The following is a 115343-nucleotide window of genomic DNA, read 5'->3' on the forward strand; positions in this document are numbered from 1 at the left end:
GCGATAGCTAAGGGGATCCACCTGTTCCCATGCCGAACACAGCAGTTAAGCCCTTATACGCCGAAAGTACTCGACTGGAAACGGTCCGGGAGGATAGGGAGCTGCCGGTTAAGAGAAAAGGCCTGCATCGAAAGATGCAGGCCTTTTTGTCGCGGGTCGCGGGCTGTGAGTCACGGCCCACGACTGGGGTTGTGAATATTTCACAACCCCTTATCCATTCTGGATTTTTTTCATATATTCCAGCAGTTTGTTGGTAAAATCTTCCAGGTATCTGGGCCTTACCTGGGCTTTCAGCCGGAGAATGCTGGAGCGCATGGTGTGGGTCTCACCGGCTATGTAGAAGGCCAGCAGGGGGTCTTCCTGATCCTTCTGGACTTCCCGGATCAGAGGATAGGCCAGCACATCATTGCAGAAGGTGGCTGTATGGCCCAGCCGGCACAGCTGGATCTGGGTGCTGATGTCGCTGATGGAAATGGGCTGGGGGCAGTCCAGATGATTTTCCCGAAGCCAGCTCTGGACCAGTTCCAGCAGGGTGCTGTGTTCCCGATTGCCGATCAGGGGAAAAGGCTTGAATTCCTGAAGGGAGATGGTATTTCCTGTTTTCCAGTTTTCCGGGGAGAAGGTACCCAGATGATACTGGCGGAAAAAAGAAAGGGTGCCCACTACCATCAGTTTCTCTTTGCCAATCAGCTTCTCTTCCAGGAAGGGATCAGAAGGTGCATCCAGCCCCAACACCAGATCCAGCTGCTGGGTTTTCATCAGTTGGATATGTTGGACTGTATCCCCCAGGGTGATGGAAATGTGGACTTGTGGATAAGTCCCGTGGAATGTTTCCAGAAAACGGGGCAGCAGGAGACGGGCCCGGGAGGTACTGATCCCCAGGCGGATCTCCCCGATTTCTCCCGCCTCGATTTCCTGGATCCGATGGCCCAGGCTTTCTTCCAGGTGCTGGATCTGCCGGAGGGTGCTGACCATGGCTTTTCCTGATTCCGTCAGCTGGAGATGCCTGCCCCGGAGGAACAGTTTCGTATGGAGCTGTTTTTCCAGTTTGCTGATATGCTCGCTGAGACACTGCTGGGTTACAAAGGCCCGTTTGGCTGCCTTGGTGAAATTCATCTCTTCCGCCGCCAGCAGAAACATTTTTTGCGCCAATTCCATGGGACCGCCTCCTTTTTCTGTATTATACTACAATCTCCAGCTTGTAATAACACTGAAATCTATTTGTTTTTCTTTGTATAAGTTTCGTCGTATACTGTAGTCACAAAGAGAAAACAAACCAATCTGCAGGAAAACAAGGGAAGGGAGAGATCCGTATGGAAAAGAAAGTTTTTACGATGTGGGAAATGAATCTGGGCTTCCGTCCCAAGGATTTCCAGAGCGTATGGGGGGCCGTAATCCAGAAGAACAGTCCGAAGCAGTTCTGCCCCAAGGTAAAGGCAGCCAGACAAGGGCGTGGGCCTGTGGATTTTGAATCCAGTGCCTGGTCGGTATAAAAGAAAAAGAAGAGGAGCCGTTGCCTATGGGACGGCTCCTTTTATGTTATAATAATCCCATTATACAGGAGGTGAAGATATGGGCCGTCGGGTGCTTTGGGTTTTGCTGGTGGTGTTGCTGGGGTTCATCTGGGGGCACTCTCTCCAGAATGGGACAGCTTCCCAGGCCGAGAGCCAGTCGGTGCTCCATCTGGCCCTGGCCCGGTGGGGCAGTCTGCCGGGGATGGGGTATCTGAATTTCTACACCATCCGGAAACTGGCCCATCTGACGGAATTCACTGCCCTGGGCATGGTGCTGACCGGCCTTACAGGACGGGGCCTTCCGGCGCTGCTTCTGGGAGCTGCGGCAGGGGCCGTGGACGAATGCCTCCAGCTGTTCAGCCCGGGCCGCAGTGCCCAGGTGTCGGATGTGCTGCTGGATACCCTGGGAGTGTTTGTGGGTATCCTGGCAGTACAGCTGCTGTGCCGGCTGTGGGAAGAGAAATAATAAGGAAACCGAAGGAGAATGATATGACAAGACTGGAACAGCTGAGCCGGGAACTGGTGGATGTGGTGGTGAACCTGGGGTATCCGGCGGAACTGGGAGAACTGATGGCCCAGAACCTGGGGACGGAGAGCACCGTGGAACGGATGACCCAGTACCTGATCCACGTCCAGCCCCCTACGGCAGAAGAAATGGTGGACGAAATGCTGGCCATCTGCGAAGAACGGGATAAATGGGTCCAGAAGAAAAAGAATGAGTATTACAACCGGAAAGTGAACGAATGGATCAATCGGTGAGAGGGGGCTGTTGCATAGGCAACAGCCCCTTGACATCTCTCCCTTTTCCGACTATGATATACACATTAATTACTAGTAAAATAATATGAATTAAAAGGGAGCGATGAGATGTTGGGAAAAGGTAAGATCCGTTTGTTTTTGACGGGATTGGTTGCGGCAGCCCTTTTGGCGGCCGGATGCGGAGGCAGCGGTGCCGACAAGAAAAGCGCCGACAGCGGCAAGCCCATCAAGATCGGGGCTACGGCCGGGCCTCATGCGGATGTGGTCCATGCGGTGGCGGAAGAAGCCAAGAAGCAGGGGCTGAACGTGGAAGTGGTGGAATTCTCCGATTACATCACTCCGGACAAAGCCCTGGCAGAAGGGGACCTGGATCTGAACAGCTATCAGCATGCGCCCTTCCTGGCCAACTTCAACAAGCAGAACGGTACCAAGCTGGTGCCCATCGGGAACACCATCCTGATGCGGATGGGCATCTACAGTGACAAGATCCATGATCTGAAAGATGTGCCGGACGGCGCCACGGTGGCTATCCCCAACGATCCCACCAACGGAGGACGGGGCCTGGCACTCCTGGAAAAAGCCGGCCTGATCAAACTGAAGGAAGGGGTCGGTTTCAAGGCTACCGTAAACGATGTGGTGGACAACCCCAAGAACCTGAAGTTCAAGGAACTGGAAGCGGCCCAGCTGCCCCGGAGCCTGGCGGATGTGGACCTGGCAGTGATCACCATGAACTATGTTATGAGCTCCGGTATGGACGTGAAGAAACAGGGGCTGTTCTGGGAAAAGGATGATGAACCTCTGGCCGTGATGGTACTGGTAGCCCGGGAAAAGGACAAGGAAAAGGCGGAATACAAAAAAATCGCCGAAATCTTCCATTCCGAAGCGGTGAAGAAGTTCATCGAAGAAAAATTCAAAGGGACGATTGTACCAGCGAAATGAAAACAGGGGGTGCTGCATATGCAGCACCCCCTGTTCGTGACCCAAAAAGAGGCTGTTGCATTTGCAACAGCCTCTTTTATCATTTCAATAATGGTGCCGAAGGCCGGACTCGAACCGGCACGCTTTTAGGGCGCTTGATTTTGAGTCAAGTGCGTCTGCCAATTCCGCCACTTCGGCAAGCGTGATGGGTATCACAATAAAATTATTTTAGCATGGGGTTGGAACCATTGTCAAGAGAAAAAAGGGCTTTACTTTCCCTGGTCCGTGTCCACCAGGGTTTCAGCTCCCAGACGGACGGGGCCGCCGATGGTGAGGGAAATGATTTCTCCGTCTTTCCAGTCGGCCTCAATATCGATCCGGCCTCCTGGTTCCTGGAGGGTGGCGGCCAGGGACCGTTTCTGACGATGGGCCAGGGCGGCAGCCACAGCAGCAGATCCGCTGCCGCAGCTTTTTTCGTGGTACAAGGTACCGGTAGCGGATACATAGACAATGGGGATCACTTTCAAGGTGCTGATTTCCACCAGCATCAGCCCATAGGCTTCCGGTTCCGTTCCCCGGGAAATTTCCCGCTGGAGAGAATAGAACAGCTGGTCCTGGTCCACTTCGTCCACATTCAGGGTAAAATACACATAATGGGTGATCCCGGGCAGGACCACTTCCTGGCATTCCACACTTTCCCGTTCATAAGAAAGACGAATCTTCCCAATGGACAAAGGGGGCGGCAGCTGAACTGTGGCATCGTAGAGATTTTCCCGGATCTTTTTGGCAGAAACCGGGAGGGGAGTGGGACAGCCGCTGCAGGTGACCTGATATTCTCCTTCTTTCTTCCCCTGGTAGAAGAGGGCACAGGCACCGGCAGAACGGGTGGCATTTCCGCAGAATTCCCCACCCATCATCTCCACCTGGGGCTGGTCTTCCTTAAAGGAAAGACACCCTACCTGCTCCACAGAAGGGTCAAGGGCCAGCAGCTGCCGGTTCAGTTCTTTACGGTTTTCCTGAGGGACCGGATCCAGCACATACAAGGTTATGTTGCCGCTGGGATCGGCCTGAATGGTACGGACTTTCATAGCAACTTCCTTTCTTGGAAAAGAACCATTTATACAACGAATTCTTAAAATACTCTCATAATTAAATCCTATATTTTATATTATAGCGATTTGCCCTGTATTATACAAGGGAAAAAGCGGACTTTTGAGTAATTTCTGAAAACAACAAGGCGGGAGGTTTTTGTGTTAGAATAAGGAATGTGTTTTTTGCCAATCTACTTTAATGATACAGGAGGTTTCATTGTTGCATTACCGTAAATCTTTATGGAGTTGGCTCTGTGCCGGACTGTCCCTGCTGCTTCCCCTGGGAGCCCAGGCTTCGGTCCAGGATCTGGCCTGGCAGGATGGGGTGCCGGCCTATGAGGAAGTAAAAGGGACCATTACCCATGACGGTCCCAAACTGATTTTTTCCGACAGCCCGGAAATGGTGGGAAAAATCGGGATCATGTACCGGGATACGGTGGAGGGGCCGGTGCGGCTTTTCTTTCATCATGTAAACGACACCCGTACGGACAAACGGCTGGCGGTGCTGCTCCGGCGGACTACCTTGCGGCCCAGCCTGGTTAACTTGGGGAAGAACGGAATCTCCCGTCCCAATGAGGACTGGCTGGAAGCCGGGAAGGAAGCCCAGGAACGGTATTACAGTTCCACCCCCAACGGCCGGAAATTCTTCCTCAGCGGGCCCCGGGATATCCTGAACAACGGGAAGGGGTACATTCTCCATCCTCAGGAACTGGTCACCGGGATTGTGGATCTGAATTTTGAAAGACCGGTGGAAGTTTCCTTTATCATGATGCCGGTGGATGCGGATCCAAGGGTATCTGCGGAAGTCTATTCCATCCTGCCCCCTGATGAAGGAGGCCATGTGCTCCGGGGTACTTTTGAAGGGGCCAATGTCCATGTGACCCTGCAGGATGCTTTTGATACGGATAAGGGAACCATCTGGGGCCTGGAACTGGCAGACGACAACAAGGATCCCTATGTACGGGGCATCGATGTGACCCGGAATGAACCGGTGGTCAACTATGGGAACTACGGGGTCATGTACGACGTGAATTTCCGGACCCGGGGCAAGAATGATGCTCAGCTCCGGTTCAATCCCTATGGGGGCGCCTATGCTGGGTTTGGAGTACTTACCGCTCAGGGGGAAACTGCCCGGTACATCCGGATCCCGGATAACCGGCTGTCCTTTGGCTGGAACCATGACGGGGAAACCATGAAACTGGGGACGGTACCGGCAGGGAAAAGCGCTTCCTTCTACTTCTCTCCCCCCGGTTCTTCCAATCTTCCGGTGAGGATTTTCTGGGAAGGGAAGCATGATTCTCAGGTACAGAAGAAATCCGGACGGGTGCGGACGGCAGAACAGATCCTGGCAGAACGGTTGGCCCGGAAGGAACAGAACAAAACACAGACTAAAAGAAAATAATTATTAAAAACCCTTGACTATTTTCTAGGTTTGTTGTACTATATGGGTGTCAGGAAATGACAATGAAAAAAAGGGTACAAGACAGTTCCCCGGAAGGGGGAACAACAGAAAAAAAGGAGGATTTGACAATGGCTGAATTGAAAGGTTCTCAGACTGAAAAAAACTTATGGACTGCGTTTGCAGGTGAATCCCAGGCTTACAATAAATACGGGTATTATGCCAGTGTAGCAAAGAAGGAAGGGTACGAACGGGTAGCCAAGAACTTCCTGGAAACTTCCGGCAACGAAAAGGAACATGCCAAGATCTGGTTCAAGGCTCTCCATGGTGGCTCCATCCCTGATACGGTGGAAAACCTGAAGGATGCAGCAGCCGGCGAAAACTACGAATGGACTGAAATGTACAAGGAATTCGCAGAAACCGCTGAAAAAGAAGGCTTCAAGGATCTGGCTTACAAGTTCAAAGCCGTGGGCGCCATTGAAAAGCACCATGAAGAACGGTACAGAGCTCTGCTGAAGAAAGTGGAAGATGGCACCATGTTCCAGCGCAGCGAAAAGACCGTGTGGATCTGCTCCAACTGCGGCCATATCGTGGAAGCGGAAAAAGCACCGGAAGTATGCCCGGTCTGCGCTCATCCCAAATCCTATTTCATGGTTAACTGTGAATGCTTCTGAGCCTGAAAAAAGCCCCCGGGAAGGGGGCTTTTTTTTATGCTCAGTGATTGGTCAGGCCAAGCTCTTTCAGCATTTCCATATCGTCTTTGATGGTGGTGCCGCTGGTGGTGAGCATGTTGCCGGTAATGGAAGCGGAGGCTCCGGCCAGGAGGGCAGTGGCTCCGTTTTTGGGCAGCAGCTTCCGGCCGGCAGCCAGACGGATATTGGCGGTGGGGTTGATGAACCGGAAGATGGCAATGGTCCGGAGGATGTCTTCTGCAGGCAGGGGCTTCCGGCCTTCCATACCGGTGCCGGGAATGGCCATCAGGGCGTTGATGGGAATGGATTCGATCCCCAGGCTCTGGAGGGTAAAGGCCATGTCCAGCCGGTCCTGCCAGGTTTCGCCCATGCCGATGATGCCGCCGGAGCATACGCACATGCCTTCCGCCTGGGCAGCTTTGATGGTGCGGATCCGGTCGTCAAAGGTGTGGCTGGTGCAGATCTGGGGGAAGTACCGCCGGGAGGTTTCGATGTTGTGGTGGTAACTGGTGACCCCGGCTTCCCGGAGACGGCGGAACTGTTCCCGGCTGATGATGCCGTGGGAGGCACACAGGTCGATGGTCAGGTCCTTTTTCATGGCTTTGTAGATATCCAGGGCCTTTTCAAAATCCTTCCCGGTAAGAGCCCGTCCGGAAGTGACCATGGCGAACCGGTTGGCACCGGCATCCTGGTCGGCTTTGGCGGTTTTCATCACTTCTTCTTTGGACAGGAACCCGTATTCTTCACAGCCTGTATGGTGGCAGGCGGCCTGGGCACAGTATTTGCAGTTTTCCCCGCAGCGGCCGCTCCGGGCGTTGATGATGGTGCAGAAATCCACATGGTTGCCGCAGAAGTGCTTCTGGAGCCGTCCGGCTTCCTGCTGGAGTTCGGCCAGGTCCTGGGTCAGAAGGTCCTGGACTTCCGGGTCTTCCGGTTTCAGCCGGTACCCGTCCATGATCCGGTCGGTCAGTTCGCGCAGTGCTTCTATCTTCAATGATCTCATCCCTTCTGGTATAATATGCTTATCATTATAAAGAATGAGAATTTTGCGGTCAACTTTTTTAAATAAGAGGTTAACGCAAAATAAAAACAAAGGAGGAAGAATCATGGAACTGCTGTTTATCTATATGGACGGGTGCCCTTACTGCAAACTGGCCGGGGAGGTACTGGAAGGTCTGTATGCCAGCCATCCGGAATACAAAAAGATCCCCCTGGTGAAGGTGAACGAAAACCGGGAACCGGAAAAACTGAAGGGCCGGAAGTACTACTACGTGCCCACTTTCTTCTATGGAGAAGAAAAAATCTACGAGGCCCAGCCGGGAGATGGCCGGGAAAAGATGGAAAAGATTTTGGGAGATTTTTTCAAAAAGGCTGTCGATTGATGAAAATGAGGTGCTGCCCAGGCAGCACCTCATTTTCATTCCATCAATATTTTCCTGCATGTTTCATTTTTCAGGATCATTTTCAGCAGCAGAGTTCCCAGGACGGTGACGCTGAGGAATTCTCCTGCACCGATGTAGATCATGGCGGCCCCCAGGGACAGATCCGGGGGCAGGGCGGCCAGCACGTCCAGCTCTGCCCCGATTACCACTCCGTTGCTGATCACCGGGCACAGGGAAGCCAGCAGGGGACTTTTCAGCCTGTGCATGGGCCAGATCCCCAGGAAGGTGGCCAGGGTTCCCAGGACCATGTCCGGCAGGCCGAAGGGACTCCCCAGGTTGGCCAGGAAGCAGCCGGCGGTGAGCCCGGGGATCCATTTCCTACTGCAGAAGGCCAGCAGGGTGAGACATTCGGATACCCGCACCTGGACAGGCCCATAGCTGAAAGGGGCCAGGCCCAGGGTCAGGGCTGCATAGATGGCGGCCAGGAGGGCATTCCGCAGGAGCCAGACCGGAGGGTTCACTGGTCTTCTCCCAGGGCACGGGCCTTCAGTTCCCGGTATTTCCGGGAACTGAAGGGCTTCAGCTGGGACTCCCGGTGGTCATAGCCATAGGCCCGTTTGGAAATGGCCAGGATGGGGGGAGCCTGGATCCGCTTGGCCACAGCCAGACCGCAGAACAGTTTCCACCACCGTTCCAGGTCGGCAATAAAGGACCGGGCATCCGGGAACAGCTCCGCCACCAGTCCCTTTTCACAGCCCAGGTGTTCTTCCAGGGTGCCTTCCAGGTACCAGGTCAGCAGTTCTTCCGGAGAGGTCTTGGTCCAGCTTTCCACAAAGGCCTGGAGCAGGTAATCGTGGTAGGGATACACCAGAGGGTCCCCGCCGTTGCCTACGGTCTGGGCAGCGGACAGTTCCGCACTGGGTTTGATCCGGAAGATTTCTTCCGGGATCACTTCCCGCCGGAACACTTCCTCATTGAGGTACCGGCCCAGGGCATAGACCTGGTGTTTCCACAGGTCCCCGATGAGTGCCAGTACCCCGGCAATGTCCCCGTAGAAAGTGGCATAGCCCACGGTCATTTCCGCCTTGTTGGAGTTGCAGGAGAAACCGCCGCCGAACAGGGAAGCCAGACCGGCCAGTACCCGGGCGCCCCGGTCCCGGGCCTGGATGTTTTCCGCTGCAAAGGGGGTGACTTTCAGATGGAAGTCCTCCCCGGAGGTGTAATCGTGGATGGGCGTACTGTTGAACTGGAGGATGGTCTTTTCCACCACTTCCTGGATGGGGAGGATGGCGTAATTGGCCCCCAGGGCTTCCGCCATTTTCTGGGCCAGGCTCTTGGTCAGTTCCGAGTTGAACTGGCTGGGCATGTTCACCAGCAGCACGTTTTCCGGTCCCAAAATGTCCACGTAGAAAGCGGCGGTAACGGCAGAATCGATGCCCCCGGACACCCCGATGGTCATTTTCCGGATCCCCAGCTGGTCTAGGAACCGGGAAGCCCCGTACCGGAGGGACTGATAGATTTCCTGGGCGTCGGAAAGGGAGGGCTGGAGTCCCCGTTCCCCCTGGAGCTCCCCGGTGTCCGGGTTCCACCGGCTTATCAGCAGGTCTTCCTGGAAGGCAGGCGAATCGGTGATCATCCGGCCCCTGGCATCGTACATGCAGCTGCAGCCGTCGTAGGTGAACACGTCTTTCCCGTTGTTCTGGATCCCCACATTGTTGCAGTAAACCAGGGGAATGCCTCCCTGCCGGGACTGGCGGACGAACAGATCGTGGCGCTTCCGGTTCTTGTGGAAGGTATAGGGGGAACAGGACAGGTTGCAGAGGATCTGGGCTCCGTTCTTTTCCAGCAGTTCCGGCACATTATAATGGTAGTTTTCCGTCCAGCCGTCTTCGCACAGGAGCACTCCCAGCTTCAGTTCCCGGCCCCGGATGGTGACGGCCACCGGCTTTACCAGGTCTTCCATGGTGACCTGGCCACCCAGTTCCGGCAGCAGTTTGGCGGTGCTGTGGAAGTACCGGCTGTCGTCGAATTCCCGGTAGTCAGGAAGGGAGGTTTTGCTGATGAAAGGATAAGGCAGTCCCCCCTGGAGCAGCTTTCCGTCCTGGGCCACAAAGGCGGCGTTGTATTTCCGCACCCGGCCGTCTTCGTTGACCTTGGCCGGATCGGCAGCGATGTTCCCGAAAATCACGCACAGGCCCTGGCTGGCGGCGATGATCTCTTTGCCCCAGGCTTCACAGTCCCGGATAAAGGCGCTCTGTTCCCACAGATCTCCCAGCAGATAGCCTGGAACCATCAGCTCCGGCAGGAGCAGGATGTCCACCTGATTTTCCCGGGCGCTGGCTATGGCCTGGAGGGCTTTCCGGGTGTTGGCTTCCGGATTGCCCGGTTCGATTTGGATTTGTGCACAAGCAATTTTTACGTCCATTTGTCTCTCGCTCCATAAATTGATATAATGAACAGAACTAAACTGCTTCCATTATAGCAAAAGGGGACCGGATAGGAAAGGCGGACCCTGGGGGAAGGCTGAAATGCGAACAAAGAAAATATTTGACTGGTAAATGTTGCGTATATACAGCTCTTATGCTATGATACGAGGTGCGATATGCAGAAAGTAGGGGGGACTATGTTATACATTAGTACAAGAGGGAAAACTGATATGGTGAGCTCCGCTCACGCCATTTCCAATGGCCTGGCTGCTGACGGGGGACTGTTCGTGCCCAAGGAATTTCCGCCCATCAGCATGGCGGAAATCGATGCCATGCGGGAAGCACCCTACAGTGCCCGGGCACTGACGGTGCTGGCCCGGTTCCTGACAGACTACAGTGAAGAGGAACTGAGACACTGTGTGGAAACGGCCTACAGCAAGGAACGGTTCGGGGATTTCCCGGCTCCGCTGCACCTGCTGAAAGACAACCTGGACGTACTGGAACTGTGGCATGGCCCTACTTGTGCGTTTAAAGACATGGCCCTGCAGATCCTGCCCCTGTTCCTGACCAAGGCGGTCCAGAAGACCGGGGAACAGAAGAAACTGGTGATCCTGGTGGCTACTTCCGGGGATACGGGGAAAGCGGCCATGGCCGGGTTTGCCGATGTGCCGGAAACGGAAGTCATCGTATTCTATCCCCAGGAAGGGGTCAGCGACATCCAGAAGCTCCAGATGGTGACCCAGAAAGGGGCCAATGTCCATGCGGTGGCGGTGGAAGGGAACTTCGATGACGCCCAGACCGGGGTAAAGATCCTGTTCGGCAGCCGGCCTCTGGCAGAAGAACTCCAGGCCCACGGCTGTGCCTTCTCTTCGGCCAACTCCATCAACTGGGGACGGCTGGTGCCCCAGATCGTGTACTATTTCAGCGCCTATGCGGATGCGGTGAACAGCGGCCGGATCGAAAACGGCGCACCGGTGAACTTCGCCGTGCCCACCGGGAATTTTGGGGACATCCTGGCCGGGTTCTATGCCAAACTGATGGGGCTGCCGGTGAACAAGTTCATCTGCGCCTCCAACAGCAACAATGTGCTGACAGACTTTATCAACACCGGGGTATACAACCGGAAGCGCCCCTTCCACAAGACCATTTCTCCTTCCATGGATATCCTGGTTTCCAGCAACCTGGAACGGCTGCTGTTTGAAGAAACCGGCCATGATGCGGCCCAGGTGGCGGAATGGATGAAGGAACTGAACGAAAAAGGCGAATACAAGATCAGTACTGAACTCCAGAACCAGATCCTGAAGGACTTCTTCGGCACCTGGGTGGACGAAGTGGAAACCCGGGAAACCATCGGGGATGTGTACAACAACTACGGCTATGTAATGGATCCTCATACGGCAGTGGCCTACAAGGCCATGGAAAAATACCGGCTGATGACCGGGGACGAAACCTACAGCATCGTCCTGAGCACCGCCAGCCCCTTCAAGTTCAATGATGTGGTCCTGGCTTCCATCGATCCGGATACCTACGAAGGGAAAAAGCTGGATCCCTTTGTGGCCATGGAAGACCTGAGCAAGGCGGCCAAGCTGCCCATCCCTGCCAGCATGCAGGAACTGCCCCATCTCCAGAAACGCCAGAGCGACGTGGTGGACAAGACCCAGATGGAAGGGGAAGTGAAGAAGCTGTTGGGGCTGGAATAAAGAATGACATAAAAGGGACCCGTCAGGGTCCTTTTTATTATACCTTTTATAAGGAGAAATCTATGGATAAGTGTAACTTTTGTGTCAGTTTGACTTAAAAAAGTACAGTTCCCGGCTTATTTTTTCTTGTAAAATATGATATGATAGAGGGCATGTAGAATGATCGAATTTCATTGATTCAAAGGGGAGCAAGAAATGGAAGTCACTGTTATTACGAATATCAGACGGAAAGTGCTGACCATGCTGTCGAAAATGGCCTATGACGGGAATCTGCCGGACCATGTGTATGATGTGCTGCAGATCGTCAACGAAAACACCCCCCGGACCCGGTGCTGTGTCCACAAGGAACGGGCGGTGCTGAAGGAACGGATCTGTGTGGCCCTGGGTGTGTACGAGGACATGAACATCATCGACGCCGCCAACAAGGCCACCACGGAACCGGTGGACCGGACCCAGCATGTAATTGCCGTGCTGCCGGAAGCCTGCTCTGCCTGCCCGGTGAACAAGTACATGATCACCGACGTGTGCCGCCGCTGTCTGACCCACCGGTGCATGAACGGTTGCCCCAAGAAGGCTATTTCCGTATACCAGGGCCGTGCCCATATCGACTATGACATGTGCATCGAATGCGGCAACTGCAAACGGGCCTGCCCCTACGGCGCTGTAGTGGAAATCGCCCGTCCCTGTGAAAATGCCTGCAAGGTCCATGCCCTCCATACCGGCAAGAACAAAAAAGCGGAAATCGACAAGAACATCTGCGTGGAATGCGGTGCCTGCCGGGGTGCCTGCCCCTTCGGCGCCATCGAGGAACGGAGCCATATCGTCCAATTGATTCAGGCCATCAAGAGCGGCAAGGAAGTGGTGGCTCTCCTGGCTCCTTCCTTTGTGGGCCAGTTTGGTTTGAAGGTACAGCCGGGGCAGATTGTGAAGGCCTGTCAGGAACTGGGCTTTGCTTCTGTGAAGGAAGTGGCCCTGGGTGCGGACATGACCACCATTTCCGAAGCGGAAGAATTCCTGGAAAAGGTGCCCACCGGCAAACAGAAAATCATGACCAGTTCCTGTTGCCCGGCCTTTGTGGCTACAGTAAAGCGCCATGCCCCGGGTTTGGCGGACTGCATTTCCGATGCGGTGTCTCCCATGGTGGCCCGGAGCAAGCTGGAAAAGTACGCCCATCCTGGTGCCCTCACCTGCTTCATCGGTCCCTGCATCGCCAAAAAGGTGGAAGCCCGGGAACATCCGGACGAAATCGACTTTGTGCTGACCTTCGAAGAACTGAAGTGCATGATGGACAGCCAGGGCATCGACCCGGCAGCCTGCGAAGTGGCTCCGTTCCATCCTGCTTCTTCCGCTGACGGGTGCAGCTTCCCTCAGGCGGCAGGGGTAAGCAACGCTGTGAAGGACTATATCCGGGACAACCATCCGGAAGTGGATGTGGAATCTCTGAAGACCCTGTACTGCAACGGGCTGGATGAATGTCTGGGGGCCCTGAAGGATGTGGAAGCCGGGAAACTGGATCTCCAGTATCTGGAAGGGATGGCCTGCCAGAAAGGCTGCCTCAACGGACCGGGGGCTCTGACGGAACCGGGCCTCACCCGGGTGCTGCTGAAACGGTTTGCAGGCACCACCCAGGCGGACAGTGCCGGGAAAATCGATAAAGCCATGGACGGCGTGAAGAACGTGGACATGGAACGGGTATATTTGCGCAAATAAACAGAGTGTGATAAAATAGCCGGGTATGAGTACGTTGAAAACAGGGCTCCATACCCGGCGTTTTCGAATTTAGGTAGGAGGAAGTTAACATGTCAGGACATTCCAAGTGGGCAAATATCAAATTCAAAAAGGGAAAGGCTGATGCCCTCCGTGGGAAGATCACCACGAAGATCGGCCGGGAAATCACCATTGCAGTACGCATGGGCGGTCCTGATCCTACTGGCAATATGAGACTGAAACTGGCTTTGTCCAAGGCCAAAGCCAACAACATCCCCAAGGACAATATCAAACGGGCCATCGCCAAAGGCCAGGGTGCCACCGAAGGCTCCAACTACGAACAGATCACCTACGAAGGCTACGGCCCGGCCGGGGTGGCCATTATGGTCAGCGCTCTGACGGACAACCGGAACCGGACGGCTGCCGATGTGCGCCACGTGTTCTCCAAAGGCGGGAACATGGGGGAATCCGGCTGCGTGGGCTGGATGTTCAAGAACAAAGGCGTGTTCACTGTGGAAAAGGAAGGGGCTCCTTCTGAAGACGAAGTGATGGAAGTGGCACTGGATGCCGGTGCGGAAGACATGGAAACTACCGACGACGCCTATGTGATCACCACCGCTCCGGAAGATTATGATGCCGTGGAAAAGGCTCTGGCCGACCACAACATCGAAGTGGCCATGAGCGAACTGTCCCTGATTCCGGACAACACTGTGGCAGTCACCGGGGAAGATGCAGAAAAAGTCCAGAACATGATTGATGCCTTCAACGATCTGGACGACGTGCAGGACGTTTATACGAACGCTGACCTGCCTGAGGAAGAATAAGGGGGAAGCTGCCTCACAGCCATCCCAGGAATGAATACGGCCGGCCAGCTGGGGAAGGGCTTCCCCGGAGGCCGGCTTTTTGACCCTAAGGAGGGAAACAGGATATGCTGGCATTGGGTATCGACCCGGGAACGGCAATCTGCGGCTACGGGCTGGTGCGGCTGGAACGGAGCCGGCTGATCCCGGTCCACTATGGGGCCGTTTTTACCGACAAGGACATGCTGCCGGAGCGGCGGCTGAATAAAATCTATGAAGAACTGACGGATCTGATCGACCGGTTCCATCCGGATTTCATGTCCGTGGAAAAACTGTTTTTCAACCGGAATGTGACCACGGCCATTGCAGTGGGAGAGGCCCGGGGGGTTATCCTGCTCACAGCGGCCCGGGCGGGCATCCCGGTATACGGCTATACCCCCATCCAGGTGAAGCAGGCCATCACCGGGACCGGACGGGCCAACAAGGAACAGGTGACTTATATGGTGCAGAAACTGCTCCATATCGAGGAAAAACCCAAACCGGATGATGTGGCCGATGCCCTGGCCATCGGGATCACAGGGCTGAACTTCATCCGGGAACAGGAAATGCGGGAGAGAATGCGATGATTGGATTCATTACCGGACGGGTGGACCATATTGGAACGAATTTCTGTCTGGTGGACACCCAGGGGGTGGGCTACCGGATCTTCCTGAATACCGGGGATCTGTCCCGGATCCAGGTGGACCAGAAGGTGAAGATCTACACCTATCTGTCCGTACGGGAGGATGCCCTCCAGCTGTTCGGCTTCCTGTCCTACGACGCCTATTCCCTGTTCACCCAGCTGATCACCGTCAGCGGCATCGGCCCCAAGGTGGCCCAGGGGATCCTGTCAGCGGCCAAGGTGGATGCCTTCTATCTGGCGGTGAAGAACCGGGACCTGAAGTTTTTGACCAAGCTGCCGGGGATCGGAAAGAAAACCGCAGAACGGCTGCTGCTGGAATTAAAGGACATGACCGGACCGGAAGGGCTGGAAGAAGAGGAAACGGGGGAAGGCTTTGACGGGGAATTCCCGGAAGACGACACCACCACCCTGGGGGCTGTGGCCGAAGGGCTCAGCTATCTGGGGTATACCCAGGGAGAGATTGCCCAGGTGCTGAAGAAACTGAAAATCACTGCTGACAGCAGGGCAGAGGACCTTCTGAAGGAGGCTCTGCGCCTTTTGGCCAGGAGGAGTTAAATGGAAGATACCAATCGCGTGATTGCCGGGCACGAGCAGGAACAGGACGGCTGGCAGTACAGCCTGCGTCCCCGGCGGCTGGCGGAATACATCGGCCAGTCCAAAGTGAAAAAGAATATGGAGATTTTCATCCAGGCGGCCCTGAAACGGAAGGAAGCTCTGGACCATGTGCTGCTCTATGGGCCTCCGGGCCTGGGGAAGACCACCCTGGCCAACATCATCGCCAATGAGCTGAACGTGAACATCCGGATCACCAGCGGTCCGGCCCTGGAGCGCCAGGGGGACCTGGCGGCCATCCTCACCAATCTCAGCGACAGCGATGTACTGTTCATCGATGAAATCCACCGGCTGCCTAAAACCGTGGAGGAAATCCTCTATTCCGCCATGGAAGACTATGCCCTGGACATTATCATCGGCAAGGGGCCGGCAGCCCGGAGCGTCCGGCTGGATCTGCCCCGGTTCACCCTGATCGGGGCCACCACCCGGATGGGATCCATTGCGGCTCCGCTGCGGGACCGGTTCGGGGTGATCTGCCACCTGGAATTCTACACTCCGGAAGAACTCCAGATCATTGTGGAACGGGCGGCGGAAATTTTGAAAGTGACCATCGATCCGGAAGGGGCCTATGAAATCGGACGCCGGAGCCGGGGCACTCCCCGGGTGGCCAACCGGCTGCTGAAACGGGTCCGGGACTTTGCGGAAGTGGGGGGCCACGACACCATTACCCGGGACGTGTGCCGGGATGCCATGAAGCGGCTGGAAATCGACGATTTGGGCCTGGACCAGAACGACCGGCGGCTGCTGAAGAAGCTGGTGAAGGATTTCGGCGGACGGCCGGTGGGGGTGGATACCCTGGCAGCTTCCCTCAACGAGGAGACTGAGACCCTGGAAGATGTGTATGAACCCTATCTGATGCAGCTGGGGATGCTCCAGCGGACACCCAAGGGACGGCAGGCCACCCTGGCCGCCTACCAGTATCTGGGAGTGCCCTATCCCACGGAGGACGGAAGCAAATGAAAGGGAAACGGACCCTTTTCCTGACGGCCTTCTTCCTGCTGCTGATCCACGCTGTGGTCCTGGCGGCAGGGGGAGGACCCCGGCTTCGGGTGGGACTGGCGGTGAACCAGTTTTCAGCCCAAGTGAGTTCTGCCGGGAAAATCAAAGTGGTGGATGCCGGCGGCCGGACCACGGTGTTGAATCCGGGGAACCATTTCATCAGCGTAAAGAACGGCTCCCTGTATGCGGACCAGAAAAAGCTGTCCGGCAGTCAGGTGTCCCTTGTGGCGGCGGATGCCAAAAATCCCCTGCTGGTGAACCGGAAAAAGTACCGGGGCGCCCTGACGGTGCTCCTGAACAGCGGGAAAAAGAACCTGAATGTGGTGAATACCCTGCCCCTGGAGCAGTATCTCTATGGGGTGGTGGCCAAGGAAGTGCTGCCCCTGTGGCCGGACGAAGCCATCAAGGCCCAGGCAGTGGCGGCCCGGAGCTTTGCCCTGTACAGTATGGACAACGGGAAGTATCCCAATTTCGACATCCGGGCCAACGAACTGGGCCAGGTGTATGGAGGCCTTTCCGCGGAACACGCCAACACCTCCAAACTGGTGGATGCCACCAGCGGCATGGCGGCCCTTTATGACGGGGCTCCCATCCAGGCGGTGTTCCACAGCAGCGGAGGCGGTTATACGGAAGCGGCCAGTGCCGTGTGGGGGAAGGACATCCCCTATCTCCAGGCGGTGCCGGATTACGACCAGGATTCCCCCAAATATGCCTGGACCAGGACCTTTACCAAGGCCCAGCTGACCCGGCTCCTGAGCCAGGGAGGCTACGAACTGGGGGACCTTCAGGGAATCCGGCTGTCTGCCCGGACGCCAGCTCCCATGCGCTGGACCCCGGACCGGGGTGTTTCCGGACGGGTGAAGCGGCTGACCTTTGTGGGGTCGAAAAAAAACGTTACCCTTACCGGCACCCAGGTCCGGTCCCTGCTGGATCTGAACAGCACGCTGTTTGATGTGCAGATCGGCCTGGAACGGCCCAAAGAACTGGACGTGACCATCACCAACGGCTATGGATATCCCATCGGAAAAAAGACCATCCCCATCGGGGACGGAAAAAAGGATGTGCCGGACGGAGCCAGTGTGGGAGACATGCGGTTGTTTTCCAATGTGGAGGGAGAAAAGGTGAGCTTCATCGGCAACGGGTTCGGCCACGGGGTCGGCCTGAGCCAGTGGGGCGCCCGGGGCATGGCCCTCCAGAAGGAAAAAAAGAACAATTACAAGACTATCCTGTCCCATTATTATCGGGGTATAACGATAAAACAGGTTTATTAGGAGAGAAAACAAATGGAAGTTACTGATTTTGACTATGATCTGCCACAGGAACTGATTGCCCAGACACCGGTGGAACCCCGGGATTCTTCCCGGCTGCTGGTGATGGACAAAAAGACCGGAGAACTGGAACACCGGCATTTCTTCAATCTGCCGGAATATCTGAAGCCCGGAGATGTGCTGGTGTTCAACGACACCCGGGTCATCCCGGCCCGGCTCCACGGGTTCAAGACCACCGGAGCCCATGTGGAAGTATTCCTGCTGACCCGGAAGAACGCCACGGACTGGGAAGTCCTGGTGAAGCCCGGGAAGAAGCTCCAGAAAGGAGCTCAGATCAAGTTCAGCGATGAACTGAGCTGTGAGATCCTGGAAACCACGGATTTCGGGGGCCGGATCGCCCGGTTCCACTATGACGGGATCTTTGAGGAAATCCTGGACCGGCTGGGAGAAACACCTCTGCCGCCTTATATCCACGAAAAGCTCCAGGACAAGGAACGGTATCAAACCGTGTACAACCGGGAACGGGGCAGCGCGGCGGCCCCTACCGCCGGGCTCCATTTCACCAAGGAACTGCTCCAGAAGATCCGGGACATGGGAGTGGAAGAAGTGTTCGTCACCCTCCATGTGGGGCTGGGCACCTTCCGTCCGGTGAATGAAAGCCGGATCGAGGACCACAAGATGCACCGGGAATTCTACACCGTGTCCCAGGAGGCGGCGGACGCCATTAACAAAGCCAAACGGGAAGGACGGCGGATCATCGCCGTGGGCACCACCTCCGTCCGGACCCTGGAAAGTGCCGGAGCCAGCGGAGAAATGAAAGCCGGGGGCAACTGGACCAGCATCTTCATCTATCCGGGCTATCAGTTCCGGTTCGTGGATGCCCTGGTGACCAATTTCCATCTGCCCCAGAGTACGCTGATCATGCTGGTGTCCGCCCTCAGCACCCGGGAAAACATCCTCCACGCCTATAAGGTGGCGGTTCAGGAGAAGTACCGGTTCTTCAGCTTCGGCGACGCCATGTTCATTCATTAAAGGAGAAAATATGCATTCCGTCTATTTCGAACTCATCAAGGAAGATTCCCGGAGCGGGGCCCGGCTGGGGAAACTCCACACCCCCCACGGGACCTTCGACACCCCCATGTTCATGCCGGTGGGGACCCAGGCCACAGTGAAGACCCTGACCCCGGAAGAGCTGTACGCCATGCACTCCCAGGTGATCCTGTCCAACACCTACCACCTGTTCCTCCGGCCGGGGACGGAGCTGGTCCGGAAAGCCGGCGGCCTCCACAAGTTCATGAACTACAAACGGGGGATGCTCACCGACAGCGGCGGCTTCCAGGTGTTCAGCCTGGGAGAGATGCGGAAGATCACCGAAGAAGGGGTCATGTTCCGGTCCCATCTGGACGGCTCCCGGCAGTTCCTGAACCCGGAAGTGGCCACCAAAGCCCAGGAGGACCTGGGGGCGGACATTATCATGGCTTTCGATGAATGCATCCCCTATCCGGCGGACCACGGCTATGCCAAACAGTCCACGGAACGGACCACCCGCTGGGCCCGGCGGTGCCTGGAAGCCAAGACCCGGGAAGACCAGGGTCTCTTCGGTATCATCCAGGGAGGCATGTACCCGGATCTGCGGGAATACAGCGCCAAGGCCATTACGGACATGGACTTCGCCGGGTTCGCCATCGGGGGCCTGTCCGTAGGGGAACCTCATCCCCTGATGTACGACATCCTGGACAAGACCACCCGGCACATGCCCAAGGACAAGGCCCGGTATCTTATGGGAGTGGGCACCCCGGACTGTTTGGTGGAAGGGGTGAACCTGGGGGTGGACATGTTCGACTGCGTGTATCCCACCCGGGTGGCCCGGAACGGCACCGCCATGCTCCCCACCGGCCGGCTGGTGGTGCGGAACGCCCAGTATGCGGAAGACTGGCGGCCCATTGACGAGCACTGTGACTGCTATACCTGCCGGAACTTCAGCCGGGCCTACATCCGCCATCTGTTCAAGGCGGAAGAAATCCTGGCCCTGCGGCTCTTGTCTATACATAATCTCCATTTTCTGCTAAAATTTGCAGAGGATATGAGAAAAGCCATCGCTAACGATACGTTCCCCGAATTCCGGGCAGCGTTCTTAGAGAACTATGAAACCACAAGGAGGTAATTTTCGATGGACAATCTGCTTCAAATGGCTTGGCCTTTCATTCTCATGGGTGTGATCTTCTATGTAATGATCTACCGTCCCCAGAAACGGGACCAGAAGAAACGCAGTGAGATGCTGGATTCTCTGAAGGTGGGCACCAACATTGTGACCATCGGCGGCATCCTGGGCACCATCACCAAGGTCCAGGAAGACAAGGTCCGGATCAAGGTGGCCGAAGGGGTGGAATTCCACATCAGGAAATCTGCCGTAGGCGGCGTAATCACTTCTGCCTTCACCAAGAAGGAAAGCAAGAAGGAAACGCCTGTCCAACCGGAAGCCAAACCGGCGGAAGCCCCTGCTGAAGGAGCCGCCCAGGCAGAAGGGAACGGAGAAGAAAAATAATGGATAAGAAAGCTGTCCGCCAGGAGATCCGGGAAAAAATCCAGCGGCTGAACCAGCGGGAAATCCACCGGTTCAACCGGGAAATCAACAGCCACATCGTAAACAGCCGGCTGTTCCTGGAAGGGAAAGTGATCATGGGGTATCTGGGGGAACCGGGAGAAGTGAACATCGATCAGGCTCTCCAGACCGCCCTCAATATGGGCAAGACCGTGTGCGTGCCCCAGATCCTGGAAGGACCTGGCCAAATGGCCGCCGCACGGCTGGTGACCCTGAAGAAGCTGGCCCGGGACCGGTACGGGATCCGTACTCCCCAGGAACCGGTGGAAACAGTGGCGCCGGAAGACATCGACCTGGTGCTGACTCCGGGACTGGGCTTCACCGCCCAGGGAGAACGGCTGGGCCGGGGAGCCGGGTATTATGACCGGTTCCTGCCACGGTGCACCAAAGGGGTTCCCATGGCAATCGGGTACGAAGTGCAGGTGCAAAAAGAGCTGCCCACCAGTGCCCATGACGCAAAGGTCCGTTATCTGTGTACGGAAAAAGGACTGCGGGTATGCAAGAATAACGGAAAATGAGGGGGAATCGTTTTGGAAAGTAAAAATCGGGTCAAGTTGCTGGTTTCAGTGCTGGCCATTGTGATTGCTTTTGCCGTATTCATCAAACCTCTGGCCAGTACGGTAAAGCAGGGGCTGGACCTGCAGGGCGGCACCCATGTAGTGCTCCAGGCCCAGGAAACCCCGGAGAGCAAGGTGGACGATGATGCCATCAACCGGTCCATCCAGATCATCGAACGCCGGGTCAACGAGCTGGGCCTGACGGAACCGGTGATCCAGCGCCAGGGCAAGGACAAAATCATTGTGGAACTGCCCGGGGTGAAGGATCCGGAACAGGCCATTGCCATGCTGGGCAAGACGGCCATGCTGGAATTCAAGGACATGGACGGGAACACCGTCCTTACCGGGAAGGACCTGAAGGATTCCAAGGCCAGCGCGGACCAGAGCGGCCAGCCGGTGGTCACCCTTCAGTTCAATGAAGAAGGGGCCAAGAAATTCGCCGACCTGACCGCCCGGAACGTGGGCCGGCAGATCGCCATCCTGCTGGACGGCAACGTGCTCACCGCTCCCCGGGTCAGCGAACCCATTACCGGGGGCAATGCCCAGATCACCGGGTCCAAGGACGCCAAGGAAGCGGAACATCTGGCCATCCTCCTGCGCAGCGGCTCTCTGCCGGTGAAACTGGAAGTGGTGGAAAACCGCACCGTAGGCCCCACCCTGGGCCAGGACGCCAAGGACGCCAGCATGAAGGCCTTTGCCATCGGTCTGGCCGGGGTGTTCCTGTTCATGCTGCTGTATTACCGGCTGTCCGGTCTGGTGGCGGATATTGTGCTGCTGCTGTATACCCTGCTTCTTTTGGCCGTGATGAAGGGGCTGAACGCTACCCTGACCCTGCCGGGGATCGCCGGGATCATCCTGTCCATCGGTATGGCCGTGGATGCCAACGTGCTGATCTTTGAACGGTTCAAGGAAGAGATCCTGGGGGGCAAGACCCTCCGGGCGGCGGTAAGCGCCGGGTTCTCCCGGGCCTTCACCACCATCCTGGACTCCAACGTGACCACCCTCATGGCGGCTGCAGTGCTGTTCTATCTGGGCACCGGCCCCATCAAGGGCTTTGCGGTGACCCTGGCTCTGGGGGTGCTGATCAGCATGTTCACGGCCGTGACGGTGACCAAGTTCATCCTCAGCGCTTTCATTGGCAGCAATTTCACCAAGAATCCGGCCTGGTTCGGGGCTAAGGCCCCTCAGCCGAAAACAAAAGACGGAAAAGGGGAGGCGGCACGATGAAAAAGTTTTCCATAGTCAAGCATGCCAGGATCTTCTTTTCCATTACGGCTGTGGTACTGATTGTAGGGATTGTTTCCATGTTCACCCGGGGCTTCAACCTGGGAATCGATTTCACCGGGGGCAGCATCCTGGATATCAAGTTCGAACAGCCGGTGACTGTGGCCCAGGTCCGGAGCGTACTCAGCGACCATCAGCTGGGCAGCAGTGTGATCCAGCTGGGCAGCAGTGACCAGCTGGTGGAAAGCAGCCAGTCGGTGCTGATCCGTACAGGCCTTGTGAGCGACAGCCAGCGGGTGGAAGTGATGAATGATCTTACCAGCCGCCTGGGGAAAAATGAAGTGCTCCGGGTGGAAAACGTGGGAGCCACCGTAGGCAGCGACCTGGTGAAAAGCGCCGTGGGGGCTGTAGTCCTCAGCTGGGTGCTGATGATCATCTACATCACCATCCGGTTTGAGCTCCGGTTCGCCCTGGCGGCCATTGTAGCCCTGATCATTGACGTGCTGGTGACCCTGACCTGGTTCTCGGTGCTCCACCTGGAAATCGACTCCTCCTTTGTGGCGGCTCTGCTGACCGTTGTAGGGTATTCCGTAAACGGAACCATTGTGGTGTTCGACCGGATCCGGGAAAATCTCCACACCCACCGGCGGAACGAAAGCATGGGGGATCTGGTGGATGCCAGCATCTGGCAGACCATGACCCGGAGTGTTTACACCACCCTGACCACCCTGTTTGCGGTGGTGGCCATTTTCCTGTTCGGGGGAGAAACCATCCATAACTTCTCCTTCGCCATGCTGGTGGGCTTTGGCAGCGGGTTCTACACTTCCACCTTCCTGGCCGGGAGCATGTGGCTGTTTTTCCGGAAGAAACTGGGGAGATAAGGCGCCTGCAGCGCCTTATTTCCGGCCAGCGGCCAAGGGTTAAAATTTGCTGGCAAATTTTTGCCAACAAAAACGCAGCCTCAGGGCTGCTAACCCACCACCAGCCTTGTGGCTGGTCCCCCGCCCTTGAAAAGGGACGGATATACGATTGAGCCTTCGGCCCTTGCTTATTGATACCAAGGCGTAAGCCCGACGTGCAATTTATCCGCCCTTTACAAGGGCGGGGGACCGTTGCGTCTCCGCAATGGTGGTGGGTTAGCAGCCGCAGGCTGCGTTTTTTTCAAGGAACCTGCTGGACGGGTTCCTTCCGACAGCCCACAAGGAAAGGACTGATACCATGAAAATCGCGGTACCCATGTTTATGCGGGAAAAGGACAGAAAAGTGCTGGAGGAGGCGGCTCCCGGAGCGGAATTCTGCTACGGAAAGGACCTGGACACCCTCCAGGGGGCGGAAGTGATCATCGGCAATGTGGCCCCTAAAAAGCTGGCAGGCCTTGCCGGTCTGAAATGGGTCCAGCTGAATTCCGCCGGGGCCGACGCCTACTGCAAACCAGGGATCCTGGATCCTTCCGTCCAGCTGACCAACTGCACCGGAGCCTATGGCCAGGCTCTTTCGGAACATATGCTGGCCCTGACTCTGTCCCTCCAGAAGAAGCTGTACCTGTACCACCGGAACCAGCTGCAGCATCAGTGGAAGGATGAAGGGGAAGTGACCAGCCTGGAAGGGGCCACCGTGGTGGTGGTGGGCTTTGGGGACATCGGCCGGTCTTACGGACGGCTGTGCCGGCTGCTGGGGGCCCACGTGATCGGCATCCGCCGGCACCGGGGGGAAATCCCGACCGAAGCGGACCAAATGGGGACCCTGGAAGATCTGCCAGGGTTCCTGGGACAGGCGGATGTAGTGGCCAGCGTGCTGCCGGGGACACCGGAAACCACCCATCTGTATGATGCCGGGATGTTCCAGGCCATGAAGCCCGGAGCCTTCTTTATCAACTGCGGCCGGGGAAATGCGGTGGTCCAGGAGGACCTGGCCCGGGCCCTTTCGGAAGGGCATCTGGCCGGGGCGGCTCTGGATGTGACGGATCCGGAACCTTTGCCGGCAGACAGTCCCCTGTGGGATGTGCCCAATCTCCTGATCACTCCCCACATCAGCGGGGACCATCACCTGCCCCAGACCTGGGACAAAGCCGTGGCCATTGCCGCCCGGAACCTGAAACACTATTTGGCCGGTGAGCCGCTGGAAAATGTGGTGGACCGGAAAACGGGATACAAGAAGAGCGTATAAAGAAGGGGCTGTTGCACAGGCAACAGCCCCTTCTTTTTCTCCCCAAAATACGGTATAATAGAACATCACGCAGGTGTATTATCCTCGGAATTTTCATGGAAAGGACGTGCGTCATGCTTTATGTGATCCTGATGGGCATCATTGCCCTGTTCATTGCCATTTTTGCACTCCAGAATGCGGCGGCTGTGGAAGTGAGCTTCCTCATCTGGCATTTTTCCCTGTCCCTGGCCCTGATTATCATGGGCTGCCTGCTGCTGGGATTCCTCCTGGCCAGTCTGTGGACCCTGAAGGTGAAAGCGGGACATTATATGAAAGACCGGAAGCTGAAGGAACAGCTCCGGCAGCTGGAAGAAAAGAAGGAAGCCTGGGAGGCCCAGCAGCGGGAACGGATGGACAGCTTCCGGATCCCCCGGATGGATCTGCCCCGGCGGGGAGAAGGGAAAAGCAGACCCTTTGATGTGAAAAAGGATAAAGACCCCATTATCAAACCCTTCCGGCCCAAGGAGTAAGAAGGAATATGATCTATACGAAAATCAGAAAGCATACGGAAGACCGGGAGCCCCAGGTCCAGGCCCTGTGCCGGGAACTGGGCCTTTCGCCCCTTCTGGCCGGGATCCTGGTCCGCCGGAACCTGACGGATCCGGCCCAGGTGAAGGAATTCCTGGAAGGGAAAGAACAGCCCTATTATGATCCCTTCCGGCTGAAGAATATGGACCGGGCTGTGGAACGGATCCTCAGAGCACTGCAGCAGGGCGAACCCATGACTATCTACGGGGATTACGACGTGGATGGTACATCGGCCAGTTCCCTGCTGTATTTGTTTCTCCGCCGCCACGGAGCCCAGGTGGATGTGTACGTGCCCCGGCGGGACCGGGAAGGATATGGCCTCAATGTTCCGGCCCTGGAAAAGATCGCCGGCCGGGGGACGAAACTGCTGATCACGGTAGATACGGGAATCAGCGGCGCCCAGGTGGTGGCCCAGGCTCCCAAAGACCTGGACATCATCATCACTGACCACCATCTGGCTCCCCGGGAACTGCCCCGGGCCCTGGCGGTGGTGAATCCCAACCAGCCCGGGGATGGGTATCCCTTCAAAGGCATTGCCGGGGTGGGGGTGGCCTTCAAACTGTGCCAGGCCCTGGAACAGAAGCTGACGGGAAATCCGGATCTGTTCTGGGATGATTTGATCGAACTGGTGGCCCTGGGCACTGTGGCGGACATGGTGCCCCTTCGGGATGAGAACCGGGAAATCGTCCGGAAAGGACTGGCCAAAATGCCCCACAGTCCGCTCCTGGGACTCCAGGCCCTGATCCATGTGACCGTGGCCCCCGGGGCTGCCATCAACAGCGGCACCATCGGTTTCGGCCTGGGGCCCCGGATCAACGCTGCCGGTCGGCTGGATGACGCCATGACCGCGGTGAAGCTGCTTACGGCCCAGGAACCGGAAACCGCCCGGGAGCTGGCGGAGGAACTGAATTCCGCCAACCAGGAACGCCAGGCTCTCAGCCAGAAGATCTTTGAGGAAGCGGAACACCAGCTGGCAGCCCAGGGCAGTCCGGAATGGAGCCTGGTGCTGGGAGAAGAAGGCTGGCATCCCGGGGTCATCGGCATTGTGGCCTCCCGGATGACGGAAAAATACCATCTGCCTTCGGTTCTCCTGTCCATTGACGGGGATACGGCCAAAGGATCCTGCCGGAGCATCCCGCCCCTGGACCTGTACCAGGCCCTGGACCGGTGCCGGGACCATCTGGTCCAGTTCGGAGGCCATGCCCAGGCGGCCGGGCTCACCATAAAGACGGCGGAGATCCCTGCCTTCCGGGACGCTTTTTCCCAGGTGGTGGCGGAGATGCTGGACCACAAACCCTATGAACCGGCAGCGGAACCGGACTGGTTCGTGCCGGAAGGCCGGGAAATCACCCCGGAAGCGGTGGAACAGCTGGGAAAACTGGAACCCTTCGGGGTGGGGAACCCGGCTCCTGTACTGGGTTTTGCCAAAGCGAAAATCGAAGAGGTCTCTCTCCTGGGCCGGGACCAGAACCATCTGAAGTTCCAGATCGCCCAGGGGGGATTCCGGTACAAGGGCCTCCTGTGGCAGGAAGGGCCCCGGTTCCATTCCTTCTATCCCGGAGAAACGGCGGCACTGGCCTTTTCTCCCCGGCTGAACACCTTCCGGGGGGTGACGGCGGTGGATCTGGAAGTGGCGGCGGTGGAAGCCCCCTATACCATCATCGACTGGCGCCATGAGAACCGGAACAAGGAGACAGAGGTAAATAGTATTTTACAAAAAGATAAAAAGACGGTAGTATATGTAGAGGATAGTGTAGCCCTGAAGGAAAAATATCCGGAAGCCTGTATCCTGTCCTACGGGGCACCATTGCCGGAGGGTACTGCCACGGTGGTGTTCTGGGACGGGGGCGCGGAAAAAGTCCTCCAGCCGGGAAAATTCCCTCTGAAAGGGGACCAGCCCGGGCGGCTCTATCTTCTGTACGGCCGGGAAGATCTCCTGGCCCGGCGGGACGCCCTGCGCCGGCAGTATCCTGATGTGGCCGGTCTGCGGGTGTGCTACGGAACCATCCGGAACCGGCTGCGGGAGCAGGGCGCCTGCCAGGAAGCCCAGCTGCTCCAATTGACGGCACCCAACGGCTGCCGGATCAGCCAGGCTGTACTGGACATTTTTTACGAATTGCACCTGTTCACCCGGGAAGCGGGACTGGTTTCCCTGGGAGATACGGGACACAAGAATATGCAGGAATCCAAAGGGTTCCAGGCCCTGCAGGCGGAATATGACGCCTGTTTCCAGGCCCTGAACCGCAGCTGGAGGCTGCAGCCGGCGGAAATCGCCGCTCTTTGGGCAGCAGGAAGGTGAAACCATGGAACAGCTCGATGACAAGCCGATCAGTGCGGAGGAGTTCTACGCCCGGATCAGCAAATATCTGACCCCCCGGCAGGTGGAATTTGTCCGGGAAGCCTACAATTTTGCGGCGGAAGCCCATGCCAAGCAGAAACGGGCTTCCGGGGAACCCTATATCATCCATCCTCTGGGAGTGGCCTCCATCCTGGCCCAGCTCCAGATGGACGATGTGACCCTGGCGGCGGCCTTCCTCCATGATGTGGTGGAAGATACGGAAGTGACCCTGGACCAGCTGGAAGACATTTTCGGCCGGGAAGTGGCCATGCTGGTGGACGGGGTCACCAAACTGGGGAAAATCGAATACATCTCCCGGGAAGAACAGCAGGTGGAGAACTACCGGAAAATGTTCCTGGCCATGGCCAAGGATATCCGGGTGGTGCTGATCAAGCTGGCGGACCGGCTGCACAACATGCGGACCATGAAATACATGCCCGTGAACAAGCAGAAACGGATCTCTTCGGAAACCCTGGAAATCTACGCCCCTCTGGCTCACCGGCTGGGGATCTACGCCATCAAATGGGAACTGGAGGATCTGGCCTTCCGGTACATGGAACCCCAGCATTACTATGAACTGGTGGAACAGGTGAAGGTGAAGCGCCACGAACGGGAAGCCATGGTCCAGGAGGCCATGGACGAACTCCGGAAGCTGTGCGAGGAATCCGGCATCAACTGTCAGATCCAGGGCCGGCCCAAAAGCTTCTACAGCATCTACAAAAAGATGCAGCGGGACCACAAGACCATTAATGAAATCTATGACCTGCTGGCAGTCCGGGTGCTGGTGGATACGGTGAAGGACTGCTACGGGGTGCTGGGGATCGTCCACGGGAAGTGGAAACCCATTCCCGGCCGGTTCAAGGACTACATCGCCGTACCCAAATCCAACGGGTACCAGTCCCTCCATACTACCGTGGTGGCTTCCAGCGGACAGCCTCTGGAAATCCAGATCCGGACCTTTGAAATGCACAAGGTATCCGAATACGGGGTGGCGGCTCACTGGCGGTACAAAGAAAGCGGGGGCTCCAAAATGCCCAGCGCTTCGGACAAAAGCGTGGATGCCAAGATGGCCTGGCTGCGCCAGCTGCTGGAATGGCACAAGGACATGCGGGATCCCCATGAATTCGTGAATACTGTGAAGATGGACGTGTTCTCCGACGAAGTGTTCGTGTTCACCCCCCAGGGGGATGTGCTGGACCTGCCGGAGGGCTCCGTGCCTATCGACTTCGCCTACCGGGTCCATACCGGGGTGGGCAACAGCTGTGTGGGAGCCAAGGTCAACGGGAAAATTGTGCCGTTGGACTACCACCTGAAGAACGGGGACATTGTGGAGATCATCACCTCCAAACAGTCTCCGGGACCCAGCCGGGACTGGATCAACATTGTGGGATCCAGCCAGACCAAGAACAAAATCAAACAGTTCTTCAAGAAGGAACGGCGGGAAGAAAACATCGTCAACGGCCGGGAAATGCTGGAACGGGAATGTCGGCGGCTGGGCTATGATGTGAATACCATGCTCACTTCCGACAACCTGAAGGAAGTGGCCTCCCGGTGCCATATGGACGGCAGCGTGGAGAACCTGCTGGCAGCCCTGGGCTATGGGGGCCTGATGGTCAACGGAGTCATGGTGAAGCTGGTGGATCTGTACAAGAAGACCCAGCGCCAGAACACCACCAAGAACCTGTCCCAGCTCCTCAGCGAGCTGAAACCCAAGACCGTAAAGACCCACAAGGGCAGCCACGGGATCCTGGTGAAAGGGGAAGACGACATTATGGTGAAGCTGGCCAAATGCTGCAACCCCATTCCCGGGGACCCGATCGTGGGATACATCACCCGGGGCCACGGGGTTTCCGTCCACCGGGCGGACTGCCCCAATGTGCTGGCCAATACGGAAGATCCCAACCGGATGATCGAAGTGTCCTGGAATGTGGATACGGACGTAGCCTACAAGGTGGTGCTCCGGCTTACGGCGGTGGATCAGCCCGGGGTCATGGCCAACATCATGACCGTGGCCAGCGAAACCAAAGTGAACATCAATTCCATCAATGCCCATACCAATCCCAACAAAACCGCCTACATCGACATGGGGCTGGACATCAGCAGCGTGGAACAGCTGAACTACATCATCGGACGGCTGCGGCGGATCAAGGGCGTATACAAAGTGGACCGGAAAGTGTCCGGAATGTGAGGGAACCATGCGGGCAGTGGTACAGCGGGTGACGGAAGCCTCCGTCACCGTGGAAGGAAAGACCGTAGGGGCCATCGGCCCTGGTCTCCTGGTGCTCCTGGGGGTGTCCCGGGAGGATACGGAAAAGGATGGAGCCTACCTGGCGGAAAAACTGGCCGGGCTCCGGATCTTCGAGGATGAAGAGGAAAAGATGAACCGGTCCGTGGCCCAGGTGGGCGGCAGCATCCTGCTGGTGTCCCAGTTCACCCTGTATGGGGATGTGCGCCACGGGAAGCGGCCGTCCTTTACCCAGGCGGCGGTCCCGGATGTGGCCAACCGGCTGTATGAGCAGCTGGCGGACAGCCTCCGGGCCAAAGGGATCCCGGTGGCCACCGGGCAGTTCCAGGCCCATATGGAAGTGGCCCTGGTAAACGACGGGCCGGTAACCATCCTTTTGGACAGCGGAAAGACTTTTTAGGAGGAAACAGAGCAACATGAAAATCTATCGGGTGGTCGTAGGGCCGATCCAGGAAAACTGTTACATCATCAAAAATGAGGAAAACAACCAGGGAATCATCGTGGATCCCGGGGACGAAGCCAACCGGATCATGGATGCGGTGCAGAAAGCCGGCATTGAAAAGGTACCGGCCATTTTCATCACCCACGGCCATGGGGACCATGTGTCCGCCCTGGACGAAGTGAAGGACGCCACCGGCGCCAAAGTATACATGAGCCGGGAAGACGCTCCCATGCTCCGGGTGTGGAACAGCAGCCTGTCCTATTCCACCAACCGGGACAAAAAATTCGATCCCCCCGATGAATTCTTCACCGACGGGGAAAAACTCACGGTAGCCGGCATGGACTTCACCATTGCCGCCACCCCGGGTCATACCGCCGGCGGGGTGTGCATCATCGGGGACGGGGTGGTATTCTGCGGGGACACGGTATTCCTGGAAAGCATCGGCCGGACGGATCTGCCCGGAGGCTCCTATGACGCCATCCTGGATTCCATCAAGACCAAGCTCCTGGTGCTGCCCGACGACTATAAACTGCTGCCGGGCCACGGCCCTGCCACCACAGTGGGCTGGGAAAAGCGCCGGAACCCGTTCCTCCAGTAAGGTCGTGAGCCTATGACGGAGTATCAGCAGCGGCCCCGGGGCCTGGTGGTGAAGCTGGTTTTCGGCCTTTTGGGCTTTGGGGCTTTCTATCTCCTGGGACACTGGTTCCTGCCGGTGTTCCTGGCCATCGGCATGAGCTTCCTGCTGTATCCCATTGTGGACCGGCTGGAAAGGATCCAGGTGAAGGGCCATCCTTTTCCCAATACCCTGGCAGTGCTCATTGCCTTTCTGCTGTTCGGGCTGTTCCTGTATGCAGCGGCCAATGTGCTGATCGTTCCCCTGGTGACCCAGGTGAACACCCTGCTGAAAGCCATGCCGGGACTGGCCGCCCGGGCCAACGAAAGCATCAGCCTGTTTCTGGGCAGTGAAGCCCAGAAGCTGCCCCCCAATACCCGGGACATGCTCCAGCAGGCGGCCAGCAGCCTGAGCAGCTACATTATGGGGCTTTTGAAGGACATGCTGGCCTCCACAGTCCAGGCGGCCAAAAGCCTGGTGAGCATGGCCCTGGTCCCCTTCCTCAGTTTCTATTTCCTGAAGGACTGGCGGACCCTGAAGAAGATGGTGGTGGGCCTGTTCGCTTACGAAAAGCAGGACCTGGCGGACCGGGTGCTGACGGACATGGGAAGGATGCTCTGTGCCTATGTGGACAACATGTTCAAGCTGTGCTTCATTGCCGCCGTCTGCCTGACAGCAGGGACTTCCCTCCTGGGCGTCCAGTACACCCTGGTGCTGGGGTTCCTGGCCATGATCAGCGAACTGATCCCCCTGGTGGGATCGGTGGTGGGGACCCTGTCAGCGGTGTTCATCGCCCTGCTCCAGAAGCCGTCCCTGGCCCTTAAGGTGCTGATCCTGTACCTGGTGTACTACCAGGTGGATGCCCAGGTGATCATGCCCAATCTTATGGGCCACAGCATCACCCTGCACCCGGTGCTGATCATCCTGGCGGTGATGGTGGGGGGCCAGATCGGCGGAGTGGCCGGTCTGATCTTTGCCGTGCCGGTGCTGGCCATCATCAAGGTGCTGTACGGGTATTTTTGGCATGCGGGAGAAAAAGGCCAGGTTGATAAAAACCAATAAACTGTGTTAAAATTAATAAGTTCAAACAAGTCGTGAGGACGGAGGGGATTTTTATGTTAACAGGGGCACCGCGTGGTACCAAAGACATTCTGCCGGGCACCATCAATGGCTGGCGCTATGCAGAACAAATCATTCGTGAAGTATGCCGGGAATTCAACTATCAGGAAATCAGAACCCCGATTTTTGAACACACCGAACTCTTCCAGAGAGGAATCGGGGACGGCACGGACGTAGTGGACAAGGAAATGTACACCTTTACGGACCGGAGCGGCCGCAGCCTGACCCTGCGCCCGGAAAACACCGCTTCCGTGGTTCGGTCCTTTGTGGAAAACAAACTGTATGCGGAACCCATGCCGCTGAAGGTGTTCTATATCGGACCCATGTTCCGGTATGACCGTCCTCAGGCCGGCCGTATGAGACAGTTCCACCAGTTCGGGGTGGAAGCCCTGGGGGCGGAATCTCCCGTGGTGGATGCAGAAGTGATCCTCCTGGCCCTGACGGTGCTGAAGCGTTTCGGCCTGAAGGACCTGAAACTGAAGATCAACTCCGTAGGCTGCCCCAACTGCCGTCCTCAGCACCGGAAGCTGCTCCAGGACTATTTCCGTCCTCATCTGGGTGAACTGTGCGAAGACTGCCAGAGCCGGTTCGACCGGAGCCCGCTGCGGATCCTGGACTGCAAGGTGGATGCGGACAAACCCTTCATGGCCGGTGCCCCCAAAATCACCGACCATCTGTGCGACGACTGCCGGGCTCACTTCGAAACCGTGAAGAAGCTGCTGGATGAAGCCGGCGTGGAATATGAAGTGGACAGCAACCTGGTACGGGGGCTGGACTACTATACCAAGACCGCTTTCGAAATCCAGTATTCCCCCCTGGGCGCCCAGAGCGCTGTGGGCGGCGGCGGACGGTATGACGGCCTGGTGGAAGAACTGGGCGGGCCCAGCACTCCCGGTGTGGGCTTTGCCATCGGCCTGGAACGGATCCTCCTGGCCATGGAAAAACAGAACCTGCTGCCCACCGGCAAGGAAGCCATCGACATCTTTGCCGTCATTCCTGACGAAGGGGGCGTGGCCGATGCCTTCCGGGTGGTCACCAATCTCCGGAACAAGGGACTTGTCTGCGACATGAACCTGGTGGAACGGAGCATGAAGGCCCAGATGAAACAGGCCAACCGGGAACAGGCCCGTTTCGCCCTGATCTTCGGGGAAGAAGAACGGTCCAGAGGGGCTGTCACCGTCCGGAACATGGCGGACAGCAGCCAGGAAGAAGTCTGCTTCGGGGCTTTGGAAGCCTATTTCAACAAATAAAAACCAGAGGTGTTAACAAGAATGAGTATGGAACGCAGTCATCATTGCGGTGACTTGAGAAAAGCAGATGCCGGCAAGACAGTTACCTTGTGCGGCTGGGTAAGCAAACGGCGTGACCACGGCGGCATCATCTTCATCGATCTCCGTGACCGTCACGGTCTGGTGCAGGTGGTCATCGACCCGGCCCATGACGAAAAGGATTTCCACAAGGCGGAAGGGGTCCGCAGCGAATATGTGCTGCAGGTCCGGGGCCTGGTGCGGGAACGGAGCGCTGAAACCGTGAACCCCCACCTGCCCACCGGGGATGTGGAAGTGGTGGTGAAGGATCTGAACGTGCTGAATCCTTCCAAGACTCCGCCCTTCTATATCCAGGATGGCATCGATGTGGATGAAAACGTCCGTCTCCGCTACCGGTATCTGGATCTGCGGCGTCCGGAAATGCAGCAGAACCTGATCCTCCGTCACCGGGTGACCAAGGCTGTCCGGGACTTCCTGGACAAGCAGGACTTCCTGGAAATCGAAACCCCGGATCTGATCCGGAGCACCCCGGAAGGGGCCCGGGACTACCTGGTGCCCAGCCGTGTGAACCCCGGCAAGTTCTATGCGCTGCCTCAGTCTCCCCAGCTGTTCAAACAGCTGCTGATGATTGCGGGGATGGAACGGTACTTCCAGATTGCCCGGTGCTTCCGGGATGAAGACCTGCGGGCCGACCGTCAGCCGGAATTCACCCAGCTGGATATGGAAATGTCCTTTGTGGACCAGGATGACATCATGGCCCTCACGGAAAAACTCATCGCCTATGTGTTCAAAGAAACCCTGGGCGTGGACGTTCCCGTGCCCATGGCCCGGATGACCTGGGACGAAGCCATGGACAAATACGGCAGCGACAAACCGGACCTGCGGTTCGGCATGGAGCTGGTGAACATGAATGAAGCCCTCCAGGGGACCCAGTTCAAGGTGTTCAAGGACATCATCGAAAAGGGCGGCCTGGTGAAAGCCATCAACGTAAAGGGCTACAACAAGATTCCCCGGAGAGAACTGGACGGGCTGGTGGAATTCGTAGGAATCTACGGGGCCAAAGGGCTGGCCTGGATCATCGTCAACGATGACGGTTCCATCAAATCTCCTATCGCCAAATTCTTCTCCGACGAAGAAATGCACCGGATCCTGGAAGCCGGCAAGGCGGAAAAAGGCGACGTGCTGCTGTTCGTGGCCGACCGGAAACCCCAGGTGGTGGCTGCCGCTCTGGGCGCCCTGCGTCTGGAAATGGGCAAGCGTCTGGGTCTCATCGACAAGGACAAACTGTGCTTCACCTGGGTGGTGAAGTTCCCCATGTTCGAATACAGCGAAGAAGAACACCGGTATGTGGCCATGCACCATCCTTTCACCGCTCCCTGCGATGAAGATGTGGATAAGCTGCTCACCGATCCCGGCCATGTATATGCCAAGGCCTATGACATGGTGCTGAACGGGGTGGAAATCGGCGGTGGTTCCGAACGTATCCATCGGGAAGACATCCAGAAGAAGGTCTTCGAAGCCATCGGCCTGACCGACGAACAGGCTCAGGAAAAATTCGGCTTCCTGCTGAAAGCCTTTGAATTCGGAGCACCTCCCCATGGGGGTCTGGCCTTCGGCCTGGACCGTCTGGTGATGCTCATGGCCAAACGGCCTTCCATCCGTGACGTAATTGCTTTCCCCAAATCCCAGAGTGCCATCGACCTGATGTGCCAGGCGCCCAACGTGGTGGACGAAAAGCAGCTGCGGGAACTCCATATCCGGAGCACGGTTGTGAAGAAGGAAAAAGAAGAAAAGAAATAAATCCGGTCTGCATGTGGGATGAGGGGGAGCGCCCTGATCCTGCCTTGCGGAAGGACGCAACAGGGACCGGGATGCGAGGGAGCCCGTGGACCGGGCTGAGAGGGTACCCAAGTACCGACCGCCGGAGGGAGGAGTCTCTCTGCCGCATCCTGGGAACCGTACAAAAAACCGGCTGTCGCCAAGAAAGCGGCAGCCGGTTTTTTTGTGTAGAAAAGGAGGAAGTACTGTGAAGAACTGGATGAAGATGCTGGGGGTGCTGCTGGCCGGGGCCATGGTCCTGGGCGGCTGCGGCAGCACGGAAAAGAAACAGGAGGTCGGTAGCAGGACCATTCCGGAACTGAAAATCGCCATTTCACCTTATCAGGATGCGGATACCCTGCGGACCAAAACCGAGCCTTTGGGGAAGATGCTCCAGGCCAAACTGAAGGAAAAGGGCTATGACGTGAAAAAAATCACCCTGAACGTGGGAACCTCCTACAATGCAGTGGGAGAAGCCCTTAGTGCCGGCAGCGCCGATGTGGGCTTCATTTCCGGGGCCACCTACGTACTCTGTGACCAGGATGTGGATGTGCTGCTGACAGCCCTCCGGGAAGGCATCGACAAGGATACCACGGATCTGTCCGTATGGAACAACGGCCAGCCGGACAAATTCACCAAAAATCTGGTGAAGTACTACCGGTCTGCTGTGGTGGTGGGCCCCAGCCCCAAGGGACAGGCCCTGCTGGCCAGGGTGAAGCAGGGAGAAAAGCCCACCTGGGAGGAACTGGACAGCCTGAACTGGGCGGTGATGAGTCCGGCATCTGCTTCCGGCTACCTGTATCCTTCCCTGTGGCTGAAGGAAAATTACGGGAAGACCCTGAAGGACCTGTCCCATGTGGTCCAGTCCGATTCCTACACTACTTCCACAGCCCGTCTGGCTTCCGGCCAGGTGGATGTAATGGTGGCTTATTCCCATATCCGGGCCAAGATGGAAAAAGACTGGCAGGCCAAACTGGGGGGCACCGGATCCATCTGGGACCAGACAGGGATCATCGGGGTCACCGGGAAGATTTTCAACGACACGGTGAGCGTAAGCAAAACCAGCAAGGTAATGCAGGACCCGGCTTTCCGGAAGGCTCTGGGAGAAGCCCTGATCGAAATCGGGAAAACGGAAGAAGGACTGAAGGTGCTGAAGACCATCGGCCACAAAGGGTATGACTGGGCCCAGGCTTCCGACTATGACGGGGAACGGAAAATCCGGAAGGAACTCCAATGAACCCGACCGCACTGGAACTGAAAAATATTATCCAGGCCTATGAAAAGGGGCATCCCATTCTTCAGGGGGTGTCCCTTTCCGTGCCCCGGGGTTCTTTTGTATCTCTGATCGGCCCCAGTGGCGCCGGGAAGACCACCCTGCTCCGACTGTTCAACGGCATGGTCCGGCTCCTGTCCGGAGAAGTGTGGGTAGAAGGCAGACGGTTCGATACGCTGAAAGGGAAGCACCGCCGGCAGGTCCAGCAGCAGGTGGGGATGATCTTCCAGGATTTCTGTCTGGTGGAAGAAAGCACCTGTCTGGAAAATGTGCTCTGCGGGGCTCTGGGACGGATCAGCCTGTGGCGTGCCCTGTGGGGGAAGTTCCCGGAAGAGGAAGTGTCCAAAGCCCGGCAAGCCTTGGAAATGGTGGGACTGGGAGACAGGGAGGATACCCTGGCCGGAAGTCTCAGCGGGGGTCAGAAACAGCGGGTGGCCATTGCCCGGACTCTGGTCCAGGAAGCCTCGGTGATCCTGGCGGATGAACCGGTGGCGTCCCTGGACCCGGGAACGGGCCAGGCCATTCTGGAACTTCTCCGGAAGCTCCAGGAGATCCGGGGGCTTACGGTGGTCATGAACAGCCACAATGTGAAACAGGCCATGGCTTTCTCCCAACAGGTGATGGGGCTCCGTCAGGGACGGATCTTGTTCCAGGGGCCGCCGGAGGCCTGGACGGAAGACAGACTCAGGCAGCTGTACAGGAGGGAGTCATGAAAAAAAGAACGGTCTGGATCCTGGTGCTGGGGATGACGGCCGTCTCCCTGGCCGAGACAGGTTTCGACCTGGAACTGCTGGAAGAGCGGGGCAGCCGGTTCTTTGACATCGCCCGGGCCATGGTGCCCCCGGATAGGGGATTTTTCCAGGAAGCGGCAGGCCCTCTTCTTGGCACCGTGCGCATGTCTCTGGCGGGCTCCTTCCTGGGCAGTCTGCTGGGCCTTCTGGGAGCCGTCCTGGGCAGCCGGCGGACCGATCCCCATCCCTGGATCCGGGTGTCCTTCCTTTGCTTTATCCAGCTGCTGCGGACGGTGCCGGCCCTGATCCTGGCTCTTCTGTGCACCTTCTTGGTGGGGCTGGGGACTCTGGCCGGTACCTTGGCTCTCACCTTCAGTACCTTCGGGGTAATGACCCGGCTGGGGTATGAAGATATGGAGAATCTGGACTGGAAAACCGCCCGGGCCCTGGAAGCATCCGGCTGCGGCCGGGGAAAGGCCTTCTGCCGGGCCATTCTGCCCCGGCTGCTCCCCGGGTATCTGAACAATGCCCTGTATCTGTGGGAAGCCAATGTGCGCCAGGCGGCCATCCTGGGATATGTGGGAGCCGGGGGCATCGGGCTGCTGATGAACCAGCAGCTGGCCTGGCGGGCCTACAGCCGGGTAGGGTCCATCCTGGTACTGCTTTACGGCGCTGTGCTGGCTTCAGAAAGTCTCAGCGAAGCCCTGGGGAAGGTGCTGAACGGCCAGTGGCGGCTCCAATCCTGGATGAAAAAGGGGATGGTGGTACTGGGAATAGTGCTTTTCCTGGGATCCCTGGGAACTCTGGAACCGGCAGGCAGGGGAGGCCTGGGAGCAGCCCGGGCCATGATCCGGGGACTTCTGACGCCAGATCTTTCCCTGCTGTTTTCCCTGGAAAAAGATGGAGTGCCTTGGCTGCTGGGCGAGACGTTTGCCATGGCCTTCCTGGGAACCCTGGGGGGAGGCATGGCCGCCGGTTTCCTGGCCTTTTTCTCCAGTTTCCGGTTCCTGCCGGTGCAAGGGGCTCTGTTGCCCCGATTGGTGCTCCTGGGCATCCGGACGGTACCGGTTTTCGTCTATGGGCTCATGTGGCTCCGGGTTACCGGGCCCGGCCCCTTTGCCGGTACCCTGACCCTGTGGGTGTGCAGCATCGGTCTCCTGGCCAAACGGTTCCAGATCGGGCTGGACAGCGGGGACAGACAGCCCTTTGACGCCTGCCGGGCCATGGGTACCGGGTGGGCCGCCGCCTTTCGGTGGACCATCCTGCCCCAGCTGAAAAAAAGTACAGCCACGGCTCTGCTCTACCGGCTGGATGTGAATCTCCGGGAAGCTTCCATCCTGGGCCTGGTAGGCGCCGGAGGCATCGGCACTCCTCTCATCCTGGCCCTCCAGCAGTACAAATGGCAGGAAGCCGGAGCCTTTTTATGGGGCCTGGCTGTCCTGGTGCTGGCGGTGGAATGGGGGAGCGAGAGGGGGAGGAGATGAAACGGGGCTGTTGCCTGCGCAACAGCCCTGTCAACGGTCAGCTGACAAAAGGGCCGCCGGAAAATCCGGCGGCCCTTTTCATTACAGTACCACAAACAAATTATACAGCTTCAACAATCGGATATCTTCCTTGGAGATGGTCAGTTTCTGGGCCAGCTCCTTAGTTTTTTCCAGCCTTTTTTTGCTCAGGAGCAGCTTGGCGGAGGTGGGCATCAGGGGATGGGAGGAGATGCCGAAGGCCAGGGCCTATTTCTGTTCCCCGTCGATGTAGGGGGAGGGGACGGAGATCATGTACTGCTCCAGCCGCACATTGTAGTTCTGGAACACCATATTGGTCAGGGCTCCGTAATGGGTGATCCGGCCAGTGTAGGTGTGCTGGCAGATCTGGATGTTCTCCTCGTCCAGGATGTCCATGTACATCCGGATGTCGAAATTGGCTTCCCCCGGGAAGCATTCCCCATCATCGTGACCATCGGTTATCTGGTTGACCCCATGGCCACCTGCCTGAACTCTTCCGGGGATACCGTGGCTTCCATGATGATCAGCCGGATGGTGGAAGGCAAGGGATGGATGGACAAAAAATCCGACCGGAAGACCGATCCGGAAAAAGCAGCCATTGTCGCCCAAATCGGTGGATGCGACTGCGTGAACAAATAAAATCTGGTATAATACCTGTGAAACAGTGTACAACATAAGGAGAGATGACTTATGCAGATCAAAGTAATCGGCAGCCACTGCTGCCCCGACACCCTCTATGCCCTGAACCAGCTGGCCGCTGCCGGCGCGGAAATCGACTTTGTGGATATCCTGGCCAGCCATGCTGACCTGAAACAGTACCTGGCCCTCCGGGACTGCGATCCGCTGTACGCTGAAATCCGGGGCACCGAACGTCTGGGGATCCCCTGCTTCGTAAAAGCAGACGGCAGCAAGACCCTGGATCTGAAGGAAGTACTGAAATAAAGACTGTCAACGGTCAGCTGCCAACTGTCAGCGGCCCAAGGAGAGGACCCGCCTTTTGGGCGGGTCCTTACCAATAAAACGAAGGAGATCACAACCATGCATGCTTTGACCCAACTGATCCGTGAGGATATGAAACCGGCCCTGGGGGTGACGGAACCTGGAGCCATTGCCCTGGCGGTTTCCACTGCCTGCCGCCATCTGCCGGAAAAACCGGAGAAGGTGGAGCTGTTCCTGAACAGCGGCATCTACAAAAACGCCTTTACCTGCGGCATCCCCGGCACCAGCCATGTGGGGAACGCCTATGCGGCGGCCCTGGGAGCCCTGGCGGCAGACCCGGACAAAGGGCTTTTGTGCCTGGACGGGATCACGGATGAAGATGTGAAGGCAGCGGAAGCCATGGTGAAGGCAGGGAAGATCGCCGTCCATATGAGCGAAATCACCAACCGGATCTCCATCGAAGCCCGGGTGGCTGCCGGGAGCCACAGTGCCTCCTGCCTGATCCGGGACGCCCACACCAACATAGTGAAGGTAACGGAAGACGGCCGGACGCTGCTGGATAAAACCGCCGGAATCACGGAAGCTGAAGGAGAAGAACAGGTGCCGGTAATCCACCGGTACACCCTGGCCCAGCTGGCGGACTACGCCCGGACCGTGCCTCTGGAAGAGATTGCCTTTATCCGGGAAGCCTTCACCATGAACATGGCTCTGTTCCAGGAAGGGCTGGACAGCCCCCGGACCACTTTTGCCCGGGTGCTCCTGGCCATGAACGGGGGGAAGGTGTTCTCTGAAGATGTGGTGAAGACCGCGGCCCTTATCTGCAACGGAGCCATCGAAGCCCGGGTCATCGGCCTGGACAAGCCTGCCATGAGCATCACCGGTTCCGGGGCCCACGGGATCATCGCCACCCTGCCTCTCTACGCTTTTTACAAAGTGAAAAAATGCAGTGAGGAACAGCTGCTCCGGGCCACGGCCTTGAGCTATCTGATCTGCATGTACATCAAGGAATACTCCGGCAAGCTGTCCGCCTTCTGCGGCTGCGCCATTGCCGCCGGGACCGGTGCCGCCTGCGCCCTGGTGTTCCTGAAGGGCGGGGATACAGAGGCCATGACAAGAGCCCTCAACAACATGGCCAGTTCCATTACCGGCATGATCTGCGACGGAGGCAACCAGGGCTGCGTCATGAAAGGCATGACGGCAGTGGAAATGGCCTTCGCTTCGGCAGCCCTGGCCATGGATGACGCCTATATCTTCGATGCTCACGGAATCAACGGAGCCACTCCGGAAGAAAACATGCAGAACATGGGACGGATCGCTTCCCCCGGCATGACGGGAACGGAAAAGACCATTGTGGATATTCTCCAGGACAAAAACAAAAGCGGGAAAAAGGAGGAAGACTGATATGGAAATTCGCTGTGCAAAACCCCAGGATGTGGACGCCATCGCCAGCCTGGAAGCTGCCTGCTTCCCTCAGGCAGAAGCGGCTACCCGGAAATCCATCGCGGACCGGGTGAAGGCCTATCCCAATCACTTTTTCCTTCTGTGGGACGGGGATCAGCTGGTTTCCTTTGTGAACGGACTGGTGACGGATCACCCGGATCTCACCGACGAAATGTATGAAAAAGCGGATATGCACCAGGAAGACGGGGCCTGGCAGATGATCTTCGGGGTGGACACGGATCCCCACCGCCGGAAACAGGGCCTGGCCGGAAAGGTGCTGGAAAAATTCATTGATGCGGCCCAGGCGGAGGGCCGGCAGGGAGTGGTACTCACCTGCAAGGACCGGTTGGTCCACTATTATGCCAAATTCGGTTTTGTGGATGAAGGAATTTCTGATTCCACCCACGGAGATGTGGTGTGGCACCAGATGCGGCTGACTTTCAATCGGAAGAAATAAGGGGAGACTAACATGGAAAAGACGGATAACAGATATCAGACCTATGTACAGATTTTGAAGGAAGAACTGGTGCCGGCCATGGGCTGTACCGAACCCATCGCCATCGCCTATGCGGCGGCCAAAGCCCGGGAAATCCTGGGTGAAATGCCGGACAAGGTGGAAATCGGCGTCAGCGGCAACATCATCAAGAACGTAAAGAGCGTGGTGGTGCCCAACACTGACGGACTGAAAGGCATCCAGGCAGCAGCCGCTGCCGGGATCGTGGGCGGCAAATCTGAAAAGCAGCTGGAAGTCATTGCGGAAGTGACTCCGGAACAGAAGAAAGCAATGAAGGACTTCCTGAAGAACGTGCCCATCCAGGTGGATGCGGTGGACAATGGCCTGATCTTCGACATCATTGTCAAACTCCATAAGGGAGACCATTCTTCCCTGGTGCGGATCGCCCAGTACCACACCAACATCGTCCTGATCCAGAAGGATGAAAAGAACCTGTACGAAGCCAAAAAGGACGGAGGCGCCGGCTGCCAGGACGAAACCAGGGAAGTGGGCCTGGCGGACAAGAACCTGCTGAACATCAAAGACATCCTGGATTTCGCCAATACCTGTGACATCGAAGACGTGAAGCCCATGCTGGATCCCCAGATCCAGTGCAACACCGCCATTTCTGAAGAAGGGCTGCTGGGGAACTACGGGGCCAACATCGGTTCCGTGCTGCTGAAGACCTACGGCAGCGACATCAAGAACCGGGCAGTGGCCAAGGCGGCTGCCGGGTCCGATGCCCGGATGAACGGCTGTGAACTGCCGGTTGTAATCAATTCCGGCAGCGGCAACCAGGGGATCACCGTATCCGTGCCCGTAATCGAATATGCCAAGGAACTGAATGTTTCCAAGGAAAAACTGTACCGGGCCCTGGTACTGTCCAACCTGATTGCCATCCATGAAAAGACCGGCATCGGCCGGCTGTCCGCTTACTGCGGGGCCGTCAGCGCCGGGTGCGCCGCCGGCTGCGGCATCGCCTATCTCCACGGAGAAGGGTACGAAGCCATTTCCCACACCCTGGTGAACTCCCTGGCTATCGTGTCCGGGATCATCTGCGACGGGGCCAAGGCTTCCTGCGCCGCCAAGATCGCGTCCAGCGTGGAAGCCGGGCTCCTGGGCTATTCCATGTACAAGAGCGGCAACGAGTTCAAGAGCGGGGACGGCATCGTGAACAACGGCGTGGAAGCCACCATCCGCAACGTAAGCCAGCTGGGCCGGGAAGGCATGCGGGAAACCGATAAGGAGATCATCAAGATCATGCTGGCTCCCCAGCCGGAGGAGAAAGAGTAAAAGTTGCATCACAGGGTGTAAGGGGGCGGGGGTGAAAAGGGGCAGGGCCGCTTTTCTGTCTCACGCAAAAGGAGACCATCTGCCGGGGGCAGATGGTCATGAGCTGACAGTCACTGGTCACTAGTCTCTAGCGGCAGGAGGGAACCCGCCGGGTTTCACGTTCAAAGGCAGATGCGTGGGCATCTGGCATCCTTCGGCCGTTGACCGCTGACAAAAAAAGACCGCCGGAGCGGTCTTTTTTTAATCCTTACAACAACACATACTTCAAGACAAACAGCACTGCCAGCACGTACATCAGGCCGCTGATCTTGTCCTTGTGTCCTGCGAACAGGTTCAGGATCACGTAGGTGATGACCCCGAAGGAGATCCCTTCGGAAATGCTGTAGGCGAAGGGCATGGCGATGATGGCAATGTAGGCGGGGATGGCTTCCGTCAGATCGGTCATGTTGATCTTGGTCACGGAAGAGAACATCAGGAACCCCACAATCACCAGAGCCGGAGCGGTGGCGAAGGAGGGGATGGCCATGAAGAAGGGGCTGAAGAACAGGGACAACAGGAACAGGATGGCTACAGTAATGGACGTGAGTCCGGTGCGGCCTCCTTCAGAAACCCCGGCGGCACTTTCCACGAAGGTGGTTACAGTGCTGGTGCCCAGGAGCGCCCCGGTGCAGGTGGCGCAGGCGTCAGCCATAAGGGCTCCTTTGATGTGGGGCAGCTGACCCTTTTCGTCCAGCATGTCGCTTTTGGCAGCCACCCCGATCAGGGTCCCCAGGGTGTCAAAAGTATCCACGAACAGGAAGGCGAAGATGACGGCGAAGAAGTTCAGGCTCAGCACATGGGAGAAGTCCAGCTGCAGGAACAGGGGCGTGGGGCTGATGGGGGCAAAGGACGCCAGGCCCCGGGACAGATCAGGGAATACGCTGAAGGTCCCCAGTTCCGGATTGGGCACGTAGAGCCCGGTGGCTTCGCAGATCATCCCCAAAATCCAGGTGCCCAGGATGCCGAACAGGATGTTCCCCCGGACGTTCTTGATGATCAGGAAAGAAGTGAGCAGGATCCCCACCATGGCGATCAGCACGGTGATCCCCACACTGTGGAAGGTGCCGTCGGCCATGGCCTTGGTAAAGGAATACAGGGACACCTTGGTGGCCGGGTTGGCTACGATGATCCGGGAATTCAGCAGACCGATGAAGGCGATGAACAGGCCAATCCCCACGGAAATGGCCTGCTTCAGGGTCATGGGGATGGCGTTGAAGATGGCTTCCCGGATGGAGGTGAGGGACAGGATTACAAAGATGATCCCTTCCACCAGTACGGCGGACAGGGCCATTTCCCAAGTGTTCCCCATCTGGAGGCAGACGGTGTAGGCAAAGTAGGCGTTAAGCCCCATGCCGGGTCCCAAGGCGAAGGGATAGTTGGCGAAGGCCGCCATAAAGAAGGTGCCCAGGGCGGAGGCAATGGCGGTGACCGTCAGCAGGGCCCCTTTGTCCATGCCGGTGGCGCTCAGGATGGAGGGATTCACGATCAGGATGTAGGCCATGGTCATGAAGGTGGTGATCCCGGCAATGATCTCCGTCCGCATGGTGGTGTGGTTTTCCTTCAGGTGGAAAACCTTTTCGCAGAATTGTTCCATAGTAGACTTCCTTTCTAAAACAGGTTCATTTGAAGGATTCTTCTATTATAGCAAAAAAAGACCGAATCTGTTAGAATATTAGGGAACAAAACATAGAATCGAGGAAAAAATGAGAGACCTTTTAGCTTCTTTGAACGAACAGCAGGCTGAGGCAGTCCGTCAGATTGCCGGGCCTATTTTAATTTTGGCCGGGGCCGGCAGCGGCAAGACCAAAGCCCTGACCACCAAAATTGCCTACCTCCTGGAAAAAGGGGTGAAGCCCTGGAACATCCTGGCCATCACCTTCACCAACAAGGCGGCCAAGGAAATGCGCCAGCGGGTGGATGCCCTGGTGGGCCCTTCCGCCAAGGACGTGTGGCTGTACACCTTTCACGGGTTCTGCAACCAGCTGCTCCGGCGGGACATCAATGCTCTTCCCGGGTACACCACGTCTTTTTCCATCTATGATCCTTCCGACTGCAAAAACGTGCTGAAGGAAGCTCTGAAAAAGCTGAACCTGGACGAGAAGTTCTATCCCCTTCCGGGGCTCCTGGCCACCATTTCCAATGCCAAGAATGCCCAGGTGGATGCGGCGGCTTTTGCCCGGCAGGCGGAGGACTACCATGCCAAGAAGGTGGCGGAGATCTACGCTGAATACCAGAAGCATCTGGTCCAGAGCAATGCGGTGGATTTCGACGATCTGCTGCTGTTGACGGTGAAGCTGCTCCAGACCGTGCCGGAAGTCCGGGAAAAATACCAGAACAAGTTCCATTACGTGCTCATCGACGAGTACCAGGACACCAACCATGTCCAGTACCTGCTGGCCAAACTGCTCAGCGCTCCGGAAAACAACCTGTGCGCGGTGGGGGATATTGACCAGAGCATCTACGGCTGGCGGGGTGCGGACATCAGCAACATCCTGGATTTCGAGAAGGACTACCCCCAGGCCCGGATCTTCAAGCTGGAACAGAATTACCGGTCCACCCAGGTGATCCTGGATGCGGCCAATGAAGTGATCAAGCACAACGCCGCCCGCCGGCCCAAGAACCTGTGGACGGAAAATGGCAACGGCCAGCCCATTGCCTACTACCAGGCCCGGGACGACCGGGAAGAGGCGGAATTCGTGGTGGGCCAGATCCGGAAGCTCCAGAATGACGGCACCAAACTGGGGGATATGGCCATCCTGTACCGGACCAACGCCCAGAGCCGGATGTTTGAAGAAAACCTGATCAACAACGGGATCCCCTATGTAATGGTAGGGAGCCTGAAGTTCTACGACCGGAAAGAAGTGAAGGATACCCTGAGCTATCTCCGGTTCCTGGCCAACGAACGGGACATCCAGGGGCTGGAGCGGATCATCAACGAACCCAAGCGGGGCATCGGGGCGGCTACCGTGGCCAAGGTCCGGAGCTTGTTGGAAGAAAGCGGCATGACCCTGCCGGAAGTGCTCCAGACCGTCCAGGCCAAAGAGGTGCTGGGCCGGGCCTTTGGGAAAATCCAGGCCTTCAGTGACATGATCCAGGAACTGGCCCGGGTGAAGGATACCCTGCCGGTGAAGGACCTGATGACCCAGGTGCTGGAAAAATCCGGGTATCTGGAAGCTCTTCGGCTGGAAGGGTCCGACCAGTCCAAGAGCCGGCTGGACAATCTGAACGAATTCCTCCGGATCGCCGACGAATTTGCCAAGGATCCCGGGGAAGAGAACAACAAGACCCTGGAAGACTTCCTGAACCATGTGGCCCTGGTGGCGGACATCGACGACGCCAAGCTGACCCAGGATTCCGTCACCCTCATGACCCTCCATTCCGCCAAGGGGCTGGAGTTCCCGGTGGTATTCATCGGAGGCATGGAAGACGGCCTGTTCCCCAGCCAGCGGAGTCTGGAAGACGAGGACAAACTGGAAGAAGAACGGCGGCTGTGCTATGTGGGAATCACCCGGGCCAAGAAGCGGCTGTATCTCACCAGCTGCTGGAGCCGGATGGTGTACGGCCATGTGGTCATGTATCCCCCTTCCCGGTTCCTCCAGGAGATTCCCCGGAACCTGATCGAAAACGTGGCGGTGCGCCGGAGCACCTACGGAAGCTACGGGGGTCAGCGGGGCCATCAGGGCAGCGCCGGCACCCATGCCAGCCTCCGGAACATTGCCCGGAACCGGGGAGGCAGCATCCTGGATACCCCATCTCCCCGGAGCCATTTCGTGCCGGAAGGGGGTCCGGTGCCGGAATTCCGGGCCGGGGACAAATGCCGGCACAAGAAGTTCGGGGTGGGGACCATCATCGAAGCCCGTCCTGACGGCAGCGAGGGTCAGCTGGTGACTGTGGCCTTCCCGGGCAGCGGCATCAAACAGCTGGCCACCAAATACAAGATCCTGCAGAAAATCTGAGGAGCAGAGTGCCATGAGTGAAATGACCAAAGAGGCGGCGGCAGCCCGGATCAACGAGCTGCGGGCCGTGATGAAAAAGAATTCCTATCTGTATTATGTCCAGGACAATCCCCTGATCACCGATGCGGAATACGATGCCATGATGCGGGAACTGAAAGCCCTGGAAGCAGAGAATCCGGAGCTTGTGACCCCGGATTCTCCCAGCCAGCATGTGGGAGGCTATGCCAAGCCAGGATTTACGGAAGTCCGGCACATGACCCCGCTTTTGAGTCTGGCCAATGCCTTTTCCCCGGAAGAGATGGAAGAGTTCGACCGGCGGGTCCATGAAGGGCTGCCGAAGGATGCCAAAGTCCAGTATGTGGTGGAACCCAAGATCGACGGCCTGGCCTGCAGCATCATTTATGAAAATGGCCGGTTCGTCCGGGCGGCCACCCGGGGTGACGGAGTGGTGGGGGAAAACGTTACGGAAAACGTCCGGACCATTGCCAACATTCCCAAAGTGCTGAAGCCCATTCCCGGCATGGAGATCCCGGAGCTTTTGGATGTGCGGGGAGAAGTGTACATGCCCCGGCAGGCCTTTGTGAAGCTGAACGAGGAGCGGCAGGAAGCCGGGGAACAGGAATTCGCCAACTGCCGGAATGCGGCGGCCGGATCCCTGCGCCAGCTGGATCCCCGGGTCACCGCCAAACGGTCCCTGGCCTTTTTTGCCTATGGCATCGGAGTGGGAGCCGGGAACCTGCCCACCCACAACGCCTCCATGGACATGCTCCAGCAGTACGGGTTCACCACCACCGAAGGCCGGACCCTGGTGGACACCATCCAGGAAGCCAATGAACTGATCAAAAAGCACGGAGAACGCCGGGCCTCCCTGGGCTACGACACCGACGGAGTGGTGGTGAAGGTAAACGACGTATGGCAGCAGAACCTGTTGGGAGCCACCGGCAAGGATCCCCGCTGGGCCATGGCCTACAAGTTCCCTCCGGAACAGGCGGAAACGGTGCTGGAAGATATTGTGATCCAGGTGGGCCGCACCGGGGTGCTGACCCCCACTGCCGTACTTCAGCCGGTGCGGCTGTCCGGCAGCACCATCAGCCGGGCCACCCTCCACAATGAAGATTTCATCAAAGAACGGGATATCCGGATCGGGGACCATGTTATCATCAACAAAGCCGCGGAAATCATTCCGGAAGTGCTCCGGGTGGTGCCGGAAAAACGGACCGGGGAGGAAAAAGAGTTCCACATGCCGGAAACCTGCCCGGAATGCGGCTGGAAGGTGGAACGGAAGGCGGGAGAAGCGGCCTGGCGCTGCACCAATCCCCACTGTCCGGCCCTGGGACGGGAAGGGCTGATCCATTTTACCAGCCGGGACGCCATGAACATCGACGGCTGCGGCCCCAGTGTGCTGGCCCAGCTGACGGCAGCCGGGCTGGTGAAGGATCCGGGAGATCTGTATCTCCTGACCCGGGAACAGGTCCAGCAGCTGGACCGGATGGGCCCTAAAAGCGCGGACAACCTGATCAGCGCCATCGAAGGGAGCAAGAGCCAGAGCCTGGACAAGCTGCTCTTTGCCCTGGGGATCCGTCACGTAGGGGCCAAGGTGGCCCGGACCCTGGCCCAGAAATACGGCACCATGGACAAGCTCATGGCAGCCACCCAGGAAGACCTGGCCCAGACACCGGACATCGGTCCGGTGATTGCGGAAAGCGTGGTCACCTGGTTTGCTGATCCCATGAACCAGGCCTTTGTGGAACGGCTGAAGGAACTGGGGCTCAATATGGAAATGACCTCCGGACCGGCTCAGGATGAGAACCATCCCTTCTATGGGAAGACCATGGTGTTCACCGGTACCCTGCCCACCCTGGACAGAGCCACCGCCCAGACCATGGCCCAGGAAGTGGGGGCCAAGGTCACCAGCAGTGTCAGCAGAAAGACTGATTACGTAGTAGCCGGAGCTGACCCGGGCAGCAAGTACACCAAGGCACAGAATCTGGGAGTGACCATCCTGGACGAGGCAGAGTTTTTGCGGCTGTTGGGGAGATAAGGGGGCGTGAAAAAATTCACACTCCCGGTCGCGGGCCACGGGTCACGACTCGCGATCTGCGACCCAAGAAGGGGGCTGTTGCTCATGCAACAGCCCCCTTCTTGCTGGAGTGATGAAAAAAAGACTGCCCGAAGGCAGTCTTTTTTTTTATTTGTCGGCAACTTCTACTTTGCCGGTGAACAGTTCCTTGGTGCAGCTCCGGACCACGTTGATGGCCAGGAACATCAGGCACAGGGCTACTACCAGCTGGAGACCTTCCACCATGGGGAAGAACACACCAGCCATGGCTTTCTTGTAGATGCCGTAGATGGACAGGCACAGGGCGCTCATGGTCACCAGGAACATGAAGGTCATGGGGATGTAGAGCATCCAGCTCTTACGGCCGGTCACTTTCAGGAATACGGCCAGGGCAACCAGGCACAGGGCACTGAGCAGCTGGTTGGCAGCACCGAACAGCGGCCAGATGTTCATGTAACCGCCCAGGCACAGCAGGTAGCTGGGGATCAGGGTCACGATGGTGGCCACATACGTGTTGCTCAGGAACTTGGCCACGGAACCCTGTTCCTTGCCTTCTTCCGGAGCCAGGATTTCCTGGAGCATCATCCGGCCGATACGGGTTACCGCATCGATGGTGGTCATGGCCAGAGCGGATACGCACATGGTCACGATGCAGGTGCTGTAATATTTGGGAATACCGAACATGGTGAAGTAGTTGCCGATGGCACCACCGAAGATAGCAAACGGAGTGGCTTTGGGCAGCTGGCCGTTTACAGCCACGGAGCAGGCGATAACCAGGGAAACCACACCCAGGGTGGATTCAATCAGCATGGAACCGTACCCAACGGGCAGCATATCTTTTTCATTGGAAATGGTCTTGGAGGAAGTACCGGAAGAAACCAGGGAATGGAACCCGGATACAGCCCCGCAGGCGATGGTTACAAACAGGATGGGGAACAGAGGCTTGCCGGCTACATCAAAGGAAGTGAAGGCAGGCATATTAATGGAAGGATTCCCAACAATGATCCCAACCACACCGGCCAGGATCATACCCAGCAGCAGGAATACGGACAGATAGTCACGAGGCTGGATCAGCAGCCACATGGGCATGATGGAAGCAGCGAAGCAGTAAGCATAGGTCACATACAGCCAGGTGGTACGGGAAGCATAGATGGGATGGGCAATGCCCAGGCTCACCATGGCGATCATGCACAGGATTCCCAGGATCAGTTCTTTGGAACCGTGGATGTTGAACCGGCGGGTCACCACACCGAAGATCATGGCAACCACGATGTAGATCATGGAAATGGAAGCGGCGGAGGCGTTGGGCCCCATCATTTCGCCGGTTTTGGAGAAGCCGTTGAAGGTGCTGGCCATAATGTCGGAGAAGGCGGCGATTACCAAGAGGGAGAACAGCCAGCCGAACATCAGGAACATTTTGCAGCCGGTATGGCCCACGTATTTTTCAATCAGGGCACCCATGCCTTTGCCGTCGTTCTTCACGGAAGCATAGAGGGCGGTGAAATCCTGTACAGCACCGAAGAATACGCCGCCTACCAAAATCCATAAGAAAGCAGGAACCCAACCAAACATGGCGGCGATAATCGGACCGGTTACAGGGCCGGCACCGGTAATGGAAGAAAACTGATGGGCAAATACCGTGAAGCGGGAAGCAGGGGCAAAGTCCTTGTCATCCCGGAAACGGTAGGCAGGAGTTTTCGCATCCGGTTCGATTCCCCAGGTCTTTACCAGCCAGCGGCCATAAAACATGTACGCGCAGATAAAGATTACGATAGCAAGACACACAAGCGTTAATCCGTTCATCATCATCACTCCTTCGAAAAAAATCCGACACTCGGGAATGCAAGTGCCGTGATCAAATCGGATGCTTGTTTATGGTACGTAATTTATCACTACCGGATACAAATGTCAACAGTTTTTGTATACCTCATACAATATTTTTTCAAAGTGTTATCGAGATAAAAACAACTATGGGAATTAACAGAGAATTTGTCCACTGCAGAAGAATTTTCGCCATTTAGAAACAATTTCTTGTGCGCGGAAGGAAGACAAAGGGGGGCGCTGCACGTTGTGTGCAGCGCCCCCTTTGTCATTCGTAATGATTCAATATACTTTTGATCCGTTCCTTTTTGCTTTTGGGAACTTTCCATTCATAGTTCCTGTAGTTGTTCTCTCTGTGGTCGGTGGAATAGTCGGCGTAATCGATATCCCAGTTCTGTTCGTAGCTGCGGTTGTAGTCTCCGTGGCCGTCATCCAGCTGATATCCGGCAAACATGGCATCCTCCTTTGGGAAAAACAGATCCTTCTATAACAGTAAGGTTTACAGTTAGGAAGTTTTGTATCATATACTGGTAATTTTAGCACAAACATTGTACAATGAATACAGAGAAATGAAAACACTGTACCGTGGAATCGGTTAGGGGAGTGGAGAGTCATGAAAATCGTTACCTTCGAATACGACAGCGATGTACAGGTGGGGATCATTTCCGAGGATGGAAAATTTGTGATCCCGGCCAACAAGTACAACAATATGTATGAACTGATCCAGCAGGCGGATTTTGAAGAACTGCTGGCTATTGCCCGGGTGGACATGGGTGCGGTTCCCATTGACCAGGTCAAGCTCCTGGCTCCCATTACCCATCCCCGGAATGACATTATCTGTCTGGGCATCAACTACAAATCCCACGACGACGAACTGCCTGATGAATATGTACCGGAAAAAATCGTCCAGCGGCAGGTACCTGTGTACTTCTCCAAACGGGTGGACCGGGCGGTGGATCCGGACGGGACCATCGACGGCCATTTCAATGTGGTGAAGGAACTGGACTATGAATGCGAATTGGCGGTGATCATCGGGAAGGAAGCCCGGGATGTGGCGGAAAAAGATGCCGGGGACTATGTGTTCGGCTATACCATCATTAACGATGTAACCGCCCGGGACGTGCAGGTGGCCCATAAACAGTGGTATTTCGGGAAGAGCCTGGACACCTTTGCCCCCATGGGGCCCTGCATCGTTACGGCGGATGAATTTGATTTTCCGCCGGCGCTCCATCTCACCTGCAAGGTGAACGGGGAACTGCGCCAGGACAGCAACACGAAACTGCTGGTTCACGGGATCCCTTACATCATCAGCGAACTGAGCAAAGGGATGACCCTCCGGGCCGGGACCATCATTGCCACCGGTACTCCCGCCGGCACCGGCATCGGCATGAACCCGCCCCGGTTCCTGAAAAGCGGGGACGTGGTGGAATGTTCCATCGAAGGAATCGGGACCCTGCGGAATAGGGTGAAATAAATAAGAAAAGGGGCTGTTGCATGCGCAGCAGCCCCTTTTTCTGTCTCAAGCCGGGAGTCTCATGCCAAAGGACGCCAAACGCGGCGGCGTTTGGCTGGGAATGGAGACGCCGCTGACGCGGCTAACCCACCACCATTGCGCAAGCGCAACGGTCCCCCGCCCTTGCAAAGGGCGGATAATGGGTACGGGGGCTTGCGCCCTGGTACCCCTAAAAAGCAATGGGCTCCAGCCCGAGCATATATCCGTCCCTTTTCAAGGGCGGGGGACCAGCCGTAAGGCTGGTGGTGGGTTAGCAGCCAACGGCTGCGTCTTTCCTCAAAGAAACCCGCCGGCTGCGGGTTTCTTCCAAAACAACCAACGCTGAACCCATACAACAAAAAAGGCTGCCTTCCGGCAGCCTCTGCTTTTTATCTGGTGGAACTAACTGGACTCGAACCAGTGACCCCCACGATGTCAACGTGATACTCTAACCATCTGAGCTATAGTTCCATAAGCAACAAACTTATTCTAAACGATAATGGGGTTCTTTGTCAAGTGGGTTTCCTGTTTCTTTTTTCTTCCGGAAACGATATAATGAAAGGAACAGTCAATCAACTCGTAACAAGCAGGAGGAATGGAGTTTGTCGGAAGTGACGGAAAAACGGTTTGAATTCCAGGACGCCCGGGAAATGGTGGCGGTACTGGGAGAAACAGATGAATACCTGAAGCAGATGCAGGAGAGCCTGGGCTGCCGGCTGATCCCCCGGGGAAACGAACTGATCGCCCAGGGAGCGGAACAGGATGTGGAGCTGGCGGACCGGCTGATCCGGGAGTTGCTGTACCTGTACCGCCAGGGGCTGCCCATTACCCAGCATGATGTGAAATACAGCCTGAAACTGGTCCGGGAAGGCCAGGAGGAACAGCTCCACAAGCTGTTCACCGATACGGTGCTCACCACTGTCCGGGGACGGCAGGTAAAGGCCAAGACCCTGGGCCAGATGCGGTATTTGAAGACCATTGCCCAGAACGACATTACCATTGCCATCGGGCCCGCCGGTACCGGGAAGACCTACCTGGCGGTGGCCATGGCGGTGAAGGCCCTGAAAAACAAGGAAGTGGAACGGATCATCCTCACCCGTCCCGCGGTGGAAGCCGGGGAAAAGCTGGGCTTTTTGCCCGGGGATCTCCAGGAAAAGGTGGATCCCTATCTGCGGCCTCTGTATGATGCTCTGTACGAAATGCTGGGGATGGAGGCCTTCCAGAAGAACCTCCAGCGGGGGATCATCGAAGTGGCCCCTCTGGCCTACATGCGGGGCCGTACCCTAAATGATGCTTTCATCATCCTGGACGAGGCCCAGAACACCACCCAGGAACAGATGCGGATGGCCCTTACCCGGTTCGGCTTCGGCTCCAAGCTGGTGGTCACCGGGGATGCCACCCAGGTGGACCTGCCGGGAGGACGGCCTTCCGGACTGGTGAATGCGGCCCAGGTGCTCCAGGACGTGCCGGGGATCGGCATCATCCATTTTTCTGAACAGGATGTGGTCCGGCACGAAATCGTGGGGGCCATCATCCGGGCTTATGAAAAATACGACCGGGCCCGGAAGGAACACCGGCAGCCCGGTGCTGACAGGAATAAAGGAGAAGGAAAATGATCGTTACCCTGGAAAACAACCAGACGGAGATTGCCATTCCGGAAGAACTGGAAGAGACCCTGAAAAAGGCCATGGACATTGTGGCCCGGAAAGAGGAACTGACGGACAATACGGAAGTGGACATTACCATTGTGGACAATGAAGAGATCCATACCCTGAACCGGGAGTACCGGGGCATCGACCGTCCTACGGACGTGCTGAGCTTTGCCCTGGACGAAGGGGACGAGGAACCGGAAGTGGACGACGGGGAAGCGGAACACCTGCTGGGGGACGTAATCATCTCCGCTCCCCGGGCCGTGGAGCAGGGAGAGGAATTTGGCCATGGGCTCACCCGGGAAATGACCTACCTGGCGGTCCATGGCATGCTCCACCTTTTGGGCTATGACCATATGGAAGAGGCGGACAAACGGGTGATGAGGGCCCGGGAGGAGGAAATCCTCCGGGAACTGGACCTGGCGGAGGAAAACTATGGAGGCTGAACTGGACCGGGAGCTGTTTGAAGCGGCCTGTGCCGTGCGGAAAAATTCCTACAGCCCCTATTCCCATTTTGCGGTGGGAGCAGCGGTCCGGGCAGCGGACGGCCGGATCTTCACCGGCTGCAATGTGGAAAACGCTTCCTATGGCCTGAGCCTCTGCGCGGAACGGTGTGCCATCTTTGCCGCCGTGAAGGAAGGGGTCAGGGAGTTTGCCGCCCTGTGCGTCACTGCCGATACTCCGGAACCGGTGTCCCCCTGCGGGGCCTGCCGGCAGGTGATGGCGGAATTCCGCATCCCCCGGATCTATCTGACCAATGTGAAGGGACAGGTAAAGACCGCCACGGTGGCGGACCTGCTGCCCTATGATTTCAGTTTGTAATACAGAAAGGACTTATATGGAAGAACAGAATACCCAACAGCATCGCTCCGGTTTTGTAGCCGTGGTGGGACGCCCCAATGCAGGAAAATCCACCCTGGTGAACCATCTGGTGGGGGAAAAGGTGGCCATTATCTCCGACCGGCCCCAGACCACCCGGAACCGGATCCTGAGCATCCTGAGCACGGCGGAAGCCCAGATGGTGTTCCTGGATACCCCCGGCCTCCACAAACCCCAGGACAAACTGGGAGAACACATGGTCCAGGCGGCCCTCAATGCCATCAAAGAAGTGGATGTGGTGCTTTTTGTGGTGGATGCCTCGGAAAAACGGGGGAAGGGAGAACAGGTGATCCTGGAACGGCTGCGGGAAGACTGCAAAGCGCCGGTGATCCTGGTGCTGAACAAAATCGACCGGCTTGCGGACAAAGCGGTGCTCCTGCCCATGATCGACAAATTCCGGAAGGAATATCCCTTCCGCAGCGTATTGACCCTGTCCGCTCTGGAAGATGAGGACTTTTCGCCTCTGCTCCAGGAAATCCAGAGCTGCCTGCCAGTGGGGCCTGATTTCTATCCGGAAGACATGTATACGGACCAGCCGGAACGGGTGATGGCGGCGGAAATCATCCGGGAGAAGATCCTCCAGCTGACCCGGGACGAAGTGCCCCATGCGGTGGCGGTCCAGGTACAGGAAATGAAGACCCGGCCCAACGGCATGGTGTATGTTCGGGGAGACATTTATGTGGAACGGGATTCCCAAAAGGCCATCCTGATCGGGGCCAAGGGGAAGATGCTGAAGGAAATCAGCCAGCGGTCCCGGGAGGATATGGAAGCTTTCCTGGGGAACCGGGTGTACCTGGAACTGTGGGTGAAGGTCCGTCCCAAATGGCGGGAAAAGGAAGGGGACCTGAAACGGCTGGGGCTGGCCGGAGACCGTCCCCAATATTGACCGGACGCCGGGAAAAAGTGTATAATTTGAGCGATATACCCCGCCGGAAAAACCGGCAAAATGATCAAAGGAGAGATGTCCTATAGACGCGGGACCTGCGCTTGGGCGCATACTGAAACCAATCTTATATCCATTTGCTTATCTGTTCTGGCATGTGGGCGCTGCCCTGTACCATTTCATGGGGGTGGAACCGGCCCAGAAAGGGGCCAGCCATTCGGAGGATGACATCCGGAAAATGGTCAGTGCCAGTGAAAAAGGCGGCAGCATCGACCCGGTGGAAAGCCGGCTCATTGACAATGTATTCGATTTTGCAGACCGGGTGGCCCGGGAAGTGATGGTGCCCCGGCAGGACATGGTGTGCCTGTTCGTGGACGACCCCATCGAGGAAAACATGAAGGTGATCCGGGAATCCGGCCACACCCGGTACCCTCTCTGTGAAGAGGACCGGGACCATATCCTGGGGATGGTCCACATCCGGGAATTCATGAATGCGGACTACCGGCAGCCGGGCTTCGACCTCCGGTCCATTATGCGGGAAATCGATGTGGTGCCGGAAAGCATGTCCATTGCCAAGATCCTCCAGCTGATGCAGCACAAGCATGTGCAGATGGCGGCGGTAGCCGATGAATATGGGGGCACCGCAGGGCTGGTGACCATGGAAGACCTGCTGGAAGAAATCGTAGGGGATATCCAGGACGAGCATGATACGGATATGCCGGAAATCAACAAGATGCCCGACGGGTCTTATGTGTTCGACGGACTGGTGCTCCTGGATGAAGTATCGGAAATCATGGGGATCCAGTTCGATGATCCGGAAGAGGACACCATCGGAGGTTATGTGTTCGGCCTCATCGGCCGGCAGCCGGTGGTGGGCGACAGTGTGGAGGAAAACGGCTACAAGTTCGAAGTGCTGGATTCCACTGGGTTCCGGGTGCTCCGGGTCCGGGTGATCCCTTTGAAAAAAGACAAGAAGGAAGCGGCTGTCCATGAGCAGTGAAGTGTTTCAAGACGAAGCAGTGATCCTCCGAGTAAAAAACTGGCAGACTGCGGATAAATACGCAGTCTGCTTTTGTCGTGAACACGGCAAAATCCCCTTTGTGGCCTATGGAGCGGCCTATCCCCGGAGCCAGAGCGGCCGCCTGGTCCAGCCTTTTGCCCATCTCCGGCTGAGCCTTTCCCCAGGGAGGAAGGTGGCTTCTCTCCGGAGCTGTGAAAGCCTGGAGATGCCCCTTGCCATGGACTGGGAGAACCTGGCCTACGGAGCCATTATCGGGGAAGCGGCAGAACATCTCCTGGGGGATGAGGAACCCCAGGAAGAAGTGTTCCTGCTGCTGCTGGAAGCCTTCCGTCTTTTGGGGAAACGGAACCGGCGGCTGGTCACCGACAGCACCCTGCTGAAGCTGCTGGCCCTGTGCGGGCTGAATCCCATCCTGGACCAGTGCACCAGCTGCGGGGAACCGGTGACGGAAGACGGATATTTCAGCCTGGTCCAGGGGGGCTTTTTGTGCAAAAACTGTGCCATGGGGGATGAACTGCCCTTTACGGTAGCCACCCGGGACCTGATGGACCGGCTGCTCCATTTGGATCTCCAGTCTCCCCCGGATTTCACCGTCAGGGGCCGGGAACTGATGGCCATGGAGAAGATCCTCCACCAGTTCATCCTGTACCAGACGGACCGGCCCCTCCGGAGCCTGGAATTCCTGGCCAAAATGGAGAAAACCAGCCATGGATAAGGTGCAGCTGAGCAAACTGATCCTCCGGCAGCGGAAGGACCTGATTTTCTGGGTGGTGCTGCTGTTCAACACCCTGACCACCTTTGCCACTCCGGCACTGGACTGGTATTTTCCTCTGAAACTGGTGCTGCTGTTCTGGGTGGGGTCCGGGGTGTGGCTGGCCCTGCCGGTGATCGAACGGCTGAAGAAGCGGGAAAAAGCCTGGCATCTGGCCACAGTGGCTCTGGTGCTGGGGACTTTGTACCTGTTTCCGGCGGCCTGGCCGCTGCGGGTGGAATATCCCCTGCTGGAACTGTGGTTTTTGGTGACAGTGCCCTGTACCTGGTACAGTGTGTGGCATTTCTTCGGCTGGCGGAAAATACGTCAGCCCCGGGGCGCCCTGTGGACCCTGTGGCCGGTGCTCATGACACTGGGGGCCCTGTGGGCCGTGTGGGACACGGACAAGGGAGCCCTGGGGGCGGCCTTCCTCCAGCAGCTGTTCTACCTGGCCCTGGGGCTGGAATACTGCCGCTGCGGTGCCCATTACCAGCACCGGCTGCTGTTCAACGGAGGTCTGCTGCTCATTACGGCGGCCTTCTGGAGCTTTCTCACATCCTTCGTATTCATCCTCCCGGAGCCGGTGTATCCGGTTCTGTGGGCAGTCTGGCTGGGGGTCCTGAACTGGATTTTTCCGGAGCTGGGGGAGAGGCAAACAGTCACTGGTCTCTAGTCCGCAGCCCATGGAGACCATCTGCCCGGGGCAGATGGTGATGAATGGAAACGCAGCCGGGGGCTGCTAACCCACCACCAGCCTTGCGGCTGGTCCCCCGCCCTTGAAAAGGGCGGATAGGGGCTCGGGCCTGCGGCCCATTGCTTTATGCACAAGGGCGCAGCCCGGCGTGCAGTATATCCGCCCTTTTCAAGGGCGGGGGACCGTTGCGCCTGCGCAATGGTGGTGGGTTAGGCGCCGCCATTTGTTCGGCGCCGTATCCTTTGACCAACGATTCACGATAAACGACAAACGAGGTATACCCATGAAACTGATCACCTGGAATGTAAATGGCCTTCGGGCCTGTATGAACAAAGGCTTTGCTGATTTTATGAAAGAGGCGGACGGGGACATTGTCTGCGTCCAGGAAACCAAGATGCAGCGGGAACAGGCGGATTTCCAGTTCCCCGGCTACCATGAATACTGGAACAGCGCGGTGAAAAAGGGCTATTCCGGCACCGCTATTTTTTCCAAGACGGAACCGTTGAAAGTGACCTACGGCCTGGGCCTGGCGGAACACGACCAGGAAGGCCGGGTGATCACCGCCGAATACCCGGATTTCATCCTGGTGAACGTGTACACCCCCAATTCCCAGCGGGGGCTTACCCGGCTGGACTACCGGATGGACTGGGAGGACGTGTTCCAGGACTACTGCGCCAGACTGGCAGAACAGAAGCCGGTGATTGTCTGCGGGGACATGAACGTAGCCGCCCAGCCCATCGATCTGAAGAATCCGGACAGCAACCACAAGAACGCAGGGTTCTCGGACGAGGAACGGGCCAAGTTCCAGCAGTTCCTGGATCACGGGTTCGTGGATGCTTTCCGGAGCCTGTATCCGGACAAGACCGGTGCCTACACCTGGTGGTCCTATATGTTCAAGGCCCGGGAACGGAACGCCGGGTGGCGGATTGACTACTTCCTGGTGTCCCAGAACGGGAAAGACCGGATCCAGGACGTGATCATCCACAATGAAGTCATGGGCAGCGACCACTGCCCGGTGGAATTGGAGTGGAAATAGGAGGTACAGGATGGAAGGGGCATTTATCGGAGATATTGTGGGATCGGTTTATGAATGGTCCGGGCACAAAGGGAAGAAATTTCCCCTGTTCGGTCCCGGCTGCCGGGCAACGGACGATTCCCTTATGACCCTGGCGGTGGCAAGGGCCTTTGGGGAGGCCCAACAGGCCGGGAAACTGCTGGAGGCGGATACAGTGCTGCCCCTTCTGGCCCGGGAAATGCGGAACCTGGGGCAGAAGTATCCCAATGCCGGGTTCGGGGGCAAATTCCGGCTGTGGCTCCGTGATCCGTCTCTGGGGCCCTATGGCAGCTTCGGCAACGGAGCGGCCATGCGGGTATCCCCGGCAGGGTGGTTTGCTTCCACCCTGGAAGAGGCCCAGCATCTGGCAGTATTGTCCTGCCAGGTGACCCACAACCATCCGGATTCCTACCGGGCGGCCCGGGCTGTGGCCGGGGCGGTGTTCCTGGCCCGGCAGCACAAGAACAAGGACCAGATCCGCACCTATTTGCGCCAGTACTATCCCCTGGATTTCCGGCTGGAGGAGATCCGGGACAGCTATCAGGGGGATGCCACCTGTGAGGGCTCCGTGCCCCAGGCCCTGGAAAGTTTCCTGGAGGCGGAAGATTTTGAAGACGCCCTCCGGAACGCCGTGTCCCTGGGCGGGGATACGGATACCCTGGCCGCCATGGCCGGCAGCATCGCCGAACCTTTCTTCGGGATCCCGGAACTGATCCTGGCAGAGGGAAGGAAGTTTTATCTGCCGGAGATGCGGGAGATGGTGAAGTGAAAAAGGGGTGCTGCACGCAGCACCCCTTCGTTGACCGTTGACAAAAAGAGGATGCTGCACGTGTGTTTTTTGCGCGTGCAGCATCCTTTTTTTACGTAAACTCCTTCACGATCTTGATATATTCCTGGGCGTGGAAGGGGAGGTAGCCGTTTTTCCGGTAGGCGGCCACGAAGGTAACCGTAGTGTTGGGACTGCCTACGGAAAACAGGGCCAGCTGGCTCCGGTCCGGGATGTACTTCAGATGGGTCTCGGTGATGAAGGTGAACCCGTAGCCCCGGGCCGCCAGTTCCGCTTCTGCCTGGATATTCTTGGTTTCCAGGATGATCCGGGGCTCCAGGTGCTGCTGCCGGAACAGCCGGTCCACCACCTGCCGGGTCCGCTGACTGGGGTTCTGGACGATGAACCCCTGGTCCTTCAGGAGCCGCAGGTCCATATGGGGATACCGGCAGTCCTTCTTCTTCCGTCCGTATCGGGTGAATTCACTGTCTTTGTGCATCACCAGCACCACTTCCTCCCGGCTGATCACCGTAGTGGCCAGCCCGGGCTCCGGGTCCAGATAGTTGAAAAAGGCCAGGTCGATGTCCCCGTCCAGGAGCAGCCGGACCAGATGGTCCGAATTGGCCTCGTGGACGTCAATCCGTACATTGGGGTATTTTTCATGGAACAGGGGCAGGGTGATGGGCAGCATATAGGTGCCCCGCATGGTGGGAAATCCGATTTTCAGATACCCTTCGTTGTTCTTGATAATATCCCCCATTTCCTGGTCCAGGGCCCGTTTGGCCTCCAGGATCTCCCGGGCTCGCTGGAGGTACCGCTCCCCGGCGTAGGTGGGCTGGTACCGGTTCCCCAGACGCTGGAACAGAGGCTGGTGGAGTTCTGTTTCCAGGGCCTTCAGGAATTTGGACAGGGTGGGCTGGGTGAGATGGAGGGCTTCTGCTGCCTTGGTGATGTTCTGGTGCCGGGCAATGGCCAGCACATAGTTCAGTTCTTTGAAATCCATGGCATCCTCCTTGTTTTTTCTTCGATTATACCCTGGATCATTCCTGAAAACCATAGCTAATATAGAAAACATGAATTGTTTTTATTGTACTGAAAATACAAAAATTCTCTTTTCTTTCTGTACAGAACCCTTCAAGCGGATAAAAAGTGACAAAATAACTGATTTTATAAAAAGTACTGTTCAGAAAAAAGCTTTTCTTCGTAAATTTGGGCCTAAAAGTATGAATTAAATTCATGATGAACTGATAAAAGATGAATTTAACCCATTCTGAAAATTCTGGTACCATAGAGTCAACGAAAGAACGGAGTTCAGGAATCCAGGGAGGTACAGAAACATGGAGAAAGCATACAAACTGCCGGTAACGATACTGCGGGGAGGCACCAGCAAAGGGATCTATCTGCTGGAAAAGGATCTTCCGGCCAATCGGAAACAGTGGGATGCCCTGCTGCTGCGGCTCATGGGAAGCCCGGACAAGAAACAGATCGACGGACTGGGAGGCAGCCAGTCGGTGACCAGCAAAGTGGCCATCCTCCGGAAATCGGACCGGCCTGACGCGGATGTGGATTACACCTTCGCCCAGGTTTCCGTGGACAAGGCTGTGGTCAGCTACGGAGGCAACTGCGGCAACATTTCTTCCGGGGTCGGGCCTTTCGCCATTGAAAAGAAACTGGTGCCGGCTCTGGAAGGCACTACCCTGGTGCGGATCTACAACACCAACACCGGCAAGGTGATCCAGGAAGAAGTCCCCACCCGTGACGGGCAGGTCCAGTATGAGGGAGAATTCCGGATCGCCGGGGTGCCGGGGACGGCGTCTCCGTTGAAACTCCGGTTCGTGGAACCGGCGGGGACCCTGGGGAAAGGGCTGCTGCCCACCGGGAATCCGGTGGATGTGCTGGAAGTGCCGGGGAAGGGTCCGGTGGAAGTATCCCTGGTGGATGCGGCCAACCCTCTGGTATTTGTCTGGGCCGCTGACCTGGGTCTTACGGGAACGGAACTGCCGGATGCCATCAACGGAGATCCGGAACTGCTCCGGCTGCTGGAAACCATCCGGGGCCTGGCAGCGGTGAAGCTGGGACTTTGTGAGAAACCGGAAGAAGCGGCCTGGGTGACTCCGGGACTGCCCAAGATGACCCTGGTGGCTCCTCCTGCCTCCTACACCACTTCAGCAGGGGAAACCATAGAAGCTGACCAGGTGGACCTGGTGGCCCGGATGATGTCCATGCAGAAGGCTCATCCCAGTTACGCCATGACGGGAGCCATGTGCACCGCGGCCGCTGCAGCGGTCCCCGGCACCCTGGTCCGGCAGGTGTTCCGTCCGGAAGGGGATCTCCAGAACATCCGGATCGGTCATCCGGGAGGGATCCTGCCCTGCGGAGTGGAATGGAAGGAAAATGGAACGGTGCCGGAAATCCTGGATACCTTCGGGTACCGGACAGCCAACCTGCTGTTGGAAGGCCTGGCCCGGGTACGGGTCTGATACAGAAGAAAAAGGAGAATGGATATGGACTTCAGTGTAATTTCCCTGCTGGTGCTGGCCCTGGTGGTCGCCGTAGGGTTCATCAAAAAAATCAACATCGGTTTCTTCTCTGTGGGGGCCGCCTTCCTGCTGGGTATGGCGGGGAACCTTTCGGCCAAGGCCATTGTCAGCGGGTTCTCCAGTTCCATGTTCGTAACCCTGGTAGGGGTCACCTTCCTGTTCGGCATGGCTTCCGCCAACGGCACCCTGGATCTGTTTTCCAAAAAAGTGGTGGCCCTGGTGGGGAAACGGACCTACCTGATTCCCATCCTGATGTTTGTGCTCAGCGCCTTCATCTCTGCCATCGGACCTGGCCACATTGCCGCAGGGATCCTGATGACCACCTTCGCCGTGTACCTGGCCTTTGAGCTGAAGATCAACCCTATGGCCACGGCTCTGTACGCCAAACTGGGGGCCAACGCCGGCTGCGCTTCTCCTCTGTCCCTTACCGGGATCCTGGCCCGGAACCTGTCGGAACCTTATGGCATCGACGGCTTCGGCCTCCACCTGTTCCTGACCACTCTGCTTTCCGGCTTTGTGTTCACGGTGGTTGTCTACCTGCTGTACAAAGGGTACAAGGTGAACGGGGACAACCCGCTGAAACTGTCCGACATTCCCGCTTTCAACCGGGAACAGAAAATCACCATGGGCGCCATTGCCGTCATGGTCATCTTCTGCATCGGCTTCAAGATGGATACGGGGCTGTTCGCCTTTGTGGCGGCTGCCGTGCTGATTCTCCTGAAATGCGCTGACGAAAAACAGGCCATCCGCCAGATTCCCTGGGGCACCCTGATGCTGATCTGCGGAGTGGGGATGCTGGTCAGCGTGATCACCAAACTGGGAGGCATCAAACTGGTGTCCGACTTCCTGGCTTCCTTTATGACCGCTTCCACCGCCGTGCCCATTATGGCCGCGACTTCCGGGATCCTGTCCTGGGTCAGCTCCACCACCGGTGTGGTCATGCCGGCTCTGTATCCTATCGCTCACCAGATCACCGGTACCTTCGGAGGCAGCGTCAGCTACGTGGAACTGATCTCCGCCATTACCGCTACCTCCTTTGCGGCGGCCATCAGCCCTCTGTCCACCGGCGGGGCCATCATCATGTCCTCCTATTCCGCAGCCAAGGAAACCACCACCTACGAGATGAACAAAATGTTCAAGACCCTGTTCCTGCTCAGTGTGGCCAATGTGGGCATCAATGTGATCATGGCAGCCCTCCATGTATTCTTCCTGGGCGGCCTGTTCCTGTAATCTATCCATGAGGTGAATGAAATGATTGAACTGACGAAAAACGGTGCATATCTGCTGAACGGCCGGGAACTGATCCCGGAAGAGAACAAGGCCCTGGGAGAACAGAAACTGGGCCGGAAACTGGAAAGGGAAGAAGGCCGGAAGGGGACCATTGCCTGGGGCATCCTCCAGGACCACAACACCAGCGGTTCCCCGGATCATCTGAAGATCCGCTATGACGCCCTCACTTCCCACGACCTGACCTATGTGGGGATCATCCAGACCGCCCGGGCTTCCGGCATGGACCATTTCCCCATGCCCTATGTGCTCACCTGCTGCCACAATTCCCTGTGCGCCGTGGGAGGCACCATCAACGAGGACGACCATCTCTTCGGCCTCACCGCCGCCCAGAAATACGGGGGCATCTTCGTACCGCCCCATGTGGCCGTGATCCACCAGTACATGCGGGAAATGCACGCCGGCTGCGGGAAGATGATCCTGGGTTCCGACTCCCATACCCGGTACGGGGCCCTGGGGACCCTGGCCGTAGGCGAAGGGGGCGGGGAACTGGACAAACAGATCCTGGGAGACACCTGGGACACGGATTACCCGGAAGTGGTGGCCGTGTATCTTACCGGCCGGCCCCAGCCCTGGGTGGGACCTCAGGACATTGCCCTGGCCCTGTGCCGGGCGGTGTTCAAGAACGGCTACGTGAAGAACAAAGTGATGGAATTCGTGGGACCCGGGGTTTCCTCCATGTCCACGGACTACCGGAATGCGGTGGACGTAATGACTACGGAAACCACCTGCCTGTCGTCCATCTGGCGGACTGACGAAGATACCCGGGCCTTCCTGAAGGAACATCACCGGGAGGCCGATTACAAGGAACTGAATCCGGGAGAAGTGGCCTATTATGACGGCTGCATCCAGGTGGACCTGTCCCAGGTGAAGCCCATGATCGCCCTGCCTTTCCATCCTTCCAACGCCTACACCATCGACGAACTGAACGCCAACCTGGAAGACATCCTCCGGGAAACGGAAAAGAAAGCGGAAGAAGTGTCCCAGGGACGGGCTCCCTATACCCTTACGGACAAGATCCGGGACGGGAAGCTCCAGGTCCAGCAGGGGGTCATCGGAGGCTGTTCCGGCGGGAATTACTCCAACGTGGCGGAAGCCGCCGCTCTCCTCCGGGGCCGGTCCATGGGCAGCGGGGAATTTGCCCTGAATGTGTATCCGTCTTCTCTGCCGGTGTACATGGATCTGATGAAAAAGGGCCTGCTGGGAGATCTGATGGCTGCCGGAGCCGTGGTAAAGACCGCCTTCTGCGGACCCTGCTTCGGGGCAGGGGATACCCCCAACAACAACGGCCTGTCCATCCGGCACAATACCCGGAACTTCCCCAACCGGGAAGGATCCAAACCGGGCCAGGGACAGATGGCGGCGGTGGCCTTGATGGACGCCCGGAGTATTGCGGCTACCGCAGCCAATAACGGCATCCTGACTTCCGCGGAAGCCTACGGGGATGTGTTCGGCAGCGTACCGGAATACCATTTCGACGACAGCGCCTACAAGGCCCGGGTGTACAACGGCTTTGGCAAACCGGAACCGGAACAGAAACTGTTCTACGGTCCCAACATCAAGGATTGGCCGGAAATGCCGGAACTGGGAGAAAATGTACTGCTCCAGGTGTGCTCCAAGATCCTGGACCCGGTGACCACCACCGATGAACTGATCCCCTCCGGAGAAACTTCCTCCTACCGGTCCAACCCTCTGGGCCTGGCGGAATTCACCCTGAGCCGCCGGGATCCGGGCTATGTGGCACGGACCAAGGCGGTGAAGGAACTGGAACTGGCCCGGGAAGCCGGCAAAGACCTGCTGCTGGAGAAACCGGAACTGGGGACTCTGTTCCGCCGGATCCAGGGGATCCCGGGAGGAGAAGGGGCTGCCCTGTCCAATACGGAAATCGGGTCCCTGGTGTACGCCACCCGGCCCGGTGACGGGTCTGCCCGGGAACAGGCAGCCAGCTGCCAGCGGGTGATCGGGGGCCTGGCCAACATCACCCAGGACTACGCCACCAAACGGTACCGGAGCAATGTGATCAACTGGGGGATGCTGCCCTTCCACCTGAAAGGAGAACCGGAAGGATTTGAAGTGGGAGACTGGATCTTCGTGCCGGGAATCCGGGAAGCCCTGGACGGCAGTCTGGACCAGATCCGGGCCTGGGTGCTGAAAGAGGGAGAACCGGTGGAACTGACCCTGTTCATCAAACCCCTGACCCAGGAAGAAAAAGAAATCATCAAGGCCGGGTGCCTGATCAATTACAATCGGAAGAAATAAAAAAGGGGGTGTTGCACGTTGCGTGCAACACCCTATCGCTGTCAGCTGCCAACGGTCAGCGGCCGTTGACAAAAACCGGCTGCCTCAGGCAGCCGGTTTTCTCATCCCCGCCCATACAAACAGCACCAGAGCAACGCCGAAGGACACCAGGGCGGTGACTTGGGCGCTTTTGAGGCCCCACAGCATGGGTTCCACGTAATCTCCCCGGAGAAATTCCAGGAAGAACCGGAGCAGGCTGTAGAGCATTACATAAAGGCAGCAGGGCTGTCCTTTTTTGGGTCTGGTGGTCTGGAACAGCAGCAGCAGAGCAAAAAGGATCACATCGATCTGGCCTTCCCACACTTCTGCCGGCCACAGGGGAACCGCTCCGTAGGTGGCCCGGGCCAGGGTCCCTGCCGGATACAGGATGCCGAAATCTCCTCCCGTGGGAGCCCCGAAGGCATCCCCGTTCAGCAGGTTGGCCATCCGGCCGATGCTCTGACCGATGAACAGAGCCGGGCAGATCACATCCAGCATGTCGATCCAGTTGACGTTGTGCCGCCAGCAGTACAGGGCACCGCCCAGCACCCCTCCCAGGATGCCCCCCTGGATGGCCATGCCTCCCTGCCACACAAAGGGGATTTCCAGGAGATGGGCACTGTAATACCCCCAGTCAAAGAAAAACACATCCCAGAGCCGGGCTCCGATGAGCCCGCAGAAGCCTCCGTAGATGCCGATGTCCGGCAGGTACTTCTCCCAGCCCCGGCCGTCCCGCCAGGCCAGGAAATAAGCCACGGCGGTGGCCATGAAAATGGCGATGCACAGCATGATCCCGTACATGCGCACCGGGAAGCCGCCTACAAAAAACAGATATTGATGCACGATGGGTCCCTTTCTTCAATCGCAAATCTTCACCAGATGGAAATCCACATAATCCGCCGCCACCAGCCGGTACCGGGTGCCGTCCCGTTCTCCCTGGAACAGGTTCAGGAAATGGGCCGCATCCCCGTGGACATGGCCGTAGATGCACTGTTCCACCTGGTACTTTTTGCACAGTTCCGTAAAGCCGGTGACTTCTTCCGGGTTGTACAGGGGAGGGTAGTGGAGGGCGGCGATCAGGTGCTTCGCCCCGGCCTCCCGGGCTCCGGCCAGGCTCCGTTCCAACCGCTGGCATTCCCGGTCGTAGACCAGCTGGTCGTGTTCTCCGAACCCGGGCATGCTGGGCAGGTTCCAGCCCCTTGTGCCGCACAGGGCCACATCCCCTGTCTGGTAGAAGGTATTGTGGAGAAAATGGACTTTGGGGGGCAGAGCCGCCTGGAGTTTCTTTAAGGAATTCCACCAGTAGTCATGGTTCCCCTTGAGGATCACCAGATCCCCGGGGAGGGCCGCCAAAGGTCCCAGATCCTTTGCCACCGCGTCTTCCAGATCCATGGACCAGGAGGTGTCTCCCACCAGGAGCACTGTGTCTCCGTCCTTTACCGTTTCCTTCCAGTATGTGATGACTTTTTTTCGATGGCCCAGCCACTGGGCTCCAAAAACCTCCATGGGCTTTGTGGGGGGTTCTCCGGAAAAATGCAGATCCCCCATGGCATAAATTGCCATTGTTCCCACTCCTTCCTGCGTTGACTTTATGTGATACGAAATATATAATGAATCTATTGCACAGACAAAAACCACTGTAATACTCATATGTTACTGAATCCAGAGAACTTATGCAAGGTGTTTCAGACGGGTTTTCTTTTTTAGGAGGTATGTTCATGTTCAAGGAAAAGTACGAGCCACACGAGATCGAAGCCCGGTGGCAGAAGTATTGGGAAGACAACAAGACCTACCAGGTCAGCAATGAGGATCCCCGGCCCAAATCCTATGTGCTGGAAATGTTCCCGTATCCCTCCGGGAACCTGCACATGGGCCATGTGCGGAACTATTCCATCGGGGACGTGGTGGCCCGGTTCCGGACCATGCGGGGCTTCAATGTGCTCCATCCCATCGGCTTCGACTCTTTTGGCATGCCTGCGGAAAATGCCGCCATCAAACACAAGATTCCCCCTGCCAAATGGACCATGGAAAACATCGCCAACATGACCCGGCAGCTGAAGGAACTGGGACTGTCCTATGACTGGGACCGGAAAGTGGTCACCTGCAAGGAAGAGTACTACAAATGGACCCAGTGGTTCTTTGAACTGATGTACAAACGGGGCCTGGCTGTGAAGAAGGAAGCCTCCGTGAACTGGTGCGACACCTGCGGCACCGTACTGGCCAACGAACAGGTGGAAGACGGCAAATGCTGGCGCTGCCATCAGCCGGTGGAAAAGAAACAGCTGAGCCAGTGGTTCTTCAAGATCACCGACTATGCGGAACAGCTGCTGGACGACCTGGACAAACTGCCGGGCTGGCCGGACCGGGTGAAGACCATGCAGCGGAACTGGATCGGCCGCAGCGAAGGTCTGGAATTCGGCTTTGAAGTTCCCAGCCTCCACAAGAAACTGAATGTGTACACCACCCGTCCGGATACCATCTACGGGGTCACTTTTGTGGTGATCCCTCCGGAACATCCCATGGTGGAAGAACTGCTGAAGGACAATCCCCGGAAAGCGGAACTGGAAGCCTTCTGCAACAAAGTGAAGAACACCTCCGATATTGAACGGACCTCCAGTGAATCGGAAAAACTGGGCATGTACACCGGAGTGGACTGCATCCATCCTCTCACCGGGGAAAAAGTCCAGATCTGGATCACCAACTATGTACTGGTGGACTACGGTACCGGCGCCGTTATGGGGGTGCCCACCGGGGACCATCGTGACTGGATGTTTGCCACCAAATACGGCATCAAGAAGATCCTCACCCTCCAGCCCAAGGACAAGGAACTGAAGCTGGAAGAAATGACCGATGCCTATGAGGACAAAGACGGGGTACTGGTGAATGCCGGTCCCTTCACAGGCATGGAAATGCACAAGGCCATGAAGGCCATCATTGACTATATGGAAGAAAAAGGCCTGGGGAAACGGCGGATCAACTACCGTCTCCGGGACTGGCTGATCAGCCGTCAGCGGTACTGGGGCTGTCCCATTCCGGTGGTGTACTGCCCGCACTGCGGAGAAGTGCTGGTGCCGGAAAAAGACCTGCCGGTGAAGCTGCCTCTGGACGTGAAGTTCGACGCCGGTGCCTCTTCTCCCCTGGCTACCAGTGAACAGTTCGTCAACTGCACCTGTCCCAAATGCGGGGGTCCGGCCAAACGGGAACTGGACACCATGGATACCTTCCTGTGCTCTTCCTGGTACTACCTGCGCTACACTGATCCCCACAATGACAAGGCTCCCTTCAGCGAAGAAGCCGTAAATCACTGGATGCCGGTGGATCAGTACATCGGGGGCATCGAACACGCCATCCTGCACCTGCTGTATTCCCGGTTCTTCATGAAGGTGCTCCACGACGCCGGCCTGGTAAAAGCGGACGAACCCTTCACCAACCTGCTGACCCAGGGCATGGTGATCAAGGACGGGGCCAAAATGTCCAAATCCCTGGGGAACGTGGTGTCTCCGGAAGAAATCGTCGGGAAGTTCGGGGCCGATACCGCCCGTCTCTTCATTATGTTCGCCGCTCCTGTGGAACGGGAACTGGAATGGAGCGACCAGGGAGTGGAAGGGTCCTTCCGGTTCCTGAACCGGGTATGGCGGATCGTGTACTACTTCAAGGATGTGCTGGCCCGGAAGGTCACCTCCTATGATACCGCCCACCTGAACGAAGCGGACGAAGAACTGCGGCACATCCTCCATGTGAGCATCAAGAAGGTCACCGAGGACATTGACAACCGGTTCAACTTCAACACTGCCATTTCCACCCTGATGGAACTGGTGAATGCCCTGTATGCGTACCGGGAAAAGGCCAAACCGGTGAACGACGGTCTGGTGTACGAAGCCATTTCCAAGCTGCTGCTGATGCTGGCGCCCTTTACGCCCCACATCACCGAAGAACTGTGGCATGACGCCATGGGCAGCGAAAACAGCATCCACAAGGAACCCTGGCCCACCTACGACCCGGAAGCCATCAAAGTGGAACAGGTGGAAGTGCTGATCCAGGTCAACGGGAAACCCAAGGCACGGATCATGACCGCACCGGAAATCAGCAAAGAGGACCTGGGGAACCTGGCCCTGGAACAGGAAGAAGTCAAAGCCGCCATCGGAGACAAGAAAGTGATGAAAGTCATCGCCGTCCCCGGCCGGCTGGTGAATATTGTAGCGAAGTAAAAAAAGGGGCTGTTGCGCAAGCAACAGCCCCTTGTCAACTGTCAGCTGCCGAAGGAATCCAACCGCCGCAGCGCTTGGACACGAATGGAAACGCCGCTGAAGCGGCTAACCCACCACCAGCCTTACGGCTGGTCCCCCGCCCTTGAAAAGGGGCGGATAGTGACACTGGTGCTCAGCCCGCGTGTCACGGGAGCAATGGGCGCCAGCCCGAGCCTGTATCCGCCCTTTTCAAGGGCGGGGGTATCCATGCGCAGCATGGGTGGTGGGTTAGCCGCCGCAGGCTGCGTTTCCATTCAAAATCAATTTGCAGAATTGATTTCCTTCGGCTGCTGACAACTGACCGTTGACAAGGTGCTGCTGGGAAAGCAGCACCTTTATCAGAATATTACTTGTTTTAAAATGGGAAAAGTTCTCCTGCGGTATTGCGGAAAAAAGTGATATAATAGAAGCTGTGAAAAGGGGCGCTCTGCGCCAGCCTTTTAATATTTGGGTAGGAGTGATATGGAATGGCATTTATGGACGAACTGAAGGCTCGTGTTAAACCTGCACAAAAGGTGATTGTGCTGCCGGAAAACGACAGTGACAGAGCTCTGAAAGCTGCTGCTATCGTTACGAAGGAAGGGTTTGCTAAAATCGTGCTGGTAGGGGATCCCGCCAAACTGCAGAAAGATGCAGAACGTCTGGGCATCAGCTTTGACGGCGTAAAGATCGTCAACCCTGCAACCTATGAAAAAATGGACGAACTGTGCGCTTACTTCGCAGAACGGAGAAAGAAAAAGGGCATGACCGTGGAAAAAGCACGGGAAATCATGCTGAAAGATACCACCTTCTTTGGTGCCGGCCTTCTGGCCATGGGCGATGCTGACGGCGTTGTTTCCGGTTCCACCCGGACTTCCGCTGACACCATCAAAGCCGGCCTGCAGGTTGTGGGCGTAAAACCCGGCAACAAGACCGTATGCAGCGGTTTCATTGTGCTCAGCGACAAAGAAAACCTGGGCGACCACGGCAAACTGGTCTTCGGGGACTGCGGCGTTATCATCGATCCCACTGCTGAACAGCTGGCCGATATCGCTGTAAGCTGCGCTGAACGGGCCAAGACCACCCTGGAAATCGCAGAACCGAAAGTGGCTCTGCTGTGCTACTCCACCAAAGGCTCCGGCTCCGGTGAAGAAGTTGACAAAGTGAAGGAAGCTGTTGAAATCCTGAAATCCCGGAACGTGGACTTCGCTTTCGACGGTGAACTCCAGGCTGATGCTGCCCTGGTTCCTGAAGTTGGGGAACGGAAGGCTCCTGGCTCCAAAGTGGCCGGCCATGCCAACGTGCTGATCTTCCCGAACCTGTGCGCTGCCAACATCGGTTACAAACTGGTTGAACGGTTCAGCGGTGCCACCTGCCTTGGGCCTCTGGTACAGGGCCTGGCCAAACCGGTTCTGGACCTGAGCCGCGGCTGCTCCACCCAGGACGTAGTAGACGTAGTGGCTGTCTGCGCCAGCGACGCCATTGCTGCTGAAGGGAAATAAAAAGTATAAAAAAAGCTGTTGCGAGAGCAACAGCTTTTTTTTGTGAAGGTCTCGGGTCGTGACCCGCGGTCCGAGACCGGAGGTGTGAATTCTTTCACACCTCCTTTTTTATTTCCTGTACGCCAGCGCCAGATCTGCGCTGGAGAACTGGGTACCTTCCAGGTTGGCGTGGCTCAGGTCCGCATCGTCCAGGTTGGCGTTGGTGAGCACTGCTTTGCTCAGGTTGCTCCCTTCCAGGGTGGAGCTCATGAGATTGGCGTTCTTGAAATTGGCTTCCGGCAGGCTGGCCTTCCGGAGCCGGGCGTTGTACAGGTTGGCGGAGGTGAAGTTGGCTCCCCGGAGCTGGGTCCCGAACAGCCAGCTCCGGGCCAGGTTGGCGGAAAAGAAGTTGGCCATGGCTCCGTTGGCATAGTCGAAATTGCTTTCCCGCAGGTCCGCCGTGTACAGGTTGGCGAAGGTCAAAAGAGCATGGGAAAAGCTGGTCCGGTAGGCGGTGACCCCCACCAGGGAACTCCGGTTCAGCACCGTATGGGAAAAATTGGCGTTGGACAGGTCCGCCCCTTCCAGGTCGGAACCAGCCATATAGGCATTCCGCAGATTGGCTTTCTGGAGATTGGCTTCCTTCAGGTTGGCGTTTTCCAAAATGGCGCTGGTCATATTGGCATAGCTGAGATCCGCCCCCTGGAGATTGGCTCCCGTAAGATCCGCATCCCGGAGATAAGCGCCCCGGAGATCCCCGCCGGGGCAGGAACGGGTGGCCAGCAGCTGATCCACATCACTCTGCCGGTAGGCGGAAACCGGCAGGGCAGCGGTCAGGGCCAGCAGGGCTGTGAGAAAAACTTTTTTTCCAAACATGGTCTTACTCCTCCTCCAGGATGGCCATCAGGTCTTTGGGGTCTTCCGGCAGTTCCGGGATGATCTTCCAGGGGTGATAAGCTTCCAGCCGGTCCGGTTTGTAGGCGGAGCCTTTCAGTACAATCAGGCTCCGGACCCCGATGGCCTGGGCGCAGGTAATGTCGTGGGGAGTATCCCCGATGACCACCAGCTGGTCCCGGGTGGCTGCCGGATCCGTTTTCCGCACTTTGTCCCACAGGGCCTGGGACAGGTCGTCCCGGAGCTCGCTGATTTCCCCGAAGGCACTGCGGCTGTAGTCGAATTCCTCTTCAATGCCGAAATACCGGAGCTTGGCATGGGCGGCTACTTCGCAGTTGCCGGTGAGCAGCAGGCTGGTGGTGTCCGGGTTTTCCCGGAGCCAGTCCAGGGTGGTCTGTACATGGGGCAGGAGATGGCCTTTTTTGGCCACCAGGGAGGCCGGGAGTTTTTTTCCGTAGGCCTGGAGCATCCGGGTCACTTCGTCCGGGGTACAGTGGCCCTGGATCCCTTCGATGGCCTTCCGGGCAATATAGGTGTCCGTCCGGCCGGCCATGCCGTAGGTGAATTCAAAATTGTCCAGACCGTACAGGTCGTTGATGGTGGACTTCATGGCAGCCACCCCGGCGTAGTTGGTGAGCAGCAGGGTGCCGTCAATGTCCCAGCAGATATATTTCATGGTTCATTCTTCCTTTGATTGTCAAAAACAAGAGGCGCCGCAGCAGAGCCTCTTGTTCTTTGTCTTATTCCTTGTCTTTTTTCCAGGTCATGAATTTCTTCAGTTTGGCGCCTGCGTTCTTGGCCCGGCGCATGGTCTTCACCATCTTTTTCCGCTGAGGCTTCATGTCTTTGATGGAACCGTAGTCCCCCCGTTTCAGGGTGGTGAGTTTGGACTGGTCAGGACCGAATTCCTGCCGCAGGAATACAGCCACCTGTTCCGGATTGGCCGCGCTTTCCAGGGTGAATACATCCGCCTCCACATACCCGTAGGTGGGGAAGACATGGAGGAAAAGATGGCCGTTGGTACACAGCATGACGAAACAGAAATCGTCTCCTTCATCATTTTCTGTGGAATACAGGGCCAGTTCCTTCAGACAGAACCGTTCGGCGGCTTCTTCCAGAATATCCCGGATCTTTTCTTTGTCGAATACAACTTCTTCTGCACAGCGGTACATGTCCAGCGCTGCCTGTGTGCCTTTTCCAATCACGTGGCGTTCACTTCCTTTGATTTTCTTCGATTTCGTTCAGAATTCAGCTTTCTTATTATACCGTAATTCTCCATGGGCTGTCAAAAAAAACGGAAAACTATGCTATAATGATAGGAACATACGTTCAGAAGGAGCAGCAGGGTATGGCCGAAACCGTTTCCATCGAAATCACCATTAAAAATATCGTCTTCCAGGCAGCTACAGGCACCTTCAGTGTCTTCCGGGGAGAAAATCCGGAAGTGGGGACCATTTCCATTGTTTACAAGGGACAGGCCCCTTATGCCGGAGAACAGGTGCGGCTTACGGGCACCTGGGGGGAACATCCCCGGTTCGGGCGTCAGTTCCAGGCCCAGAGCTGGGAAGCCATCCAGCCCAAGGGGGCGGAAGGCCTGGTGAAGATGCTGGGCAGCGGGGTGCTGAAGGGAGTGGGCCCGGCCATGGCCCAGCGGATCGTGGACAAGTTCGGGGAGGATACCCTGGAGATCCTGGAAAAATTCCCGGAACGGCTCCGGGAGGTCAGCGGCATCGGCAAAAAGAAGGCGGAGGCCATTGTGACTTCCTATGGAGAACTCCGGGAAAACCGGGAACTGGTGTTTTTCCTGGAAAGCCACGGGATCAGCGGCAACTTCGCTCCCCGGATCCAGGCTCTGTACGGGAATACGGCGGTGACCCGGATCAGCAACAACCCCTACTGCCTGGCGGAAGATGTGGACGGGATCGGGTTCCGGACGGCGGACACCCTGGCCCGGAACCTGGGGGTGGATGAACATGACGAGGACCGGATCCGGGCGGGGATCCATTTTACCCTGCTCCAGGGAGCCAACCAGGGCCATACCTGTGTGCCGGATTCCTGGCTGGTGGCCATGGCGGCCAAAGTGCTCCAGGTGGAACCTCTGGAAGTGCGTCAGGTCTTCGACCAGCTGCTCCGGGACAACCTGCTCCGGGTGGAGGACCAGGGGGACCATGTGGACGTGTATCCGGAATACCTGTACCGGGCGGAAGAAGGGGTGGCCCGGCGGCTCCTGGCCCTTCGGGACAATGTGAACGCCCTGTGGAAGGTGGACTACCAGAAGATCATCCGGGAATGGGAACAGGATGAACGGATCCAGCTGGCCCCGGAACAGGCGGAAGCGGTGAAGGCGTCCGTGGACCATGGGGTCTTTGTGCTCACCGGGGGTCCCGGCACCGGGAAAACCACCGTGGTGAAGGGAATCCTGTCGGTGATGGAACAGGCCGGGTGCAAGATCCTGCTGGCAGCGCCTACAGGACGGGCGGCCAAGCGTCTGTCGGAAAGCGCCGGGAAGCCGGCTCTTACGGTCCACCGGCTCTTGGAATACACTCCCAACGGAGAAGGGGATTCCTATTGGGGCCGGGATGAGGACAATCCCCTGGAGGCGGATGCGGTGATTGTGGACGAAGCCTCCATGATGGACATCGTGCTGATGTACAACCTGCTGAAGGCTCTGCCGCTGGGCTGCCGGCTGATCCTGGTGGGGGATGTGGACCAGCTGCCCAGTGTGGGGCCCGGCTCCGTGCTCCAGGACATTATCCGCAGCGGCACCATGCCCATTGTCCGGCTGGAAAACGTGTTCCGTCAGGCGGAACTGAGCCCCATAGTCCGGAATGCCCACCGGATCAACCAGGGGCTGATGCCCCAATGGGAAGGGGAGAAGGATTTCAGCTTCCGGGAATTTGCCACGGAAGAGGAAACCATGCACTATATTGTGGACCTTTATGCCCATCTGGCCCGGACCCAACCCCAGGACAGCCTCCAGGTGCTTACCCCCATGCATAAGAACCTGTGCGGGGTGGAGAACCTGAACAACCTGCTCCAGGCCCGGATGAATCCCCCGGACCCGGAAAAACAGGAGTACCGGGGAAGCTTCCTGCTGCTCCGGGAAGGGGACAAGGTGATGCAGATCCGGAACAATTATGAAAAGAACGTGTTCAACGGGGACATCGGCCGGATCCGGAGCATCCAGGGAGCCTATGTGACCGTGGACTTCCCGGACCGGGCGGAAGGGGAGGCGGTGAACTACGAAGGGGCGGAAATCTCCGATCTGCGGCTGGCCTATGCCATGAGCGTCCACAAAAGCCAGGGCAGCGAATATGCCGTGGTGCTCATGCCATTGGTATTGAGCCACTACATCCTGCTCCAGCGGAACCTGTTCTATACCGCCATCACCCGGGCCAAAAAGCAGGTGTACCTGGCCGGGAGCAAAAAAGCCCTGGCCGCCGCTGTAGGCAATGACCGGACCCGGAAGCGTTACAGTCTCCTGGCGGAACGGCTGAAAAGGTACAGTGAGTGAAGAGGTGCACCATGTTCTCATCCATCCTTGCCCTGCTCCAGTCCCTGTTCTATCCCCACTGCTGTCCCGGCTGCGGGGAGGAGGTCCGGGAACCGGGGGTCCTGTGCGGCCGGTGCCGGGAAGGGGTGTGGCATCCCCGTTCTTTCCATCCCGGGAGTCTGGACTGTCCCCATGTGGACGGGATGTTCTTCCTGTTGGATTACGCCGGGGCCATCCAGAAAACCCTCCAGCAGGCCAAATTTCAGGGGCGGGAGGACCTGCTGCCCCGGCTGGGGGAAGAATGGGCCCGGGGGATCCGCCAGGAGGGGAAATTCTCCTGGGACCTGCCTCCGGAAGTGACCCTGTGTGCCACCGGCATCCCCACGGATCCCCGGCGGCGGAAAAAACGGGGATACGACCTGCCGGAAGAAATCTTCCGGCCCTGGTGCCGGCAGGAAGGGTACCGGTGGGAGACCCTGCTGATCCGGAACCGGAGCACCCGGCCCCAGTACGGCCTGACCCCGGAAGAACGGAAAAAGAACATCAAAGGATGCTTCACCCTGGTCCGGCAGGAAAATCTGCCGGATATCGTGCTGCTCTGCGACGACATCTGCACCACCGGCAGCACCTTGGAAGAAGCCGCCCGGACCCTGAAGCAGGGAGGAGTGAAAAAGGTTTATGCGCTGGCCCTGGCCAGTGGGAATTGATAAAGGAGCTGTTGCCCGTGCAGCAGCTCCTTTTTTATGGTAAGCTATAAGATAGTTCATACTAACGGAAACAGGGGATGTGCTATGGAAAACAACAACCGAAAATCAGGGGCAGGGGTTTCCCGCCAGGGTTCCTGGCTGATGATGCTCCGGTCCCTCCGGGAATTCAAAAAAGATGCTCTGCTGACTCCCATTACCGTCATGGGGGAAGTGGTGTTCGAGGCCCTGATCCCCTATGAAATCGCTCTGCTGGTCAATGAGGTGAAGGCAGGCTGCGGACTGGACCGGATCCTCCACTATGCGGGGATCCTGCTCCTCATGGCTCTGTGCGCCCTAGCCTGCGGCTATGTGGCCGGAATCACCTGCGCCCGGGCTTCCTGCGGTTTTGCTAAGAATCTCCGCCAGGACGTGTTCTATCAGATCCAGGAATTTTCCTTCGGGAATATGGACCGGTTCTCCTCCGCCTCCCTGGTGACCCGCCTCACCACGGACATCCAGAATATCCAGATGGCCTTCATGATGCTGGTGCGCACCGCCTTCCGGGCCCCCTTCAACCTGCTGGCCTCCTTCTTCATGGCCTGGTACATGGGGGGACGGATGGCCCTGTGCTTTCTGGTGGTGATCCCCATTCTGGGCTATGGACTGTATAAAATTGCCGTGCTGTCCGTGGGCCTTTTCCGGAAAGGCTTCCCTCAGTACGATGCCCTGAACTACAAGGTGGAGGAAAACATCAAGGGCATCCGGGTGGTAAAATCCTTTGTCCGGGAAAAAACGGAAATCGCCAAATTCGATGAAACCGCACGGAAGGTCCAGGCCATCTTCACCAAAGGGGAACGGTACGTGGCCCTGAACAACCCGCTCATGCAGATCTGCATTTACGGGGTCATGATTTTCCTTTTGACCCAGGGCTCCCGGCTCATCGTCACCACCCGGGGCCGGCTGCTGGACATTGGCCAGTTTTCCACCCTGCTCACCTACAGCTTCCAGATCCTGGGATCCCTCATGATGCTGTCCATGATCATGGTGATGCTTACCTTTACGGAAGAATCGGTCCAGCGGGTCCGGGAAGTGCTGGAAGAAGCCAGTACCCTCACTTCCCCGGCTGATCCGGTGAAAACCGTCCGGGACGGCTCTGTGGATTTCCAGGGGGTCTCTTTTCAATATGAAGGGAGTACCGGGGAACCGGTGCTCCAGGACATTACCCTGTCCGTTCGGAGCGGGGAAGTGGTGGGAATCGTGGGAGGCACCGGCAGCGGCAAATCCTCCCTGGTCCAGCTGATTCCCCGGCTCTATGATGTGACTGCCGGCTCTGTCCAGGTGGGCGGGGTGGACGTGCGCCGGTACGACTTGGAAACCCTCCGGGAAAACGTGGCCATGGTGCTCCAGAAAAACCTGCTGTTTTCCGGTACGGTGGCGGACAACCTGCGCTGGGGAAATCCCCATGCCACCCAGGCCCAACTGGAAGAAGCCTGCCGGTGGGCCTGTGCGGACGAATTCATCCGGAGGCTGCCCAAAGGATATGACACCTGGATCGAACAGGGGGGCACCAACCTGTCCGGAGGCCAGAAACAGCGGCTGTGCATTGCCCGGGCCCTGTTGAAACGGCCCAGGATCCTGATCCTGGACGACAGCACGTCGGCAGTGGACACCCGGACGGACCGGGCCATCTGGGACGCCCTGGCCACGGCCCTTCCCGGCACCACCACCTTCATCATCGCCCAGCGGCTGTCTTCCGTGGAACGGGCGGACCGGATCCTGGTGCTGGACAAGGGACGGATCCACGGTATGGGTACCCATGGAGAGCTGCTCCGGACCGATGACATCTACCAGGAAATGGCCCGGTCCCAGAATCTGCTGGAAAAAGAAAGGGAAAAGGAGGGGACGCTCCATGGCTGAGAAGAAAAACATCTTCAGCTGGAAAAAAGCCTGGCGGTTCTTCCGGACCCTGTGGGGGTTCTATCCCCGGCTGCTGCCCGGGATCCTGGTGCTGATCTTCATCAATGCGGGAATCCTGTCCCTGCCCGGGATCTTCATGCAGAAGGTGGTGGCCGTGCTGGAAAGGGCCTGGAACCAGCAGCTGCCCTGGGCGGCGGTCCAGCCGGAAATCTACGGCTATGTGCGGATCCTGGCCCTGCTGTACCTGGTGAGCCTTCTGGCCAATGTAACCTACAACCAGCTGCTGGCGGTATTCAACCAGGGGAGTCTGGCCAAATTCCGGGAAAAGCTGTTCACCCATATGGAAACCCTGCCTCTGGGGTATTTCGACCGGCACCAGCGGGGGGACATCATGAGCTATTACACCAACGACGTGGAAGCCCTCCGGCAGATGATTTCCCAGTCTTTTCCCCAGTTATGCGTCACCGCTGTGACGCTGACGGTGCTTTTGGCCATTATGCTGTATTACAGCCTGTGGATGAGCCTTGTGGTGGTGGGAGGCTCCCTCTGGTCCGTGGTCATTACCCGGAAAGTGGGGGGCCGGAGTGCCCGGTATTTCATGGAGCAGCAGCACACCCTGGCGGACTGTGAAGGCTTCATGGAAGAAAGCATCAACGGGGGCAAGGTGATCAAGGTGTTCAACCATGAGAGGGCAGCCCGGGCGGAGTTCGACCGGGTGAACCAGGCTCTTTTTGATGCTTCCTGCAAAGCCAACCAGTATTCCAACACCCTGATGCCCATATTGAACAATGTAAGCTATCTGATCTACATCATCGTGGCGGCCTGCGGAGGCCTGTTCCTGGAAAAACAGGTGCCCAACCTGTCCCTTTCCGGGCTGCCCTTCAGCCTGGCGGTGATGGTGCCCTTTTTGGGCATGAGCCGGCAGTTTGCCACCAACATCCAGATGATCTCCCCCCAGATCAACGCCATGGTCATGGGCATGGCCGGGGCGGAACGGATCTTCGGGCTTTTGGACGAAAAATCGGAACAGGACAGCGGGACCGTGGAACTGCGGCCTCTGGAAGAAGGCACTGGGGTCCGGCACTGGGCCTGGGTGCTGCCGGGAAAAGCGGGAAAGGAAGAACTGCAGCCTCTCCAGGGAGAGGTCCATTTCCGCCATGTGGATTTCGGGTATGAAAAGGGTAAACCCATCCTCCAGGATATTTCCATCGATGCCCTGCCCGGCCAGAAAATCGCCCTGGTAGGGGCCACCGGCGCCGGGAAGACCACCATCACCAACCTGCTCACCCGGTTCTACGACATTGCTTCCGGGTCCATCACCTATGACGGGATCCCTCTGGAACAGATCCGGAAAGGGGCTCTCCGCCGGTCCCTGGGCATGGTGCTCCAGGATACGGTGCTGTTTACCGCCACGGTGCTGGAAAACATCCGGTACGGACGGCTGGACGCCACCGATGAGGAATGTGTGGCGGCGGCCAAAAGGGCCGGAGCGGACGACTTTATCCGGCACCTGCCCCAGGGGTATGCTACAGTGCTGAAAGGGGCCGGTGCCGGGCTCAGCCAGGGCCAGTGCCAGCTGCTGGCCATTGCCCGGGCGGCGGTGGCGGATCCTCCGGTGATGATTTTGGACGAAGCCACCTCCAGCATCGACACCCGGACCGAACAGATTGTCCAGCAGGGGATGGATGCCCTGATGGAAGGGCGGACCGTATTCGTCATCGCCCACCGGCTGTCCACCGTCCGGAACGCTGATCAGATCCTGGTGCTGGATCACGGCAGGATCCGGGAGCAGGGAACCCATGAACAGCTGCTGGCCCAGAAGGGGATGTACTGGCAGCTGTACACGGGAGCGTTTGAGCTGGAATGACAAAAAGGGGACTGTTGCATGTGCAACAGTCCCCTTTTTGGGGCCGCGGCTGAGGCTGTGAATCAATTCACAGCCTCTTTGCACTTCTTTATGAACTTCTCCGGATCCCGGACGTAATCGTACCGGATCGCTTCTTTGCCTTTTCCGATGACCAGGGTGCCGTAGCCGGCTTTCCGGCCCAGGAATCCCTGTTCCATGGTCATCTGGGCGGCCATGTCCAGGGGAATCATATACTGCTTCTTCTTGAATGCTCCTTTGAACAGCACCAGCCGTTTGTTGGTAAGGAGCAGCAGCTGGGATTTATAGTACATGAACCGGAAGCAGAGCCAGATCAGCCCTGCCGGCACGTACAGAATCAGCACCACCAGAGGCCAGAAAAAATACATCAGGGACCGGTCCGCCCGGGCCAGGGGTTTCTCTTCTTCTTCGTCCATGGGCCGGGTTTCCGCCTCTTCTGCCTCATCTTCCGCCGGCAGGTTTGGGGCGGCTGCCTCCTGGGAAGCCTGAGCTTCCGTCTGTTCCGTCTTTTTTTCTTCCGAAGCGTCCGCCGCTGTATCCGGGGACGCCTGGCTGTTTTCCGCTGTTTCGGGATTTTCCTGCGGATTGGGTTCCATAGTGCATCTCTCCTTCATGATTGTCGTCTTCCCCGATTATACCATATCCGCTTTCCCTTGCCACCTTTCTTCTTCCGTACTATACTATTACATGGTTATTTTTGACAATGGGAGGTTTGGTACCTTGGTGAACATACAGAAAAAACTGGCTTTGCTGGTGGCAGGCCTGATATGTGCCTGTACCTTCAGCATCCCCGGGATTTCCGGAGCTGCGGCAGGAGAAACGGCAGGAGCCCCGTCCCTGGTCTTTGACAGCGATCCGGGCAGCGATGATGCCCTGGCCCTGTTTCTGATGAAGCAAAGGCAGGTGGTACCGGATCTGGTGCTGGCTACCTATGGCAATGCCCCGGAAAAGCAGACCAGCAGCAACCTGGTACTGGTCCTGGGGGATCTGGAACTGGATCTGCCGGTATACCACGGGGCGGACCGTCCCTGGAAGGGGAAAAAGCCCAGATACCGGGAACCCGGATTCAACGGGAAGGATGGTCTTTTGGGCCTTTCGGATACTTTCCGGGATAAAAACGAAAAAAACGGCCGGAAACTGGTTCAGCCCGGCAGCCTGGAAGAAGCCCGGGAAAAACTGAAACAGCACCGGCACATCACCTATGTAGCCACCGGCCCTCTGTCCACCCTGGCAGCCCTGGTCCAGGATCCGGACATCAAAAGCCGGATCGACCAAGTGTACATCCTGGGAGGCCAATTGGCGGCTCCGGATCCGGAAACCCCGGGGGAAGCCAACTTCGCCTGGGACCCCAAAGCGGTGAAAATCGTAATGGAAAGCGGTTTGGATATTACCCTGTTCCCGGTGGAACTCACCGGTACCCAGTACATTGAAGAAGAAGAGCTCCAGAATCTGTCCCGGCAGGGTACCTGGCCGGAATTCATGGATCTGATCCGGGCCAACCAGGCTGCCCATGCCAAAGCCGGGGAAGAGAATGCGGCGGTGCTGCCGGCTATTTTCCCGGTGCTCTATCAGCTGGCTCCGGAACAGTTCGCCGTGGAGGACCGGCGGATCACCGTGGACAAGAACGGACAACTCCAGGAAAATCCCCAGGGGACCCTGATCCATGCGGTGTTGGGAGTGAATCCCCGATACCAGTGGAAAGCCCTGGAAAAGAGCTTCGGCCAGTAAACCGTGCCCTGGCCGGAAAAATGTGGTATCATAAAGCAGAGAAAAGGGCCTGCCTTGAGCCGTGGCCTTCTGCAAAGGGGATATGAACATGAAATCTACGCTGCGCCGTACCTGGGCGGAAATCGATCTGGACGCCCTGGCCTACAACTATCATAAAATCCGGGAACACATCGGACCCAAGGTGAAATTCCTGGGAGTGGTGAAGGCGGATGCCTACGGCCACGGAGCCGTCCAGGTGGGGAAACTGCTCCAGTCCCTGGGCGCCAACTATCTGGCGGTGAGCAGCATCGACGAAGCTATGGAACTCCGGTTCAACGGCATCACCATGCCCATCCTGATCCTGGGCCATACCCCCCGGGAACAGGTGGACCGGCTGATCTGCTTCAACATCACCCAGGCGGTGACCTGTGAAGCCAAGGCCCTGGAATACAGTGAAGAAGCCGTGAAGTACGGGGGAACCCTGAAGATCCATGTGAAGGTGGATACGGGCATGTCCCGGCTGGGGTACATCTGCGAGGGAGATTATTTCGAACACGGGGTGGAGGGAATCATCCACGCCTGCAGCCTGCCCGGTCTGGAGCCGGAAGGAATCTTCACCCATTTCGCCGTGGCCGATGAACCGGGAGAAGAGGCCCTGGCCTATACCCGGCACCAGTTCCAACTGTTCAAAAATGTCTGCGACGAAGTGGAAAAACGGACCGGAAAGAAATTCAAAATCCGCCACTGCGCCAATACCGGGGCCACCACCCTGTTCCCCGATACCCATCTGGACATGGTCCGGCCGGGGCTGCTGCTTTACGGCTATGGAGAACACGCCCGGATCCTGGGGCTGAAGCCGGTGATGGCGGTGAAGACCACCATCAGCACCATCAAGATCTATCCCAAAGGGACCAGGATCAGCTACGGAGGCATCTACACCTGTGACAGGACCACCCGGATGGGGGTGGCGCCCATCGGGTACGCCGACGGGTTCATGCGCTGCCTGTCCAACCGGTGCGGTTTCGTGACGGAACAGGGCCTGGCTCCCCAGCGGGGACGGATCTGCATGGATATGTGCATGGTGGACCTGACGGACAAGCCGAAAGTGGACGTGGGCAGCGAACTGGAACTGTTCGGCACCCATCAGTCCCTGGATGAATTGGCCGCTCTGGCCGGCACCATTCCCTACGAAATCACCTGCAACATCAGCAAGCGGGTGCCCCGGGTGTATGTGCAGGACGGGAAAGTAGTGGAAAAAGAATTGATGCTGAGGATGTGAAAAACGGGGCTGTTGCATACGCAACAGCCCCGTTTTCTTACAACAGCGGTACGATTACTCCGCTCCACACCGCCGACAAGGGCATCACCAGGGCCATGGCCGGGATCATATCGGCTATGGGGAAATCTTTCAGCTGGAGCATCCGGAACCCGGTGGCCAGGAGCAGGGTCCCTCCGCAGGCCTTGAAATCTCCGATCATGTCCGGAGTGCAGAAGGGCAGCATGGCATTGGCCAGAACGAACAGGCACAGGAAGATCACCAGCTGGGGCAGGGCGATGAAGCTGACGATGATCCCCAGTTCACAGGCAAAAAGGGCTGCCGTAGGCAAGTCCATGATGGATTTGGCAATGAGGATGCTGTGATCCCCGGCCATGCCGGACACCATGCTGCCGTAGATCCCGGTGCCGCTGGCACAGAACAGCACAATGATGGTGATCAGCCGGCTTTCATATTCTTCCCGGGGAATCAGGCTGTCCCCAGTGGAAGCGGGCAGCACCCGGCTGATCAGTTTTTCCAGGTTCCGGGATCCGTTGACAATCCGGTCCCCCAGGTGGATCCCCAGGCCCACAATGGTGCCGGCAATCACCGCAAACACCACCGCCGGCAGATTCTTCATGAAGGTAATGGAGATGACTCCCATCAAAAGGGCACAGGAGCCGAACACTGTGGTCAGCTTCTCCTTGAAATCCTCCGAAAGCCGCGGCCCCAGGAAATTCCCCAGGATTCCCCCCAGTACCACCGCAGCCACATTCATCAAAACCCCAATTGGCATAACAAATCCCCCTCAAAAGTATGTATCATTACTATTTTACTATAAATTGGGCATGAAAAAAAGGGCTGCACCCAGTGTGCAGCTCTTCTTTCTTATTCTTCCTTCAACGCTTCTTCCACACCTTTGGCCAGTTGATCGGCACAGGAGGTGGCTTTATCCCCGCAGGTGTTGCCTTTCAGCAGTTCCACCGCATGGCGGGCATCGGCGCCTTCCAGCAGTTTGCTGATGGCGGACAGGTTGCCGGGGCAGCCTCCCTGGAAATGGATATTGTGGAGCTTGCCGTCTTCCAGACCGAATTCAATCTGGCGGGCACAGGTTCCCTGGGTCTTTACGGTAAAGTTTTTCATGGGTGTGTACTCCTCAAAAAGATTTATGGGCAAACCGGAGGTCCGGTTGTGCTTTCTTAATGATTGGCAATGGAGGCGAAAAAGGCCTGGACCACATCCGGGTCGAACTGGATCCCGGCCAGATCCCGGATCACCTGGGGGCTTTTGCAGCCGGCGATCTGCCACTGACGGGTGCAGGGATTGCATTTCCGGTCGTAGAAATTGGCCACGGCGATGATCCGGCTGCCGATGGGGATATTGACTCCTTTCAGCCGTTTGGGGTAGCCGCTGCCGTCCCAGTTTTCGTGGTGGTGGAGGATGATCTTCATGATATGGGCAAAGGCCGGGATATTTTCCACCATGCTGGCCCCGGCTTCACAGTGCCGCCGGTAGGCCGCCCGTTCCCGGATATTGAAATAGGGATATTTGGCCAGGATGGTGTTGGGGATGGACAACTGCCCGATATCATGGAGCAGGGCCGCCGTTTTGATGCAGCCGACCTCGTTGAGAGGCAGCCCCATTTTGATGGCCGTGGCAGCCACATAGTTGGCCACCTGCTGGCTGTGGAGAAAGAGCCCGTGGCTTTTCAGTTCCAGCAGTTTCAGGAACCCCTGTACGATTTCCGTGGTGTCGGTATCCGTGGGAAAATCCAGGAATTGGGGAATGGTGATCATGAGAATTCGACCTTTGCTTGAGATTTCTATCCGCTTTCAGTATACACTAAAACCGCTCCTTTGTGAATTTCCGGTTGCCAAAGTTTTCCCCGGCTTTTATAATAGAACAAACAACTCAGGTCTGTGGTTGCAAGTCGATGCCAGTTGCAGGCAAAACGATCCACGTAAGCAATGAAAAGCCATTGTGAGCACGGTGCAGCTTAGAAGTAAGTCCTGCCGCGAAAAGCGAGAGAAGCAGTAGTGGGGAGCATGAGGCTTAGGAGCGAACCTTCCAGCAGGCGGGTGTGGGGGCGAAAACCAGGTCAGCTGAGTTGTTTTTTGTATTTTTATTAAAAAACTGTTGCATAATAATACATAGAGTCGTATAATTAATCCTAATCAAAGCCATACAATACGGAAAGGGCTGAATGAGGGAGGAATAATTATGAAAAAGATTCTAGCTGCGATCTGCCTGTTCGCTGCACTGATGGGAACCCTGGGCTGCGGAGGCAGCCAGACTGCCGGAACCAAGCCGGCGGAGAAGAAGGAACTGATCGTAGGGACGGAACCTTCCTTTGCGCCCTTTGAATTCCCGGACAAACAGAGCGGAGAGCTGACCGGGTTCGATCTGGACCTGATCAAGGCCATGGGGAAAAAGGCCGGGTTTGAGAAAGTCACGGTGAAAGGCATGGGCTTCGATGCCCTGATCCCTGCCCTGGACGCCGGCAACATCGACGTGGCCATTGCGGGCATGAGCATCACCGATGCCCGGAAACAGAAGGTGAACTTCACGGATCCTTACTATGAATCCGGTCTGGCCACCGTGGTCCGGAAGGACAACAACGCCATCAAGAGCCTGGAGGACCTGAAAGGGAAGACCATCGCCGTCCAGCTGGGGACCACCGGGGCTGACGCCGCCGGGAAAATCGAAGGGGCTACGGTAAAGACCTTTGATACCTCCGATACCGCCTGCCTGGAGCTGAAGAACGGGGGAGCCGATGCGGTAATCAGTGACCTGCCGGTGCTCCAGTACTTCCTGAAACAGGGGGGCAGCGAATATGCCAAGATGGTGGGAAAACCCACCAAAGGGGACATGTACGGCATCGCCACCGCCAAAAAGAACAAAGAGCTCAGCGACAAGCTGAACAAAGCTCTGGGAGAACTGAAAAAGAGCGGGGAATATCAGAAAATCTATGACAAGTGGTTTAAGTAAAGGGGTTGCTGCATGAGCAGCACCCCTTTTTTTGGTCGCGGGCTACTGGATAGAACCTGTCCTTCGACCAGGTTCTTCTTATTGTGTATAACCGTAGGGGGCGCAGGCCCGGCGCCCCGCAAAATGCACAGATAATCGATGATTTGGCGGGCTGCCCGGCGTGCAGCCCCTACGGTATCGATTTACACGTTCAAAAATTTGCCTGCAAATTTTTCATTTGGCTCGAGACCCGAGACTGAGCCGCTATGCGGCTCACGAGGCCGGGGTGTTGCACATAACGTGCAACACCCCCTTGTCAGCGGTCAGCGGCCGACGGAAGGCAAATGCCGGGTATTTGCCCTGCCATATCCCCTCTAAAAAAACTGTTGACAGAAACCAGCAAATCGTGTATTATAAACAAGTCAGCTGATTCAAACGGAGTGGTACTCAAGTGGCTGAAGAGGACGGTTTGCTAAATCGTTAGGGGGGTTAAACCCCGCGAGAGTTCGAATCTCTCCCACTCCGCCATTCAAAATCAAAACCTGCCTGTGGGCAGGTTTTTTTGTGCCTAAAAAAGGCGGCTGTAAAAAATGAAAAATTATTTTTTACAGCCGCCTTCGGTCTCCAGTCACGGCTCGTGGCCCGCGACTGGGGCTGCTCAGGCAGCCCCTTATTTCTCTGGTACCAGATCCCCGATACCGTTGAGGATGTAATGGGGCTGATAGGAAAACTGCTTGATGTTTTCCCGGTTGGAGACCCCGGTGAGCACCAGCACCGTTTCCATGCCCGATTCCACCCCGCCGATCACATCCGTATCCATCCGGTCCCCGATCATCACCGCGTCTTCCGAATGGACTCCCAGCCGTTTCAGGCCGGTGCGCATCATCAGGGGGTTGGGTTTGCCGATGAAATAGGCCTTTTTCCCGGTGGCCAGTTCGATGGGGGCGATGAGAGCCCGGCAGGCCGGGATGATCCCCCGGTCGCTGGGGCCGGTCATGTCGCTGTTGGTACCGATGAGCTTGGCCCCCTTGTGGATCAGCTCCGTGGCCTTGATGATCATTTCATAATTGTACCCGTTGGTTTCGCCCACTACTACATATTCCGGGTTCACGTCGTTGTAGGTGATGCCTGCGTCATACAGGGCGTTCATCAGCCCATGGGCCCCGATGATGTAGGCGGAGCAGCCGGGGGCCTGGGTCTTCAGGAAATGGGCCGTGGCCAGGGCGCTGGTGTAAAAGTGGCTTTCTTCGATGTCCAGTCCCATGGCTTGGAGCTTTTTCCGCAGTTCCAGGGGAGACCGTTCACTGGAGTTGGTCAGGAACAGGAACTGTTTCTTTTCCTTCTGGAGCCAGGCCACGAATTCCTTAACACCAGGCAGCAGGGTGCTGCCATGGTAGATCACACCGTCCATATCACTGATAAAGCCTTTTTTCGAGCGGATAATATTCAAATCACGCATAAAGAACCTCCTTGTTGCCAGAAAATAATTCTTATTGTTACATTATGACCTTATTTTCAGAAAAACACAATAAGATTCTGCAAAGATCTTGTTAAAAATTGGTAAAATTTGCGCCATTTTCTCCGAAAAAGACATACTTGCCCTCCGGGAAACCCTCTGCCCGTGCAAGCACGGGGCCTTTCCCCCTTTCAGGGGGACACAGGCCTTCGGCCAACCACCCAACCACTTAATCACTTACCCACTTACCCTGCTACTCCGCACTTTCCCCTCTTCCCCCCATATGGTACAATAAGATATTGCCAAGGAGTGAAATCATGAATGCAAAAAGACCTTTATTGACGGCAGTGGAAAACTACCGTCTTCAACATGTATATCCTCTCCATACCCCAGGTCACAAAGGGGGACGGGGAGCGGATCCGGCACTCCGCCATCTGGTGGGGGACGTGGCTCTTGCCAGCGACGTGTCCCTGATGGCGGAACTGGACGACATCCATCACCCGGAAGGGTGCATCCGGGAAACGGAAGAACTGGCGGCCCGGCTTTACGGGGCGGACCGGTGCTTTCTGGGCGTAAACGGCACCACTGGGGTGATCCACGGGATGCTGCTGGGAGCCCTGAAACCGGGGGATAAGATTTTGATCCCCCGGAACAGCCACCGGAGCGTTTTGGGAGCCCTGGTGCTGGGAGGTTTCCATCCAGTGTATGTACAGCTGGCCTATGATCCCCAGTGGCGGCTTACTCTCCAGGTGACGCCGGAACAGGTGGCAGAGGCCCTGGAAAAGGACCCCTCCATCCAGGCGGTGTTCCTGACCACCCCCAACTATTTCGGCCTGGCGGCGGAAACCCGGAAAATCGCAGACATTGCCCACGCCCACGGCGCCTTGCTGCTGGTGGACGAGGCCCACGGACCCCATCTGGGGTTCACGGACCAGCTGCCTCCCGGTGCCATGGAATCCGGTGCCGATGCAGCAGCCCAGAGCACTCACAAAATCGTGGGGGCCATGACCCAGTGCAGCCTGCTCCAGGTGCGTTATGACCGGATCTCTCCGGAAGCCATGGAAGGAGCCATGAGCCTGGTGACCACCACCAGCCCCAACTATCTTCTGATGGGAGCCCTGGATGCAGCCCAGGCCCAGCTGGCAGAGCAGGGGAAAGCCATGGGAGAAGCGTCGGTACGGGCAGCCGGTGTACTCCGCCGGATGCTCCACCAGGTGCCCGGCCTTCCTGTCCTGGAACAGGAACTGGTGGGCCAGGGAGGCGTGGCCGCCCTGGATCCGGGGAAGATCACTCTCCAGGTCAGCGCTTTGGGGGTCACCGGTCCGGAAGCGGCGGATGCCCTCCGGCAGGCGGGCATCGCAGTGGAACTGGTGGACGAAGACCATGTACTGCTGCTGGTGACCTACGCTGATGAGGGACCGGAACTGGAAAAAATGGGCCGGACCCTCTGTCAGGTGCTGGAAGCCATCCGGAAGCCGGAACGGGACCTGAAGCCTGTGCCTCCGGTGGCGGCGCTGCCGGAAATGGTGAAGCTCCCCCGGGAGGCGTTCTTTGCCGGCCACAGACCGGTGGATTTTGAAAAGGCGGCAGGGCTGATCTCCGGAGAGACCATCAGCTTCTATCCTCCGGGAATCCCTCTGGTGATGCCCGGAGAGCGGATCACCGGAGAACTGATCCGGTACTGCCGGGAAATGCAGGAAAGAAAACTGCTGGTGAGCGGTCCCCGGGACAGCTCTCTCCAGCAGATCGAGGTACTGATATGAAGAAACAAGGATTGTTCATTACCCTGGAAGGGCCGGACGGAGGCGGCAAGACCACCCAGGCCCAGCAGCTGGCCCGCTGGTTCCGGCTTTACGGACGGGAGGTGCTGATCACCCGGGAACCGGGAGGGACCCCCACGGCGGAAAATATCCGGGAACTGGTGCTGGATCCGGCTCTGGACCTTTCCGCGGAAACGGAAACCCTGCTCCAGCTGGCCGCCCGGGCGGACCATGTGGCCCAGGCCATCCGGCCGGCTCTGGCGGCAGGGCAGGTGGTGCTCTGCGATCGGTTCAGCGATTCCACCCTGGTCTACCAGGGTATCCTCCGGAACATGGATCTGGCTCAGTTGCGGAAGCTGAACGATTTTGCCACCCGGGGCCTCCGGCCGGATGTGACCCTGCTTTTGGACGGGGATCCCCGGGAACTGGTAAAACGCCGGGAAGACCGGGGCACCGTGGATAAATTCGAACTCCAGGGACTGGAATTCCAGGACCGGATCCGGGCGGGCTATCTCCAACTGGCCCAGGAGGAGCCGGATCGGATCCTGGTGGTGGATGCTCTCCGGGAACCGGAAGTGGTGACGGAGGAAATCATCCGGAAACTGGAAAAATGGGTATAACCGGGCAGGAAGGGGAAAGCCATGTGGGAATCCATCATCGGACATGAAACCAACAAAACCTTCCTGGAGAATATGCTCAAAGGGACCCGGAAGACGCCTTCTCTGCTGTTCTGTGGGCCGGAAGGCATCGGGAAGAAAAAAATGGCCCGGGCCTTCGCCAAAAGTTTCCTGTGCCTGGAAGATCCCCTGGTCCCCTGTACCTGCCGGAGCTGCCGGGCCATGGACAGTGACAGCCATCCGGATTTCATCCAGGTGGAGCCCGGGGGCAAAAGCCGGACCATCGGGGTGGAGGCCATCCATCAGCTGGCGGCCAGTGCTGCCTTCGGGCCCGTATTGTCCCGGTACAAGGTGTGTCTCATCGATGAGGCCCATACCCTCCGGGAAGAGGCCCAGAACAGCCTGCTGAAGCTGCTGGAGGAGCCCCCGGACTACTGGCTGTTCCTTTTGGTGGCAGACGGCCGGGAAAAACTGCTGCCCACCATCCGGTCCCGGGTGATGGAGCTCCGGTTCGATCCTCTTTCCATGGCGGAAACGGAACAGGTGCTGGCGTCCATCCATCTGGGAGAAGGGGACCGTCCGGAAGATATGGCTGAAGAGGACCTGGCCCAGGTGGAAGCCAAATGGCGCCGGGAACTGCCGGTGCTGGCCCGGCTGGCAGGAGGTTCTGCCGGCAAGGCCCTGACCTGGTTCCGGCTGGATGCCTTGAAGCTGCGGGAAAACATCCTGGACCTGCTGGAACAGGCGGGCCGGGAGGATATCCTGGTCTACGCGGACAGCCTGCCTTGGATGCTGAAAAACGACCGGCAGGAGAGCCTGGTGCTCATGGAGCTGCTGCTCCTCCTGTTACGGGACGGTCTGATCCTGGAAAGCGGGCTGCCCCAGGTTTTGTACAATGAAGATCTGCGCCAGAGGCTGGGCCTGTGTTTTGCAGGCTGGTCGGAGAAGATGCTCCGTCAGGCCCTGGAACTGGAAGAAAAGTGCCGCCGGGCCCTGGCGTCCTTTGTGACCCGCCGGATGGCAGTGGAGGCTCTGGCACTGGAACTCCATGGAATGCTGGAATAAAGGAGAAAAAATGGTAACCATCGTTGGAATCCGGTTCAAACGGGCCGGGAAGATCTATTATTTTTCCCCGGGGAACTACGACCTGGCAAAGGGAGACCATGCCATTGTGGAAACCTCCCGGGGCATTGAATACGGGGAAGTGGTGATTCCCCGGCAGGAAGTGGAGGACAGCAAGATCGTCTCTCCTCTGAAAACGGTGATTCGGAAGGCTACGGAAGCCGACGCCCGGAAAGTGGCGGAAAACCACCGGAAAGAAAAAGAAGCCTTTGTGATCTGTGAGAAAAAAATCGCTGCCCGGAAGCTGGAAATGCGTCTGGTCAACGTGGAATACACTTTTGATGTGGGCAAGATCATCTTCTATTTCACCGCCGACGGCCGGATCGATTTCCGGGAACTGGTGAAGGATCTGGCGGCAGTGTTCCGCACCCGGATTGAGCTGCGGCAGATCGGGGTCCGGGACGAAGCCAAGATGCTGGGAGGCATCGGCTGCTGCGGCCGTCCTTTGTGCTGCTCCACCTTCCTGGGGGATTTTGAGCCGGTGTCCATCAAAATGGCCAAAGAACAGAACCTGTCCCTGAATCCCACCAAGATCTCCGGGATCTGCGGCCGGCTCCTGTGCTGCCTGAAATATGAAAGCGACATGTACTGCGGCAACTGCTGCAAGAAACGGGAAAAGAAAAAGGAACCCCGGCCCATGGTGCCCCGTCCCGGGATGAAAGTGGTGACCCCCAGCGGGGAAGGGATGGTCATGACCATCAGCCGCCGGGAACAGACCGTGACGGTGGAACTGTCCCCGGGGAACCGGGTGGTGGTCTCCTGGGATGAGATCGTGGAATCCTCCCGGGCGGAGAAGTAATGGAAAATACGGAACGGCTGGACTGCCTGCCGGACGGGACCACCCGGATCTGGCAGGACAGCCGGGAATTCTGCTTTACCACGGATGCGGTGTTCCTGGCCGCTTTTCCCCACTTGGTCCGGAAGGCCAAGGCCCTGGAACTGGGCTGCGGCACCGGAGCGGTGAGCCTGCTTCTGGCCAACCGGGGAGCGGAAAAGGTGCTGGGGGTGGATGTGAATCCCCATGTGGTGGATCTGTTCCAGCGGAGCATCCGGGAAAACCATCTGGAACATCGGGTGGAGGGCCGGGTGTGCGATTTGCGGGAATACCGGACCCAGCTGCCCTGCGATGCCCTGGACCTGGTGGCGGCCAATCCGCCCTACCGGATCGGGGGACGGCGGCGTCAGGTGGGTCAGGCCGCCTGTCATGAAACAGGCACCACCCTGGAGGATTTTTTTGCGGCCGCCGCCTGGTCTCTGAAGACCCGGGGCCGGTTCGCTCTGGTCCAGCTGCCGGAACGGTTCACCGATGCGGTGAAGCTGGGGATCCGGTACCAGCTGGAACTGAAACGGCTCCAGTGGGTCCATGCCTATGTGGACCGGCCGGCCTGGATCTTCCTGGCGGAATTCGTCAAAGGGGGAAAGCCCGGACTGGAAGTGCTGCCCCCGTTGTGCATGTACGATCCGGACGGCTCCTACAGCCGGGAAACACTGGCCTATTATGCATTGAAAGGGGACGAAACCCATGGAAAATAATAAAGGGAACCTGTACCTATGCGCCACTCCCATCGGGAACCTGGAAGACATGACTCCCCGGGCGGTGCGGGTGCTCCAGGAGGCGGATCTGATCGCCGCGGAAGATACCCGGCATACCCGGCAGCTGCTGACCCATTTCGGAATCCACGGCCAGCTGATCAGCTACCATGAACACAACAAGGAAAAACAGGGGCCGGTGCTGCTGGAAGCCCTGGAGGCAGGGAAAAACATCGCCCTGGTCACTGACGCCGGATTTCCGGGGATATCGGACCCGGGAGAGATGATTGCCCAGCAGGCCATTGCTGCCGGGATCCCGGTGGTTCCGGTGCCGGGAGCCAATGCCTGTCTCACGGCCCTGGTGGCTTCCGGTCTCCCCAGCACTCCCTTCTTTTTTGGGGCCTTCCTGCCCAAAAGCCGGAAAAACCGGAAGGAAAAGCTGGAGGAATGGAAGCATATCCCGGCTACCCTGGTACTGTATGAAGCCCCTCACCGGATCCTGGACGTGCTCCAGGATATGGAGGAAGTGTGGGGAGACCGGAAAATGACCCTGGGACGGGAACTTACCAAGCTCCACGAAGAGTTCTTCCGGGGGACCATTTCCACCTGCCGCCAGCATCTGCTGGAAAATCCTCCCCGGGGAGAATTCGTCCTGGTGGTGGAACAGGGAAAAATGGAAAAACAAGAGCCCCAGGGGGACCCGCTGGAGGCAGTGAAAGACCTGATGGCCCGGGGTACGGACAAAAAAGAAGCCCTGGCCCAGGTGGCCAAGGCTTACAAAGTGCCCAAACGGGAGCTTTACAACCGTCTGGTCAAAGAAGAATAGGGAGAATTCCCTTTGGATTCCATCAGTTCCTGACAGATGACCCGGATTTCCGGAGCGAAGAGGCTGTCTTTGGGCCAGATGAAATCAAAAGGGTGGACCATGGAAAAATCTTTCAGAGGCAGCAGCCGGACCCGACCGGCGGCTGCCTCTTTTTCTACGGCAATCCGGTACAGGAAAGTGATGCCGCAGTCCTCTTCCAGCAGCTGGATCAGGGCGTGCATGTTTCCCACCTGGGCCCGGTGGGCGAACTGGTCCAGGGTAATGCCCTGGAGGGCCAGGTTCCGTTCCAGGATGTTCCGGGTCCCGGAACCAGGTTCCCGGACCAGCAGCCGTTCCGGCAGAAGATCCCGGCACAGCTGGGGCTCCCGGGCAAACTGGTGCCGGGCGGCGCATACCGGGACGAACGGTTCCAGCCGGAACAGCAGGTGGTCATAGGATTCCGGAGGATAGTACCCTTCCACCAGGGCAAAATCCAACGTCCCCCGGTCCAGCTGCTGGAGCAGTTCCCGGGTATTCCCGAAAATCAGGGTCAGTTCCACCTCCGGATGGGCCTTCAGATACTGGGCTGCCGGCCGGGCAATGCCGTATTCCCCGATGGTAAGGGTCACCCCGAAGGTGAGACGGCGGACACCCTGCTGACAGGCTTCCATCTTCCGGACCAGCAGGGCCTCATCGGTCTGGAGCAGTCGGGCGTAGGCGGCCAGGGTCTTTCCGGCAGGGGTCAGTTCCAGGTTCCGGCCCCGGTGGGCAAAAAGAGGCAGCCCGTATTTCTTTTCCAGGGTGTGGATGTGCTGGGAAACCGCCGGCTGGGTCAGGAACAGTTTCCGGGCCGCCTGGGTGAAGTTCATGGTTTCACAGACCGTCAAAAAAGTGCGCAGCTGGGTATCCATCAGTTCCTCCATAAGGGTATTTTATGGGTTCATTATAAACCATAATTTCCGCTTTTTAAATAGAGCATCTATAATACAACAAGATGCTTTGAAGTGAAGGAGGAAGTTACTGATGGAAAAAAGAGGAAAAGGAATCCTGGCCTGTCTGGCCATTGCCCTGCCGTCCTGGCTGCTGGGGCAGCATTTCCCGGTGGTGGGAGGACCGGTGATTGCCATTCTCCTGGGGATGGTCATTACCCTGTTCTGGAAGGAGAAAGGGGCGGCGGCTCCGGGTATCCAGTGGACCAGCAAAATCATCCTCCAGTCGGCAGTGGTGTTCCTGGGATTCGGGCTGGATCTCCATGTGGTGGCGGCTACGGGGAAACAGTCCCTGCCCATTATCCTGGCTACCATTACCACCTCCCTGGTGCTGGCCTATGGACTCCACCGGCTTATGGACATCCCCACGAAAATCTCCACTCTGGTGGGGGTGGGGTCTTCCATCTGCGGGGGATCCGCCATTGCCGCCGCGGCTCCGGCCATCCATGCGGATGATGAAGAAGTGGCCCAGGCCATTTCCGTCATCTTCTTCTTCAACGTACTGGCGGCCATCCTGTTCCCCCTCCTGGGGTCGGCACTGGGATTCAGCACCACCAGCGGGGAAGGGTTCGGGATCTTTGCAGGCACGGCGGTGAATGACACTTCCTCTGTAACTGCGGCCGCAGCCACCTGGGACAGCATGTGGAACCTGGGGACCGCTACCCTGGACAAGGCTGTGACGGTGAAGCTTACCCGGACCCTGGCCATTATCCCCATTACTCTGGGCCTGTCCCTGTATTACGGGAAGAAAGAAGCGGCGGCCGGGAAAAAGTTCCGTTTGGCCCAGGCTGTTCCCGTGTTTGTGCTGTATTTTATCCTGGCGTCCCTGGTCACCACCCTGGCCCTCCAAATGGGCATTTCAGCCACCCTGTTTGCCCCCATGAAGACCCTGAGCAAGTTTCTCATCGTTATGGCCATGGCTGCCATAGGGCTGAACAGTAACCTTGTGAAACTGATCCGCACTGGCGGCAAACCCATTCTTCTGGGAGGATGCTGCTGGATTGGCATCACTGTGGTGAGCCTGGCTCTGCAACAAGTGCTGGGATTGTGGTGAGAGGACGCAGGGAATCCCGTATTGTCAGAGGCCAAACGCTGCCGCGTCTGGCCTCCATTTCTATACTTTTTTGCTCTTTTCAACCCCTTGAACTCGCTGGTGCAGTTCCTGCTGGAGTCGTTCCATGTCTTCGGCGGTTTTTACAAAGGAATAGCCGATGGAATCCGCCTGAGCGGCGTGAGTGGGCAGGGTTACCATAATTCGGGTGCCTGTCTTCTTTTCCATGATATAATAAATTTTAAAGCACCATTTGCAAGGGAGGAATGGAAACAGTATGAATGACGATTCACGTTTTGCCAAACAGCTCCGGTTCATCCTGGAGCTGGACAAGGAAAAGATCATTCTCCGGCAGACCCATCTGACCGGATACCGGCGGCAGGAAAACGATGCGGAACATGCCTGGCATATGGGGGTGATGGCCTGTTTATTGAAGGAATACGCCAACGAACCTTTTGACCTGGCCCGGACCCTTTTGATGATCCTTCTCCACGATGTGGTGGAAATCGATGCCGGGGACACCTATGCCTACGACCCGGATGCGGTGAAGACCCAGCGGGAACGGGAGGAAAAGGCGGCGGACCGGATTTTCGGACTGCTGCCGGAAGACCAGGCCCGGGAATTCCGGGACCTGTTTGAGGAATTCGACCGGGGAGACACCCCGGAAGCCCGGTATGCCCATGCCCTGGACAATTTCCAGCCCATCCTTCTCAATGACGCCAACAACGGAAAAGACTGGCGGCTCCACCAGGTGGGCCGGCAGCAGGTGGAAAAACGGAATGCCCGGACCCACGAAGGCAGCGAAAAAATCGCCCAGGCCGTCCAGGCCATCATTGACAGGAATGTGGAGAAGGGGAACCTGAAGCCGTAACAGCAGGGAAGAGTGAAGAGGGGGCTGGCGGCAATCAAACGGTACCTTGGGTACCGTGGGGACGCTGATCCGATGCCCCACAAAACAGTGAGGAGGAGATCGTGTGGACAAACGATGGATCTGTATTTTCTGCCTTTGCCTGATGACCCTTACGGGCACCGCCTGTGCCCGGACTCCAGAACCGGCGGGACCGGAGAAGGGGAAAAATCCCCCGGTCCAGGAACCTTACCGTCCCCGGAAGGTGGAAGGGCCAGTGGGGCTGGTGTGGGACTGGCAGGCTCCGGGAGAAAAGCCTTCCACCCTGGCCAGGGAGAAGAAGCTTCCCGGGATCACCGTCCTTTCTCCCAGCTGGTTCGTGATCCGGGATACGGATGGGAATATGGAAGAAAAGAACGCCTCCCTGGACTATGCGCCCCAGGCCCATGCCAAGGGATACCGGGTGTGGGCCCTTATTACCAACGGGTTCGACCCGGACCTGACCCACGGGCTTTTGGACAATCCGGCCGGCCGGAAAAATGCAGCAGAAGGGCTCCTGGCCCTGGCCCGAAAGTACCAGCTGGACGGCATCAACCTGGATTTCGAGAACATCCGGGCAGAAGACAGCGACCGGCTCACCGCCTTTGTGGGAGAAATCGCAGGGCCCCTCCGCCAGGAAGGGTACACGGTATCCATAGACGTGACCGTGCCTTCTGACAACGGGAACTGGTCCCGGTGCTATGACCGGAAGGCCCTCAGCGAACAGGTGGACTATGTAATGCTCATGGCCTACGATGAACACCACCGGCTGTCCAAAGTAGCCGGCTCTGTAGCCAGCCTGCCCTGGGTGGAACGGGGAATCCGGAAGACCCTGGAAGAAGTGCCGGCGGAAAAACTGGTGCTGGGGATGCCTCTCTACATGCGGGACTGGAAAGAAGAAAACGGAATGGTCAGCGCCAAAACCCTTTCTATGCCCGGAGCCCGGAAGCTGATCGCTGAAAAGGGCCTGGTGCCTGCCTGGCGCAGCGAGGAAGCCCAGTATTATTTTGAATACCGGGAACAGGGGGTGCTCCATCGGGTATGGCAGGAAGATGCCCGGAGCCTGGCCCTGAAGAACGCCCTGATCAGCCGGTACAACCTGGCCGGCAGCGCCTACTGGAGGAAAGGTCTGGAAGAGCCGGAAGTGTGGGAAATTCTGGCGGATGCGAATTTCTTGTTGAATAAAAATAAATAAAGATGTATAATTTATCCATCAAATAACGAAATAGCCAGTATATGGGCCAAATGAGGAGGAATATTTATGAAGAAAATGAAGATGCTTGCTGGAATCCTGGCCGGGCTGATGCTGTGCGTGGCCGCAGCAGGATGCGGCGGGGGCTCCGGCACCGCCGACAAAAAAGCCACTGACAAAAAGGAACTGGTGGTGGGGACCAACCCTTCCTTTGCTCCTTTTGAATTTACCGACAAGAAGGACGGCAAGGTCCAGGGCTTCGACATCGACCTGATCAATGCTCTGGCCAAAAAAGCCGGTTATGAAAAGGTGACCATCAAGAGCATCGCCTTTGACGGACTGATCCCGTCCCTGGAATCCGGGAACATCGACGTTTCCATCACTGGCATGAGCATCACCGATGCCCGGAAACAGAAAGTGAACTTCACCGATCCCTACTATGAATCCGGTCTGATGGCCGTGGTGAAAAAGGATAACGATGCCATCAAGGGTCTGGATGATCTGAAGGGCAAGACCATTGCCGTCCAGCTGGGCACCACCGGGGCCAAATATGCGGAAACCATTGAAGGAGCCAAGGTCAAGACCTTCGATTCCTCCGACCTGGCCTGCCTGGAACTGAAAAACGGCGGCGCCGATGCGGTGATCAGCGATCTGCCGGTGCTCCAGTACTTCCTGAAACAGGGGGGCAGCCAGTACGCCAAGAGCGTGGGGACCCCCAAGAAAGGCGACTTCTACGGCATCGCCACTGCCAAGAAAAACAAAGAACTCTGCGACAAGCTGAACAAAGCCCTGGCTGAACTGAAGAAAGACGGAGAATACCAGAAGATTTACGACAAGTGGTTCAAGGCGGAATAAGAGATTGTCAATGGTCAGTGGTCAATTGTCAATGGCCGGGGGAAGCCAGCTCTGCTGGCATTGAAAAACAAATTCAAAATCAATTGGTACAATTGATTTCCAAAAGCCAGAGACTAGTGACTAGAGGCTGGTGACGGGGCTGCTGCGTATGCGGCAGCCCCTTTTTCTCGAAAACCGGTTGTATAAACATACGCAACGCTGTATAATGATTACATTATGAAGATGGAGGGAAGATTATGAAAAAAATCTCTGCTGTAATGTGCGTACTGGCTGCTCTGATGCTGGCCGTGGCCGGCTGCGGAAGCGATACCAAACAGGCTGCCAATGACCAGAAAGTGATCAAAGTAGGGACCGAACCCACCTTTGCTCCTTTCGAATTCCAGGAAAAAGATTCCAAGGAATTCGCCGGATTCGATATGGACCTGGCCCGGGCCATCGGCAAACAGCTGGGCAAAAAAGTGGAAATCCAGAACATGGGCTTCGATGCCCTGATCCCGGCCCTGAACTCCGGCAACATCGATGCGGTGGCCGCAGGCATGAGCATCACCGACGAACGGAAAAAGGCCGTGACCTTCTCTGATCCCTACTACACTTCCGGTCTGGTAGTGGTAGTGACCAAGGACAACAACGATGTGAAGAGCATCAAAGACCTGGAAGGGAAGAAGATCGCCGTACAGATCGGCACCACTGGTGCTGACAAGGCCGCCAAGGTTCCCGGCGCCAAAGTGACTTCCTTCAACACCAATGCGGAAGTCTTCCTGGAACTGGAAAACAAAGGGGTTGACGCGGTGATCATCGACAAGCCTGTGGCCCAGTACTACCTGACCAAGGAAGGCAAGGACAAGGACAAGATCGTAGGGGATACCATGGATGCGGAATCCTACGGCTTTGCCTTCAAGAAGGACAGCAAACTGGCTGCCGACTTCAACAAGGCTTTGGCTGAACTGAAGAAAAACGGTGAATATGACAAGATCTACACCAAATGGTTCGGCAAAGATGCCAAAGCCGCTCAATAAGCGGTTTCTGGAAAAGGAAGAGAATGCATGAATTTTGAAATCATGAAGGAATCCCTGCCCCTGCTGCTTGCCGGGGCAGGCATTACTGTAGAAATCACAGCGGCCAGTGTGGGCCTGGGGCTCTTCATCGGCGTAGTGGTGTCCCTGATCCGTCTCTGCGGCATCAGGGCCCTGCGCATTTTAGGCGATATCTATGTGACCTTTCTCCGGGGCACCCCCCTGCTGGTCCAGATCTTTCTGGTGTACTTTGCCCTGCCGGCCCTAATCCATCACCGGGTGGATGCCTATGTGGCTGCCATTTCCGCCTGCTCCATCAACTCCGGGGCCTATGTGGCGGAAATCTTCCGGGGCGGCATCGAATCCATCGACAAGGGACAGATGGAAGCCGGCCGGAGCCTGGGCATGACCTGGTGGCAGACCATGCGCCACATTATCCTGCCCCAGGCCTTCAAGCGGATCATCCCGCCTCTGGGCAACGAATTCATCGCCATGCTGAAGGACTCCTCCCTGGTGTCCGTCATCGGGTTCGAAGAACTGACCCGCCGGGGCCAGCTGATCATTGCCCGGACCTATGCCTCTTTTGAAATCTGGCTCAGCGTGGCCATCATTTATCTCATTATGACATTTGCGGTGGCCCGTTTGGTAAGCGTCCTGGAAAGGCGGTACAAGAAAGATGAACAGTGAAATGATTAAAGTGGAGGGCCTCCGGAAAAGCTATGGGGACAACGAGGTGCTCAAGGGCATCGATGTGACCATTGCCGAACAGGAAGTGGTGGTGGTCATCGGCCCCAGCGGCGGCGGGAAAAGTACCTTCCTCCGGTGCCTGAACTACCTGGAAGTGCCTACGGCCGGCTCCATTACCTTTGCCGGAATCCCCCTCAACGGGGAAGCCAACATCAACGAAGTGCGGAAAGAAGTGGGGATGGTGTTCCAGCGGTTCAACCTGTTCCCTCATATGACGGTGATGGACAACCTGATCCTGGCTCCCATGATCGTCCGCCACGAAAAGAAGGAAGAAGCGGTGGAAAAGGCCAAGCTGTACCTGGACAAGGTGGGCCTGCTGAACAAGGCCGATGCCTATCCAGGCAGCCTGTCCGGGGGCCAGCAGCAGCGGGTGGCCATTGCCCGGGCCCTGTGCATGAAGCCCAAGGCCATGCTCTTTGACGAGCCCACTTCCGCCCTGGACCCGGAAATGATCAACGAAGTACTGGATGTTATGAAGAACCTGGCCCAGGAAGGGATGACCATGGTGGTGGTGACCCACGAAATGGGCTTTGCCCGGGAAGTGGGAGACCGGATCCTGTTCCTGGACGGCGGGAAGATCCTGGAACAGGGAGATCCTACCGAATTCTTCGCCCATCCCAAAAACGAACGGGCCCGGAATTTCCTGTCCAAAATCCTGTAAGAGAGGGGCTGCTGCCTGTGCGGCAGCCTCTTTTTATCAAAAAAATTTACATTTTTTTATTTTCCTTTGCAGGGATTTTCGAAGAGTTGTAGAATATGTATAATAACAACGATGGGAAATGTCCCATTGGTGAGGAGGTAGTTATTATGGCAGTAAAAGTTCGTGGTAAAAACATCGAGGTCACCCAAGCATTAAAAGATTACGTGGAAAAACGCGTGCAGACCATTACCAAACAGTTCAAGACGGTAGGTGAGATCACCGCGGTAATGCGGGTGGAAAAAGGCAAACATATCGTTGAAATCACGGTTCCTGCCAGCGGCATCGTACTGCGGGCCCAGGAAACTTCTGAAAATATGTATGCATCTATTGACCAGTGCGTGGAAAAAATCGAACGGCAGATCCATAAATACAAGACCCGCCTGATGAAACGGAAATACAGCAACTTCAAGGATGCGGCACCGGCTCCGCTGCCAGAAGACAGTGAAGATGTACCGGAAGAAACCGGGGAATTCAAGGTAGCCCGTACCAAGAATTACGCCATGCGGCCCATGGGTGTCCAGGAAGCCATTATGCAGATGAACATGCTGAACCACGATTTCTTCATTTTCTTCAATGCGGAAACGGAAAAAATCGCCATTGTATACCGGAGAAGAAGCGGGGATTACGGCCTGATTAATCCGGAAATGGCCTGAACCTTTTCCGAAAACCGGGTTATCCCGTAAATTCAAGAAATTTTTACAAAGAGCCGGGGCGTTTGCCCCGACTCTTTTTGACTTTCATATACGCATTTGCTACAATTAAAAAATGGATTCATAGTGGTAATTTGCGCCTGGAGCGCTTACAAGAACTGAGGAGTGATATACTTGCTGGAAAACCTGATGAAACTGGTCTTTGGTGACCCCAATAAGAAAGAATTGAAGGTCTGCCAGGGCTATGTGGATAAAATCAATGCGCTGGAACCGGAAATGGCCGGGCTCAGCGATGCCCGCCTCTGTGCCAAGACCCAGGAATTCCGGCTGCGGCTCACCAAAGGAGAAACCCTGGATGACCTGCTGCCGGAAGCTTTTGCCGTGGTCCGGGAAGCCTCCCGTCGGGTACTGGGGCTGCGTCATTTCGATGTGCAGCTGATCGGGGGCTGCATCCTCCACCGGGGGAACATCGCCGAAATGCGTACCGGTGAAGGGAAGACCCTGGTGGCCACCCTGCCGGCTTACCTGAACGCCCTGGAAGGCAAAGGGGTCCATGTGGTCACCGTCAACGACTACCTGGCCCGCCGGGACAGTGAAGACATGGGCCGGGTGTACCGGTTCCTGGGGATGAGCGTGGGGCTGATTGTCCACGACATGGATTTCCCCGCCCGGAAGGCAGCCTATGCAGCGGATATCACCTACGGCACCAACAACGAATTCGGGTTCGACTACCTCCGGGACAATATGGTGGTGTCCCTGGATCAGATGGTCCAGCGGCCCCTCCATTATGCCATCGTGGACGAAGTGGACTCCATCCTCATCGATGAAGCCCGTACGCCTCTGATCATTTCCGGTCCCGGGGAAAAATCCACGGATCTGTACAACATCATGGCGGATGTGGTGAAGAACTTCAAGGAAAAAGAAGACTACACCGTAGATGAAAAGCTCAAGACCGTGGCTCCTACCGAAGCCGGTATCGCCAAGGCGGAAAAACTCCTGGGCGTAAAGAACATGTACGACCCGGAAAACGGCACGGATCTGTCCCATCAGCTGATGGAAGCCCTGAAGGCCAAGGCCCTGATGATCCGGGACCGGGACTATGTGGTGAAGGACGGGGAAGTCATCATCGTGGATGAATTTACCGGCCGGCTCATGTACGGCCGCCGGTATTCCGAAGGGCTGCACCAGGCCATCGAAGCCAAGGAACATGTGAAGGTGGAACGGGAAAGCCAGACCCTGGCCACCATCACCTTCCAGAACTACTTCCGGATGTACGACAAGCTGTCCGGCATGACCGGCACCGCCAAGACGGAAGAACAGGAATTCCAGAAGATTTACGGGCTCAGCGTCTACGTGGTGCCCACCAACAAACCCAATATCCGGATCGACTACCCGGATGTGATCTACAAAACCAAGAAAGCCAAGTACCGGGCTGTGGTGAAGGCCATTGAGGAACTCCATTCCGTAGGCCGGCCGGTGCTGGTGGGGACCACTTCCATCGCCCAGAGCGAGGAACTGTCCGCCATGCTGAAGAAAAAGGGCATCCAGCACAATGTGCTGAACGCCAAGTATCATGAAAAAGAAGCGGAGATCGTGGCAGATGCCGGCCAGATGGGGGCCGTGACCATTGCCACCAACATGGCCGGCCGTGGTACGGATATCACCCTGGGCGAAGGGGTGGCCGAACTGGGCGGTCTCCACATCATCGGTACGGAACGGCACGAATCCCGCCGGATCGACAATCAGCTCCGGGGCCGCTGCGCCCGTCAGGGGGATCCGGGTTCCACCCGTTTCTACCTGTCTCTGGAAGACGACCTGATGCGGCTGTTCGGTTCTGACAACATTTCCGGGATCATGGACAAGCTGGGGATGGACGAAGACGAACCTATCGAACACAAGCTGGTGACCCGGTCCATCGAAAACGCCCAGAAGAAAGTGGAAAGCCGGAACTTCGACATCCGGAAACACGTGCTGGAATATGACGATGTGATGAACGAACAGCGGGAAGTCATCTACGACCAGCGCCGGAAGATCCTGGAAAAGGCCGATCTGAAGGAAACGGTCCTGGGCATGGCGGACCACATTGTGGACCGGACCATGGATATGTACGCTCCCAAAGAAGCCTACAGCGAGGACTGGGACATTCCTTCCCTGATCAAATACGCAGAGGAATTCTATGCACCTCAGGGCAGCCTGAAGGCTGACGAACTGGCCAACATGAGCCGGGAAGAACTGGAGGAACATCTCCACAAGGTGGCCCACGATTACTACGACGAACGGGAAACCGCCATCACCGCTCCCATTATGCGGGAACTGGAAAACCTGGTGATGCTGAAGGTGGTGGATACCCACTGGATGGAACACCTGGATGCCATGGATGCCCTCCGGGAAGGAATCGGGCTCCGGGCCTACGGCCAGCGGGATCCTCTGGTGGAATACAAATTTGAAGCCTACGACATGTTCGAAGGCATGAAGGAAGCCATTGTGGACGATGTGGTCCGGTACATGTACCGGGTGAACGTGGTGACCCAGCCTACGGTGGAAGACCACCTGTCCAACGCTTCCGTGAATAACCCCAATGTGGACGGTACGGCGGAAGGTGCTCAGACTCCTGCGGAAATCCACGGGGAAGGAAAGCCGGCAGGGGCTCCCCGGCAGTAAGAGCGCCCGGGGACAGCATTCCCCGAATCCCCGCTGGGGGAGACAAAAACGGATGCACCAAACGGAGCTGGGGAAACCCGGCTTCGTTTTTCCCATTTTACCATTACGAAAAGAAAGGGCTGGAAAATCTTGTTACTGGAAGAACTGAAACCGGCAATCACCCAATTGAAAGATAAACTGGAAGAACTGAAGGGCGGTCTGAAGATTGCCCAGAAGGAAGAGCGGATCGAAGACCTGGAACACCAGATGGCGGCGCCCGGGTTCTGGGATGATCCGGACAAGGCTCAGACCGTGGCCCAGGAAGCCAACAACCTGAAAAGCGAAGTGGAGACCTACCACGGGCTGAACCAGAAGTTGGAAGACGTGGAGACCCTCTGGGAAATGGCCATGGAGGAAAAGGACGACAGCCTCCAGAGTGAAATCGAAAGCGAAGTGGAAACCGCCCGGAAGACCCTGGCGGACTTGGAACTGGGCATGCTCCTCAGCGACCAGTATGACGCCAACAACGCCATCCTGACCCTCCATGCCGGGGCCGGCGGCACCGAAGCCCAGGACTGGACCAACATGCTGCTGCGGATGTACACCCGGTATGCGGAACGGAAGGGATTCTCCGTGGAACTGCTGGATGTACTCCCCGGGGAAGAAGCCGGGGTGAAAAGCGCCACCCTTACCATCCAGGGACACAATGCCTACGGGTTCCTGAAAAGCGAGAAGGGGGTCCACCGTCTGGTGCGGATCTCTCCCTTCGATGCCAACGCCCGGCGGCACACCTCTTTTGCCGCAGTGGATGTAATGCCCGAACTGGACGAAACCGTGGAAGTGAACCTGAACATGGACGATGTGCGGGTGGACTACTACCGGGCCAGCGGTGCCGGCGGACAGCACGTCAACAAGACTTCTTCCGCTGTCCGGATGACCCACCTTCCCACCGGGATCGTGGTCCAGTGCCAGAACGAACGGAGCCAGCTCCAGAACAAGGAACGCTGCCTGGCCCTGCTCCGTGCCAAACTGTATGAATATGAAAAGGCCATCCAGGACAAAAAGATTAGCGAAATCGCCGGGGATTACCAGGCCATCGAATGGGGCAGCCAGATCCGGTCCTATGTGTTCCAGCCCTACACCATGGTGAAGGACCATCGGACGGGAGCGGAAACCGGCAACATCCAGGCGGTGATGGACGGGGATCTGGACCTGTTTGTGGAAGCCTATCTCCGCAGCCTGAAACACTGAGAGGTGGTCTGACACCATGAAAACCTATCAGAAACTGTTCCTGGCTCTGGTGGGCCTGGGACTGGCCGCTTCCCTGTGCCTGAACTGGCAGCGGATCCAGGTGGAACGGGCCAACAAAACCATTGAAACGGTCATGGAATACAACAGCCTGGTGCGCATGGCCCAGGAGGAAGGAGTTCCCAAGGAGCAGGTGTTCAAGGAGTTCCGGGACCGGGGGGTGACCACCCTGACAGTGTTCGACACCAGCCTGGACAAACTGGCCCAGAAAGGGTCCGTGAATGTGCTCACCGGGGCCCAGCTCCTGGAACTGGCCCGGGTCCAGCAGCTTCGTCCGGAATGGCAGGCCATTGTGGACAATCCGGACTTTATGGTGGATGCCCTGTACATTTCCGCCGGGACCAGTGAACGGGCCCTGAAGGAAGCAGAAGAGGACATCCGGCTCCGGTTCGGGAAAGAACGGATCGTGGAACTGAATGCCTCTCCCCTGATCCTCCGGTTCGACGGGGATACCATCATCAGCAAGAACCCCATTGCCGGGGACGAACGGGGCGTCCGGGAAATGGACCTGGGGCCGTCCACCGATGAGCTCCAGGATGTGACGAAGAACGGCTTCATGGTGGCCATCCGTCCCACCAACTACTGTGAACGGTATACCGCAGCCGCCGCCAGCGAAGAGGAACAGATCAACGCCTTCTTCCGCCGGCTGGATGACAGCGGGGCCAAAGTGAGCCTGATCATCGGCAGCGGCAAACAGATGCTGGGGAACAACAAGTACCTGCCTCTGGTGGCCAAAAACCTGCTCCAGCGGCACATTACCATGGGTATGGTGGAAGGGGTCACCCAGCTCCAGTTCGTAAAACTGGAAGGGATGACCGAACTGGCCAGACTGGCCAACTATCAGGTGGCCCGGACCTATGTGATCGCCGATGCGGAACAGCGGAAAATGCAGGTGTTCGATGCCTTCCGCCGCTGGTCCCTGGCGGATGAGGAACGGAACATCCGGGTGAACTACATCAAGACCTTCCTGACTCCCCGGGACAACAAGACCCTGCTCCAGACCAACCTGGACTATGTGGACCGGGTGACCAGGGATGTGGCCAGCAAGGGCTTTGCCACGGGGCCGGCGGATATTTACAAGGTATACCAGCCCAGCCGGCTGTGGTACATTCCCATGGCCTTCTCCCTGGCCGCCGCCTGGTGCCTGTATTTCCTGCTTTTGGGGGTACTCCCTGAAAAGCATTATGTCAAAGCCACGGGCATTTTCGGGGTGCTGGTGACTGCCGGCCTTTTTGCCGGACCCCTGGGGCTCCTGGCCCGTCAGGGCGTGGCCTTTGGGGCTGCGGTGATCTTCCCGGTGCTGAGCATGCACCGGATGATGGGGATCTGGCGGAAAAACGGATCCCGGGGCAGCCTGGGGGCTTTGGCTCTCCGGACTTGTGTCCATCTGTTTGAAACCATCGTCCTGTCCCTGATCGGGGCGTCCATGGTGGGAGGCATACTCAGCGATACCCGGTTCCTGCTGGAAATGGATATCTACCGGGGGGTAAAGGCCACCTTCATGCTGCCGGTGGTCCTGACCTGCCTGCTGTTCCTCCGGACCCATGGTCTGTGGCAGCAGGGAGAAGACTGGCGGAAGCCTTTCCGCCGGGTGCTGGGCTTCCTGAACCAGCCTCTGAACCTGAAGGCCCTGTGCATCCTGGGCATCTTCGCCTTTGTGGCCTGGGTGTTCATCGGCCGCAGCGGCCATACGGCCGGGGTGCCGGTGCCTGCCATTGAGCAGAAGCTCCGGTTCTTCCTGGAAGAGACCATGTGGGCCCGGCCCCGGGAAAAGGAATTCATGATCGGCCATCCGGCCTTTTTCCTGGCCGCCTGGGCTGCCTGGAAAAAGCTGCCCACCTGGTTCTACGGACTGTGCGTCACCGGGGCCGCCATCGGCCAGGGCAGTGCCGTCCAGACCTTTGCCCACATGCGTTCGCCCATTCTCATGAGTTATGTACGGGCCCTGGACGGATACGGAGTGGGGCTGGTGGCCGGGCTTATTGCCCTTGCCATCTTCGCCCTGGCGTATCCCCATGTGGCAGCGTTCTGTGCAAAGAGGAGGAATCCCTTTGGGTAAGATCCTGATTTCCGGCTATTACGGGTTTTCCAATGCCGGAGACGAGGCCATGCTCACGGCCATTGTAACCAGCCTGAAACAGCAGGATCCCCAGGTGGAGCTGACGGTGATCTCCGGGAATCCGGAAGTCACCGCCCGGCTCCATCCGGTGAAGGCGGTCCATCGGTTCGACCTGCCTGGAATCTGCCGGGCCATGGCCGGGACGGATCTGCTCCTTTCCGGAGGCGGCAGCCTGCTCCAGAACGTGACCAGCCGGCTGAGCCTCTACTATTATCTTTCCCTGATTGCCCTGGCGGCGGTCATGGGGAAGAAAATCATGCTGTTTGCCCAGGGCATCGGCCCCATCCGGGGCTGGTTCAGCCGCCGTCTTACCCGGCTGGTGTGCCGGCAGGCGGATCTGATCACCGTCCGGGACGACGGGTCCCTGGATGATCTGAAATCCATGGGCTTTGATCCTGCCGCCATCCATGTGACCAGCGATGCGGTGTTCTCCCTTCCGGAAGGCCGGAAACAGGAGGGCCTCCGGCTCCTGGAAAAACTGGGGGTGGATCCTTCCCGGCCTCTGGTGGGCTTTGCCCTCCGGCACTGGAAGGGAGAAAAACGGTTCGTACGGGAATTTGCCCGGGCGGCGGATGAACTGAAAAAGCGGTTCCAGGCCCAGATTGTCTTTGTGCCCCTCCAGTTTCCGGCGGACGGGGAACTGTCCAATCAGGTGGCGGAGGCTATGGAAAACCGCCGGGATGTGTTCATCCTGGACCAGAAATGTTCCACCCAGGGATACCAGGACCTAATCAGCTGTCTCCATCTGCTGATTGGCATGCGGCTCCACGCCCTGGTGTTTGCCGCCATCAACGACGTTCCCTTTATGGCCATTTCCTATGACCCCAAGGTGGACCGGTTCGTGGATGGCATGAAGGGGACGGTGGTGGATACCATCGGCCAGGTGACGGCGGAAGAACTGACGGCCATGGCCGAAAAACTCTGGAACTCTGACGGCCGGCAGGGACGGGAACAGATCCGTGCCCTCCGGGAAGAAGCCAGAGCCAATATTGGAAGGGCCCTGGCCCTTTTGGCCCGGTGACAGATGTCCACGGGCCTTTTTTGGACCGGGTTTTCCAACCTATGAAAATACAGGAGGAATCCCATGCTGGAAATGCGTCATGCAGGCAAGGTCTATCCTGGCGGGGCGGTAGCCCTGGAGGATATCAACGTACATATCAAACCGGGAGAGTTCGTGTTCCTGGTGGGCCCCAGCGGGGCCGGCAAATCTACCTTCATCCGGCTGATCTCCCGGGAAATCGAACCCACTTCCGGGCAGATCCTGGTGGACGGAGTGGATGTGATGAAACTGAAGCGGGGGGACATTCCCTATCTCCGGCGGCAGCTGGGCATCGTCTTCCAGGACTTCCGGCTGCTCAACGACCGGACCGCCTATGAAAACGTGGCCTTTGCCATGCAGGTGATCGAGGCCCCCAGCCACAAGATCCGGCAGCGGGTCAATGAAGTGCTGGAACTGGTGGGCCTGAAGGGCCGGGGGGACAACTATCCGGGAGAGATGAGCGGGGGCGAACAGCAGCGGGTGGCCATTGCCCGGGCCATTGTCAACGACCCTCTCTTGGTGATCGCTGATGAACCCACTGGCAACCTGGACCCGGAAACCAGCAAGGAAATCATGGAAATCTTCACCCAGATCAACAGCCGGGGCACCACCATCCTGATGGCCACCCACGACAAGACCATGGTGGATTATATGCAGAAACGGGTCATCGCCCTGGAAAACGGGCGGCTGGTCCGGGATGACCGCAAAGGAGTTTACGGGTATGAAGTTTAGTACAAAATGGTATTACATCAAGGAGACCTTTACCTCTCTGAAGCGGAATTCCCTGATGAGCATCGCCTCCATCAGCACCGTGGCCCTGTCCATCCTGGTGCTGGGGATGTTCCTCACCATGGTGCTCAATGTGAACAACCTGGCCAGACATCTGGAGAACCAGGTCCAGGTCACTATCTATATGGAAGACAGCGCTTCCGCCGACCAGCTGAAGCAGATGGAAAAAGTGCTCCGGAGCACCCCCGGGATCGTGAAGGTGACGCCCCGGACCAAGGAGCAGGCCCTGGCGGATTTCAAGAGCCGTCTGGGAGAACAGCAGAAGCTGCTGGCGGCCCTGGGAGAGGACAATCCCTTCCCGGCCTCCTTTGAGATCCAGGTGGACAATCCGGAACGGATTCCCCAGCTGGTGCCCCAGTTCCAGCAGATGCCCGGGGTGGAAACCGCCAAGTTCGGCCAGGAAGTGGTGGAACATCTGTTCCAGCTGACCCGGGTGCTCCGGATCGGCGGGGTGCTGCTGATCGTGCTTCTGGCCATTGCCACCCTGTTCATTATCTCCAACACCATCCGGATCACCGTGTTTGCCCGGCGCCGGGAAGTGAACATCATGAAATATGTGGGGGCCACTGACTGGTTCATCCGCTGGCCCTTTCTGCTGGAGGGGATGATCATGGGCTTTGTGGGGGCGGTGATCGCTTCGGCAGCCCTGTACAAAGGGTACAATGCCATCCAGGCCAAGATCTACGGGACCCTGGCCTTCTTCCCCATGCTGCCCAGCTGGCCCACCATGGGCTGGCTCTGCGGGGGACTGGTCTGTGTGGGGACCCTGATCGGGGCTCTGGGCAGCAGCATCTCCCTGCGGAAGTTCCTGGATGTGTAGGAGGCGGTGGGGATGAAGAAACAAGCAGCCCTTGCTGCCGCCCTCCTTTTGCTGGGGACCCAGCTGTCCGCTTCCGTTTCCTGGGCGGAAACCATTGAGGAGAAGCGGGCTCAGCTGGACGAGATCCAGCAGCAGATGGGGGAAAAGGACGCCCAGCTGGAAGAAAAGAAAAAAGAAATCGGCAATGCCATGGAGCAGCTGATCCTGACCCAGGAAGAACTGGCGGAAGCCAAGCGGAAGCTGGCGGCCATCGAGGCCCGGCAGCAGGCTCTGGAAATCAAGATCCGTCAGAACGAGGCGGCCCTGGCAGCCAAACAGAAGGAATATGACAAAAGCCGGGCGGTGTACAAAAAACGGCTCCGGGACATTTACGAAAACGGCCAGGTGAACTATCTGGATGTGCTGCTGGGAGCGGCGGATTTCCGGGATTTCTCTTCCCGGATGTACCTGCTCCAGCGGGTGGTCCGCCGGGATTTCAACCTGATCGACCGGCTGGAGACTCAGCGGGAGGAACTGCTGGCGAAAAAGGCGGAACTGGACGACATCAAGAGCCAGCTGGCAGCTGCCCATGCGGAAGGCCAGAAGGAACAGCAGATCGTGGCACAGAAGACGGTGGAACGGCAGAAACTGTATGAACAGGCTCTGGCGGAAAAAGCCCAGCTGGATGCGGAATATGAAGAACTCCAGCGGAACAGCCAGGAAATCACCGCTATGATTCAGCGGATGGAACAGGAAGGCCGGATGATGCCCCAGGCAGGGGGCACCGGCCAGTTGGCCTGGCCGGTGAACGGGGAGATCACCTCTCCCTTCGGCTGGCGGGTCCATCCCATCTGGGGGACCCAGATCTTCCATGCAGGGCTGGATATCGGAGCCGACTACGGGGATCCGGTCCATGCTGCGGACAGCGGTACCGTGGTGTACGCTGGCTGGATGGGCGGCTACGGCAATGCGGTGATGATCGACCACGGCGGGGGCATGGTGACCCTGTACGGCCACAATTCTTCCATTACCGTGGGAGAAGGGGAACAGGTGAGCAAAGGGCAGACCATCGCCCTGGCCGGCAGCACCGGCAATTCCACCGGACCCCACTGTCATTTCGAAGTCCGTATCCACGGAGAAGTGGTCAGCCCCCTGCAGTATCTGCCGTAAGCAGGAGTGCAGAGAAAAGAGTAAAGAGCAGAGAAAATTTCTGCATTCGGTGGCAAATGCCCGGCGTTTGCCTTCCAGCGGCCAGTGACAATTGACCAGTGACCAGTGACAGGGATGCTGCCGGGCAGCATCCCACAGAGGCAAACTATGTTCAAAAAACGCTATACAGCCCCCCAGATGCTGGGGGTATTCTTCCTGTCCCTGGGTGTGTTCAGCGGCGGGACCTATTATCTGATGAAAAACTGGATCGGAGACCCGGGAGCCCTTTTCCAGATCGTCCGGACCATGCACCTGATCCAGGAACATTATGTAGGGGAAACCGATCGGAAAGCCATTTATGACGGGGCGCTCAAAGGCATGGTGGGGGTCCTGAACGATCCCTATTCCACCTACCTGGACAACCAGGACTTCCAGGCCCTGTCCACCATGACCGAAGGCCATTTCGGCGGGGTGGGCATGGTCATGGGCCAGAAAAAGGACAGCCAGTTCGTGGTGGTGGCTCCCATTGAGGACACCCCTGCCTACAAGGCCGGCATCAAAGCCGGGGACATCCTGCTGAAAATCGACGGAGAAGACCTGTCCGGCCAGACTCTGAACCAGGTGGTGAAAAAGATCCGGGGGCAGGACGGATCCCAGGTGACCCTGACCCTGAAACGGGGAGAGGAGGAACCCCGGGATGTAACCGTTACCCGCAGCGACATCAAGCTGAAAAGCGTGTACAGCCGGATGGATGAAAACGGCATCGGGTATATCCGGGTGACCAATTTCAACGAGGATACAGGCAAAGACTTCGGTGCCAGCCTCCAGGATCTCCGGGACAAGGGGATGAAGGCCCTGGTACTGGACCTGCGGGACAACCCGGGAGGCCTTCTGGAAAGCGGTGTGGAAGTAGCCCGGTACCTGGTGCCCAAAGGTCCCATCGTGTCCGTTACGGACAAGGACGGGAACACCCAGACCGAATCCTCTTCGTTGGAAAAAGTGGACTTCCCCCTGGCGGTACTGGTGAACCATGGCACCGCCAGCGCGGCGGAAATCGTCTCCGGCGCCATCCAGGATACCGGATCCGGGAAAATCTTCGGGGTGAAGACCTATGGCAAGGGTGTGGTCCAGAATATTTTCCTCCTGAGCAACAAAACCGCCGTGAAGCTGACCGTGGCCCGGTATTATACCCCCAGCGGCCGGAGCATCGACAAGGTGGGCATCGAGCCGGACCAGGTGGTGGAAGCCGCCAATGAAGAAGGAAGCAACCAGCTGCAGGTGGCGGAAGCCTATCTCCGTCAGCAGCTCCAACAGTAAGGGCAAGGAGCGTGGATTATGGAAATCATCAATACCCTGACCAGTCAGATCGCCGTTTGGAAAAATTTCCTCACCGGTGCCGCGGGAACTCTTCCCACCGCACCCATGCTGAAAACCGGGGCGGAAGTCCTGCTGGGCCTTCTGGTCCTGCTGCTGATCGCCTACCGGTTCCGCACCCACCAGGTGCGCCGGGAACGGAAGATCCGCTACCGGATCGGCCGGATGATCGCCCATCTCTGTGATACCTATGACAGTCTGGAAGATGTGGACTGGAAGAAGCAGAAGGCCTACCGGTACCATTTCGTGGACGGAGACCTGAAAATCGACCAGCGGGACATTGAGGGAATCGGGGACCTGATCGGACCCCTCCATCCCAGCGACGGCCTGAAATACAACGAAGACTATATCAAAGGGGCCATCGAAAAGGCCATGAAGACCTGCTCTCCGGTGGAATTCATTGCCCGGGAAAAAGGCGCCGACGGTACTTTCCATTGGAAGGCCTTCCTGTTCCAGGGAGTCAAGAATGACAAAATCCACAGCCGCAGCTGCCTGCTGCTGAAGCGGGATGTGGATGACAGCCGGTCTGCAGAAATGGAAAAACGGGCCCAGCTGAGCCTGGACATGAACGAAGCCCGGAAGGCCGCCCAGGCCAAAACGGAATTCCTCAACCGGTTCAGCCAGGATACCCGGGAAGCCCTCCGGGATATTATGGGGAATCTCAGCCTCACCCGGGAGGAAATGGATCCGGGACGGCGGAAGGATTATCTGGACGAAAGCCAGCAGGAAGCCCGGTATCTCATGACCATGATCGAAGACGTTAAGGAACTGTCCGACATCGAAAACGGCACCCTGGAAATCCGCAGCGAGGAATTCAATGTGGATGAGACATTGACCAAACTGAACCAGCTGTTCCAGAAAGAAGGGGAGAAACGGGGCATCACCTACGACTGCACCGTGGAACCTCTCTTGTATCCCAACCTGATCGGGGACGAAAAACGGCTGGAACAGGTACTGCTGAACCTGCTCACCCATGCTCTGCTGTTTACGGACCGGGGACAGAAAGTCCTTTGCGCCGTACGGCAGAAACTGGTGAAGAACAAAAAAGTTGCCATGGAATTCACCGTGCTCTGCGCCGGCATGAAGGTGCCCCAGGAAATGGTGGAGAAAGCCTTCCTGCCTTTTGAACTGACCCGGCAGGTGGGCAGCGCCAAAGTCCACGGAGGCCTGGGCCTGGTGGTGACCCAGCGTCTGGTGACCCTGATGGGGGGACAGATCCGGGCGGACAATGCGGAAGGCCGGGGCATGCGGTACATCATCGAACTGCCCTTTGATTTTGCAAGCCACGTGAAATAAACGAAAGGAAGTACATACAGGATGCTTCATATTGGATGTCATTTGTCCTCCAGCAAAGGATTCGCCGCCATGGGGAAGACGGCCCTTTCTATCGGAGCGGATACTTTTGCCTTTTTTACCCGGAATCCCCGGGGCAGCAAAGCCAAGGAAATCGATCCCAAAGATGTGGAAAAATTCCAGGCCCTCTGGGAGCTCAACCGGACCATCCCTCTGGTGGCCCACGCTCCCTATACCCTGAATCCGGCTTCTTCCAAGGAGGATGTGCGGACTTTTGCCCGGGAAACCATCGCCGATGATTTGAGAAAGCTGGAGGCGGTGCCCGGGAACTATTACAACATGCACCCGGGGAACCACCTGGGACAGGGGTCGGAAACAGGCATCGCTCTCATTGCCCAGTGCCTGAACGCCGTGCTGGATCCGGATCTTTCCACCACCCTGCTCCTGGAAACCATGGCCGGGAAGGGGACGGAAGTGGGCCGGACCTTCGGAGAACTCCGGGCCATCATCGACCGGCTGGACCATCCGGAAAAAGTGGGGGTGTGCCTGGATACCTGCCATGTGTGGGACGGAGGGTATGACATCGCTTCTGATCTGGACGGAGTACTGGAAGAATTCGACCGGACCCTTGGGCTGGACCGGCTGAAAGCCATCCATCTCAACGACAGCAAAAATCCCCTGGGAGCCCACAAGGACCGGCACGAGAAACTGGGCCTGGGATGCATCGGACTGGATACCCTGAAAAACGTGGTGAATCATCCGGCCCTCCGGGACCTGCCCTTTATCCTGGAGACCCCCAATGAACTGGCTGGCTACCAGGCGGAAATCGCCCTGATGCGCCAGGCAAGAGAAGAGAGGGACGGCCAATGAAGATCACCACTCACCAGGCCACTGTCTGCGGCCTGCTCCTGGCCCTGACCCTGGTGCTGAGCCTGCTGCCCCTTTACCGGATGCCCTACGGAGGCACCATTACCCTGGGGGGGATGCTGCCCATGATGCTCATAGCCTTTGTGTACGGGCCCCGGGTGGGAATCATGGCCGGGTTCGTGTACGGGCTGCTGAACCTGCTGCTGAACCCCTACATCCTCCATCCGGTCCAGGTGCTGCTGGATTATCCCCTGCCTTTCATGGCCCTGGGTCTGTGCGGATTCTTCCCTCAGCGGCCCTATCTGGGCATGGCCGTGGGGGTGGCCGTCCGGTAT

At 57.5% G+C, this 115343-nt stretch carries 107 protein-coding genes, 3 tRNA genes, 1 rRNA gene and 1 pseudogene (1 of these 112 running past the window's edge); 88 read left to right on the plus strand and 24 right to left on the minus strand.

Annotated features, from left to right (window positions below; genetic code table 11):
- Nucleotides 1–110 (plus strand): 5S ribosomal RNA (gene rrf, locus ACTQY5_RS07985); the annotation flags it as partial.
- A gap of 100 nt (nt 111–210) precedes the next feature.
- Here rrf and ACTQY5_RS07990 read toward each other — a convergent pair.
- Nucleotides 211–1158, minus strand: a complete 948-nt coding sequence (locus tag ACTQY5_RS07990; RefSeq protein WP_441369051.1) for a LysR substrate-binding domain-containing protein — start codon at nt 1156–1158, stop codon at nt 211–213.
- A gap of 155 nt (nt 1159–1313) precedes the next feature.
- Here ACTQY5_RS07990 and ACTQY5_RS07995 point away from each other — a divergent pair, with 155 nt between their 5' ends.
- The 4 genes from ACTQY5_RS07995 (at nt 1314) to ACTQY5_RS08010 (ending at nt 3212) form a co-directional block, all read left to right on the plus strand.
- Nucleotides 1314–1493, plus strand: coding sequence for a hypothetical protein (locus tag ACTQY5_RS07995; protein ID WP_441369052.1), 180 nt, complete (start codon nt 1314–1316; stop codon nt 1491–1493).
- 79 nt (nt 1494–1572) lie between these two features.
- The gene (locus ACTQY5_RS08000) at nt 1573–1980 is read left to right on the plus strand and encodes a VanZ family protein (RefSeq protein ID WP_022487434.1); all 408 of its coding nucleotides are present in this window, start codon (nt 1573–1575) and stop codon (nt 1978–1980) included.
- Between the two features lie 23 nt (nt 1981–2003).
- A complete protein-coding gene (locus ACTQY5_RS08005) occupies nt 2004–2273 on the plus strand; it encodes a hypothetical protein (protein WP_022487435.1) in 270 nt (89 codons plus the stop codon).
- A 108-nt stretch (nt 2274–2381) separates the two neighbouring features.
- Nucleotides 2382–3212, plus strand: coding sequence for a MetQ/NlpA family ABC transporter substrate-binding protein (locus tag ACTQY5_RS08010; RefSeq protein ID WP_441369053.1), 831 nt, complete (start codon nt 2382–2384; stop codon nt 3210–3212).
- 91 nt (nt 3213–3303) lie between these two features.
- Here ACTQY5_RS08010 and ACTQY5_RS08015 read toward each other — a convergent pair.
- Together ACTQY5_RS08015 and ACTQY5_RS08020 are read right to left on the minus strand one after the other, a co-directional pair.
- A tRNA-Leu gene (locus tag ACTQY5_RS08015) sits at nt 3304–3389 on the minus strand.
- 71 nt (nt 3390–3460) lie between these two features.
- Nucleotides 3461–4279: a hypothetical protein gene (locus tag ACTQY5_RS08020; RefSeq protein ID WP_022487431.1), complete on the minus strand. Its 819-nt coding sequence runs from the start codon at nt 4277–4279 to the stop codon at nt 3461–3463.
- Between the two features lie 223 nt (nt 4280–4502).
- On the opposite strand from ACTQY5_RS08020, the gene ACTQY5_RS08025 reads away from it, so the two are divergent.
- Nucleotides 4503–5684 carry a copper amine oxidase gene (locus ACTQY5_RS08025; RefSeq protein ID WP_154488426.1) on the plus strand — a complete coding sequence of 394 codons (1182 nt, stop codon included), beginning with the start codon at nt 4503–4505 and terminating at the stop codon, nt 5682–5684.
- A gap of 128 nt (nt 5685–5812) precedes the next feature.
- Nucleotides 5813–6355, plus strand: a complete 543-nt coding sequence (gene rbr, locus ACTQY5_RS08030; protein ID WP_022487429.1) for a rubrerythrin — start codon at nt 5813–5815, stop codon at nt 6353–6355.
- Between the two features lie 40 nt (nt 6356–6395).
- Here rbr and bioB read toward each other — a convergent pair whose 3' ends face one another.
- The gene (gene bioB / locus ACTQY5_RS08035) at nt 6396–7376 is read right to left on the minus strand and encodes a biotin synthase BioB (protein ID WP_229778500.1); all 981 of its coding nucleotides are present in this window, start codon (nt 7374–7376) and stop codon (nt 6396–6398) included.
- Nucleotides 7377–7479: 103 nt separating this feature from the next.
- Between bioB and ACTQY5_RS08040 the strand changes: the two genes are divergently transcribed.
- Nucleotides 7480–7755 carry a hypothetical protein gene (locus tag ACTQY5_RS08040; RefSeq protein ID WP_022487427.1) on the plus strand — a complete coding sequence of 92 codons (276 nt, stop codon included), beginning with the start codon at nt 7480–7482 and terminating at the stop codon, nt 7753–7755.
- Between the two features lie 35 nt (nt 7756–7790).
- On the opposite strand, the gene ACTQY5_RS08045 is transcribed toward ACTQY5_RS08040, so the two are convergent.
- Together ACTQY5_RS08045 and nadE are read right to left on the minus strand one after the other, a co-directional pair.
- Nucleotides 7791–8276, minus strand: a complete 486-nt coding sequence (locus ACTQY5_RS08045) for a QueT transporter family protein (protein WP_022487426.1) — start codon at nt 8274–8276, stop codon at nt 7791–7793.
- Nucleotides 8273–10180 carry an NAD(+) synthase gene (nadE, locus tag ACTQY5_RS08050; RefSeq protein WP_022487425.1) on the minus strand — a complete coding sequence of 636 codons (1908 nt, stop codon included), beginning with the start codon at nt 10178–10180 and terminating at the stop codon, nt 8273–8275. Before nadE ends, ACTQY5_RS08045 begins: the two co-directional genes overlap by 4 nt.
- A gap of 198 nt (nt 10181–10378) precedes the next feature.
- Between nadE and thrC the strand changes: the two genes are divergently transcribed.
- From thrC to ACTQY5_RS08175, 25 genes are all read left to right on the plus strand, one after another.
- Complete coding sequence (gene thrC, locus ACTQY5_RS08055) at nt 10379–11881, plus strand: threonine synthase (protein WP_441369054.1); 1503 nt, start codon at nt 10379–10381, stop codon at nt 11879–11881.
- 195 nt (nt 11882–12076) lie between these two features.
- On the plus strand, nt 12077–13591 hold the full coding sequence (locus tag ACTQY5_RS08060) for a 4Fe-4S dicluster domain-containing protein (protein ID WP_022487422.1): 1515 nt from the start codon (nt 12077–12079) through the stop codon (nt 13589–13591).
- 89 nt (nt 13592–13680) lie between these two features.
- On the plus strand, nt 13681–14412 hold the full coding sequence (locus ACTQY5_RS08065; protein WP_022487421.1) for a YebC/PmpR family DNA-binding transcriptional regulator: 732 nt from the start codon (nt 13681–13683) through the stop codon (nt 14410–14412).
- A gap of 104 nt (nt 14413–14516) precedes the next feature.
- Nucleotides 14517–15014: a crossover junction endodeoxyribonuclease RuvC gene (ruvC, locus tag ACTQY5_RS08070; RefSeq protein WP_441369055.1), complete on the plus strand. Its 498-nt coding sequence runs from the start codon at nt 14517–14519 to the stop codon at nt 15012–15014.
- Nucleotides 15011–15625, plus strand: coding sequence for a Holliday junction branch migration protein RuvA (ruvA, locus tag ACTQY5_RS08075; RefSeq protein WP_279127347.1), 615 nt, complete (start codon nt 15011–15013; stop codon nt 15623–15625). Before ruvC ends, ruvA begins: the two co-directional genes overlap by 4 nt.
- Nucleotides 15626–16642, plus strand: a complete 1017-nt coding sequence (gene ruvB / locus ACTQY5_RS08080) for a Holliday junction branch migration DNA helicase RuvB (protein ID WP_154488420.1) — start codon at nt 15626–15628, stop codon at nt 16640–16642.
- Nucleotides 16639–17952 carry a SpoIID/LytB domain-containing protein gene (locus ACTQY5_RS08085; RefSeq protein ID WP_154488419.1) on the plus strand — a complete coding sequence of 438 codons (1314 nt, stop codon included), beginning with the start codon at nt 16639–16641 and terminating at the stop codon, nt 17950–17952. The genes ruvB and ACTQY5_RS08085 overlap by 4 nt, the downstream gene beginning before the upstream one ends.
- Nucleotides 17953–17964: 12 nt before the next feature.
- Nucleotides 17965–18981 carry a tRNA preQ1(34) S-adenosylmethionine ribosyltransferase-isomerase QueA gene (queA, locus tag ACTQY5_RS08090; protein WP_279127345.1) on the plus strand — a complete coding sequence of 339 codons (1017 nt, stop codon included), beginning with the start codon at nt 17965–17967 and terminating at the stop codon, nt 18979–18981.
- A 10-nt stretch (nt 18982–18991) separates the two neighbouring features.
- Nucleotides 18992–20113, plus strand: a complete 1122-nt coding sequence (gene tgt, locus ACTQY5_RS08095) for a tRNA guanosine(34) transglycosylase Tgt (protein WP_302156966.1) — start codon at nt 18992–18994, stop codon at nt 20111–20113.
- Between the two features lie 6 nt (nt 20114–20119).
- Nucleotides 20120–20494, plus strand: coding sequence for a preprotein translocase subunit YajC (gene yajC / locus ACTQY5_RS08100; protein WP_154488416.1), 375 nt, complete (start codon nt 20120–20122; stop codon nt 20492–20494).
- Nucleotides 20494–21069 (plus strand): 5-formyltetrahydrofolate cyclo-ligase, encoded by a 576-nt coding sequence (locus ACTQY5_RS08105; protein ID WP_302156963.1) that lies wholly within the window; start codon nt 20494–20496, stop codon nt 21067–21069. The genes yajC and ACTQY5_RS08105 overlap by 1 nt, the downstream gene beginning before the upstream one ends.
- A gap of 12 nt (nt 21070–21081) precedes the next feature.
- Nucleotides 21082–22335, plus strand: coding sequence for a protein translocase subunit SecD (gene secD, locus ACTQY5_RS08110; RefSeq protein ID WP_022487412.1), 1254 nt, complete (start codon nt 21082–21084; stop codon nt 22333–22335).
- On the plus strand, nt 22332–23213 hold the full coding sequence (secF, locus tag ACTQY5_RS08115; protein ID WP_441369056.1) for a protein translocase subunit SecF: 882 nt from the start codon (nt 22332–22334) through the stop codon (nt 23211–23213). The genes secD and secF overlap by 4 nt, the downstream gene beginning before the upstream one ends.
- A gap of 337 nt (nt 23214–23550) precedes the next feature.
- The gene (locus ACTQY5_RS08120) at nt 23551–24498 is read left to right on the plus strand and encodes a D-2-hydroxyacid dehydrogenase (protein WP_441369057.1); all 948 of its coding nucleotides are present in this window, start codon (nt 23551–23553) and stop codon (nt 24496–24498) included.
- Nucleotides 24499–24611: 113 nt separating this feature from the next.
- A complete protein-coding gene (locus ACTQY5_RS08125; protein WP_279127341.1) occupies nt 24612–25007 on the plus strand; it encodes a LapA family protein in 396 nt (131 codons plus the stop codon).
- Nucleotides 25008–25015: 8 nt separating this feature from the next.
- Nucleotides 25016–27364, plus strand: coding sequence for a single-stranded-DNA-specific exonuclease RecJ (gene recJ, locus ACTQY5_RS08130; RefSeq protein WP_441369058.1), 2349 nt, complete (start codon nt 25016–25018; stop codon nt 27362–27364).
- Nucleotides 27365–27368: 4 nt separating this feature from the next.
- Nucleotides 27369–29591, plus strand: a complete 2223-nt coding sequence (locus ACTQY5_RS08135; RefSeq protein ID WP_022486657.1) for a RelA/SpoT family protein — start codon at nt 27369–27371, stop codon at nt 29589–29591.
- 7 nt (nt 29592–29598) lie between these two features.
- Nucleotides 29599–30048 (plus strand): D-aminoacyl-tRNA deacylase, encoded by a 450-nt coding sequence (gene dtd / locus ACTQY5_RS08140; protein ID WP_022486658.1) that lies wholly within the window; start codon nt 29599–29601, stop codon nt 30046–30048.
- 16 nt (nt 30049–30064) lie between these two features.
- Entirely contained in the window at nt 30065–30688 is a 624-nt protein-coding gene (locus tag ACTQY5_RS08145) for an MBL fold metallo-hydrolase (RefSeq protein WP_022486659.1), read from the plus strand.
- A 12-nt stretch (nt 30689–30700) separates the two neighbouring features.
- Complete coding sequence (locus ACTQY5_RS08150) at nt 30701–31765, plus strand: AI-2E family transporter (RefSeq protein WP_022486660.1); 1065 nt, start codon at nt 30701–30703, stop codon at nt 31763–31765.
- 53 nt (nt 31766–31818) lie between these two features.
- On the plus strand, nt 31819–33072 hold the full coding sequence (hisS, locus tag ACTQY5_RS08155; RefSeq protein WP_022486661.1) for a histidine--tRNA ligase: 1254 nt from the start codon (nt 31819–31821) through the stop codon (nt 33070–33072).
- A 21-nt stretch (nt 33073–33093) separates the two neighbouring features.
- Nucleotides 33094–34890, plus strand: a complete 1797-nt coding sequence (gene aspS, locus ACTQY5_RS08160; RefSeq protein ID WP_022486662.1) for an aspartate--tRNA ligase — start codon at nt 33094–33096, stop codon at nt 34888–34890.
- A 226-nt stretch (nt 34891–35116) separates the two neighbouring features.
- A complete protein-coding gene (locus tag ACTQY5_RS08165) occupies nt 35117–36145 on the plus strand; it encodes a phosphate/phosphite/phosphonate ABC transporter substrate-binding protein (protein WP_441369059.1) in 1029 nt (342 codons plus the stop codon).
- Entirely contained in the window at nt 36142–36894 is a 753-nt protein-coding gene (gene phnC, locus ACTQY5_RS08170) for a phosphonate ABC transporter ATP-binding protein (protein WP_441369060.1), read from the plus strand. Before ACTQY5_RS08165 ends, phnC begins: the two co-directional genes overlap by 4 nt.
- Nucleotides 36891–38396 (plus strand): PhnE/PtxC family ABC transporter permease, encoded by a 1506-nt coding sequence (locus ACTQY5_RS08175; protein WP_022486665.1) that lies wholly within the window; start codon nt 36891–36893, stop codon nt 38394–38396. The genes phnC and ACTQY5_RS08175 overlap by 4 nt, the downstream gene beginning before the upstream one ends.
- A gap of 246 nt (nt 38397–38642) precedes the next feature.
- Here the strand turns inward: ACTQY5_RS08175 and ACTQY5_RS08180 are convergent, their stop codons facing one another.
- The gene (locus ACTQY5_RS08180; protein ID WP_441369100.1) at nt 38643–38816 is read right to left on the minus strand and encodes a hypothetical protein; all 174 of its coding nucleotides are present in this window, start codon (nt 38814–38816) and stop codon (nt 38643–38645) included.
- Between the two features lie 15 nt (nt 38817–38831).
- Here ACTQY5_RS08180 and ACTQY5_RS08185 point away from each other — a divergent pair.
- From ACTQY5_RS08185 to ACTQY5_RS08205, 5 genes and pseudogenes are all read left to right on the plus strand, one after another.
- Nucleotides 38832–39053: pseudogene (locus ACTQY5_RS08185) on the plus strand (hypothetical protein); the annotation flags it as partial.
- A 51-nt stretch (nt 39054–39104) separates the two neighbouring features.
- A complete protein-coding gene (locus ACTQY5_RS08190) occupies nt 39105–39356 on the plus strand; it encodes a GCN5-related N-acetyltransferase (protein ID WP_022486667.1) in 252 nt (83 codons plus the stop codon).
- A 96-nt stretch (nt 39357–39452) separates the two neighbouring features.
- Entirely contained in the window at nt 39453–40754 is a 1302-nt protein-coding gene (locus ACTQY5_RS08195) for an L-cysteine desulfidase family protein (protein ID WP_441369061.1), read from the plus strand.
- Between the two features lies 1 nt (nt 40755).
- Nucleotides 40756–41250 (plus strand): GNAT family N-acetyltransferase, encoded by a 495-nt coding sequence (locus ACTQY5_RS08200; protein WP_022486669.1) that lies wholly within the window; start codon nt 40756–40758, stop codon nt 41248–41250.
- 12 nt (nt 41251–41262) lie between these two features.
- Nucleotides 41263–42579 (plus strand): L-cysteine desulfidase family protein, encoded by a 1317-nt coding sequence (locus tag ACTQY5_RS08205; RefSeq protein WP_022486670.1) that lies wholly within the window; start codon nt 41263–41265, stop codon nt 42577–42579.
- A 247-nt stretch (nt 42580–42826) separates the two neighbouring features.
- Here ACTQY5_RS08205 and ACTQY5_RS08210 read toward each other — a convergent pair whose 3' ends face one another.
- Nucleotides 42827–44212, minus strand: coding sequence for an NCS2 family permease (locus ACTQY5_RS08210; protein ID WP_022486671.1), 1386 nt, complete (start codon nt 44210–44212; stop codon nt 42827–42829).
- 109 nt (nt 44213–44321) lie between these two features.
- On the opposite strand from ACTQY5_RS08210, the gene pcrA reads away from it, so the two are divergent.
- On the plus strand, nt 44322–46574 hold the full coding sequence (pcrA, locus tag ACTQY5_RS08215; RefSeq protein ID WP_441369062.1) for a DNA helicase PcrA: 2253 nt from the start codon (nt 44322–44324) through the stop codon (nt 46572–46574).
- Between the two features lie 13 nt (nt 46575–46587).
- The gene (ligA, locus tag ACTQY5_RS08220) at nt 46588–48615 is read left to right on the plus strand and encodes an NAD-dependent DNA ligase LigA (RefSeq protein WP_441369063.1); all 2028 of its coding nucleotides are present in this window, start codon (nt 46588–46590) and stop codon (nt 48613–48615) included.
- Nucleotides 48616–48762: 147 nt separating this feature from the next.
- Here the strand turns inward: ligA and ACTQY5_RS08225 are convergent, their stop codons facing one another.
- Both ACTQY5_RS08225 and ACTQY5_RS08230 read right to left on the minus strand, forming a co-directional pair.
- Nucleotides 48763–50436, minus strand: a complete 1674-nt coding sequence (locus ACTQY5_RS08225) for a carbon starvation CstA family protein (RefSeq protein ID WP_279127327.1) — start codon at nt 50434–50436, stop codon at nt 48763–48765.
- Nucleotides 50437–50722: 286 nt separating this feature from the next.
- Nucleotides 50723–50908 carry a hypothetical protein gene (locus tag ACTQY5_RS08230; RefSeq protein ID WP_022487748.1) on the minus strand — a complete coding sequence of 62 codons (186 nt, stop codon included), beginning with the start codon at nt 50906–50908 and terminating at the stop codon, nt 50723–50725.
- Nucleotides 50909–51067: 159 nt separating this feature from the next.
- Between ACTQY5_RS08230 and ACTQY5_RS08235 the strand changes: the two genes are divergently transcribed.
- Nucleotides 51068–51928, plus strand: coding sequence for a fumarylacetoacetate hydrolase family protein (locus ACTQY5_RS08235; RefSeq protein WP_288310564.1), 861 nt, complete (start codon nt 51068–51070; stop codon nt 51926–51928).
- A gap of 412 nt (nt 51929–52340) precedes the next feature.
- On the opposite strand, the gene ACTQY5_RS08240 is transcribed toward ACTQY5_RS08235, so the two are convergent.
- Nucleotides 52341–52417, minus strand: a tRNA-Val gene (locus ACTQY5_RS08240).
- A gap of 131 nt (nt 52418–52548) precedes the next feature.
- Here ACTQY5_RS08240 and ACTQY5_RS08245 point away from each other — a divergent pair.
- The 9 genes from ACTQY5_RS08245 to ACTQY5_RS08285 all read left to right on the plus strand — a co-directional run bounded on the left by ACTQY5_RS08245 (nt 52549) and on the right by ACTQY5_RS08285 (nt 59646).
- The gene (locus ACTQY5_RS08245) at nt 52549–53562 is read left to right on the plus strand and encodes a PhoH family protein (RefSeq protein ID WP_022487750.1); all 1014 of its coding nucleotides are present in this window, start codon (nt 52549–52551) and stop codon (nt 53560–53562) included.
- Entirely contained in the window at nt 53559–54041 is a 483-nt protein-coding gene (gene ybeY, locus ACTQY5_RS08250) for an rRNA maturation RNase YbeY (protein ID WP_022487751.1), read from the plus strand. The genes ACTQY5_RS08245 and ybeY overlap by 4 nt, the downstream gene beginning before the upstream one ends.
- On the plus strand, nt 54031–54417 hold the full coding sequence (locus ACTQY5_RS08255; RefSeq protein WP_022487752.1) for a cytidine deaminase: 387 nt from the start codon (nt 54031–54033) through the stop codon (nt 54415–54417). Before ybeY ends, ACTQY5_RS08255 begins: the two co-directional genes overlap by 11 nt.
- A gap of 16 nt (nt 54418–54433) precedes the next feature.
- Nucleotides 54434–55360, plus strand: coding sequence for a GTPase Era (gene era / locus ACTQY5_RS08260; RefSeq protein WP_022487753.1), 927 nt, complete (start codon nt 54434–54436; stop codon nt 55358–55360).
- Between the two features lie 154 nt (nt 55361–55514).
- The gene (locus ACTQY5_RS08265; RefSeq protein ID WP_022487754.1) at nt 55515–56357 is read left to right on the plus strand and encodes a hemolysin family protein; all 843 of its coding nucleotides are present in this window, start codon (nt 55515–55517) and stop codon (nt 56355–56357) included.
- Entirely contained in the window at nt 56347–57093 is a 747-nt protein-coding gene (gene recO / locus ACTQY5_RS08270; RefSeq protein ID WP_022487755.1) for a DNA repair protein RecO, read from the plus strand. Before ACTQY5_RS08265 ends, recO begins: the two co-directional genes overlap by 11 nt.
- Entirely contained in the window at nt 57086–57802 is a 717-nt protein-coding gene (locus ACTQY5_RS08275; RefSeq protein ID WP_022487756.1) for a hypothetical protein, read from the plus strand. Before recO ends, ACTQY5_RS08275 begins: the two co-directional genes overlap by 8 nt.
- A gap of 304 nt (nt 57803–58106) precedes the next feature.
- Nucleotides 58107–58859 (plus strand): exodeoxyribonuclease III, encoded by a 753-nt coding sequence (locus ACTQY5_RS08280; protein ID WP_022487757.1) that lies wholly within the window; start codon nt 58107–58109, stop codon nt 58857–58859.
- 10 nt (nt 58860–58869) lie between these two features.
- Complete coding sequence (locus tag ACTQY5_RS08285) at nt 58870–59646, plus strand: ADP-ribosylglycohydrolase family protein (RefSeq protein ID WP_022487758.1); 777 nt, start codon at nt 58870–58872, stop codon at nt 59644–59646.
- 91 nt (nt 59647–59737) lie between these two features.
- Here ACTQY5_RS08285 and ACTQY5_RS08290 read toward each other — a convergent pair whose 3' ends face one another.
- Nucleotides 59738–60646 (minus strand): LysR family transcriptional regulator, encoded by a 909-nt coding sequence (locus ACTQY5_RS08290; protein WP_022487759.1) that lies wholly within the window; start codon nt 60644–60646, stop codon nt 59738–59740.
- Nucleotides 60647–60980: 334 nt separating this feature from the next.
- Here ACTQY5_RS08290 and ACTQY5_RS08295 point away from each other — a divergent pair, with 334 nt between their 5' ends.
- The 3 genes from ACTQY5_RS08295 to ACTQY5_RS08305 are packed head-to-tail and all read left to right on the plus strand — an operon-like array spanning nt 60981 to nt 65729.
- Nucleotides 60981–62123 carry a 2-methylaconitate cis-trans isomerase PrpF family protein gene (locus tag ACTQY5_RS08295; protein WP_022487760.1) on the plus strand — a complete coding sequence of 381 codons (1143 nt, stop codon included), beginning with the start codon at nt 60981–60983 and terminating at the stop codon, nt 62121–62123.
- A gap of 24 nt (nt 62124–62147) precedes the next feature.
- On the plus strand, nt 62148–63413 hold the full coding sequence (locus ACTQY5_RS08300; protein ID WP_022487761.1) for an SLC13 family permease: 1266 nt from the start codon (nt 62148–62150) through the stop codon (nt 63411–63413).
- Nucleotides 63414–63434: 21 nt separating this feature from the next.
- Entirely contained in the window at nt 63435–65729 is a 2295-nt protein-coding gene (locus ACTQY5_RS08305) for a hydratase (protein WP_441369064.1), read from the plus strand.
- Between the two features lie 84 nt (nt 65730–65813).
- On the opposite strand, the gene lgt is transcribed toward ACTQY5_RS08305, so the two are convergent.
- Together lgt and ACTQY5_RS08315 are read right to left on the minus strand one after the other, a co-directional pair.
- Nucleotides 65814–66590, minus strand: coding sequence for a prolipoprotein diacylglyceryl transferase (gene lgt, locus ACTQY5_RS08310; RefSeq protein ID WP_288310550.1), 777 nt, complete (start codon nt 66588–66590; stop codon nt 65814–65816).
- 15 nt (nt 66591–66605) lie between these two features.
- The gene (locus tag ACTQY5_RS08315; protein ID WP_288310549.1) at nt 66606–67310 is read right to left on the minus strand and encodes a metallophosphoesterase; all 705 of its coding nucleotides are present in this window, start codon (nt 67308–67310) and stop codon (nt 66606–66608) included.
- A 155-nt stretch (nt 67311–67465) separates the two neighbouring features.
- Between ACTQY5_RS08315 and leuS the strand changes: the two genes are divergently transcribed.
- Complete coding sequence (gene leuS, locus ACTQY5_RS08320) at nt 67466–69955, plus strand: leucine--tRNA ligase (protein ID WP_022486643.1); 2490 nt, start codon at nt 67466–67468, stop codon at nt 69953–69955.
- A gap of 506 nt (nt 69956–70461) precedes the next feature.
- Nucleotides 70462–71475: a phosphate acetyltransferase gene (pta, locus tag ACTQY5_RS08325; RefSeq protein ID WP_022487105.1), complete on the plus strand. Its 1014-nt coding sequence runs from the start codon at nt 70462–70464 to the stop codon at nt 71473–71475.
- A 108-nt stretch (nt 71476–71583) separates the two neighbouring features.
- Here the strand turns inward: pta and ACTQY5_RS08330 are convergent, their stop codons facing one another.
- The 3 genes from ACTQY5_RS08330 to speD form a co-directional block, all read right to left on the minus strand.
- Entirely contained in the window at nt 71584–72330 is a 747-nt protein-coding gene (locus ACTQY5_RS08330) for a pentapeptide repeat-containing protein (RefSeq protein ID WP_154488388.1), read from the minus strand.
- A gap of 4 nt (nt 72331–72334) precedes the next feature.
- A complete protein-coding gene (locus ACTQY5_RS08335; protein WP_022487103.1) occupies nt 72335–73024 on the minus strand; it encodes an HAD family hydrolase in 690 nt (229 codons plus the stop codon).
- 64 nt (nt 73025–73088) lie between these two features.
- Nucleotides 73089–73553: an S-adenosylmethionine decarboxylase gene (speD, locus tag ACTQY5_RS08340; RefSeq protein WP_022487102.1), complete on the minus strand. Its 465-nt coding sequence runs from the start codon at nt 73551–73553 to the stop codon at nt 73089–73091.
- Between the two features lie 143 nt (nt 73554–73696).
- Here speD and recD2 point away from each other — a divergent pair, with 143 nt between their 5' ends.
- The 4 genes from recD2 to ACTQY5_RS08360 all read left to right on the plus strand — a co-directional run bounded on the left by recD2 (nt 73697) and on the right by ACTQY5_RS08360 (nt 80311).
- A complete protein-coding gene (recD2, locus tag ACTQY5_RS08345) occupies nt 73697–75862 on the plus strand; it encodes an SF1B family DNA helicase RecD2 (RefSeq protein WP_441369065.1) in 2166 nt (721 codons plus the stop codon).
- Between the two features lie 11 nt (nt 75863–75873).
- Nucleotides 75874–76548, plus strand: coding sequence for a ComF family protein (locus ACTQY5_RS08350; RefSeq protein WP_022487100.1), 675 nt, complete (start codon nt 75874–75876; stop codon nt 76546–76548).
- Between the two features lie 84 nt (nt 76549–76632).
- Entirely contained in the window at nt 76633–78444 is a 1812-nt protein-coding gene (locus ACTQY5_RS08355) for an ABC transporter ATP-binding protein (RefSeq protein WP_229778496.1), read from the plus strand.
- Nucleotides 78437–80311: an ABC transporter ATP-binding protein gene (locus ACTQY5_RS08360; protein WP_288310543.1), complete on the plus strand. Its 1875-nt coding sequence runs from the start codon at nt 78437–78439 to the stop codon at nt 80309–80311. The genes ACTQY5_RS08355 and ACTQY5_RS08360 overlap by 8 nt, the downstream gene beginning before the upstream one ends.
- A 62-nt stretch (nt 80312–80373) precedes the next feature.
- On the opposite strand, the gene ACTQY5_RS08365 is transcribed toward ACTQY5_RS08360, so the two are convergent.
- Nucleotides 80374–80925, minus strand: coding sequence for a PH domain-containing protein (locus ACTQY5_RS08365; protein ID WP_022487097.1), 552 nt, complete (start codon nt 80923–80925; stop codon nt 80374–80376).
- A gap of 127 nt (nt 80926–81052) precedes the next feature.
- Between ACTQY5_RS08365 and ACTQY5_RS08370 the strand changes: the two genes are divergently transcribed.
- Nucleotides 81053–82057 (plus strand): nucleoside hydrolase, encoded by a 1005-nt coding sequence (locus ACTQY5_RS08370; RefSeq protein ID WP_441369066.1) that lies wholly within the window; start codon nt 81053–81055, stop codon nt 82055–82057.
- Nucleotides 82058–82145: 88 nt separating this feature from the next.
- On the plus strand, nt 82146–83315 hold the full coding sequence (gene alr / locus ACTQY5_RS08375; RefSeq protein ID WP_302575151.1) for an alanine racemase: 1170 nt from the start codon (nt 82146–82148) through the stop codon (nt 83313–83315).
- 37 nt (nt 83316–83352) lie between these two features.
- Here the strand turns inward: alr and ACTQY5_RS08380 are convergent, their stop codons facing one another.
- The 3 genes from ACTQY5_RS08380 to ACTQY5_RS08390 form a co-directional block, all read right to left on the minus strand.
- Nucleotides 83353–84087, minus strand: a complete 735-nt coding sequence (locus ACTQY5_RS08380; RefSeq protein ID WP_441369067.1) for a DUF554 domain-containing protein — start codon at nt 84085–84087, stop codon at nt 83353–83355.
- 92 nt (nt 84088–84179) lie between these two features.
- Nucleotides 84180–84434, minus strand: a complete 255-nt coding sequence (locus ACTQY5_RS08385) for a TIGR03905 family TSCPD domain-containing protein (RefSeq protein ID WP_022487093.1) — start codon at nt 84432–84434, stop codon at nt 84180–84182.
- Nucleotides 84435–84490: 56 nt separating this feature from the next.
- Complete coding sequence (locus ACTQY5_RS08390) at nt 84491–85087, minus strand: HD-GYP domain-containing protein (protein ID WP_441369068.1); 597 nt, start codon at nt 85085–85087, stop codon at nt 84491–84493.
- A gap of 424 nt (nt 85088–85511) precedes the next feature.
- Between ACTQY5_RS08390 and ACTQY5_RS08395 the strand changes: the two genes are divergently transcribed.
- Nucleotides 85512–86279, plus strand: a complete 768-nt coding sequence (locus tag ACTQY5_RS08395; protein ID WP_022487091.1) for a basic amino acid ABC transporter substrate-binding protein — start codon at nt 85512–85514, stop codon at nt 86277–86279.
- Nucleotides 86280–86695: 416 nt separating this feature from the next.
- A tRNA-Ser gene (locus ACTQY5_RS08400) sits at nt 86696–86786 on the plus strand.
- A gap of 142 nt (nt 86787–86928) precedes the next feature.
- Here the strand turns inward: ACTQY5_RS08400 and ACTQY5_RS08405 are convergent.
- Complete coding sequence (locus ACTQY5_RS08405) at nt 86929–87717, minus strand: HAD-IIA family hydrolase (protein WP_022488351.1); 789 nt, start codon at nt 87715–87717, stop codon at nt 86929–86931.
- A gap of 314 nt (nt 87718–88031) precedes the next feature.
- Here ACTQY5_RS08405 and ACTQY5_RS08410 point away from each other — a divergent pair, with 314 nt between their 5' ends.
- Genes ACTQY5_RS08410 through rsmI form a run of 6 tightly spaced genes read left to right on the plus strand, consistent with a single transcriptional unit; the run spans nt 88032 to nt 93569 of the window.
- The gene (locus ACTQY5_RS08410; protein WP_441369069.1) at nt 88032–89477 is read left to right on the plus strand and encodes an aminotransferase class I/II-fold pyridoxal phosphate-dependent enzyme; all 1446 of its coding nucleotides are present in this window, start codon (nt 88032–88034) and stop codon (nt 89475–89477) included.
- A complete protein-coding gene (tmk, locus tag ACTQY5_RS08415; protein WP_022488353.1) occupies nt 89474–90094 on the plus strand; it encodes a dTMP kinase in 621 nt (206 codons plus the stop codon). Before ACTQY5_RS08410 ends, tmk begins: the two co-directional genes overlap by 4 nt.
- A gap of 21 nt (nt 90095–90115) precedes the next feature.
- The gene (locus tag ACTQY5_RS08420; protein ID WP_022488354.1) at nt 90116–91156 is read left to right on the plus strand and encodes a DNA polymerase III subunit; all 1041 of its coding nucleotides are present in this window, start codon (nt 90116–90118) and stop codon (nt 91154–91156) included.
- Between the two features lie 10 nt (nt 91157–91166).
- Nucleotides 91167–92012, plus strand: a complete 846-nt coding sequence (locus ACTQY5_RS08425) for a PSP1 domain-containing protein (protein ID WP_022488355.1) — start codon at nt 91167–91169, stop codon at nt 92010–92012.
- Entirely contained in the window at nt 92012–92746 is a 735-nt protein-coding gene (locus tag ACTQY5_RS08430) for a tRNA1(Val) (adenine(37)-N6)-methyltransferase (RefSeq protein ID WP_154487939.1), read from the plus strand. The genes ACTQY5_RS08425 and ACTQY5_RS08430 overlap by 1 nt, the downstream gene beginning before the upstream one ends.
- Nucleotides 92736–93569, plus strand: a complete 834-nt coding sequence (gene rsmI / locus ACTQY5_RS08435) for a 16S rRNA (cytidine(1402)-2'-O)-methyltransferase (RefSeq protein WP_022488357.1) — start codon at nt 92736–92738, stop codon at nt 93567–93569. The genes ACTQY5_RS08430 and rsmI overlap by 11 nt, the downstream gene beginning before the upstream one ends.
- Here rsmI and ACTQY5_RS08440 read toward each other — a convergent pair.
- Complete coding sequence (locus ACTQY5_RS08440; RefSeq protein ID WP_154487956.1) at nt 93542–94462, minus strand: LysR family transcriptional regulator; 921 nt, start codon at nt 94460–94462, stop codon at nt 93542–93544. The genes rsmI and ACTQY5_RS08440 overlap by 28 nt on opposite strands.
- A 109-nt stretch (nt 94463–94571) precedes the next feature.
- Here ACTQY5_RS08440 and ACTQY5_RS08445 point away from each other — a divergent pair, with 109 nt between their 5' ends.
- Complete coding sequence (locus ACTQY5_RS08445; protein ID WP_022488359.1) at nt 94572–95591, plus strand: YeiH family protein; 1020 nt, start codon at nt 94572–94574, stop codon at nt 95589–95591.
- 60 nt (nt 95592–95651) lie between these two features.
- Here the strand turns inward: ACTQY5_RS08445 and ACTQY5_RS08450 are convergent, their stop codons facing one another.
- Nucleotides 95652–95816 carry a hypothetical protein gene (locus ACTQY5_RS08450; protein ID WP_154487938.1) on the minus strand — a complete coding sequence of 55 codons (165 nt, stop codon included), beginning with the start codon at nt 95814–95816 and terminating at the stop codon, nt 95652–95654.
- A gap of 49 nt (nt 95817–95865) precedes the next feature.
- On the opposite strand from ACTQY5_RS08450, the gene ACTQY5_RS08455 reads away from it, so the two are divergent.
- The 18 genes from ACTQY5_RS08455 to thiT all read left to right on the plus strand — a co-directional run.
- Nucleotides 95866–96459: an HD domain-containing protein gene (locus ACTQY5_RS08455; protein ID WP_154487937.1), complete on the plus strand. Its 594-nt coding sequence runs from the start codon at nt 95866–95868 to the stop codon at nt 96457–96459.
- Between the two features lie 103 nt (nt 96460–96562).
- On the plus strand, nt 96563–97669 hold the full coding sequence (locus ACTQY5_RS08460) for a glycosyl hydrolase family 18 protein (protein ID WP_441369070.1): 1107 nt from the start codon (nt 96563–96565) through the stop codon (nt 97667–97669).
- Between the two features lie 66 nt (nt 97670–97735).
- Nucleotides 97736–98521, plus strand: a complete 786-nt coding sequence (locus ACTQY5_RS08465; RefSeq protein ID WP_154487936.1) for a basic amino acid ABC transporter substrate-binding protein — start codon at nt 97736–97738, stop codon at nt 98519–98521.
- A 236-nt stretch (nt 98522–98757) separates the two neighbouring features.
- Nucleotides 98758–99537 (plus strand): basic amino acid ABC transporter substrate-binding protein, encoded by a 780-nt coding sequence (locus ACTQY5_RS08470; RefSeq protein WP_154487935.1) that lies wholly within the window; start codon nt 98758–98760, stop codon nt 99535–99537.
- A gap of 27 nt (nt 99538–99564) precedes the next feature.
- On the plus strand, nt 99565–100221 hold the full coding sequence (locus ACTQY5_RS08475; RefSeq protein ID WP_441369071.1) for an amino acid ABC transporter permease: 657 nt from the start codon (nt 99565–99567) through the stop codon (nt 100219–100221).
- Between the two features lies 1 nt (nt 100222).
- On the plus strand, nt 100223–100942 hold the full coding sequence (locus ACTQY5_RS08480; RefSeq protein ID WP_441369099.1) for an amino acid ABC transporter ATP-binding protein: 720 nt from the start codon (nt 100223–100225) through the stop codon (nt 100940–100942).
- A gap of 146 nt (nt 100943–101088) precedes the next feature.
- Complete coding sequence (gene hpf, locus ACTQY5_RS08485; protein WP_022488367.1) at nt 101089–101634, plus strand: ribosome hibernation-promoting factor, HPF/YfiA family; 546 nt, start codon at nt 101089–101091, stop codon at nt 101632–101634.
- A gap of 186 nt (nt 101635–101820) precedes the next feature.
- Nucleotides 101821–104292, plus strand: coding sequence for a preprotein translocase subunit SecA (gene secA, locus ACTQY5_RS08490; protein ID WP_353844354.1), 2472 nt, complete (start codon nt 101821–101823; stop codon nt 104290–104292).
- Between the two features lie 129 nt (nt 104293–104421).
- Nucleotides 104422–105522 carry a peptide chain release factor 2 gene (gene prfB, locus ACTQY5_RS08495; protein ID WP_022488369.1) on the plus strand — a complete coding sequence of 367 codons (1101 nt, stop codon included), beginning with the start codon at nt 104422–104424 and terminating at the stop codon, nt 105520–105522.
- Between the two features lie 16 nt (nt 105523–105538).
- On the plus strand, nt 105539–107638 hold the full coding sequence (locus ACTQY5_RS08500) for a DUF5693 family protein (protein WP_154487932.1): 2100 nt from the start codon (nt 105539–105541) through the stop codon (nt 107636–107638).
- The gene (csaB, locus tag ACTQY5_RS08505) at nt 107631–108719 is read left to right on the plus strand and encodes a polysaccharide pyruvyl transferase CsaB (protein ID WP_022488371.1); all 1089 of its coding nucleotides are present in this window, start codon (nt 107631–107633) and stop codon (nt 108717–108719) included. Before ACTQY5_RS08500 ends, csaB begins: the two co-directional genes overlap by 8 nt.
- A gap of 63 nt (nt 108720–108782) precedes the next feature.
- A complete protein-coding gene (gene ftsE, locus ACTQY5_RS08510; RefSeq protein WP_154487931.1) occupies nt 108783–109469 on the plus strand; it encodes a cell division ATP-binding protein FtsE in 687 nt (228 codons plus the stop codon).
- On the plus strand, nt 109459–110346 hold the full coding sequence (gene ftsX, locus ACTQY5_RS08515) for a permease-like cell division protein FtsX (RefSeq protein WP_022488373.1): 888 nt from the start codon (nt 109459–109461) through the stop codon (nt 110344–110346). Before ftsE ends, ftsX begins: the two co-directional genes overlap by 11 nt.
- A 12-nt stretch (nt 110347–110358) precedes the next feature.
- Nucleotides 110359–111495, plus strand: a complete 1137-nt coding sequence (locus ACTQY5_RS08520) for a murein hydrolase activator EnvC family protein (protein ID WP_441369072.1) — start codon at nt 110359–110361, stop codon at nt 111493–111495.
- A gap of 147 nt (nt 111496–111642) precedes the next feature.
- Complete coding sequence (locus ACTQY5_RS08525) at nt 111643–112791, plus strand: S41 family peptidase (protein ID WP_154487930.1); 1149 nt, start codon at nt 111643–111645, stop codon at nt 112789–112791.
- An 18-nt stretch (nt 112792–112809) separates the two neighbouring features.
- A complete protein-coding gene (locus ACTQY5_RS08530) occupies nt 112810–114144 on the plus strand; it encodes a sensor histidine kinase (RefSeq protein ID WP_022488376.1) in 1335 nt (444 codons plus the stop codon).
- A gap of 21 nt (nt 114145–114165) precedes the next feature.
- The gene (locus tag ACTQY5_RS08535; RefSeq protein ID WP_154487928.1) at nt 114166–115011 is read left to right on the plus strand and encodes a deoxyribonuclease IV; all 846 of its coding nucleotides are present in this window, start codon (nt 114166–114168) and stop codon (nt 115009–115011) included.
- Nucleotides 115008–115343 carry the 5' portion of an energy-coupled thiamine transporter ThiT gene (gene thiT / locus ACTQY5_RS08540; RefSeq protein WP_022488378.1) on the plus strand. 171 nt of this gene lie beyond the right edge of the window, so the window shows 336 of its 507 coding nt (coding positions 1–336); its start codon is at nt 115008–115010; its stop codon lies beyond the right edge, outside the window. The genes ACTQY5_RS08535 and thiT overlap by 4 nt, the downstream gene beginning before the upstream one ends.

The sequence above is a fragment of the Acidaminococcus sp. HCP3S3_H5 genome (assembly GCF_052122235.1).
GTDB lineage: Bacteria > Bacillota > Negativicutes > Acidaminococcales > Acidaminococcaceae > Acidaminococcus.

Bases quoted from the DNA above. Each gene is read 5' to 3' on its own strand.
- ACTQY5_RS07990 (WP_441369051.1), bottom strand. From the start codon at position 1,158: ATGGAATTGGCGCAAAAAATGTTTCTGCTGGCGGCGGAAGAGATGAAT.
- ACTQY5_RS07995 (WP_441369052.1), top strand. From the start codon at position 1,314: ATGGAAAAGAAAGTTTTTACGATGTGGGAAATGAATCTGGGCTTCCGT.
- ACTQY5_RS08000 (WP_022487434.1), top strand. From the start codon at position 1,573: ATGGGCCGTCGGGTGCTTTGGGTTTTGCTGGTGGTGTTGCTGGGGTTC.
- ACTQY5_RS08005 (WP_022487435.1), top strand. From the start codon at position 2,004: ATGACAAGACTGGAACAGCTGAGCCGGGAACTGGTGGATGTGGTGGTG.
- ACTQY5_RS08010 (WP_441369053.1), top strand. From the start codon at position 2,382: ATGTTGGGAAAAGGTAAGATCCGTTTGTTTTTGACGGGATTGGTTGCG.
- ACTQY5_RS08020 (WP_022487431.1), bottom strand. From the start codon at position 4,279: ATGAAAGTCCGTACCATTCAGGCCGATCCCAGCGGCAACATAACCTTG.
- rbr (WP_022487429.1), top strand. From the start codon at position 5,813: ATGGCTGAATTGAAAGGTTCTCAGACTGAAAAAAACTTATGGACTGCG.
- bioB (WP_229778500.1), bottom strand. From the start codon at position 7,376: ATGAGATCATTGAAGATAGAAGCACTGCGCGAACTGACCGACCGGATC.
- ACTQY5_RS08040 (WP_022487427.1), top strand. From the start codon at position 7,480: ATGGAACTGCTGTTTATCTATATGGACGGGTGCCCTTACTGCAAACTG.
- nadE (WP_022487425.1), bottom strand. From the start codon at position 10,180: ATGGACGTAAAAATTGCTTGTGCACAAATCCAAATCGAACCGGGCAAT.
- thrC (WP_441369054.1), top strand. From the start codon at position 10,379: ATGTTATACATTAGTACAAGAGGGAAAACTGATATGGTGAGCTCCGCT.
- ACTQY5_RS08060 (WP_022487422.1), top strand. From the start codon at position 12,077: ATGGAAGTCACTGTTATTACGAATATCAGACGGAAAGTGCTGACCATG.
- ACTQY5_RS08065 (WP_022487421.1), top strand. From the start codon at position 13,681: ATGTCAGGACATTCCAAGTGGGCAAATATCAAATTCAAAAAGGGAAAG.
- ruvC (WP_441369055.1), top strand. From the start codon at position 14,517: ATGCTGGCATTGGGTATCGACCCGGGAACGGCAATCTGCGGCTACGGG.
- ruvA (WP_279127347.1), top strand. From the start codon at position 15,011: ATGATTGGATTCATTACCGGACGGGTGGACCATATTGGAACGAATTTC.
- ruvB (WP_154488420.1), top strand. From the start codon at position 15,626: ATGGAAGATACCAATCGCGTGATTGCCGGGCACGAGCAGGAACAGGAC.
- ACTQY5_RS08085 (WP_154488419.1), top strand. From the start codon at position 16,639: ATGAAAGGGAAACGGACCCTTTTCCTGACGGCCTTCTTCCTGCTGCTG.
- queA (WP_279127345.1), top strand. From the start codon at position 17,965: ATGGAAGTTACTGATTTTGACTATGATCTGCCACAGGAACTGATTGCC.
- tgt (WP_302156966.1), top strand. From the start codon at position 18,992: ATGCATTCCGTCTATTTCGAACTCATCAAGGAAGATTCCCGGAGCGGG.
- yajC (WP_154488416.1), top strand. From the start codon at position 20,120: ATGGACAATCTGCTTCAAATGGCTTGGCCTTTCATTCTCATGGGTGTG.
- ACTQY5_RS08105 (WP_302156963.1), top strand. From the start codon at position 20,494: ATGGATAAGAAAGCTGTCCGCCAGGAGATCCGGGAAAAAATCCAGCGG.
- secF (WP_441369056.1), top strand. From the start codon at position 22,332: ATGAAAAAGTTTTCCATAGTCAAGCATGCCAGGATCTTCTTTTCCATT.
- ACTQY5_RS08120 (WP_441369057.1), top strand. From the start codon at position 23,551: ATGAAAATCGCGGTACCCATGTTTATGCGGGAAAAGGACAGAAAAGTG.
- ACTQY5_RS08125 (WP_279127341.1), top strand. From the start codon at position 24,612: ATGCTTTATGTGATCCTGATGGGCATCATTGCCCTGTTCATTGCCATT.
- recJ (WP_441369058.1), top strand. From the start codon at position 25,016: ATGATCTATACGAAAATCAGAAAGCATACGGAAGACCGGGAGCCCCAG.
- ACTQY5_RS08135 (WP_022486657.1), top strand. From the start codon at position 27,369: ATGGAACAGCTCGATGACAAGCCGATCAGTGCGGAGGAGTTCTACGCC.
- dtd (WP_022486658.1), top strand. From the start codon at position 29,599: ATGCGGGCAGTGGTACAGCGGGTGACGGAAGCCTCCGTCACCGTGGAA.
- ACTQY5_RS08145 (WP_022486659.1), top strand. From the start codon at position 30,065: ATGAAAATCTATCGGGTGGTCGTAGGGCCGATCCAGGAAAACTGTTAC.
- ACTQY5_RS08150 (WP_022486660.1), top strand. From the start codon at position 30,701: ATGACGGAGTATCAGCAGCGGCCCCGGGGCCTGGTGGTGAAGCTGGTT.
- hisS (WP_022486661.1), top strand. From the start codon at position 31,819: ATGTTAACAGGGGCACCGCGTGGTACCAAAGACATTCTGCCGGGCACC.
- aspS (WP_022486662.1), top strand. From the start codon at position 33,094: ATGAGTATGGAACGCAGTCATCATTGCGGTGACTTGAGAAAAGCAGAT.
- phnC (WP_441369060.1), top strand. From the start codon at position 36,142: ATGAACCCGACCGCACTGGAACTGAAAAATATTATCCAGGCCTATGAA.
- ACTQY5_RS08175 (WP_022486665.1), top strand. From the start codon at position 36,891: ATGAAAAAAAGAACGGTCTGGATCCTGGTGCTGGGGATGACGGCCGTC.
- ACTQY5_RS08180 (WP_441369100.1), bottom strand. From the start codon at position 38,816: ATGTACATGGACATCCTGGACGAGGAGAACATCCAGATCTGCCAGCAC.
- ACTQY5_RS08190 (WP_022486667.1), top strand. From the start codon at position 39,105: ATGCAGATCAAAGTAATCGGCAGCCACTGCTGCCCCGACACCCTCTAT.
- ACTQY5_RS08195 (WP_441369061.1), top strand. From the start codon at position 39,453: ATGCATGCTTTGACCCAACTGATCCGTGAGGATATGAAACCGGCCCTG.
- ACTQY5_RS08200 (WP_022486669.1), top strand. From the start codon at position 40,756: ATGGAAATTCGCTGTGCAAAACCCCAGGATGTGGACGCCATCGCCAGC.
- ACTQY5_RS08205 (WP_022486670.1), top strand. From the start codon at position 41,263: ATGGAAAAGACGGATAACAGATATCAGACCTATGTACAGATTTTGAAG.
- ACTQY5_RS08210 (WP_022486671.1), bottom strand. From the start codon at position 44,212: ATGGAACAATTCTGCGAAAAGGTTTTCCACCTGAAGGAAAACCACACC.
- pcrA (WP_441369062.1), top strand. From the start codon at position 44,322: ATGAGAGACCTTTTAGCTTCTTTGAACGAACAGCAGGCTGAGGCAGTC.
- ligA (WP_441369063.1), top strand. From the start codon at position 46,588: ATGAGTGAAATGACCAAAGAGGCGGCGGCAGCCCGGATCAACGAGCTG.
- ACTQY5_RS08225 (WP_279127327.1), bottom strand. From the start codon at position 50,436: ATGAACGGATTAACGCTTGTGTGTCTTGCTATCGTAATCTTTATCTGC.
- ACTQY5_RS08230 (WP_022487748.1), bottom strand. From the start codon at position 50,908: ATGTTTGCCGGATATCAGCTGGATGACGGCCACGGAGACTACAACCGC.
- ACTQY5_RS08235 (WP_288310564.1), top strand. From the start codon at position 51,068: ATGAAAATCGTTACCTTCGAATACGACAGCGATGTACAGGTGGGGATC.
- ybeY (WP_022487751.1), top strand. From the start codon at position 53,559: ATGATCGTTACCCTGGAAAACAACCAGACGGAGATTGCCATTCCGGAA.
- ACTQY5_RS08255 (WP_022487752.1), top strand. From the start codon at position 54,031: ATGGAGGCTGAACTGGACCGGGAGCTGTTTGAAGCGGCCTGTGCCGTG.
- era (WP_022487753.1), top strand. From the start codon at position 54,434: ATGGAAGAACAGAATACCCAACAGCATCGCTCCGGTTTTGTAGCCGTG.
- recO (WP_022487755.1), top strand. From the start codon at position 56,347: ATGAGCAGTGAAGTGTTTCAAGACGAAGCAGTGATCCTCCGAGTAAAA.
- ACTQY5_RS08275 (WP_022487756.1), top strand. From the start codon at position 57,086: ATGGATAAGGTGCAGCTGAGCAAACTGATCCTCCGGCAGCGGAAGGAC.
- ACTQY5_RS08280 (WP_022487757.1), top strand. From the start codon at position 58,107: ATGAAACTGATCACCTGGAATGTAAATGGCCTTCGGGCCTGTATGAAC.
- ACTQY5_RS08285 (WP_022487758.1), top strand. From the start codon at position 58,870: ATGGAAGGGGCATTTATCGGAGATATTGTGGGATCGGTTTATGAATGG.
- ACTQY5_RS08290 (WP_022487759.1), bottom strand. From the start codon at position 60,646: ATGGATTTCAAAGAACTGAACTATGTGCTGGCCATTGCCCGGCACCAG.
- ACTQY5_RS08295 (WP_022487760.1), top strand. From the start codon at position 60,981: ATGGAGAAAGCATACAAACTGCCGGTAACGATACTGCGGGGAGGCACC.
- ACTQY5_RS08300 (WP_022487761.1), top strand. From the start codon at position 62,148: ATGGACTTCAGTGTAATTTCCCTGCTGGTGCTGGCCCTGGTGGTCGCC.
- ACTQY5_RS08305 (WP_441369064.1), top strand. From the start codon at position 63,435: ATGATTGAACTGACGAAAAACGGTGCATATCTGCTGAACGGCCGGGAA.
- ACTQY5_RS08315 (WP_288310549.1), bottom strand. From the start codon at position 67,310: ATGGCAATTTATGCCATGGGGGATCTGCATTTTTCCGGAGAACCCCCC.
- leuS (WP_022486643.1), top strand. From the start codon at position 67,466: ATGTTCAAGGAAAAGTACGAGCCACACGAGATCGAAGCCCGGTGGCAG.
- pta (WP_022487105.1), top strand. From the start codon at position 70,462: ATGGCATTTATGGACGAACTGAAGGCTCGTGTTAAACCTGCACAAAAG.
- ACTQY5_RS08330 (WP_154488388.1), bottom strand. From the start codon at position 72,330: ATGTTTGGAAAAAAAGTTTTTCTCACAGCCCTGCTGGCCCTGACCGCT.
- ACTQY5_RS08335 (WP_022487103.1), bottom strand. From the start codon at position 73,024: ATGAAATATATCTGCTGGGACATTGACGGCACCCTGCTGCTCACCAAC.
- recD2 (WP_441369065.1), top strand. From the start codon at position 73,697: ATGGCCGAAACCGTTTCCATCGAAATCACCATTAAAAATATCGTCTTC.
- ACTQY5_RS08350 (WP_022487100.1), top strand. From the start codon at position 75,874: ATGTTCTCATCCATCCTTGCCCTGCTCCAGTCCCTGTTCTATCCCCAC.
- ACTQY5_RS08355 (WP_229778496.1), top strand. From the start codon at position 76,633: ATGGAAAACAACAACCGAAAATCAGGGGCAGGGGTTTCCCGCCAGGGT.
- ACTQY5_RS08360 (WP_288310543.1), top strand. From the start codon at position 78,437: ATGGCTGAGAAGAAAAACATCTTCAGCTGGAAAAAAGCCTGGCGGTTC.
- ACTQY5_RS08365 (WP_022487097.1), bottom strand. From the start codon at position 80,925: ATGGAACCCAATCCGCAGGAAAATCCCGAAACAGCGGAAAACAGCCAG.
- alr (WP_302575151.1), top strand. From the start codon at position 82,146: ATGAAATCTACGCTGCGCCGTACCTGGGCGGAAATCGATCTGGACGCC.
- ACTQY5_RS08380 (WP_441369067.1), bottom strand. From the start codon at position 84,087: ATGCCAATTGGGGTTTTGATGAATGTGGCTGCGGTGGTACTGGGGGGA.
- ACTQY5_RS08385 (WP_022487093.1), bottom strand. From the start codon at position 84,434: ATGAAAAACTTTACCGTAAAGACCCAGGGAACCTGTGCCCGCCAGATT.
- ACTQY5_RS08390 (WP_441369068.1), bottom strand. From the start codon at position 85,087: ATGATCACCATTCCCCAATTCCTGGATTTTCCCACGGATACCGACACC.
- ACTQY5_RS08395 (WP_022487091.1), top strand. From the start codon at position 85,512: ATGAAAAAGATTCTAGCTGCGATCTGCCTGTTCGCTGCACTGATGGGA.
- ACTQY5_RS08405 (WP_022488351.1), bottom strand. From the start codon at position 87,717: ATGCGTGATTTGAATATTATCCGCTCGAAAAAAGGCTTTATCAGTGAT.
- ACTQY5_RS08410 (WP_441369069.1), top strand. From the start codon at position 88,032: ATGAATGCAAAAAGACCTTTATTGACGGCAGTGGAAAACTACCGTCTT.
- tmk (WP_022488353.1), top strand. From the start codon at position 89,474: ATGAAGAAACAAGGATTGTTCATTACCCTGGAAGGGCCGGACGGAGGC.
- ACTQY5_RS08420 (WP_022488354.1), top strand. From the start codon at position 90,116: ATGTGGGAATCCATCATCGGACATGAAACCAACAAAACCTTCCTGGAG.
- ACTQY5_RS08425 (WP_022488355.1), top strand. From the start codon at position 91,167: ATGGTAACCATCGTTGGAATCCGGTTCAAACGGGCCGGGAAGATCTAT.
- ACTQY5_RS08430 (WP_154487939.1), top strand. From the start codon at position 92,012: ATGGAAAATACGGAACGGCTGGACTGCCTGCCGGACGGGACCACCCGG.
- rsmI (WP_022488357.1), top strand. From the start codon at position 92,736: ATGGAAAATAATAAAGGGAACCTGTACCTATGCGCCACTCCCATCGGG.
- ACTQY5_RS08445 (WP_022488359.1), top strand. From the start codon at position 94,572: ATGGAAAAAAGAGGAAAAGGAATCCTGGCCTGTCTGGCCATTGCCCTG.
- ACTQY5_RS08450 (WP_154487938.1), bottom strand. From the start codon at position 95,816: ATGGAAAAGAAGACAGGCACCCGAATTATGGTAACCCTGCCCACTCAC.
- ACTQY5_RS08455 (WP_154487937.1), top strand. From the start codon at position 95,866: ATGAATGACGATTCACGTTTTGCCAAACAGCTCCGGTTCATCCTGGAG.
- ACTQY5_RS08465 (WP_154487936.1), top strand. From the start codon at position 97,736: ATGAAGAAAATGAAGATGCTTGCTGGAATCCTGGCCGGGCTGATGCTG.
- ACTQY5_RS08470 (WP_154487935.1), top strand. From the start codon at position 98,758: ATGAAAAAAATCTCTGCTGTAATGTGCGTACTGGCTGCTCTGATGCTG.
- ACTQY5_RS08475 (WP_441369071.1), top strand. From the start codon at position 99,565: ATGAATTTTGAAATCATGAAGGAATCCCTGCCCCTGCTGCTTGCCGGG.
- ACTQY5_RS08480 (WP_441369099.1), top strand. From the start codon at position 100,223: ATGATTAAAGTGGAGGGCCTCCGGAAAAGCTATGGGGACAACGAGGTG.
- hpf (WP_022488367.1), top strand. From the start codon at position 101,089: ATGGCAGTAAAAGTTCGTGGTAAAAACATCGAGGTCACCCAAGCATTA.
- secA (WP_353844354.1), top strand. From the start codon at position 101,821: ATGAAACTGGTCTTTGGTGACCCCAATAAGAAAGAATTGAAGGTCTGC.
- ACTQY5_RS08500 (WP_154487932.1), top strand. From the start codon at position 105,539: ATGAAAACCTATCAGAAACTGTTCCTGGCTCTGGTGGGCCTGGGACTG.
- ftsE (WP_154487931.1), top strand. From the start codon at position 108,783: ATGCTGGAAATGCGTCATGCAGGCAAGGTCTATCCTGGCGGGGCGGTA.
- ftsX (WP_022488373.1), top strand. From the start codon at position 109,459: ATGAAGTTTAGTACAAAATGGTATTACATCAAGGAGACCTTTACCTCT.
- ACTQY5_RS08520 (WP_441369072.1), top strand. From the start codon at position 110,359: ATGAAGAAACAAGCAGCCCTTGCTGCCGCCCTCCTTTTGCTGGGGACC.
- ACTQY5_RS08525 (WP_154487930.1), top strand. From the start codon at position 111,643: ATGTTCAAAAAACGCTATACAGCCCCCCAGATGCTGGGGGTATTCTTC.
- ACTQY5_RS08530 (WP_022488376.1), top strand. From the start codon at position 112,810: ATGGAAATCATCAATACCCTGACCAGTCAGATCGCCGTTTGGAAAAAT.
- ACTQY5_RS08535 (WP_154487928.1), top strand. From the start codon at position 114,166: ATGCTTCATATTGGATGTCATTTGTCCTCCAGCAAAGGATTCGCCGCC.